Genomic DNA, 113,007 nt, shown 5'->3' on the forward strand with positions numbered 1-113,007 from the left:
GTCGCGGAGTTTAAGCAGTGACTGACATGAACATCCTAGATTTATTCTTGAAGGCAAGCCTGCTGGTTAAGCTTATCATGTTGATTTTGATAGGTTTCTCAGTGGCCTCTTGGGCGATCATCATCCAACGGACTCGCATTCTGAATGCGGCCACGCGTGACGCCGAAGCTTTCGAAGACAAATTCTGGTCCGGTATCGAGCTTTCCCGCTTGTATCAGGAAAGCCAGGCACGCCGCGATAGCCTGACGGGTTCAGAGCAAATTTTCCATGCGGGTTTCAAAGAGTTTGCCCGTTTGCACCGTGCCAACAGCCATGCGCCGGAGTCGGTGATCGAAGGCGCTTCACGTGCGATGCGCATTTCGATGAATCGCGAGCTGGAAACCCTGGAAACCCATATTCCTTTCCTCGGCACCGTAGGGTCCATCAGCCCGTATATCGGTCTGTTTGGTACCGTGTGGGGGATCATGCACGCCTTTATTGCCTTGGGGGCAGTCAAACAAGCCACCTTGCAGATGGTCGCTCCAGGCATCGCCGAAGCGTTGATCGCTACCGCGATTGGCCTGTTTGCCGCGATCCCTGCCGTTATGGCTTACAACCGTCTTAACCAGCGTGTTAACAAGCTTGAGCAGAATTACGACAACTTTATGGAAGAGTTTACCGCTATTCTGCATCGTCAGGCCTTCTCCAGCGACAGCAAATAAGTAGGAGGTAGCATGGCGAAAGTTCGTGGTCGTAACCGTCGTGAGCTGAAGTCAGAAATCAACATTGTCCCGCTGTTGGACGTGTTATTGGTGTTGTTACTGATTTTTATGGCAACCGCACCCATTATCACCCAGAGCGTTGAGGTGGATTTACCTGACGCCACGGATTCCAAAACGGTGTCCAGCGATGATAATCCGCCGGTGATCTTAGAGGTTTCCGGCGTGGGGCAATATACCTTGGTGGTAGATCATAACCGCATGGAGTTTTTGCCGCCTGAACAGGTTGCGGCTGAAGCCAGATCGCGTTTAGCGGCGAATCCGAAGACGGTCTTCTTGATCGGTGGGGCAAAGGAAGTACCCTATGATGAGATTATCAAGGCATTGAATATTCTCCATCAGGCGGGCGTCGCTTCCGTGGGGCTGATGACCCAGCCAATCTGACCGTAAGGTGAGAGGCAACCCGGTTTCTGCCTGATAGGGCAGAAGCCCCGTTTAAGCACCAGTTTTTGGGACTCTATTTTGGTAAAGGCAACTGAGCAAAACGATAAGCTGAACCGCGCCGTTATTGTTTCGGTGGTTCTGCACATCATATTGATTGCCCTGTTGATTTGGGGATCGCTGCACGAAAACGCCGAAATGAGTGCCGGCGGTGGCGGCGACGGTTCCGTCGTCGGTGCAGTGATGGTCGATCCTGGGGCTGTGGTGGAGCAGTATAATCGCCAGCAACAGCAGAGCAGCGATGCACAGCGTGCCGAAAAGCAACGTCAGAAAAAGGCGGAGCAGCAGGCAGAAGAGCTGCAGCAGAAACAGGCTGCGGAACAACAGCGGTTGAAAGAACTTGAGCGGGAACGCCTGGCTGCGCAGGAAAAAGCCGCACAGGATGCCAAAGCACAGGCAGAACAGCAGAAAAAGGCAGCCGAGCAACAGCAGCAGGCTGCTGAACAGCAGAAAGCCGCAGAACTTGCCGCCGCTAAGGCGAAAGAACAGCAGAAAGCGGCTGAGCAGGCTGCAGCAAAAGCCAAAGCCGAGGCGGATAAAATAGCCAAAGCGCAGGCAGAGGCACAAAAGAAAGCCGAAGCGGAAGCCAAGAAAGAAGCCGCTGCAGCGGCGGCTGCCAAGAAGCAGGCAGAAGAGGCGAAGAAAGAGGCTGCAGCGGCTGCGGCACAGAAAGCCGCTGAGGCGGCAGAGAAACAGGCCGCTGCTGAAGCGGAGAAGAAAGCGGCAGCAGAGAAGGCTGCAGAAGCGAAAAAAGCAGCGGATGCCAAGAAAAAGGCAGCGGCTGAGGCGGCTAAACAATCTGCTGAAGTTGATGATCTGTTCGGTGGTTTGGCGGATGGTAAAAACGCGCCGAAAGGTGGCGGAGCCGCCAAGACGAAAGGCGACGCAGCCAAAGCGAAAGGCGAGGGTAATGCCAAGGCTGCGGGTGTCAGCGGTGCTGATATTGAGGGTTATAAGAGCCAGATCAGGGCAGCCATTCAGAGCAAGTTTTATGCATCAGGGTTTGAAGGCAAAACCTGCGATTTACGCATCAAGCTTGCACCAGACGGCTTTTTAAAAAGCGTAGAGTCAGCAGGCGGAGATCCGGCGTTATGTCAAGCTGCTGTTGCAGCGGCTAATCAGGCGCGTATTCCTAAACCGCCTAGCGATGCTGTGTATCAGTATTTTAAGGATTCGACTCTTGTATTTAAGCCAGAGTAATGGTTGTTATTACTGAGTAAAGCGCAAGGATGTACTAAGGTAACCAACAGGGATTTTTATTCATTGTTTCTGAGTTTTCAGCGTTGTTGGCTGAAAATTCGAGATTCTTTGGGTAAACGTAGTTTTGTTTGCGTTGGTTTGTTAAAATTCTGCTAATTTATCGCAGGCATCCCGCCTGGATAAGGGAGATGAGATGAAGCAGGCATTTCGAGTAATGTTAGGTTTGTTAGTCCTGTGGGCATCCGTGCTGCACGCGGAAGTCCGCATTGAAATCACCCAGGGGGTCGACTCTGCTCGCCCAATTGGTGTGGTGCCGTTTAAATGGGCGGGTCCAGGTACGCCTCCAGAAGATATTGGCCAGATTGTTGGCGCAGATCTGCGCAACAGCGGCAAATTCAACCCTATCGATGTGGCGCGTATGCCGCAGCAACCGGCCACGGCGTCTGAAGTGACACCGGCGGCTTGGACTGCATTGGGCATTGATGCCGTCGTTGTCGGCCAGGTGCAACCCGGTGCTGATGGCAGCTATTTGATCTCCTACCAATTGGTGGATACCTCAGGTTCTCCAGGCACCGTTCTGGCGCAGAATCAGTATAAGGTGACCAAGCAATGGTTGCGTTATTCTGCTCATACCGCCAGTGATGAAGTGTTTGAAAAGCTGACCGGTATCAAAGGGGCTTTCCGTACGCGTATCGCTTATGTGGTGCAGACCAACGGTGGGCAATTCCCGTATGAACTGCGTGTATCCGACTATGATGGCTACAACCAGTTTGTCGTACACCGTTCCCCAGAGCCACTGATGTCGCCAGCCTGGTCACCCGATGGCAGCAAACTGGCTTATGTTACCTTCGAGAGTGGCCGTTCAGCGCTGGTGATCCAAACCCTGGCTAACGGTGCTATCCAACAGGTCGCTTCTTTCCCTCGTCACAACGGTGCACCTGCGTTCTCACCAGACGGCAGCCGTATTGCCTTTGCTTTGTCGAAGAGCGGCAGCCTGCATCTGTATGTAATGAACCTGGGCTCTGGCCAGATCAGTCAGATCACCGATGGCCGCAGCAACAATACCGAACCTAGCTGGTTCCCAGATAGCCAGTCTTTGGCCTATACCTCCGATCAGGGGGGGCGTCCTCAGATTTATAAAATCAGCGCAAGCGGCGGGGCTCCACAACGGCTGACTTGGGAAGGTGCTCAGAATCAGAACTCTGATGTGAGCCCGGATGGTAAGTTCCTGGTGATGGTGAGTTCCAACAATGGTGCTCAGCATATCGCCAAGCAAGATCTCACTTCAGGGGCTGTTCAGGTATTAACGAACACGCAACTGGACGAAACGCCAAGTATCGCACCAAACGGTACTATGGTGATTTATAGCTCCACACAAGGTATGGGCTCCGTCCTGCAGTTGGTATCGACTGATGGGCGTTTCAAAGCGCGTCTTCCGGCAACTGATGGACAGGTCAAATCGCCTGCCTGGTCGCCGTATCTGTGATGCATGTGTAAATATGTATAGCAAACTATAAAAGGATCAAAGAAATGCAACTGAACAAAGTGCTGAAAGCGCTTATGCTGGCACTGCCAGTTCTGGCTGTGGCGGCCTGTAGTTCTAACAAAAGCGCGAACAACGACCAATCTGGTATGGGCGCTGGCACTGGTATGGAAAATGGCAGCAGCAACCTGTCTTCCGAAGAACAAGCGCGTCTGCAGATGCAAGAACTGCAGAGAAACAATATCGTTTACTTCGGTTTTGACAAATATGACATCAGCTCTGAGTTTTCTCAGATGCTGGATGCGCACGCTGCATTCCTGCGTAACAACCCATCTTACAAAGTGACCGTTGAAGGTCACGCGGATGAGCGCGGCACGCCAGAATACAACATCGCTCTGGGCGAGCGTCGTGCTAACGCAGTGAAAATGTACCTGCAAGGTAAAGGCGTTTCTGCCGACCAGATCTCTATCGTTTCTTACGGTAAAGAAAAACCAGCAGTATTGGGCCACGACGAAGCAGCTTGGGCTAAAAACCGTCGTGCCGTTCTGGTTTACTAAGAGAATCGCATGAACAGTAACTTCAGACGTCACCTGTTGGGTCTGTCGTTACTGGTTGGCGTAGCGGTCCCATGGGCCGCTACTGCCCAAGCGCCAATCAGTAATGTCGGCTCCGGCTCGGTCGAGGACCGTGTCACTTCACTTGAGCGTATCAGTAACGCTCAGAGTCAGCTTTTAAACCAACTTCAGCAGCAGCTTTCTGACAATCAACGCGATATTGATACGCTCCGTGGGCAGATCCAGGAAAGTCAGTACCAGTTGAATCAGGTGGTTGAACGCCAGAAGCAGATCTATCAGCAGATGGATAGTCTCAGCCAGGGTGGCGCACAGAATTCCACGGGTGCGGCAGCGACGGCGGCTCCTGCTGATAGTGCGCCTGCGGCTGAATCAGCCGCTCCGGTGAGCAGCGGTGATGAGAACAGCGACTATAATGCTGCTGTTTCATTGGCGTTGGAAAAAAAACAGTACGATCAGGCAATCTCCGCTTTCCAAGCCTTCGTAAAACAGTATCCGAACTCGACATACCTTCCTAATGCCAACTATTGGCTTGGCCAATTGTTTTACAACAAAGGCAAAAAAGAGGATGCGGCTTACTATTATGCGGTGGTGGTGAAGAATTATCCAAAGTCACCCAAGTCACCAGATGCCATGTTTAAAGTGGGCGTGATCATGCAGGAAAAAGGCCAGGTTGATAAAGCTAAAGCCGTTTACCAGCAGGTGATCAAACAATACCCAACCAGCGATGCGGCCAAGCAGGCAAAGAAACGCGCGGCCAGCCTGTAGGTAAAAACTGAGCCCAGATGTTAGTCGTTTTGACCGATTTCTGGGCTCATTCGCGTGAAGAACCAGCAGTTGAACCTATAGCGCCAAAATTTAGGTTGCGCTGCCAAGATAAATTAGTAATATATGCCGCCGTTGCCAAGACATCTTGCAAGATGTTAAAGCAGCAAGGAAATTGGGTCGTTAGCTCACTTGAATAGAGCAGTTGACTTCAAATCAATTGGCTACAGTTTAGAGCCTGGTATTAGCGAAGCACGGTTGTGTAAGCAATAGTGAGTAAAGCAAAACCAAGTTACCCTGTTTGCCACTCCAGTTTTCTTCGATGCAGATTTTCCTTCTGTATCCGTCAGCAGTAAACCACGACAGTGGGTCGTTAGCTCAGTCGGTAGAGCAGTTGACTTTTAATCAATTGGTCGCAGGTTCGAATCCTGCACGACCCACCAATTCTTAATGAATTGGTAAAAAGTAGAATCGTAAAGGATGAGAACCGTAAAGGTTCGTGTCGAGCATCGCGAGACAACATCGCATAATCGATGGCCCGAAGGGCGAGGCGAAGCCGAGTAATCCTGCACGACCCACCAATTCTCAGTGAATTGGTAAAAAGTAGGATCGCAAAGAATGAGAACCGTAAAGGTTTGCATTATGCGATAAAACATTTAGCAGTAAACCACAGCAGTGGGTCGTTAGCTCAGTCGGTAGAGCAGTTGACTTTTAATCAATTGGTCGCAGGTTCGAATCCTGCACGACCCACCAATTCTTAATGAATTGGTAAAAAGTAGAGTCGTAAAGGATGAGAACCGTAAAGGTTCGCGTTGCGCGATTAAAGATTTAGCAGTAAACCACAGCAGCGGGTCGTTAGCTCAGTCGGTAGAGCAGTTGACTTTTAATCAATTGGTCGCAGGTTCGAATCCTGCACGACCCACCAATTCTTTATGAATTGGTAAAAAGTAGAATCGTAAAGGATGAGAGCCGTAAAGGTTCGTGTCGAGCATCGCGAGACAACATCGCGTAAGCGATGGCCCGAAGGGCGAGGCGAAGCCGAGTAATCCTGCACGGTCCACCAATTCTTAATGAATTGGTAAAAAGTAAAATCGTGAAAGATAAGAATCATGAAGATTCAAGTCACACGGCAAGGCATTTGGCAGTAACCACAGCAGTGGGTGATTAGCTCAGTTGGTAGAGCATCTCCTTTACACGGAGGGGGTCGGCGGTTCGAGCCCGTCATCACCCACCACTTCTGCGGGTCGTTAGCTCAGTCGGTAGAGCAGTTGACTTTTAATCAATTGGTCGCAGGTTCGAATCCTGCACGACCCACCAATTCTTAATGAATTGGTAAAAAGTAGAATCGTAAAGGATGAGAACCGTAAAGGTTCGTGTCGAGCATCGCGAGGCAACATCGCGCAAGCGATGGCCCGAAGGACGAGGCGAAGCCGAGTCATCCTGCACGCCCCACCAAATTCAGAAAAAAGCGCCTTTTGGCGCTTTTTTCGCATATCCACCACGCTCACTATGTTTAGTTCCCTAATCCGCTTGCAGACTCACTATGCGAGTGAGAGCCCGTGCTTCATTGACTTTAGTTTCTCGCATTACTCTCGATTTTTTAATTCATTAAACAAATGCCACCACTAATCGAAAAATATCAGCGACTTTTCACTAAAAATTAGGTATTTTGTTTAGTATATAAAACGAGGCGTTTGCGAAAGGCAAAGTACTGCCGGATAAGCGGACGAACAGCCTAGCACAGAGACAACTGCGATGAGTGAAATGTTTGATGTCAACGCGGCGGTGTATCCCTTCCCGCCAAAACCGGTGCCGTTGGACGTAGCCGAGAAGGCTTTCTATCGGCAAAAGATCAAGACCTTGCTCAAACAGCGTGATGCGGTCATGGTCGCCCACTACTATACCGATCCAGAGATCCAGGCATTGGCAGAAGAGACCGGTGGTTGCGTGGCTGATTCACTGGAGATGGCGCGTTTTGGCAGCAACCATCCGGCTTCAACCCTGCTGGTTGCCGGGGTGCGTTTTATGGGGGAAACAGCCAAGATCCTCAGCCCGGAAAAACAGGTATTGATGCCGACGCTGCATGCTGAATGTTCGCTCGATCTCGGTTGTCCAGAAGCGGAGTTCAAGGCATTTTGTGATAGCCACCCTGATCGTACCGTGGTGGTTTACGCCAATACCTCTGCGGCGGTTAAAGCGCGTGCTGACTGGGTGGTAACTTCCAGTATTGCGGTTGAGCTGATAGAGCATCTCGATAGCCTGGGTGAGAAAATCATCTGGGCGCCCGATCGTCATCTTGGTCACTATGTGCAGAAACAGACCGGCGCCGATGTGCTGTGCTGGCAAGGGGCCTGTATCGTTCATGACGAGTTTAAAACCCAGGCGCTGATGCGGATGAAGGCGCTATACCCGGATGCCGCGATCTTGGTGCACCCTGAGTCGCCTCAGGCGATTGTCGATCTGGCCGATGCCGTGGGATCTACCAGCCAACTGATCCAGGCGGCGATCGCTTTGCCAAATCAGCAGCTGATTGTCGCCACCGATCGCGGTATTTTCTATAAAATGCAGCAGGCCTGCCCGGGTAAAGAGCTGCTTGAGGCGCCAACCGCCGGTGAGGGAGCCACCTGCCGCAGTTGTGCTCATTGCCCATGGATGGCGATGAATGGCCTGAAAGCGATTGCTGAAGGGTTGGAACAGGGTGGTGCCCAGCATGAAATTTTTGTCGATGGCGCAATACGTGAAAAGGCGCTGATTCCGCTCAATCGCATGCTGGCGTTTGCCGCACAGTTGAAAATGCCGGTGAAAGGGAACGCCTGACTACCGGTTAACTATTTGATAAGGATGGCAAGATGAGTTTTTTCAGTACCAGCAATATCCTGGTGCATATTCCGCTTGGCGCTGGGGGATACGATCTGTCGTGGATTGAGGCCATAGGTACGCTGTTTGGTTTGTTGTGCATCTGGTATGCCAGCAAAGAGAAAATCATCAACTACCTGTTTGGCCTGATTAACGTGACGCTATTTGCCGTCATCTTTTTCCAGATCCAGCTTTATGCCAGCCTGTTGCTACAGCTGTTTTTCTTCGTGGCCAATATTTACGGCTGGTACGCCTGGAGCCGTCAGACGCAGGATCATCAGGCGGAGCTGAAGATCCGCTGGCTGTCGCTGCCTAAAGCGCTGATGTGGGGCGCGGTATGCATCATCGGTATTGCTCTGATGACCTTTAATATCGATCGCGTATTCGCCTCTCTGACACAGATTGCGGTAACGGTGATGCAGGCACTTGGTCTGAGCGTGCAAATGCCAGAATTGCAGCCGGATGCTTTCCCGTTCTGGGATTCAACGATGATGGTGCTGTCGATTGCCGCGATGATCCTGATGACGCGTAAATACGTTGAGAACTGGCTGCTGTGGGTGGTTATTGACGTGATCAGCGTGGCGATCTTTGCCTATCAGGGCGTTTACGCCATGGCGCTGGAATACGTTATTCTGACGCTGATCGCGCTTAACGGTTCCTGGTTGTGGATCCGCAGTGCTGCCCGGAATCATTCACGCCCGCTGTCTTGCGCAGTATAATGCCGCAATGAGAACTCAGGAGTGATGCTCCTGAGTTCAACCCCTCAGCAACCCGCAGCTAAAAGGCAAGCCGCTGTCCAGTCAGCCTGCTACGGCGATAAACGGCAGCAGGCACCCACGACTGACTGTATTTACAAGAAATGTCATGTTGCCCCGTACAGGAAGAATACGGCGATCGTCCGTGTTTACCTTGCTCACTGGCCTAAAGGTGATTTACAGCGCTAGTTTCACAGGCTAGATTGTTGGGATCTCATGCTGAATGCTGTGAAATACACCTCCCGATACCGAATGGAAAAGTTATGAATTACCAAAACGACGATTTACGCATTAAAGAAATTAAGGAACTTCTGCCCCCAGTGGCTCTGCTGGAGAAGTTCCCAGCCAGCGAACAGGCAGCGGAGACGGTGTCACAGGCACGCAATGCGATTCACAAAATCCTCCGTGGCAATGACGATCGTCTGTTGGTGGTGATTGGCCCTTGCTCGATTCACGATACCAAAGCGGCAAAAGAGTATGCGGCACGCCTGCTGAAACTGCGGCAGGAACTGAGCGGCGAGTTGGAAGTGGTGATGCGTGTTTACTTTGAAAAGCCACGTACCACCATTGGTTGGAAAGGGTTGATCAACGATCCGCAGATGGACAACAGCTTCCAGATTAACGATGGCCTGCGTTTGGCACGTAAACTGCTGCTGGATATCAATGATAGCGGCCTGCCGGCAGCGGGTGAGTTCCTCGATATGATCACCCCGCAATATCTGGCGGATCTGATGAGCTGGGGCGCTATCGGTGCACGTACCACAGAATCTCAGGTGCATCGCGAACTGGCTTCTGGCCTGTCTTGCCCGGTAGGGTTCAAAAACGGTACCGATGGCACCATCAAAGTGGCGATTGATGCCATCAACGCTGCCAGCGCGCCGCACTGCTTCCTGTCTGTGACCAAATGGGGTCATTCGGCAATCGTTAACACCGGCGGTAACGGTGATTGCCACATTATCTTGCGTGGTGGTAAAGAGCCGAACTACAGCGCTGCGCATGTCAAAGAAGTGAAAGAAGGATTGACGAAAGCGGGCCTGCCAGCGCAGGTGATGATCGACTTCAGCCATGCCAACAGCAGCAAGCAGTTTAAGAAGCAGATCGATGTCAGTGCCGATGTCTGCAAGCAACTCCGTGGTGGTGAAAAAGCCATTATCGGGGTGATGATCGAAAGCCACTTGGTGGAAGGGAACCAGAGCCTGGAAAGCGGTGAACCGCTGGTTTACGGCAAAAGCGTGACCGATGCGTGTATCGGTTGGCAAGATACCGAAACCGTATTGCGTGAACTGGCCGCAGCGGTGAAGGCGCGCCGCGGCTGATTCTCGGCATCAGCTAAAAAAGAAGCCCCTGGCTCTTATCACCGGGGGCTTCTCGCATTCAGCAGCGAAAATTACTTCGCTTTGCCCTGGTTGGCTACCGCAGCCGCTTTGGCCGCGATCTCATCGGCATTGCCCAGATAATAACGCTTGATTGGTTTGAAGTTTTCGTCGAACTCATACACCAACGGCACGCCGGTTGGGATGTTCAACTCAAGAATCTCATCTTCGCTCAGGTTATCCAGGTATTTCACCAGAGCACGCAACGAGTTACCGTGTGCGGCAACGATCACGCGCTCACCGCTTTTGATGCGCGGCAGGATTTCGGCGTCCCAGTAAGGGATCACGCGATCGATCGTCAGCGCCAGGCTCTCGGTGGTAGGCAGTTCTTTATCACTGAGTTTTGCATAGCGCGGATCGTGGCCAGGATAGCGCTCATCTTCTTTGCTCAGCTCCGGTGGCGTCACGGCAAAACCACGGCGCCACTGTTTCACCTGCTCATCACCGTATTTTTCAGCGGTTTCAGACTTGTTCAGGCCTTGCAGCGCACCGTAATGGCGTTCATTCAGTTTCCAGGATTTTTCAGTCGGTAACCACGCCTGATCCAATTCATCCAGAATATTCCACAGGGTATGGATGGCGCGCTTCAGCACCGAGGTGTAAGCAAAATCGAAAAAGAAACCTTCATCTTTCAGAAGCTTACCCGCAGCTTTTGCCTCTGTTCGGCCTTTGTCAGATAAATCAACATCATACCAACCGGTAAAGCGGTTTTCCTTGTTCCACTGGCTTTCGCCGTGACGTACCAGAACCAGTTTAGTTACAACCATAGCTTAACTCCTCAATAATCTGACAATTGAATGATAACGAGAATCATTATATTACTGCAGCCAGTGGCTCGGCAATCGATATACCCGTCATACCTCAGGCCGCTCTGCTATTGGGTATCTGGTTTAACCATAGTCAATTTTTTACCGCTTAGGTATATGAGGAAAGCACGCCATTGTGCCGTTTGGCCCGCGAGGAAAAACAACGGCGCGCATGAGATGAACCCAAACGCGCCGAAGAACTAATACGATCAGGCAGATTTTTTCAGGCAGTTGCTCATAAAGGCTTTACGTTCATCACCTTTCAGGCTTTTTTGAGCGGCATCAGCGTTGCAGCTTTTCATTTTCTGCTGCTGTGGAGTGAGGGCCTTTTCTGTTTTATGCCCTTCGGACTTTAGGCAGGTGCTCATGAAGGTGGTACGGTCAGCACCTTTCAGCGATTGGCTGGAAGCCTGTTGATTACAATCGGTCATGCGTTTCTGCTGGGCGGCCTGTGCCGGAGAGGGCGTTTTTGCTGCGGTATCGGCAGCCATCAGATTGGTGCTCAACATTAAACCAGCCAGTAATGGAAGTGCAGTAATCAGACGCATAGGTGTTCCTTCAGCGATTAAGCGGCCTTGCGGGCCGAAGTTGTGACTGAGCACAGGAGCAGTGCTTATCACCGTCGTCTGATTTTAGTTCTGGGTTTTGAATAAGGAAAGGTCATGGCGAGTGAGGTGGCAGAGTAAAAGGGTAAGTATTTATAACGATATCGCCCCTTGCCGCGTGGCAAGGGGCATGGCGAGTTAAATAGGATTAAACTGATAATGCGTGGCACTCTGATAACGTTGGCCGGGCTGGAGCCAACAATCCGGCTGTGGCCACTCCGGGTGGTTCGGGCTATCCGGTAAAAATTCGCTCTCCAGCGCTATACCGGCATAGCTGGCGTAAGTACCGCCTTCACGTGCCGGTGTGCCAGCCAGATAATTACCGCTGTACAGTTGCAGCGCTGGGGCCGTGGTGAACACCGTCAATTCAACGTTGCCGTCGGCCGACCACAGGTGCGCCGCCGGGCTTTCCAGCCGGTTGCAGGTGCGGTGCAACAGATAGGCATGGTCATAACCCTTGACGCGTTGCTGATCGCGATCGCGCAGAAAATCCTGCAGCAGCGTTTTTGGCTGGCGAAAATCCATCCCGGTACCGGCAACTTCGGTTAAGTCGCCACAGGGAATGCCTTCGCTATCAACCGGCAGATAGCGGTCAGCAAACAGCTGCAGGCGTTGTTGGCGCGCGTCGTGGCCCGCGCCGTCCAGGTTGAAATAGGCATGGTTAGTCAAGTTGACCGGGCATGCGCGATCAACCTGGGCCTGATAGCCGATCTCTAGCCGGTTATCGGCGGTCAGCCGGTATGTCAGCGTTACGTCCAGATTGCCGGGAAAGCCCTGCTCGCCATCTACTGAATGCAACTGATACACCACCTGTTGTTCATTCTGAGCCACGATCTGCCAGCGGCGAGCATGGAAGCCTTCCGGCCCACCGTGTAGCTGGTGTTCTCCCTGATTTGCCACCAGCGGATGCGGTTTGCCGTCGATCAGCAGCCTGGCGTAAGCGATGCGGTTGGCATAGCGCCCAACGGTCGCCCCCAGATAGGCATGCTGCCGTACATAATCCGCCGCTGTTTGGCAGCCCAGCAGCAGCTCGCGTTTTTCACCCGACTTGAGCGGCAGCACGGCGGAAAGCCAGGTCGCGCCCCAATCCATCAGCGTGACCGTCATGCCTGCACTATTACGCAGTGTGGTGAGAATAAACGGCTGGCCGTCGGGCGCATTTGAGGATGAATCTGTCAACATCTGCTGGCTCCTTGCGAGGCGTAGCATACATAGAACGTTTCCTGCAGGCCGTTGGTGCGCAGCGGATATTCCCGTGCCACTGCGCTGCGTACCGCTTCAACCAGCTCTGACGGCATCAGCGCCACGATGCAGCCGCCAAAACCGCCGCCGGTCATGCGCACGCCACCGCGATCGCCAATAGTATGTTTAACAATCTCAACCAAGGTATCGATCGGCGGAACGGTGATTTCGAAGTCATCACGCATTGAGGCGTGTGATTCAGCCATCAGTTTCCCCATCAGTTTGAGATCGCCTGCGGCCAGCGCGTCGGCAGCGGCGAGAGTCCGCTCATTCTCGCTGATCACATGGCGCGCCCGTTTGGCGACGATCGGGTCTAATTCGTGCTGGATCGGAAAGAACAGGTCTGGGCTGACGTCGCGCAGCGCCTTAACGCCAAAGAAGCGCGCCGCTTCTTCACACTGCTGGCGGCGGATATTGTATTCGCTGTCGACCAATCCTCGTTTGACGTTAGAGTTGATGATCACTACCGCCACGTTCTTTGGCATTGGCACCGCGCGCGTTGCCAGTGAGCGGCAGTCGATCAGCAGCGCATGATCCTGCTTGCCCAGTGCCGATATCAGTTGATCCATAATGCCGCAGTTACAGCCGACAAACTGGTTTTCCGCTTCCTGGCCGTTCAACGCCAAGGCTACGCCGTCGAGCGGCAATTGGTACAGCGCCTGCATGGCCTGGCCGACGGCGACTTCCAACGAGGCCGATGAGCTGAGCCCGGCCCCCTGCGGCACATTGCCAGCGATCACCAGATCGGCACCGCCAAAATGGGCATCGCGCAGTTGCAGGTGTTTTATCACTCCGCGCACATAGTCAGCCCAGCGCAGGTTAGCGTGGCTGACGATGGGGGCATCCAGTGAAAACAGATCCTGCTGATTATCGTAGTCGGCGGCCAGAACGCGGATCTGGCGATCGTCACGCCGGGCGCAGCTGATCACCGTCTGGTAATTGATGGCGCAGGGCAAAACAAAGCCGTCGTTGTAATCGGTGTGCTCACCAATCAGGTTTACCCGCCCCGGAGCCTGAACGGTGAGGGCGGGGGCATAGCCAAAGTGTTGGGTAAAGAGGGCTTGAGTATGGTCTTTGAGGCTCATTATTTCACTCCGGCTTCACGATAATGAATATCACTGACGGCACGCAGGCGTTCTGCGGCCTGTTCAGCGGTCAGATCGCGCTGGGTTTCTGCCAGCATTTCGTAGCCCACCATAAATTTGCGCACCGTGGCGGAGCGCAGCAGCGGCGGGTAGAAATGGGCGTGCAACTGCCAATGGCGGTTATCGGCGGCGTTGAATGGCGCGCCGTGCCAGCCCATCGAATAGGGGAAAGAGCACTGGAACAGATTGTCGTAACGGCTGGTGAGTTTCTTCAGGGCGACCGCCAGATCGCTGCTCTGCACTGGCGTGAGATCGGTGAGGCGTTGCACCGCCGCCTTTGGCAACAGCAGGGTCTCGAACGGCCACGCCGCCCAGTAAGGTACCACCGCCAACCAGTGCTCAGTTTCCACCACCGTGCGGCTGCCGTCGGCCAGCTCACGCTGCACATAATCCACCAGCAGTGGGGAATGGTGTTGGCGGAAATAGTCCTGCTGCAGGCGATCTTCTCGTTCGACCTCGTTAGGCAGGAAGCTGTTAGCCCATATCTGACCATGCGGATGAGGGTTCGAGCAGCCCATCGCGGCACCTTTGTTTTCAAACACCTGCACCCAGGGGTAGCTGCGGCCAAGATCGGCGGCCTGTTCCTGCCAGGTGGCAATCACCTGCTCCAACGCCGCTAATGAAAGCTGTGGCAGGGTTTTACTGTGATCGGGGGAGAAGCAGATCACCCGGCTGACGCCACGTGCGCTTTGGCAGCGCATCAGCGGATCGCGGCTTTCTGGTGCCAGCGGTGTATCGGGCATCAACGCCGCGAAATCATTGGTGAAAATGTAGGTGCCAGGATAGTCGGGATTTTTATCACCGGTGACGCGTTGATTGCCAGGGCACAGAAAACAGTCGGGAGCGTGCTCTGGCAGTATTTCCTGCGTGGGGGATTCTTGCTGGCCTTGCCATGGGCGTTTGGCCCGGTGTGGAGACACCAGCACCCACTGGTCTGTGAGCGGGTTGAAACGGCGGTGTGGGTGATCGATAGGATTAAAATCGGGCATAACGCTTCCTTCATCTATCAGTGCGGTGTTATGTAATCGCTTTCACTTTCTGCGTGGCCGATGATGAACGGGCACCTGGCGGAAAATAATGCGAAGAAACATAGCATGCCTGGGGAAAGAAAAAGGTGATCTATCGCCAATAATGGAATCGTTTACATTAGATGGTTATCTCAATAAAAGCAGCATAGTTGGTCGAAGGATCCTGAAGCAGAGAAAATAAGTGGTAACGCTTTCACTGCGTTAGCCGGCAGGGGAAATCCTGCCAGCCAGAAGGGTTACGGATGCTGGTAGAGCGGATAAGTAAAGAACAACAGATGCGTCAGATTAAGGCCAAAGTGGAAAAGAACCGGCACCCACAGGCGGCCGCTCCACATCCAGGCCAAGCCGTAAATCACCCCGGCCAGTGTGGCAAAAGCCACCATCAGCATGCCACCGGCAAAATGCGCAGCACCAAATAGCAGGGCGGTGATGATTAACGCCGGGTAAGCGCCCAGCCACTGGCGGATGCGCTGCTGCAAATAGCCACGGAACAGGGCTTCTTCGGCCAGTGAGACGAAGAACAGATTGGCCATCATAAACGCCAGGATCCAAGGCGGCATATGCAGTTCAATCTTCAGGCCACCGAGGGCGACGGCCAACAACAGCAAAGCCGGAACGCACAGCACCAGGATCACCCAAGCGCGGGTAGCCACTGGCTTATCGGCCTTGCCTGCATTGAACAGCGTTGGCAGGCAGGCAAACAGCAGGAAAGGCACCAAGGCCTTGTCGAAGTTGTAATACAGGGAATAGGGGGCGCTCAATGGGCCAATTTTTTCCTGTTCTACCATCAACGGATTATTGAAGCCCGGTATCAGGTGAGAAAACAACGCCAGAGAGCAGGCCACCAGCAAGATTTCCAGAATCAGTGCAACAGCGCGCTGCTTACGACATTGGTGGTGTAACCAGACGGCAACGGCGATCGGCACCAGACAAGCGAGGCTGAGTGGCGTGAGAATGTGATGGTAGAGCCCCATTCCCGTCGCGGCGGCCAACAGGATCCAGGCAATAAATCGGTTAAATGGTAAAAAAAACAAGGAAGCCGAGAGGACGCCCCACATAGTTGTTATCCCTCTAAAATAGACCACGGCGCTCAATGCCGAAGGTTCGGCGTGTTGGTGATCTAAAATGAGCGCTAAGTGGGATGGTAACACAACGAAATCAATGCAAAGGTCGGGAGAAGAATGAAAAGTGCGGTTAAATCCAGGCTGTAAACCCGCTTAAGGCCAGCAGTGCTGAGGGAGACAGTCTGGCACTCACCCCTTCATCCAGGCAGGTGAACGTATGACTCTGCCAAGGTTTAGCAACGTTTCCAGGCTCTGTTGGTGAATATCTTCCGTCTGCGCTGCGCAGAGATCTTGCAATATCGTCACCTGGAAACCGGCATCGTGCGCCTGCCGAGCGGTGCTTTCGATCGCCAATGTGGTACTGATGCCGCCCAGTAACAAATGGTGGCAGCGGTGTTGCTGTAACCACGCTAACAAATTGTTACCGGCGAAGGCGGAGGTTGCTTTTTTTTCGAACTGCAAATCCTCCGGTTTTACCTCTAATCCGCTTAGCCAGTGGCAACCGCCGTTGCTCAAACGCAGTGCGCCAATCTGTTTGAGATGGTTAAACAACGGTGAGTGGGGCGGAATATCGTGGTAGTCATCGGCAAAACCGACGCGCACCCAGATGACCGGGATTTTACGTATCCGCGCGTAAGCGGCTGCCGCATTGGTGTGGGCGATGACGTTCTGCGCCAGCAGTTGTTCACGGCAGTGATTGGCCCGCCCTTTCGGGCCAGCCAGATCTTCGATCAGGTCAATAATAATCAGTGCGGCGGACATATCCTCTCCAGACAATCACTCGACATACCTTTATGATAAAAGGCTAAGTGTGATGTGTTGCGGGGAAGTGTTGCCGGATATGTCATCGAATGAGTGGGATCGCCACTCATTCCTGTGTTTTATGCCAGCTTATCGTACTGATAGCGGTAACTATCACCTTCAGGGACAAACGTCAGGCGATGGGTGATGCACTGCGGCGCATCTTCGGCATGGTGCGAGACAAACAGCAGTTGGGTAGCGCCTTGCTGGATCAGAACGTCGATAAAACGCCGCACCAGTTGGCGGTTCAGCGGATCCAGCCCCTGCAAAGGTTCATCGAGGATCAGCAGTGCCGGGTGTTTGACCAGCGCGCGGGCGATCAGCGCCAGCCGCTGCTGGCCCCAGGAAAGGCTGTGGAACGGGGCGTCAGCCTGAGATCCCCCCAGCCCGAGCAGCGCCAGCCACTGCGTAGTCAGCTTCTGCTGGCGATCGGAAACCGCCTGATAGATACCGATCGAATCGAAAAAGCCAGACAGGATCACGTTACGCACGCTGGAACTGATGCGGTAATCCAGGTGCAGGCTGCTGCTGACGTAACCGATATGGCGCTTGATGTCCCAGATGGTTTCACCGCTGCCGCGTCGGCGGCCGAACAGCGTCAGATCGTTGCTGTAGCCCTGCGGATGATCGCCGGTAATCAGGCTGAGCAGCGTAGACTTACCGGCCCCGTTCGGGCCGACAATCTGCCAGTGCTCGCCGGGATTCACCTGCCAACTGAGCTGGTTGAGGATCGGGCGATCGTTGTAACTCACCACGCCATCGCGCAGCACAATCAACGGCCGATCGGCGGGAAGTGGGTTTTTCTGCGTCGGATCCTCGGTTTCCGGCAGCGTCAGGCCGCTGAGATTTTCGCTGTGCGCCAATTGGGCCACCAGCGCGTCTGCCATCACCTGCTCACGGCGTCCTTGGCTGGTCAGGGTGCAATCCGCCAGAACTCCCACCTGTTGAATAAAATCCGGGATCTCATCAAAACGGTTGAGCACCAGCACCAGCGTATAACCCTGCTGTGACAGTTCGGCTAACAAGGTGGCGAACTGAGCCCGTGAGCCAACGTCCAGACCATCAAACGGTTCATCCAGGATCAGCAAATCTGGCTGCGACATCAGGGCCTGGCACAGCAGCGTTTTGCGGGTTTCGCCAGTGGAGAGATACTTGAAGCGGCGCGTAAGCAGGGGGGTAATACCGAATTGAGCGGCCAACTGCTGGCAACGTGCGGGATCTTGCACCTCTTCCTGAATGATCTCTGCCGTGGTGCGGCCGGTGTCGTCCTCATCGGGGCTGAGCAGGTCGGTATTATTGCGTTGCCATTCGTCGCTGACCAGTTTCTGCAATTGCTCAAACGAAATGCGCACAACGTCGTGAAAATCGCTCTGACGCTTGCCCTGTAAGAGCGTCAAGTCACCCGCCAGCGCACGGGCCAGGGCCGATTTACCGCTGCCATTGGCACCGACAAACGCCCAACTGTCGCCGGATTGAATCTCCAGTTGCTCCAGCCACAGCGTGCGGGTGTCGCTTAAACGGAACGAACCTTGCGAAATGTGCAACAACGACATCATTTATTCCCTGTTCTGCAATTATTTATTTTAGAAATAGGCGCATGGGGAAAAGATGTCAATCGACAATACTGCAACATCACGTTGCGTTTAACACAACGTGGCAACAATCACCCGATCGGCATTGAACAGCGCATGGACCGCCGTGCCGGGGCTGAGCTTCAACTGTGCCAGTTCCTGATTGGCCAGCGTGGCACACAGGATTTCGCCTCCTTTCAGCGTCACCAGCACTTCGCTGTGTTCGCTGCCGGGCTGAATGCTGGCGACCCTGCCTTCCAGCACATTATCTGCCAGCCCGTTGAGGGCTGGATCGGTGCTGAGTTTAACCCACGGGGCTTTAATCAGCGCCAGCACCTCTTTCCCCGGAACCAGGTGCAGCCGATCGGCACTTTGCTGGGTAACGGCCGCCGCCAGGCGCGTGTGGCCGTCGGCCAGCAGCAGGCTGATATGCTGTTGTACCTGCTGGTGATCGCGTTCAATCACGGTGCCGAAGAACTGATTACGGGCGCTGGTTTGCAGCGAGAAACGGGCGATCGCCGCCAGCAGGCTGTCGAGCGGCAGGTTGTCCTGTTGCAGCACATCGAAGGCTTTTTGCTGGATCTGGCCGAGCAGATCGTAAAGCTGGATCAGCCGCTGGCCGTAGTGGGTCACCTGCGCACCGCCACCGCCTTTGCCGCCGGTTGCGCGCTCTACCACCGTCTGTTCCGCCAACTGATTCATTTCGTTGATGGCGTCCCAGGCGCTTTTATAGCTGATCCCCGCCAGCTTGGCTCCTTGGCTGATCGAGCCGGTATGCTCAACCTGCTTTAGCAGCGCAATGCGGCGCGGATCGGCGAACAGTTTCTGCTGAAGTTTTAAGGTGAGGAGGATCTCGGCCTGCATGATAGGTTCCATCAACGGCGAAAAGGCTATTGTCGCCGATTTGCGCGCCAGCACCAAGTGAGCACGTTTCGCAGGTGCTAAATTTCCCCCAGCCTTTAAAATAACGGGGTTTTCGCACGCTTTTTGGTTTACAGTAAAGCATACGCAGCCGTTTAAATGAGCAGTGAAGTGAGACTACTATGTTGGAATTATTGAAAAGTCTGTTGTTTGCCGTGGTCATGGTACCGGTCGTGATGGCCGTGATCCTGGGCCTGATCTATGCTCTGGCAGAAGTGTTTAACGTCTTCTCCAAAGTGGGCCATTCAAAAGAAAAACGCAGCTAATCCCCATCTCCAATGCCCGCTGATGTATTTCAGCGGGCGTTTCTCAAGCTACCTCTCGCTTTGCCGATAAACCGCATGACAATGTTCCGCTCAACGTTATATTATTTTTTATATAACGATAGGCGTCGGTGGTTAACTTGCGGAGAAAACAATGCAACAACAAGGGATCAAGTGGCTTGGCGGCATGATATTGGCTTTGGGGTTGACGGCACAGGCTTCGGCGGCGGAGAAATTCACCGTGTTTGCCGCCGCTTCGCTGACTAACGCGCTGCAGGAGATCGCCAGCCAATACCAGCAAGGCAAAGAGGTGCAGGTGGTGTCCTCTTTTGCTTCTTCGTCAACGCTGGCACGTCAGATCGAGCAGGGAGCACCGGCCGATCTGTTTATCTCTGCCGATCAGCAGTGGATGGATTACGTTATCGATAAACAGCAAATGGTCAACGATAGCCGCTATACCCTGCTGGGTAACGAGTTGGTGCTGATCGCCGCTAAATCGGCTAAACAGGATAAAATCGACATTAATAAAACCACCGATTGGGCCCAATTACTGAACGGTGGCCGCTTGGCGGTGGGCGATCCGGATCACGTCCCGGCAGGGCTTTACGCTAAAGAAGCGTTACAGAATCTGGGCGCCTGGGCGATGCTGGAGCCGAAACTGGCGCGAGCCAACAACGTGCGCAGCGCGATGGCGTTGGTGGAGCGTGAAGAAGCACCGCTTGGGATTGTGTATGGTTCTGATGCGGTTGCCAGTGATAAAGTGAACGTGGTCGGCATCTTTCCGGCCAGCAGCCATATGCCGGTTGAATACCCCATGGCGATAGTCAAAGATCGTCAAAACCCCAGCGTCAGCGCTTTTTACAGCTATCTAAAAGGCCCGGAAGCGGCGGCTGTTTTCCAACGTTATGGATTTACCCCGCGTAAATGATATTGAGCGAATATGAATGGCAGGCGGTTGCGCTGAGCCTGAAAGTCTCCAGCCTGGCCGTGATTTGCAGTTTACCGCTGGGCATTCTGATGGCCTGGATCCTGGTGCGCTGTCATTTCCCTGGCAAATCCTTGCTGGACAGCATCATTCATCTGCCGCTGGTGTTGCCGCCGGTCGTGGTGGGTTACTTATTGCTGATCGCTATGGGCCGCCGTGGCTTTATCGGTGAACGGCTGTACGATTGGTTTGGTTTCAGCTTCAGTTTCAGCTGGCGTGGTGCGGCGCTGGCTTCGGCCGTGGTGGCTTTTCCGCTGATGGTGCGCGCGATTCGGCTAGCGCTGGAGGCGGTGGATACCCGTTTGGAACAGGCGGCCCGCACGCTGGGGGCTCATCCGTGGCGGGTGTTTTTCACCATCACGCTGCCGCTTTCGCTGCCCGGGATTATCGTCGGCGTGGTATTAGCCTTCGCCCGTTCTTTGGGCGAATTTGGCGCAACCATCACCTTCGTTTCCAATATTCCCGGTGAAACCCGCACCATCCCGCTGGCGATGTATACCCTGATAGAAACGCCGGGTGCAGAAGCGGCGGCGGCACGCCTGTGCGTGATTGCCATTGTGCTGGCGCTGGCGGCGCTGCTGGTTTCCGAATGGTTGGCCCGCTGGGGCCGCAAGCGTATGGGGTTATAGATGTTAGAACTGGATTTCTCCCAGCGGCTTGGCGATCTCAACCTCAATGTGCAGGCGCATCTGCCCGCGCAGGGTATTACTGCGATCTTCGGGCTTTCCGGTGCGGGTAAAACCTCTTTGATCAACGCCATCGGCGGCCTGACGCGCCTGCAGCAGGGGCGCATTGTGCTCAATGGCCGCACGCTGGTGGATACCGCCAGCGGCGTTTGTCTGCCACCTGAAAAACGCCGCATCGGCTACGTTTTTCAGGATGCGCGCCTGTTCCCGCATTATCGCGTGCGTGGCAATCTGCAATATGGCATGGCGGCCAGCATGCGCAGCCAATTCGACAGCATTGTTCAATTGCTGGGGATTGCGCCACTGCTTAACCGCTTGCCGCTCACGCTTTCCGGTGGTGAAAAACAGCGTGTGGCGATCGGCCGGGCGCTGCTGACCGCGCCGGAACTGCTGTTGATGGATGAACCCCTGGCCTCACTCGATCTGCCGCGCAAACGTGAACTGTTGCCTTATCTGGAGCGCTTGGCGCAGGACGTTAATATCCCGATCCTCTACGTCAGCCACAGCATGGACGAGATCCTGCGCCTGGCGGAACAGGTGATGGTGCTGGATAACGGCCAGGTGCGCGCATTTGGCGGGCTGGAAGAGGTGTGGGCCAGCAGCGCACTGCGCCCTTGGTTACAGCGCGAAGATCAGAGCAGCGTGCTGCGCGTCAGCGTGATTGAACATCACCAGCATTACGCCATGACCGCGCTGGCGCTGGGCGATCGGCGCCTGTGGGTGAGCGCTATTGATGCGCCTGTGGGCACGCAGTTACGTATTCGCATCAACGCCGCCGATGTTTCGCTGGTGCTGCAACCGCCGCTTAATAGCAGTATCCGTAATATTCTGCCCGCCAAGGTGGTGGAGTGTTTAGAGGTTGATGGGCAGGTGGAAGTGAAGCTTGCGGTAGGGGAAAACGTGCTGTGGGCACGCATCACGCCCTGGGCGCGTGACGAACTGCTGATCAGGCCAGGGCTGTGGCTATATGCGCAGATCAAGAGCGTGTCGATCAGCCGCGAAGGGCGTTAAAGCCGCCCTCTTCTGGCAGAAGAGGGCCGCATTTGACTAGCCAAGCACCCGCGAGCGGATCACTTCAGCGATACCGGGTTGCAGGTGATCGGCGATCACCAGATCGGCACGTTCTTTGATGGCATCATCGGCGTTGCCCATTGCGACCCCCAGGCCAGCGGCTTCCAGCATGCTCAGATCGTTGTAGTTATCGCCAAATGCCACTACCTGGGCCATGCTGAGGCCTTGTGATTCCACCCACTGCTGTAGGCGGTTGCCCTTGCTGTTACCGCCTTGGGCGATATCCACCTGATCGTGCCATGACCATTCGCAGGCCAGGCCCAGCTCTTTCTCTACGGTTTCGGCAAAGTGGTGTAACGCTGGGATATCGCTGTGTGACGTGGCGAACTTCCAGATCGCCTGCGCCTCGTCGGCGGCCTGAACCAGGCTGTTGACCTGCAACAGCGTCGGGCGCTGTGCCAGCGGCAAGGTTTCTGCCCATGCCAGGGAACGTATCACGTGGCCGCTGGTTTCCTGATACAGCATGGCATCATCCACATACATCAAGCCGTGGATACCGCTCTGTTTCAGCATCTGCAGCACCAGCTTGGCCTGATCTTTTGTCAGCGGATCGGCGGCCAGCACCTTTTGCTGCTGGAAATCGTACAGATAGGTGCCGTTGCAACAGATAGCAGGCGTGTCGATCTGCAGTGCCTGATAGAAGGGGTGGATAGCAACATGGTGGCGGCCGGTGACGATCACCACCTGGATCCCGGCGGCGCGTGCCTCCGCCAGAGCGGCCAGCGACTGCGGCAAGATGCGTTTCTGGTTGTCCAGCAGGGTGCCGTCCAAATCAAGGGCAATAACACGGTAGCTCATAGCGATCTCATGGTTGTTGGCAAGAAAATTACTCGAATGGTACAACGGATAGCCGTGCGATAAAACCGCGCGGTTTTCCTGCCCATCGCGGGGTTGTTATGTGACAGATGTCAGGTAAGCTAGAGCAAACCGTAAAAACTGAAACCGGTTACTCTTTCTCATTTAAGGAGCGCGAATGAAGCAAATCGTTTATGTTGCCAGCCCGGAAAGCCAGCAGATCCACGTTTGGCAGTTAGACGACCAAGGGGCGCTGTCGCTGCTGCAAACGGTCGATGCACCGGGGCAGGTGCAACCGATGACGATCCACCCCGACAAAACCCACCTGTACGTTGGCGTGCGCCCGGCATTTGGCATCGTCAGCTACCGTATTGAGGCCGATGGCTCGCTACAAGAAGCGGGGATGGCACCTCTGCCGGGGAGCCCGACCCATATTTCCACCGACTTGCAGGGGCGTTACCTGTTCTCCGCTTCTTACAGCGGCAACTGCGCCAGCGTCAGCCCGATTGGCCGCGACGGCGTCGTCACCGCGCCGATTCAGCAGATCGATGGCCTGACCGCGCCGCACTCGGCGAATATCGATCCCACCAATCAGTTGCTGTTGGTACCGTGCCTGAAAGAAGATCGCATCCGCCTGTTTGATCTGAGCCAGGAAGGCCAACTTACGCCACATGCTCAGGAAGCGGTGCCAACCGCCGCCGGTGCTGGCCCACGTCATATGGCGTTCCACCCGAACCATCAGTTTGCCTATTGTGTGAATGAGTTGGACGGCACGGTAGACGTGTTCGCCATTGCTGAACACGGCGGCAAATATACCCTGGTGCAAACGCTGGATGCGATGCCGGCCGATTTTACCGGCACCCGTTGGGCGGCCGATATTCATATCACGCCGAATGGCCGTTTCCTGTATGTCAGCGATCGGACTGCCAGTATTCTGACTATCTTCAGCGTTGCCGCAGACGGAAGCCGCATTGCGGTGGTGGGGTATCATCCAACGGAAGAGCAACCGCGCGGGTTTAATATCGATCACAGCGGGCGTTTTGTGATTTCTGCCGGTCAGAAATCCGGCCATGTTGAAGTGTGTGAAATCGATCAGGCCAGCGGAGTGCTGAGCACGTTGGGGCGCTATCCGGTAGGAAAAGGCCCGATGTGGGTGTGCGTGCTGGCTAAATAATCAAACGGGTGTGACATTTCCAGGGTTCAGCGTGCTGAACCCTTTCTTTTAGCTGTATATCACGGTCAGCGTGGCACTGCCCAAGCTGTGAAAGTGAATATTGAAACCCACCATTGCACCGCTCGCGCCTTCGTCGACCTCAATGTTTTCCACGTCCAGCGCGTGGACGGTGAACTGATAACGATGGCTTTCCCCCTGCGGCGGTGCCGCACCGCCATAACCTGCCTTGCCGAAGTCGGTGCGGGTCTGCACGGCACCTGCTGGCAACCCAGGCATGCCGGAACCGGCACCCTGCGGCAGTTCACGCACCTGAGCCGGAATATTGGCCACGACCCAGTGCCACCAGCCGGAGCCGGTCGGGGCATCGGGATCGTACACCGTCACCACAAAGCTTTTGGTGCCCTGCGGTGCGCCATCCCAGGCCAGATGGGGCGAAAGATTATCGCCATGGTAACCCATACCGTTAAATACCTGCCGTTCCGGCATTTTTGCGCCGTCTTGCAGATCGTGACTGTACAAACGAAAAGCCATAGTGACTCCCTGTTGTCGAAAGTGCAGAGCGTTTAAATTAGATTGTTTTGCCTGAACAATCCAACCCTATCGCTGCGGGTTATTCTGCCGCGGCGGCGATTGCCGCCGTCAGGCGCGTGAGCTGCTCCGGCGTAATAATGTAAGGTGGCATCAGGTAGATCAGCTTACCAAAGGGCCGGATCCACACGCCGCGTTCAACAAATTCGCGCTGTAATGCCGCCACATTCATCGGTTCACGCATTTCCACCACGCCAATCGCCCCCAGCACGCGCACATCCGCCACTTTCGGCAAAACAGCCAAAGGCATTAGCTGTTGCCTGAGTTGAGACTCGATAGCCGCGACCTGCTGCTGCCAGCGGTTTTCTGCCAGCAGGCTCAGGCTGGCGCTGGCGACCGCGCAGGCCAACGGGTTGCCCATAAAGGTTGGCCCATGCATAAAGCAGCCTGCCGCACCGTTGCTGATGGTTTCGGCGACCAAACGGGTGGTCAGGGTGGCGGAAAGCGTCATATAGCCGCCGGTCAGCGCTTTGCCCAGGCAGAGAATATCCGGCACGATGCCCGCATGTTCACAGGCGAACAGCTTGCCGGTGCGGCCAAAGCCGGTGGCGATCTCATCGGCGATCAGCAGAATCTGGTGACGATCGCACAGTTCACGCACCCGTTGCAGATAGGTGGGGTGATAAATCCGCATACCACCGGCCCCTTGCACAATAGGTTCCAGGATCACGGCGGCGATCTCCCCACTGTGCTGCTCCAGCAATGCGCTGAAGGGGGCGATATCCTGCTCATCCCAGAGTTCATCAAAACGGCGCTGGGGTGCGGTGGCAAACAGGTGTGGCGCGAGATAGCCCTGATACAGGCTGTGCATGGAATTATCGGGATCGCACACCGACATGGCACCGAAGGTATCGCCGTGATAGCCGTGGCGCAGGGTCAGTATCCGCTGCCGCCGCTCTCCGCGCGCCTGCCAGTATTGCAGCGCCATCTTTAGCGCCACTTCCACCGCCACAGAGCCGGAATCGGCCAGGAACACGCATTGCAAGGCTTCTGGCGTCATGGCGATCAGTTGGCGGCACAGCGCAATCGCCGCGGGGTGGGTAATGCCGCCAAACATCACGTGCGACATCTTCTCCAGTTGCTGCGTTGCCGCCTGGTTCAACTGTGGATGATTGTAGCCGTGGATCGCAGCCCACCAGGATGACATTCCGTCGATCAGCCGGCGGCCATCCGCCAGCTGCAGCTCAACGCCGTGCGCTGACTCAACCGGATAACAGGGCAACGGATGGCTCATGGAGGTGTAGGGGTGCCAGATATGGCGCTGATCGAAGGCGAGATCGTCATCAGAGAGGGACATTGTTGTAAACCAAAACAAAATAGAATGGTTGACAGTATATCCGCAATATTTACACTGACGACACTTTTTCTTCTCTTTGGAGACGCCGTCAATGGCCGATCGCATTCACTGGACAACCGCGCAAGCCCAGGCGCTGTTTGATAAACCCCTGCTTGAACTGTTGTTTGAAGCGCAAACCGTTCACCGTCAGCATTTCGATCCGCAGCAGGTGCAGGTCAGCACGCTGTTGTCGATCAAGACCGGTGCCTGCCCAGAAGATTGTAAGTATTGCCCGCAGAGTTCACGCTACAAAACGGGGCTGGAATCTGAACGGCTGATGCAGGTGGAACAGGTGCTGGAGTCCGCGCGTCAGGCCAAGGCCGCCGGTTCCACCCGTTTCTGCATGGGGGCTGCCTGGAAAAACCCGCACGAGCGCGATATGCCTTATCTGCAACAGATGGTGCAAGGGGTAAAAGCGCTGGGTATGGAAACCTGTATGACGTTGGGTACGTTGGAGGCGACTCAGGCTGAACGCCTGGCGCAAGCTGGCCTGGATTATTACAACCACAATCTGGATACCTCACCGGAGTTTTACGGCAATATCATCACCACCCGTACCTATCAGGAACGTTTGGACACGCTGGATAAGGTGCGTGAAGCGGGCATCAAAGTCTGTTCTGGCGGCATTGTCGGGCTGGGTGAGACGGTGAACGATCGCGCCGGGCTGCTGGTACAGCTGGCGAATTTGCCCAAGCCACCGGAGAGCGTGCCGATCAACATGCTGGTGAAAGTCAAAGGCACGCCGCTGGCCGATAATGCTGACGTTGATCCTTTTGATTTTATCCGCACCATTGCCATTGCGCGCATCATGATGCCATCGTCCTATGTGCGCCTGTCCGCTGGCCGTGAGCAGATGAGCGAGCAGACCCAGGCGATGTGCTTTATGGCCGGTGCCAACTCGATCTTCTACGGCTGCAAACTGCTCACTACGCCCAACCCGGACGAAGATAAAGATCGGCAACTGTTCCGTAAACTGGGGCTGAATCCGCAACAAACTGCCACCGCACATGGCGACAATCAGCAACAGCAGGTGTTGGCCGAGCAGTTACTGCATGCCGATACCGCTGAGTTCTACAACGCGGCACCGTAATGAGCTGGCAACAACGTATCGAACAGGCCTTGGGCGAGCGGCAACGTGCCGCCGCTTACCGTCAGCGGCAGGTCAATCAGGGTGGCAATGGCCGCTATCTGCTGCTTAACGAGCAGCGCTATCTTAATTTTTCGGGCAATGACTATCTGGGGCTTAGCCAACATGCGGCAGTGATCGCCGCCTGGCAGCAGGGCGCCGCACGTTATGGCGTTGGCAGCGGCGGTTCGGGCCATGTCACCGGCTTTTGCCAGCCGCACCATGAGCTGGAACAACAGCTAGCAGATTGGCTCGGTTACCCGCGCGCGTTGCTGTTTATCTCCGGCTATGCCGCCAATCAGGCACTGCTGGCAGCGTTGATGCAGGCCGACGATCGCATGCTGGCGGATAAGCTCTGCCATGCGTCAATCTTGGAAGCGGCCGCTCACTCACCGGCGCAACTGCGGCGTTTTCGCCATAATCAGCCGCAGGCATTGGCCGCATTGCTAGAGAAACCTTGCGCTGGCCAACAGTTGGCGATCACCGAAGGCGTATTCAGCATGGATGGCGACAGCGCGCCACTGGCTGAACTGCACCGTCTGACGCAGCACGCCGGAGCCTGGCTGATGGTGGACGATGCGCACGGTATTGGCGTGCGCGGTGAACAGGGGCGTGGCAGTTGCTGGCAGCAAGGGGTGCACCCGGAAGTGCTGGTGGTGACCTTTGGCAAGGCGTTTGGCGTCAGCGGTGCGGCGATCTTATGCGATGAACCGCTGGCGGAATATCTGCTGCAGTTTGCCCGCCATCTGATTTACAGCACCGCGATGCCTCCGGCGCAGGCCTGTGCTTTGCAGGCGGCGTTAAGCTGTGTCCAACAAGGGGAGGCGTTGCGCAGCCAGTTACAGCACCATATTCAGCGTTTTCGTGCCGGGGTGGCGAGTTTGCCCTTAACGTTAACCGACTCCGATACAGCCATTCAACCGCTGCTGGTGGGGGACAACCAGCGAGCGCTCGATCTGGCGCAGCGCCTGCGTGAACAGGGGCTGTGGGTCAGCGCCATTCGCCCGCCCACGGTGCCGCCGGGCGGCGCGCGGTTGCGCATCACCCTCACGGCGGCCCACCAGCCGCAGGATATCGATCGCCTGCTGGAGGTGCTGCATGACGTTAGCCGGTGATGGGGTGAATAAACCGGCAGTGGCTGCGGCGTTCAGCCGCGCGGCGGAAAGCTACGATGCCGCAGCGCTGTTGCAGCGTGAGGTGGGTGAACGCTTACTGGGGATGGGGTTGAACCATCCCGGGCAGCAACTGTTGGATGCGGGTTGCGGTACCGGTTATTTCAGCCGCCGCTGGCGCGATCAGGGCAAGCAGGTGACGGCGCTCGATCTGGCACCGGGCATGCTGGCCTTCGCCCGTCAACGGCAGGCGGCGGACCACTACCTGTTGGGGGATATTGAGCAGATCCCGCTGCCCACAGCGGCGGTCGATATCAGTTTCAGCAGCCTGGTGGTGCAATGGTGCGGCGATCTGCCACGTGCGCTGGCGGAGCTGTACCGCGTGACGCGGCCCGGCGGTGTGATTCTGTTTTCCACGCTGGCGGCAGGCTCTTTGCACCAATTGGGGGATGCCTGGCAACAGGTGGACGGTGAACGTCATGTGAATGATTTCCTGCCCCTGGCGCGCATCGCTGCCGCCTGTGGCGCTTATCGCCACCGTCTGCAAGCCGAGTGGCAAACCCTGGAATACCCGGACGTGATGGCGCTGATGCGTTCGCTGAAAGGAATAGGTGCTACGCATTTGCACCAAGGGCGTGAGGCGGGCTTGCTTTCCCGCCAGCGGCTGGCGGCATTGCAGGCGGCTTATCCTCGCCATCGCGGCCTGTTTCCACTCAGTTATCATCTGATTTATGGAGTGATTTATCGTGATTGAGCGCTGGTTCGTGACCGGAACCGATACTGAAGTGGGCAAAACTGTGGCCAGCAGCGCACTGTTGCAGGCTGCCCGCGCTGCCGGGTTACGCTGTGCGGGTTATAAGCCGGTGGCGTCCGGCAGCGAGATGACGGCGGATGGCCTGCGTAACGCGGATGCGCTGGCGTTGCAGAAAAACAGCAACGTGCCGCTGGTTTACGCCGAAGTGAATCCTTACACCTTTGCAGAGCCGACGTCGCCGCATATTGTCAGCCTGGCTGAAAATCGCCCGATCGCCCTGGCGCAGCTTTCAGCCGGTTTACGCCAGCTCGAGCAGCGTGTCGACTGGCTGTTGGTGGAAGGCGCGGGCGGATGGTTTACCCCGCTTTCTGAGCAGCACACCTTTGCTGACTGGGTGCAACAGGAGCAGTTGCCGGTGATCCTGGTGGTGGGCATCAAGCTCGGTTGCATCAACCATGCTGTGCTCACGGCGCAGGTGATTCAGCAGGCGGGGCTGCACCTGGCTGGCTGGATTGCCAATGATGTCACCGAGCCCGGCAAGCGCCACGCTGAGTATCTCGCCACGCTGCGCCGTATGCTGCCAGCACCGCTGCTGGGGGAGATCCCGCACCTGCCGCAGATAGAGCAACAGGCGCTGGGGCAATATCTCGATCTTGCGGCTTTGCAAGCGTGGGGCTGAGCGGCGGGTTTATCCCGCAAGATAAGTATTAATCAACTCCTCATCTAACTGTTCCAGGGCGCCGCTGGCGACGCTGCGGCCCTGATCCATCAGGCAAAAGCGATCCGCCACATGGCGCACAAACGGCAGCCTGCGCTCTACCAGTAAAATGGTCATGCCCCATTCGTGGTTCAGCCTGCGGATGAGATGGCCGATCTCGTTCACCTGCGAAGGCGACAGACCGGTGGTGGGTTCATCCAGGATCAGCAACGCCGGTTCCAGCACCAGCGCACGGGCGATCGCCAATTGCTGCTGTTCATCGCCACACAGGTCCCCGGCGCGATACAGCAGCAGGGTTCGCAGATGCGGGAACAGGCTATCGATCATGGCTGGAATCCGCCGGGTTCTGTCGCGCCCGGCCAGGAGGGCTATCTGGAGGTTTTCTTCCACGCTCAGTTGCGAAAAGATTTGCCGCCCCTGCGGTACGTAGCTGATACCCAGTGCTGCCCGCTTTTCCATCGGCTGCTGCAACAGATTTTGTGGAGGTTCATCGGCTACTTGCCAGGTCATGCTGCCGCTGACGATCGGCAGGTGCCCCATAATGCAGTTGACCAGCGTAGTTTTACCCACGCCATTGCGGCCCAGCAGAGTGGTGCATTGCCCGCGTGGCAGTTCGAGGCTCACATCCCACAGCGTATGGTGATGCCCATAGTATTGATTTACTGCGCGTAAACTTAGCATTTGGCATTCTCCCCAAGGAGGCGTGTTCACTGGTGGATGGGGTGATCCCCTCCGGTTATATCAGCGGTTTCTCTCCCAAGTGCGGTGTTCCCCAGAACAAAATGCCATGCAATGAGCCTGAATAGGAGGGGTAAAAGCCCAGGCAAGATAGCTAAAAATGGGCGCTATTGGCGGCTTGCGGCTGCTATTGCCTATTTTTGATGCCAATGTCGATTTTCTCACCGCGTACGGTCGATGATTTTCCCGTTAGCGCTCCTGCCAGAATCAGGGGGGCTGGCGCGGTGTGTGAAAGAATTTAGCAATTCTCAGGCCAACTTTATGAGCTTAGTGCAAAAGTTGGATGTTGTGTTTTTGTTAATTTCCAGGGCGGCGCTGGTGGGGGCTGGCTGCAGCGATAAGAAAAAACCTGATAAGCTGAGTGCCCGGTTGCACTTTTGTGGTGCGGCGTTGACGGTAAATGGTGCAAATCGCCAAACGGTTTATGGCAACAGACGGCACCGCAGCGAACAGAGCAGAAAATAAGTTCCTGAGTGCGCATCCTTTTAGTATTAATCGTCATAACCAAAGCCATATTATTGTGAAAAAATAACTAAAAAATCGCCTTAGACGACGTTTTAACGAGAAAAGCGTTCTTTCTGTAACTCCCGTCACCCGTGGGGTGGTGTGAGTTATCCACTATTCCTGTGGATAACCTTGTGCATGATACTTAGAAAAGTGGCTTAAACAGAGAGCGGGCGCGGGTTGTGTCCGCGTTGTCCGCATTCTCGTCTTTTTTTTAAAAACAATTACTATCAATAAGTTAACTAAAATCAAGCAAGCCCATAGCCGCCTGCTGCTCGGTGCATCATTTTTGGCCGGAATGCCATCGAAATGTTAATTATTGCTGGAGTCTGGGGATAAAATGGCAGTTGACAATAAAAATGTCACCCTACCGTAACCTCGCCGGTTCGCTGCTGGCGCGTTAACGCACGTTAAAGCGACAAATCCGCTTGAAGCTGGTTTTATATCCAGTATCATAAGCGCTGGCGCAGATCGTTAGGGTTTCCCATACTTAGGAGCCGTTGCCAGCAGGCACTTCCCCGCCACCTTCCTGCCACTTGAATGATTTAGGGTATATATGAGCAAAATTTTCAAACTGCACTCGGATTTTGCCCCGGCTGGCGATCAGCCAGAAGCTATCCGCAAACTGGAAATGGGGCTGGAAGATGGTTTGGCTCACCAGACCCTGCTGGGGGTGACCGGATCGGGCAAGACGTTTACCATCGCCAACGTGATCGCCGATCTCAACCGGCCAACCATGGTGTTGGCGCCGAACAAAACCTTGGCGGCACAGCTTTACGGCGAGATGAAAGAGTTCTTTCCCGAGAATGCGGTGGAATATTTTGTCTCCTACTACGATTACTACCAACCAGAAGCCTATGTTCCGAGTTCCGATACCTTTATCGAGAAAGATGCCTCGGTGAACGAACATATCGAGCAGATGCGTCTTTCGGCCACCAAGGCGCTGCTTGAGCGGCGTGACGTGGTGGTGGTGGCCTCGGTTTCCGCCATCTACGGCTTGGGCGATCCCGATCTCTACCTGAAGATGATGCTGCACCTGACCAAAGGCATGATCATCGATCAGCGCTCGATCCTGCGCCGCCTGGCCGAGCTGCAATATACCCGCAACGATCAGGCTTTCCAGCGCGCCACCTTCCGCGTGCGCGGGGAAGTGATCGACATCTTCCCGGCGGAGTCGGACGAACTGGCGCTGCGCGTTGAACTGTTCGACGAGGAAGTGGAACGCCTGTCGCTGTTTGATCCGCTCACCGGCCAGATCGAGCAGGTGGTGCAGCGTTTCACCATCTACCCGAAATCCCACTATGTCACACCGCGGGAACGCATCCTGCAGGCGATGGAAGAGATCAAGGTGGAACTGGAGCAGCGGCGCAAAGTGCTGCTGGCCAACAATAAGCTGTTGGAAGAGCAGCGGCTGACGCAGCGTACCCAGTTTGATCTGGAGATGATGAACGAACTGGGTTATTGCTCGGGTATCGAAAACTACTCACGCTATCTCTCCGGGCGCGGCGAGGGCGAGCCGCCGCCGACGCTGTTTGACTATCTGCCCGCCGATGGCCTGCTGGTGGTGGACGAATCGCACGTTACCATCCCGCAGATCGGCGGGATGTTCAAAGGCGACCGCTCGCGTAAAGAAACGCTGGTGGAATACGGCTTCCGCCTGCCTTCGGCGCTGGATAACCGGCCGATGCGCTTTGAAGAGTTTGAAGCGCTGGCACCGCAAACCATCTACGTCTCCGCTACGCCGGGCAAATATGAGCTGGAGAAATCCGGTGGTGAGATTATCGATCAGGTGGTGCGCCCAACCGGGCTGCTGGATCCGGAAGTGGAGGTCCGCCCGGTTGCTACCCAGGTTGACGATCTGCTTTCCGAGATCCGCAAGCGGGTGGCGATCAACGAACGCGTGCTGGTGACGACGCTGACCAAGCGTATGGCGGAAGACCTGACGGAATACCTTGAGGAACACGGTGAGCGGGTGCGTTATCTGCACTCGGATGTCGACACCGTAGAGCGTGTCGAAATCATCCGTGATTTACGCCTTGGCGAGTTCGACGTGCTGGTGGGGATCAACCTGCTGCGGGAAGGGCTGGATATGCCGGAAGTGTCGCTGGTGGCGATCCTGGACGCAGACAAAGAAGGCTTCCTGCGTTCGGAACGCTCGCTTATTCAGACCATTGGCCGTGCGGCGCGTAACCTCAACGGTAAGGCGATTCTGTACGGTGACCGCATTACTGACTCCATGGCCAAGGCGATAGGGGAAACCGAGCGCCGCCGTGCCAAGCAGCAGGCGCATAACGAAGCCAACGGTATTGTCCCGCAGGGGCTGAACAAGAAGGTTGCCGATATTATGCAACTGGGGCAGCCGAGTTCACGCGGCAAACACAAAGGGAAAGGCAAGGCGGCGGAAAGCGCGGCTCGCTACCAGCACCTCACGCCAAAAGCGCTGGAGCAGAAAATCCGCGAGTTGGAAGGCCAGATGTATTCTCACGCGCAAAACCTGGAGTTCGAACAGGCGGCTGCCGTGCGTGACGAGATTCATCAACTGCGCGAGCAGTTTATTGCGATTTCATAAGTATGCCTGTGTGAACGGCGGCGGGGATAAACTCCTTGCCGCCTGCGAGTTTGCTGATTAAGGTATGCGCCCCGATTACTGAGACGAGCTGCCGATCATGACTGCACATTCATCAAAAGATCCGCTACACGGCATTACGCTGGAACAATTACTGAACAAGCTGGTGGAGCATTATGGCTGGAGCGGGCTGGCTGAACGCATCCGCATCAACTGCTTCAGCAGCGATCCGAGCATCAAGTCCAGCCTAAAGTTTTTACGCCGCACGCCGTGGGCGCGCAAGCAGGTGGAAGATCTCTATATCAGCACCGTCAGCGATAACCCTTGGCATCGCGGCAGGGATTGATCTAGGTGCGGGTAGCCAGTTGCACCAGCGCCTGCTCCAGCGCCTGGCGCAGTAACTGGCGATCGTGGCGGTAAGGGACGTCGGCGGCTTCCAGCGGCTGTTTTACCACGATGCGATCGTGCATTTCGTCGGTGTTGATATGCGGGCCCACCACCACTGCATCAATCATTTTCCGGCCGATCTTCTCTTCCATCAGTTCCAGTTTTTGTTTGAGCGTCAGTGCGGCTGCGGCCACGCTCAGCTCACGCCCCAGATTACCGATATAGATCATGCTGGCGCTGCTGCGGCGCAGCGCTTGGGTGAGATCCTCAAGCAGCAGCAGCGGCATCAGGCTGGTGAGAAAACTGCCAGGCCCAATCAGGATCAGTTCGGCCTGCGCGATGGCATCTACCGCTTCACGCGTGGCACGCACCGCATGCGGGGAGAGCATCAGCTCCTGCGGCATCTGCGCCAGTTGATCGATGTTCACTTCGCCGTAAATCTGATGGCCTTCGTGATCGTGCGCCTCCAGATCCACCGGCTGTTCCGACATCGGGATCAGCGCAGCGTCGACCTTCAACAGGTTGCGTACCAGATTGATCGCTTCCAGCGGGCGCACGCTGAGATGATCCAGGGCTTTCAGCATCAGATTCCCCAGATTATGCCCAGCCAGTTCGCCATTACCGCTAAAACGGTATTCGAACATTGCAGATGCCACGCTCGGTTCGGTAATCAACTGATTCAGGCAGTTGCGGGTGTCCCCCCAGGCGATCCCCCCTTCGGAACGGCGGATACGGCCGGTAGAGCCTCCATTATCGGTTGTCGTGATAATACCGGTTAAGCGGGATCCTAAAAACGACAGAGACGACATCACGCGGCCAAGACCATGGCCGCCACCTAATGCCACCACCCGATCGAGATCGGCAAGGGTTCGATTGCGCATAAAATTCCTTAATACTGGGCGTTAACTGCCCGCATAACGTAGCGGATTTGACGGTGAAACGCGAAAAAGAGTGTGATTTGCGTGATTATAATCAATTCGCCGGCGTAAGAGATGTTTAGTATGGATAACCAGACTTGGCGCTGCAGTAATCGCTGTATATAAAATTATATAGCGAAATTGCGCGATGGCTATCGCATTTGTTTCGCGCTAGAATTCTGTTGAAAACCACGGTTTCATTCAGGTTACCTCAGGTAACCGGGATTGAAATCCAAACTCCTAGCCTTTGTGCCTACGTTGTTCCACGAACAATAGGGTGCCTGGGCCGTGGCGAAGTCAGCCACCAGGGTGCAGAGTGGAAACGCTCGCATCTCCCGTATTTGGAAGGTGTTATGGTGCCGCAACTCATTGATGCTTTTGAGCGCAAGTTCTATTACTTGCGCCTGTCGATTACCGACGTGTGTAACTTTCGTTGCACCTATTGCCTGCCGGACGGTTATAAACCGAGCGGTCATCCCAATACCTTCCTCTCGTTGGATGAAATTCGCCGCGTCAGCCGCGCTTTTGCCGAATTGGGTACCGAAAAGGTACGCCTGACCGGTGGTGAGCCGTCGTTACGCCGCGATTTTACCGAGATCGTCGCCGCCGTGCGCGAAAACCCGGCGATCCGCACGCTGGCAGTGACCACTAATGGTTACCGCCTGGCGCGTGACGTCGCCCGTTGGCGCGATGCGGGCCTGACGGCGATTAACGTCAGCGTTGACAGCCTCGATCCGCGCCAGTTTCACGCTATCACCGGGCAGGACAAATTCCGTCAGGTGATGGAAGGTATCGACGCCGCTTTTGCCGCCGGTTACCACAAGGTGAAAGTCAACGTGGTGCTGATGCGTGACGTTAACCACCAGCAACTGGCCGCCTTTCTGCACTGGATTAAAGATCGCCCGATCCAACTGCGTTTTATTGAGCTGATGGAAACCGGCGAAGGCAGTGAGCTGTTCCGCAAGCACCATATTTCCGGCAACGCGATCCGCCAACAGTTAGAACAACAGGGCTGGCAGCGTTTGGCACGCGGCTACAGCGACGGCCCGGCGCAGGTGTTCAGCCACCCGGACTATCAGGGCGAGATTGGGCTGATCATGCCTTACGAGAAAGATTTCTGTGCCAGTTGCAACCGGCTGCGGGTCTCTGCCATTGGCAATCTGCATCTGTGCCTGTTCGGTGAACAGGGCATTACCCTGCGCGATCTGCTGGCGGATGACGCTCAGCTCGAAGAGTTGAAGATGCGGATTCAAGGCGGGTTGCGCACTAAAAAGCAGACGCATTTCTTGCATCAGGGCAACAGCGGGATCACGCAGAACTTATCGTTTATCGGTGGCTGATACTAACCAAGTTCCCTCTCCCTGGGGGAGAGGGTTAGGGTGAGGGGCTATGCGCCTATCCCTTTGTCAGGCTACGGCTTGAAACCTAGCGGGTATCCATAATAGGGGAGCACATTTAACTATGAGCCAAACCAGCAGCGAATTTATTCCGGCAAAGATTGCTATTCTGACCGTCTCGGATCGCCGCAGCGAAGCGGAAGATACCTCCGGCCAATACCTGCAGGACGCCGCACAGGAAGCCGGGCATCAGGTGGTGGCGCGTGCCATCGTCAAAGACAATATTTACCAGATCCGTGCGCAGGTTTCTGCGTGGATTGCCAGCGAGACGGTGCAGGCGGTGTTAATCAACGGCGGCACCGGTTTTACCGCGGGTGATCACACACCTGAAGCCCTGTTGCCGCTGTTTGATCGCGAAGTGGAAGGGTTTGGTGAGCTGTTCCGCATGGTGTCGTTTGAAGAGATAGGCACAGCCACCATTCAGTCGCGTGCTTTGGCCGGTATTGCCAACCAGACGGTGATCTTTGCCATGCCGGGCTCCACCCGCGCCTGCCGCACCGCGTGGGAGCGCATTATTGAAGAGCAGTTGGATGCCCGCCATCGTCCGTGCAACTTCCTGCCCCATATGAAGAAATAATTTATGACCCAGTTAACCCATATCAATGCCGCTGGCGAAGCCCATATGGTGGATGTTTCGGCGAAAGCGGAAACGGTGCGTGAAGCGCGCGCCGAGGCTTTTGTTGCAATGCATGCTACAACGCTGGCGATGATAATCGACGGCAGCCATCACAAAGGGGATGTGTTCGCCACCGCGCGCATTGCCGGTATTCAGGCGGCGAAACGCACTTGGGAACTGATCCCGCTGTGCCACCCGTTGATGCTGAGCAAAGTGGAAGTGCAGCTTGAGGCACAGCCGGAACATAGCCGCGTGCGTATCGAAACCTGCTGCCGCCTGACCGGGAAAACCGGGGTGGAAATGGAAGCACTCACCGCCGCTTCGGTGGCGGCACTCACCATTTACGATATGTGTAAAGCGGTGCAGAAAGACATGGCGATCGGGCCGGTACGGCTGCTGGCGAAAAGCGGCGGCAAATCCGGTGATTTCAAGGTGGAGCTATGATCAATATTCTTTTTTTCGCCCAGGTGCGTGAGCTAGTGGGCACTGCAGCCCTGGCCGTACCGGCGCAATATCCAACGGTCGAGGCGCTGCGCAAGGCGCTGTGCGAGCGTGGAGAGCGCTGGGCGCTGGCGCTGGAGTCTGGCAAGCTGCTGACAGCGGTCAACCAATCGTTGGTGGCGAGTGAACATCCGCTGCAGGCGGGCGACGAAGTGGCGTTTTTCCCACCGGTCACCGGGGGCTAAACGTGGAAAATACCCGTATCCGCGTGGGCGTGGCCCCGTTCAGCGTCGGCGAAGAGTACCAATGGTTGGCGCAGTGTGACGATGATGGCGCGGTGGTCACCTTCACCGGCAAGGTGCGTAACCATAATCTGGGGGATGGCGTCAGCGCATTATCGCTGGAGCATTATCCCGGCATGACCGAAAAAGCGTTGGCAGAAATTGTGGCCGAAGCGCGCGCACGTTGGCCGTTGCAGCGGGTGACGGTGATCCACCGCGTCGGCGATCTGTTCCCCGGTGATGAGATTGTGCTGGTTGGCGTGACCAGCGGGCACCGCAGCCAAGCGTTTGAAGCTGCGCAGTTTATTATGGATTATCTGAAAACCCGCGCGCCGTTCTGGAAGCGTGAAGCCACCGATCAAGGTGAGCGCTGGGTTGAAGCCCGTGATGCCGATCGGCAGGCCGCAAAGCGTTGGTAAATCCCGTATCAACAGCGGAGGTATACTCTAAATAATTCGAGTTGCAGGACAAAAACGCAATGTGTTTTTGAACAGCACTTGTGCTGGCCCCGAAGGGGCAAGGCCCAGGATTGGGCCGAGTAACGCGGCAAGGGAGTGAAGCCCCAAGAGCATAGAACACTATGTGACTGGGGTGAACGACAAGTCTGCGTAAGCAGATTTGAACGCTGCTTGCAGTGGCCCCTATGGGGTGAGGCCCAACATGGGCCGAGTAACGCAGCTAACGCACATGCAACTTGAAGTATGACGAGTATAAATCAATACCTTTGCCGGTTCCGCATAACGTTTTCTGTGATACGCTTATTACTGGCAGGGGTGTTTCCCCAAAACGTAGTTCACATGTAAAAGGTAACCGTCATGGACCGATATCCACGTAATGGTTCGATCGTCGAGCGTGCCAACAGCGGCATTCAGGCATATATGGCGCAGGTTTATGGCTGGATGACCTGTGGCTTGTTGTTGACCGCTTTTGTGGCCTGGTATGCTTCACAAAGTGAAGCGATCATGTCTTTTATTTTCTCTAGCAAGATTACGTTCTTCGGCCTGATTATTGCCCAGTTAGGGCTGGTGTTTGTGATTTCCGGCATGGTGAACCGCCTTAGCGGCACGGCGGCCACCGGGCTGTTTATGCTTTATTCGGCGTTAACCGGGCTCACTCTATCCAGTATCCTGTTGGTGTATACGGGCGCGTCGATCGCCAGCACCTTCGTGGTCACCGCCGGGATGTTCGGTGCTATGAGCTTATACGGTTACACCACCAAGCGCGATCTGAGCGGCCTTGGCAGCATGCTGTTTATGGGGCTGATCGGCATTGTTTTGGCTTCGCTGGTTAACATCTGGCTGAAAAGCCCGGCGCTGACCTGGGCGATTACCTATATCGGCGTGGTGGTGTTTGTCGGTTTGACCGCGTATGACACGCAAAAACTGAAGGCCCTGGGCGAGCAGTTGAATGCTGACGATCGCGACGGCTTTCGCAAATACGCCATCGTAGGCGCGTTGACGCTGTATCTTGACTTCATCAACCTGTTCCTGATGTTGTTGCGTATTCTGGGCAACCGCCGCTAAATACTGAATACCCGTCGTCTTTCAAGCCGCAGCGTTGTTGGCTGCGCGCGCGGACCCCAGTCACTTACTTGAGTAAGTGACTGGGGCTCCACGCTCTTGCCGCCTAGCTGCAACTCGAAATCCATAGGGTATTCAGTGTCCTCAGACTGCTGACCAAATCAGATATTAGGGAGAGCGTGCCGAAGGGGTCGTAGCGGCGCAAACCGCCGGAGCGCCCCTCGGTGTGCTAGGCCCGGGTATCTCGGGCTAAAAAACCACTTTGTCATCAACCCCAGGGTATTCAGTGTGAATACCCTTTTTTCTTGGTTAAGCAATCTTCCTTCTGAACATCGCATACGCCGCGCTGCCGGTAGTGGCGGTGATCGCCAGCAGTGGCCACAGGCTGTGCCAGATAATGCTGAAGCTGGCGTCCTTGAGGTAGATTTGTTTGGTGATATCGGTGAAATGGCGGATAGGGTTAGCCCAGGTGAGATGCTGCAACCACACCGGCATATTCTCTACCGGCGAAACATAGCCGGAAAGCAGGATCGCCGGCATCATAAACACGAACACGCCGATAAATGCCTGCTGTTGCGTGGCGCACAGCGACGAAATCAGCAGCCCGAATCCGACCAGCGAAAGCCCGTAAATCAGCATGGTGGCGTAGAACAGCAGCAGCGAACCGGCAAACGGGATCTGATAGGCAAAGATGCCGATAAACAGCACGATCGATGCCTGGAAAGTGGCGACGATCAGCGCGGGTACCGCTTTGCCGATAAAGATCTGCCAGGTGGTCAGTGGTGACACCAGCAACTGCTCCAGCGTCCCTTGCTCACGTTCACGCGCCACCGAAAGCGAAGTGACAATCATCACGCCGATGGTGGTGATCATCGCAATCAACGAAGGCACCACGAACCACTTGTAATCCAGATTCGGGTTATACCAGTTGCGCACCACCAGTTCGCTGTTATTAGGTTTGGCGCGCCCGCCGATCAGCTCGTTCTGATAATCCTGCACAATCTGCTGCACATAGTTGGCGGCGATCTGCGCGCTGTTGGAGTTGCGCCCATCCAGGATCAGCTGCAACGCCGCCGTATTGCCGCTGGCGATATCGCGCGAGAAGTTGGCCGGGAAGCGGATTAGCAGCAGCGCTTTCTGGTTATCGATGGTGGGTTTGATCTCCTGTGGGCTGCGCAGCAGCAGGACGTGTGAAAACGCTTTAGCTTTGGCAAAGCGCTGGGTCAGCTCGATCGATGCCTGACCGCTGTCCTCGCTGTACACCGCAATGGTGGCATTGGTCACTTCCAGCGTGGCGGCGAACGGGAACAGCAGCACCTGCAGGATCACCGGCATCACCAGAATGGCGCGGGTTTGCGGATCGCGCAGCAGCGATTGCATTTCTTTGACGATCAGAGTCCAGAGGCGGTGAAACATATTCTCTCCTCAATCCAGCCGACGTGGGGTTTTCCAGGCCGTCAGGCCGATAAACACCACCGCAGAAGCGATCAGAAACAGCAGGTTAACCAGCAGAACGCTGCCGATATTGCCCGCCAGAAACAGCGTTTGCAGCGTGCTGACAAAGTAGCGAGCCGGGATGATATAGGTCACCGCGCGCACGATCGCGGGCATGCTGTCGATCTGGAAAATAAAGCCGGAAAGCATAATCGAAGGCAGGAAAGCGGCGTTCAGCGCCACCATCGCCGCGTTGAACTGGTTACGGGTGAGGGTGGAAATCAGCAGCCCCATACCGAGGGTGCTGGCCAGGAACAGGCTGCTGATCACAAACAGGATCAGCAACGAACCCCGGTAGGGCACGCCGAGCACAAACACCGAAACCACCATGCACAACACCATAGCGATCATGCCGAGGAAGTAGTAAGGCACAAGCTTGGAGAGCAGCAGTTCGCTGCGCGTCACCTGCGTGGACAGCAGTGCCTCCATGGTGCCGCGCTCCCATTCACGGGCGATCACCAGCGAGGTCAGAATCGCGCCGATCACCGTCATGATGATGGTGATCGCCCCTGGGATAATAAAGTGCTGGCTGATCGCCGCCGGGTTAAACCAGTAGCGCATCTGGATCTCGATCAGCGGTTTATCTTCCCGCCCGCCATCGCTGGCGCGCTGCTGCTGCCAGATCTGCCAAACCCCTTGGGTATAGCCCTGCACGAAGTTGGCGGTATTGGGTTCGCTGCCGTCGGTAATCACCTGCAACGGAGCGCGATCGGACGGCCGTGCCATATGCTCGGCGAAATCGCTCGGGATCACCACCAGCCCACGAATGCTGCCCGCCTGCATCATTTGCATCAACTGCTGGCGGTTATCGCTAATGGTCGGTTGAATATAGGGCGAACCGGCAAAGGCGTTGGCCAGATCGCGCGCGTCTTCGCTGTGCTGCTCCAGCAGGATCCCCAAACGCAGTTTGCTGGAGTCCAGATTGATGCCGTAGCCGAAAATAAACAGCAGCATCAGCGGGATGACGAAGGCGATCAGGCCACTGCTTGGGTCACGCAGGATTTGCCGCGTTTCTTTCAAACACAACGCACGCAGGCGCCGCCAGGAAAAGCCGCTGTTATCGCTCATGAGGTTTCCTCCCGATCGTAACCCTGCACCAGCTCGATAAACGCCTGTTCCATTGAAGGATTGGGGTTGTCAGCACTGGCGATCTGTTGTTTGAGATCGTCCGGCGTACCGGCGGCGATAATTTTGCCGCGGTACACCAGCCCGATACGATCGCAGTACTCCGCTTCGTCCATAAAGTGGGTGGTGACCATCACCGTGACGCCTTTATCCACCATACCGTTGATGTGCAACCAGAATTCGCGGCGGGTGAGGGGATCCACCCCTGAGGTGGGTTCATCAAGGAACAGAATATCCGGCTCATGCATCAGCGCGCAGGCCAGGGCCAGCCGCTGTTTAAAACCGAGCGGCAGCGAGTCCGGCGTCTGGTTGAGGATCGGGCCGAAGTTGAAAGCGGTAGACATCTCATGGATTTTGTCGCGCTGCACCTTGCCGCTGAGGCCATACACGCCGGAGAAAAACTTCAGGTTCTGCGCCACCGTCAGGTTGCCGTACAGCGAGAACTTCTGTGCCATATAACCCAGGTGTTGGCGCGCTTTGCCGGAGCTGGTTTTCAGATCCATCCCCAGCACCAGCGCCTTGCCGCTGCTCGGCACCAGCAGGCCACACATCATTTTGAAGGTGGTGGACTTACCGGCTCCGTTAGGCCCGAGCAGGCCAAAGATTTCCCCGCGTTGCACCTTGAAATCCACATGATCGGTGGCGGCGAAGTGGCCGAATTTTTTGGTTAACCCCTGTGCTTCAATCACCGTTTCCGTGCCATCGCCTTCCACGTTGGGCATAATCTCCGCCAGCGCCGAGGCGCTGTTGGGGCCGCCGCCGAGCAAGTCGATAAAGGCATCTTCAAAGCGTGGCTCCGCCTCGGTGAGTTCAGCCGTGGGCAGATCCAGATCGTGCAAGACCTGGCGGTGATCTTCGCCGGGTTTTAGGATCAGCCGCAGGTATTTCCCCTGGATCACGCCATCGCTGACGGTAGGCAGACAGATCGCCCGTTGCAGCAGCGCCCGGTGGCTGCCTACCGGTGCGCTAATCAGCACGGTGCGCCCGGCCATGCGCTGGGTGAGCTCCTGCGGCGCGCCGCTAAACAGTAATTCGCCCTCGTTCATCAGCAAGACTTCGCGGCACTGTTCCGCTTCGTCCAGATACGAAGTACTCCACAGGATCAGCATGCCGTCGTTGGCCAGTTCATGCACCATGCGCCACAGTTCGCGGCGCGAGATGGGGTCGACGCCGACGCCGGGCTCGTCCAGCAATAACACCTGCGGTTGGCCAAGCAGCGTACAGGCCAATCCGAGTTTCTGCTTCATGCCGCCGGAAAGCTTGCCCGCCAGGCGTTCGGTGAAGCGCGTCAGATCGGTAAAGGCCAGCAGCCGCTCGAAGGTCTGCTTGCGCAGATCGCCGATGACGCCGCGCAGATCGGCGTACAGCGTCAGGTTTTCCATCACCGTCAGGTCTTCATACAGGCCGAATTTTTGCGGCATATAGCCGAGAATGGCGTGCAGTTGCCGGTCTTCTGCGATCGGATCCAGCCCGGCGACGCGCAGTTGGCCGCTGCTGGGCTTCAGCAACCCGGCCAGCATGCGTAACAGGGTGGTTTTGCCCGCGCCGTCGGGGCCGACCAGCCCGGTGACCGCGCCGCTGCGCAAAGTGGTGGTCAGGCTGGCAACCGCCGGTTTGGCGAGTGACGGGAAGCGCTTTTCCAACGCCACCAGTTCAATGGTATGTGCCTGTTCCATCACCTTTCCTCAGGGTTGTGTGAAGCGCAGGGTGACCGGCATACCTTGGCGTAACGCGTCGTCGGCGTCGGTGACAATCACCCGCAGGCGATAAACCAGATCGGTGCGCAAATCCGGGGTTTCGACGCTTTTTGGCGTAAATTCGGCGGTTGGGGAGACAAAGCCAATCTTGCCGTGGTAGGGCTTACCAGGGCGGCTGTCGGTATAAATACGCAGTTCCGTTCCCGGAACCGCTTTACCCAGGCTGGCCTCATTGATATAGGCGCGTACCCATACCGGCTGGGTCAGCGACAGGGTAAACACCGTGCTGCCTGCGCCGAGCATGGTGCCTGGCTCAACCGCTCGCGTCAGCACGGTAGCGGCAGAAGGGGAGGTCAGCGTGGTGTCTTGCAGATTCAACTGTGCCTGCGCCAAGACCGCTTCGGCCTGCGCCAGGTTGGCCTTGGCTTCGGCGATCTCCTGCGGGCGGTTACCGCTCAGGTATTGCGTCAGTTTATCTTTCGCCGCCTGCAGGTTGGCCTGCGCCTGATTGCGCGCTGTGCGGGCGTCTTCCAGTGCGTCGGCTGAGGTGGCCTTTTTCGCCCACAAACCCTGCTGCCGTTGGAAGAAGCTATCGGCATAGTTGAAGGCCGAGAGGCGTTGCGCCACTTCTGAGCGCACCTGGGCGATCTCTTCGTCACGATAACCTGCCTGCAACAGCGCCAGCTTGGCGGCCGCGCTGGCGACGTTGGCCTGTGCCTGCTGCAGCGCGTTAAGGTATGGGCCATCATCCAGCTTGCCGAGCAACTGCCCCGGCTGCACGCTGTCCCCTTCGTCGACCGCCAGCGATGCCAGGCGCCCGTCAACGCGAAAGCCCAGGTTCACCGTGCGGATATCGACGTTACCGTACAGCGTCAGTGGTTTTTCCTGTTGCTGCTGGTAATGCCAAAAGCCGTAGACGGCGGCAATTAACAGGATAACGATGCCGATAATGCCAATTCTTTTCTTGTTCATAATGCTTCCTGTCGGTTGCAGTGTGAAAGAAGGGGGATTTATGCGCCGTAACGCTGGCGCAGCCCACAAACCAGAATCTCGATATGTTCAGCCAGCACGGCGCCGATCTGCGCTGCCTCATCGCTGCCGATCTGCTGCCAGCCCGCCTGACGGCGCACGGTTTCACGCGCGACGCGGAACGATAACACCTCGCCAATCAGCGCATGGGTGTGCAGCACAATCTTGGTTGATTGCGCATCAAGGCCGGTATAGCCCGCCAATAGGCGGCACAGCATCTGGTGCAAGGGGGCAATCACCTGCTGGTGGATCAGCGGATAGGCGTCGGTAGGGGAAAGCTGTTCGCGCGACATGATTTTGCTCAGGTTGAGCGTCTGTGGCTGGGTCATCAGCGCACTGAAATCCAGCAAACCACGCTTGAGGTGGTACAGATACTGTTCTGGCGTGCGTTGTGATGCAGGCAGCAGCCAGAAATGTTCGACTTCCTGGCTTGGCGAATGGAACGCCTGCTGAATAAAGTCGGCGATCCACTGCGCCACCGCCAGATACAGGCCTTCTTTCGAATTGAAATAGTAGGTGATGGCGGCGATATTCTGCCCGGCGCGCTGGGCGATTTCCCGGGTGGTCGCCCCTTGAATGCCGTATTCGCCAAACACTTCAATGGCGGCCGCGAGCAGTTGCTGGCGCGCCTGTTCACCGCGTGCCCGGCTAGGTGTGTGCTGATTTTCCGTTGCTGACATGACTGACTCGCTAAAGTTAATCATATGATTGATTAACTTTAGGCCCGACGGTACGTAATGTAAACAAAATCTTAGGACTATTGTTGGGGGCTGGTCTTTTTTAGGCGAGAATCTGCTCTTATCACGCAAAATTGCTTTTTTTTGTTCGACTTCTGTTACAATCCTCAGCTTGGTGCACTGCAGTTTGTGCCAATCCCTCGTGGTATGCCGAGGTTGTGCCGCAAACAAAAACGCGAGCACTGCCTTATGCCCCGTCTGATCATCCTCCCAGGAAACTGCACCGAACATTGTTAGGTTAGGGGGGATCTGGAGTTTTTCTCTACTATGTCATTTGAAAACCTCGGCTTAAGTGCCGAAATTCTGCGCGCTGTTGAAGAACAGGGCTATCGCGAACCTACGCCAATTCAACGTCAGGCAATCCCTGTGGTCTTGGAAGGTCGTGACCTGATGGCCAGCGCCCAGACCGGTACCGGTAAAACCGCTGGTTTTACCCTGCCGTTGTTGCAGTTGCTGAGCAAGCACGATCACCCGATCAAAGGCCGTCGCCCGGTGCGGGCGCTGATCCTGACGCCAACCCGCGAGTTGGCTGCGCAGATCGGCGAAAACGTGGATGCCTACAGCAAACACCTGCGCCTGCGTTCGCTGGTGGTGTTTGGCGGCGTGAGCATCAACCCGCAGATGATGAAGCTGCGCGGCGGCGTCGATATTCTGGTGGCAACACCGGGGCGTCTGCTGGATCTGGAGCACCAGAACGCGGTTGATCTGTCCAAAATTGAAATTCTGGTGCTGGATGAAGCAGACCGCATGCTGGATATGGGCTTTATCCATGATATCCGCCGCGTGCTGTCCAAGCTGCCGCCGAAGCGTCAGAACCTGCTGTTCTCAGCCACCTTCTCTGACGAGATCAAGGGGCTGGCCAACAAGCTGCTGCACAATCCGGCATCGGTGGAAGTTGCGCGTCGCAACACCGCTTCCGAGCAGATCGAACAGAGCGTTCATTTTGTGGATAAGAAGCGCAAGCGTGAGCTGCTGTCCCAGATGATTGGCGAAGGGGATTGGAAGCAGGTGCTGGTCTTTAACCGCACCAAGCATGGTGCCAACCATCTGGCAGAACAGCTGAATAAAGACGGCATCACCGCGGCGGCGATCCATGGCAACAAAAGCCAAGGCGCGCGTACCCGTGCGCTGGCCGACTTTAAAGACGGCAAAATCCGTGTGCTGGTGGCCACCGATATCGCCGCGCGCGGTCTGGATATCGATCAGTTGCCACACGTGGTGAACTACGAGTTGCCCAACGTGCCGGAAGATTACGTGCACCGCATTGGCCGTACCGGCCGTGCCGAATGCACCGGTGAAGCGATTTCGCTGGTGTGCGTGGACGAACACAAACTGCTGCGCGATATCGAGCGCCTGCTGAAGCGTGAAATCCCGCGTATTGCCCTGCCGGGTTATGAGCCGGATCCGTCGATTAAAGCGGAGCCGATCATCAACGGGCGCCAGGGCGGTGGCCGTGGTGCGCCGCATGGCAACGGCGGTGGTCAGCGTGCCGGGCAACGCAGCGGTAATGGCGGCGGCCAGCGCGAAAATCGCGCTGGTGGCAGCGCCCGCCCGCAGGGCGATGGCAAACCGCGTTCCGGGGCACCTGCACGCCGTCCGCGTAGCCGCAAACCGGGCGAGTGATTCGTCAACCCGTGCTCTATACTGAACCGCCATCGATTGGCGGTTCAGACTGCTGACAAAGCCCGTTATTAGGGAGAGCGTGCCGAAGGGGTCGTAGCGGCGTAAGCCGCCGGAGCGCCCCTCGGTGCGCTAGGCCCGAGTATCTCGGGTTCAAAAGCGACTTTGTCATCAACCTCAACCGCCATCGATTGGCGGTTTTTTTTCGCCTTTTGCAGGCGCAACAGATGACATCGAAGTGTGCCATTCTGGATGATCAACTTGCCAGGAGGCTTGTCTGATGTTGCCTTTCGCCCGTATCATGGCGCGTCTTTTTTAGCTGGGGTAGTCATGCGCGTATTTTTAGCTCCGATGGAGGGGGTTCTCGACTCTCTGGTGCGGGAATTGCTCACCGAGGTGAACGATTACGATCTCTGCATCACCGAATTTTTGCGCGTGGTCGATCAACTGCTGCCCGCTAAATCCTTCTATCGTTTATGCCCCGAGCTTGAACATGCCAGCCGTACCCCTTCAGGTACGCTGGTTCGCGTACAACTGCTTGGTCAATACCCACAATGGCTGGCGGAAAACGCCGCCCGCGCGGTGGAACTGGGATCTTACGGCGTCGATCTGAACTGTGGTTGCCCTTCCAAGCACGTTAACGGCAGCGGCGGCGGTGCCACCTTGCTGAAAGATCCTGAGCTGATCTATCAGGGGGCTAAAGCGATGCGCGCTGCAGTACCGGCCCACTTACCGGTTTCGGTTAAAGTGCGGCTGGGGTGGGATTCGAGCAGCCGCAGTTTTGAAATCGCCGACGCGGTACAGCAGGCAGGGGCCAGCGAACTGGCGGTGCATGGCCGCACCAAAATGGACGGTTATCAGGCCGATCGCATCAACTGGCCCGCAATAGGTGAGATCCGCCAGCGTCTATCCATTCCGGTGATCGCCAACGGTGAAATCTGGGATTACCAGAGCGCGCAGGACTGTATGCGAGTGACCGGTTGTGACGCGGTGATGCTGGGGCGTGGCGCGCTGAACCTGCCTAACCTGAGCCGGATGGTGAAATACAATGAGCCGCGCATGCCTTGGCCGCAGGTGGTGCAGTTGCTGCAAAAATATGTCCATCTGGAAAAGCAGGGCGATACCGGTTTGTATCACGTGGCCCGCATCAAACAGTGGCTGGGCTATCTGCGCAAAGAGTATCAGGAGGCCAGCGCGCTGTTTACTGAAGTCCGCGTGCTGAAAACCTCAGGCGATATTGCGCGGGTAATTAACCGGGCGATCTGATCGAGTTACCCTTTCTCATACACCGCAAATCCGTTGCGGTAGCGCAGTGGCGAAACGTTCATCTTGTTGCGAAAGAAACGGCTGAAGGCGGCCTGAGATGAAAAGCCGAGTAATTCACTGATGTCGCTGAGGGTAAGATGGCGCTGTTGCAGCAAGCGGCAGGCTTCTTCCATTTTGGTCTGCTGTAGCAATTCAGTGAAATTCTGGCCTTCATGCAGTAGTTTGCGTTGCAGCGTCCAGCGCGGCATCGACATTTTTTTGCAAATCAGTGCGATTTCATTGGTTGGATTGTGCTGGTGGGCGATCGGGTTTTGGTAAAGTGCCCTAAGGCAGTTTTTGATCTGCGCTGTGAGCGGCGTAGCCAGGCTGATAAGGGTGTTGATCTCGTCATTGGCGGCTTTCTGGATAATTTCAAACAGCCTGCGGTTATAAAATTCGTAAGGTCTGTCAATATGTTGCTTGCTGAAGGTGAGGGTGTTGCGTGCGGCATTCATCTTGCAACTGAAGCCCAAGAGCGATGACAGGTGCTGAGACTGCCGTGTGCTGGAATAGCGGCCTTTCAACGTCACCTGAATAGACGCGTAAGTTTGCCGGTCATAATGGCTAATAATCTCGGCCAGAATAATGAAATTCCCCAATGGCGATGCCAGCGAGGCCCCGAGGATCTCAGGGCCGGTATTGCGGTATTCCAGCATTAGCTGGCTGTCGTTTTCATAAAGCTGAATATCATCGGTCTGCCCGATAATACTGCGGTATTTCAAATAGTTTTCCACACCTTGGCGCAGGGTGCTGCTGTTGGTCAGCAGTGAGGATAAGGTGCCCCAGGAACGGAAAATGTCCGCCATGGCGAAATCCGGCTGGTAGTGGGTAAACAGCAATTCACGCTTTTCTTCCACCATAACCATCAGGCGATAGTGCTGTGCTGCTGAAATCCGGCTGTCTGACTGGGTCAGTTCATAAGAGGAGATCCCCGTGCGGTGATGGATCGAGGCTGCGGGCACGTCATGCTGTTGCAGAAAGGAAAACAGAGAGCGGGAAACAATATTGGAAACCGTTTTGCGGTTATTCATGCTGTTATCCTACGAACCATGGCAATGGAAAGAGTGAAATAGCCGAAGATATTTCACTCATATCACCAAGTTACATGCTGAGCAAGGGCCTATTTCGTAACCTGAATCTGTGCTATTTCCTCCACGTTACCAGCGGAAGAACCCAGGTACACAGCGCGCTGGCCGCTAGCAACCTGCCATTGTGCCGTATTGACGTCCCAATAAGACAGCGCACGTTTTGCGATGGGGATCGTCACTCTGCTGGATTCCCCGGCGGCCAGCTTCACTTTGCTGAACCCGGCCAACGCTTTTTTCGCCATCGGCACCGCGGCATTGGCCGGGGCGCCTAAGTAAACTTGCGGAACATCCACACCGGCGCTTCCCCCGGTATTGGTGACCGAGAAGCTGACGCTATAGCCGTCTGCGGTGGCGGCCACGGTCGGTTCACTGTAGGAGAACTGGGTGTAGGATAACCCGTGACCGAATGCGAAACGTGGGCTGACGTTGTTTTGATCGTACCAGCGATAGCCAACAAATATCCCTTCTTGGTAAATCACCGTATCGTCTACGCCAGGGAAGCTTTGCGGTTCGTTGGCCGGGGCATAATCTGCCAGCTTGAATGGGATCGAGATCGGTAAACGCCCGCCGGGCGACGCCTGGCCAAACAGGATATCCGCCGTAGCATCGGCCCCTTCCTGGCCGGGATACCACATGTTCAGCAGCGCGGTAGGCTTGTGCGCGCCATCCAGCCAAGGCATCTCAATGGATGAACCCACATTCAGCACTACGACGGTATTCGGGTTGGCTTCTACCACCGCCTTGATCAGCGCATCCTGATCTTCGGGGAGGTTGATTGACTCAATCAGGTCTTTCCCTTCGTTGCCTTCGGTATAGGCAAACAGCACCACGTTTGAGGCATTCTTGGCGGCGTTGACGGCATCGTCAAACCGCTGCTGTTTCAGCTCCGGGGTCATCCAGGCTAGCCTGAAGCTGGTGGGTTTCAGCGGATCGGCCAGATCGGTGGCAAAGTCACTGCCCGCGCCGGGGATCGCGGTGATGGTAATCGGCTGCGGCACACCGGCCTCAAGGTGGATTTTATAACCTGCCCACTGCAGCCCATCGCGCGTGGAGATCAGCGAGATATCGGCAAAAGAAATCGAACTGCTGTCGGCAATGCCGATCTGCGGATTACCATTCTGATCGCCGGTGCCGATTTTCAGGCTGGCACCGCCATTTTTCACCTGAATCTTCAGCTCATAATCGCCGGTGGTCGGTGCCGTCAGGTTACCGGACCAGGTGATCACTTGCTTGCCGTTTGGGGCCAGCGGGTTGAGATTGTCGGTGGTGAAGTTGAGCTCGTTGTCGAGGCTGCCATCATTCCTCAGTAGCCCAGGTTGCCCATCGTGGCTGAGTGCGGAGGCTGGGATAGCGATGCCGTCAAGATCAACACCGGGTTGATAGCTGACTTGCCCATCGGCCAGTCGCTCTTTAATTGAGGCGAGCGGGGCCTTCATATTCAGCGGTTTCACGCGCGAACTGCCGCCGCCGCCATAGTTGAGGCTGGCCGCCGTTTGGCCAATTACCGCCAACGATGTGATACTGCTGGCCTGCAGAGGCAGTGCGTTGTTCTCGTTAACCAATAAAACAGCACCCTCGATCGCGGCCTGTTTGGCGATAACGCTGTTCTGATCTTTTAGCTGATCGATGGTTTTCTTCGCCGGTGGCGTGCCATCCAGTAAATGGAACTTATCCATCTGGGTTAGAATGCGGTAGACCGCTTTATCGACGGTGGCGACTGGGATCGCCTTATTCTGTACGGCGTCAATCAGCAAGCTGCCGAACATATTGCCCCCCGGCATTTCCATATCCAGGCCGGCGCTCAACGGGGCGGGCGTCAGCGCCTCCAAGCCTTGTAAGCCCGGTAGCACGGCGGCGTACCAATCTGTCATCACAAAGCCATCGTATTTCCACTGGGTACGCAGAATATCCGTCAGCAGCGTCTTGCTGGCGCACGCGTAGTCACTGTTTTTACCGTCGATAGCCAGACGGTTATAGGAGCACATAAAAGAAGCCACTCCGGCGTTAACCCCTTGCTCAAATGCCGGTAGGTAAATCTCGCGCATCGTACGTTCATCAACAATAGTGTTGATAGTCATACGATTGGTTTCCTGATTGTTGGCCGCAAAGTGCTTGATGTTAGCCATCACCCCCTGATTTTGGATGCCGGTGATCTCTGCGCTGGCCATTTCTCCGGCGAGCAGCGGATCTTCACCGAAAGTTTCAAAGTTTCGCCCGCCCCCCGGAATTCTGACGATATTGACCATGGGGGCGAGCAGCACATCCTGATCGATCGCGCGGGCTTCCGCGCCGATGGCCGCCCCGTATTGCTTGGCCAATGCAGGGTCAAAACTGGCCGCGAGAGAGACTGGCGCAGGCATCGCAGTGGTCAAGCCTTTGGTATAGCGCGCCCCGGCGGGGCCGTCGGTGAGCCGCAGTGGTGGAATATTGAGCCGGGGCACGCCTGGAATAAAGCCGACGTTGGCCTTGTTTTCCGGATCGCCAAAGTCCGACATATCAAAGCCTTTGACTAAACCATGCAGGAACGAGGTTTTCTCTTCCAAGGTCATCTGCGCCAGCAAGCGCTCAATTTTATCGCCGTTTTGCGAGGTACTGGAGCTGTTGTCGCATCCCGCGAGGGTTAACGCAGAGAGACAGATTAACCCAGACAGGCGTTTCAGCGTTTTTTTATCCGGGCGATTCATGCAGTTAATTGGTTTTTTCATATTTCTTTCCATGAATTCATGTGGGAAGGTTTTTAAAAGCCAGGGTATTCAGGAGTTAATCTATATTTTTCGGGCAGCAAAATATTACCCACAAAGAACGTTTTTTTAACTTGATAGTACAGTTTTATTTAAATTTGACCGTGGTCACACCGGAGATTAACCGGCTGCACCCTGATGCGGTTAGGTTATAAAGTTATTTATAACAGACTTTTATCGCGTTAGGCGTGGAAGGGGAGCAGATCTGCTGTGTTCAGCCGTGCTTATGCTTCTCTGGCAGGTTTAAGATTAAAAGAGGGTATCCAAACTGTGTCCCGCAATGGCCCCAGCCCAAAGCCTGCCCGCTGCGTTGTCGGGTTTGAACACCGGCCACCTGATAGGTCTTTGGCACAGCGACGGCATCATGATCAATTGAAGGGCACTGCCGAGCCTAGTGATATTTCCCGTTGCTTTTGTAGTTACCGACGCGCAGATTTAAACCCAGGATCTCGTGGAGAACAGGGACATGATGAGCGAAACGCTGTTGTCAGTATTGAGCATTACCGGCGCGATTACGCTGGGGGCGATGAGCCCAGGGCAAAGTTTTATTCTGGTGGCGCGCACCGCCGTGGCCTCGTCGCGTCGTGACGGCATGGCAGTGGCATTAGGCATGGGGACAGGGTGTTTTGTCTTCGCGCTGATTGCCCTGCTCGGCCTGCAGTCTCTGCTGCTGGCGCTACCCTGGCTGTACACTACGCTGAAAATGCTGGGGGGCGCTTATCTGATTTATCTGGCATTCAGGATGCTGCGCGCTGCCAGCCAGCCATTGACGGTAGAAGCCACCGGGGGGCAGCAATGGGGGTTTCGCCGGGCATTTACCACCGGGTTGCTGACCCAGTTGGGCAATCCGAACACCGCTATCGTGTTCGGCAGCGTATTTGCCGCGCTGCTCAGCCATACAATTGAACCAGTGCTGTACATCGTGCTGCCGCTGATTGCCCTCGCGGTCGACTTGCTGTGGTATGCCTTTGTGGCATTTGTGCTGTCATCGCCACGCCCGCGCCGGGTGTATCTGCGTTTCAAAGCCTGGTTTGATCGCTTGGGCGGCAGCGTTCTGGCGTTGCTGGGCCTGAAACTGATGTTCAACAAATAGCTTAGGCTTTACGTTTGCGCCGCCACCAATAGCGCAGCAACAGGATGGCGGCGATCACCAGCGCACAAAACAGCAGGCTGTAGAGCTTTTTATCATAACCGCTGACGAAACTGCCGATAGCCTGGCCACCAAAATAGCCCAGCAGCACAAAGAGCGTCGCCCAGAGGATGGCACCAAGGATATTCAGCGGGATAAACAGCGAAGGGGGCAATTTGCTGGCGCCGATCAGCACCGGGCCGATAATGCGGAAACCATACATAAAACGCACGCCAATCACGAACAGCATCGGGTGGCGGGCAATCAGCCGTTGCGCGCGCTCAATGCGCTGCTGCTGATTCTTGATGCGTGAAATGACTCGGCCACCAAAATAGCGCCCGGCAAAATAGAGCAACTGATCGCCCAACGTGCCGCCAAGTGCCACCACCGCGATCACCAATGGTAAGCGCAAAAATCCGTTGTGTGCCGCAATACCACCCAGCAGGGTAATGGTTTCCCCTTCCAGCAGGCAACCGATTAACAGCGCCCAATAACCATATTGCGTGATATAATGGGCCAGATCCGTCATATTTTTCCTTATCGATTGCGATCAACTGCTGATATTAAGCGTGTGTTGCCCGTTTGGCCTCAATATATAAAATCTTTTACTCGTTATAAAGTTATCCCAGGATAACATGGAATTATTATGCTCAAGGTCGGTATCTGGTTGCTGTTATCTTTGCTCTCTGGCAGTGGGCTGATTATTTATGCTTTGCAGCAGCAATATGAAGAGCAATCCATCGATTTTCGTATTTTACATCGCGATATCACGGTCAAACTCGCGCAGCATGAAACGATTCTTTCATTACTGTCCGTAACCAGCGATCCTTCAGTCATTCAAGAGAAATTCCCCCAGATCCTTGCCTGGAAACCGCTACCGTCTGCGGCGGCACCCCATACCCTGTTGCCCGCCGGTAAGGGCACTTATTGGCTCAATGATCAGCATTTTGCGTTGCTGATCGATCTTAACGTGCTGCTGGCCGAACTGCCGCAGAGCCACTATTTTCGGCATATTCGTCTTAGTTGGCAGAATGCTGAGCTGATCGAACTCGGCGGGCGCTGGCAACCTGCCTATTGGCAGTGGGATAAAGAGGTCGCCAGCGCTTTGCAGCCTTTTGAACTCTCTGCCAGTCGCGATCCTGATTGGGCGCGCTTACCGTGGCTGCTGATGTTGCTAGCGTCACTCGGTTGGGCGGGGATTATCTATTTTGTCAGCCAGTATCGTGTGCAAAAACGCCAGCGCAACATTGCCGTTCTGCGTGAACATTTCTCGGAGTTGACCCGGCTTAATGCGATGGGCGAAATCACCACCGGCATTGTTCATGAACTGAACCAGCCGTTAACGGCGATTCTGAGCTATAACCAGGCCGCGCTGCGCCTGCTTAATCAACAACAGGCACACAAGGTGCCGCCACTGCTGGATGCTGCCGTGATCCAGATAAAGCGTATCAGCGCACTGCTGCTGCAGTTCCGGCAAAAGCTGACTCATGATCGGGTGGTGTTTCAAGCGGTAAATCTGGGTGAGATCTGGTCGCGTGTCACCATGCTGCTGGAAAATGAGATCCAAAGCGGGAGGGTTAATGTGATCAACCGCTTGCCAGCAACCTTGCCCCCACTGCGGGCTGAACCGCTGTGGATTGAGCAGATTTTTCATAACATCCTGACCAATGCCATTCAGGCGCAGCAACATCAGGCGGCGTCCTGGGTAGCCATCAGCGCCGTGGCCTCCGAGCAAGGCATTACGTTGCAGCTCAAAGACGGCGGGCCTGGGCTCTCTGAACAGGCGTTGCAACAGGTGTTTATGCCTTTTTTCACCACTCGCCCAGACGGCCTAGGCTTGGGTATGGCGCTGGCTGAAACCTTGATCCACCGCCTTGGCGGCAGTATTAAAGTAGAAAATATTGCCGGGCAGGGGGCCTGTTTCACCCTGTGGTTCCCTTTTAACGCTCAGGAGGAGTGATGGAGCCGTTTATCTATCTGATTGATGACGATCAGGCCATCCGCTGTTCGCTCAGCTCATTATTGGCTACCATGGGCTGGCAAACGCGGGCCTATGAAAGCGTGCTGGATTTCCAGCAACAGATGCAGGAGCCGCAGGCCATATCGGGTTGTTTGCTGCTGGATATCCGTATGCCGGGCAAAAGCGGGCTGCTGCTGCTGGAAGAGTGGCAGCGGCAAGGGCTGGCAATCCCGGTCATCATTATGACCGGCCACGGCAATATTGATCTGTGCCGACGTGCGTTCAAAAATGGCGCTTTTGAGTTCCTGACCAAGCCTATTGATGCAGATTTGCTGATCGAAACCGTCAGCGCAGCATTGGAGCATCAGCATCTGCTGCAGAAACAACGCGCAGAAAATGCCGAATTAACAGACAAGCTCAGCACGCTCTCTGCACGTGAATATGAAATCACCCTGCTGATTATGGAGGGTAAATCCAGCAAAGAAATCGCCCATGATTTAACCCTGTCACCGCGTACCGTTGAAGCGCATCGCGCCAATCTGTTTGCCAAATTGGAGATTAACTCCTTGGTTAAATTGATTACCATTTATGGCGGGCTGCTGACTAAAAATATGGACTAGGTAAAAACACCTAGAAAGTTAGGTAATCGACCGAATTGTTTCCTCGCGCTGGGCTGGCTATTTTAACGGAATCTGTTGCGATGATGTGAAATAAGCCAGATTGCGATGCTTCACATCATTATTAATTTATTTAGAGCGAGGAACGCATGAATATTAAACCTCTTGTGCTGGCTATTTCTTTAGCGGCTATTTCTGGCCAGTCTTTTGCTGATGATGCTTTGCAAGGTTATTACGGCTCACTGAAGTTATTGCACGTTGAGCAATCGGCAAAAAATATGGATACCAGCAGCCGCCCAGGCGTTGGGAGTTTTGTCAGCGGCAATGAAAGAGAAAATTTCTTTAATGGGGCTATTGCCGCAGGTTATCAGTTTGGTAATGGCTGGCGCACCGAAGGTGAATACGTTTTCAAGAAGAAGAGCGAATACACCAGCGGGTCAACCACCTTTGCCAGCAGCTTTAATCACCATAAAGTGGATGTGCAACGTTTAATGCTCAATGCTTACCGTGATTATGCACTGGGTTATGACTTCTCGATTTATGGCACCCTTGGCCTGGGTATCGCTAAAGTTGAATCTGATGGCTGGCAGGGTAATACCTCACGTCAATATGGTTCAAACAGCCAAACCAATCTGGCCTACTCTCTGGGGGCCGGGATCAGCTATGCCCCTATTGAGCGCCTGAGCTTCGATCTGGGTTATCGTTACGTTGATATGGGCAATGTTGAAAGTGGTTACAACAACTTCAACAACGTCAGAGGGCTGAAGGACGAGCAAATGAAAGCGCGTCTGGTTTCCAGCGAAGTGGTACTGGGTGCGCGTTATCTGTTCTAATCTCCGCTGATTTTCATTTATTACCGCTGTGCCTGTTATTATCCTGTGTCTATGATAATTTCCCGCTTGCCAGATTGGATAAGCGGGAAATTATCCCCTTCTTTGTAAACGCCACCATAGGCTCTTTATTTCAATCCACGTCATTCCATTTGTCGGCGATCCGCAACTTGAAAGGTAATGGATATGCCTCTGTTGTAAGATAACGATGGAAATCTCTTTGGGTATAAATCTCAGTGATGGGAGAGTGCTAGGTTTGCGACAGATTAGCACATTTCCCTGAGCTATCCTGTGGTGTAGCGGAGGAGCAACAAATGTATCAGGATTTTGACGGTGAGTTGAACTGGGCGATGCGCCATATGCCGCGCACCCGTGCGGCGGTTGCGGCATTGCCGGATCTGCACGGTGTGCGTCTGGCCTGCAATATGCACCTGGATTTGAAAATGGCACCGCTGGTGGCGGGGTTATTGGGGAAAGGGGCGGCGATTTATCTCACCACCTGTAACCCGACAACGGTTCAGGATGACGTGGTGGCCTGGCTAGAGCGCCACGGTGCCGAAGCCTATGCCTGGCGTGATATGAGCGAGGCCGACTGGTCTGCGTCTTTTGATCGCGCGCTGGACTGGAATCCGACACATCTTTGCGAGATGGGGGCCGATCTCACCACGCGTCTGCACCAGTCAGCCAGCGGCCCGCAGATTAAGGCCGGGTTGGAAGCCACCGGTTCAGGCATCAACCGCCTGGGCGGCATTGCGCCGCGCTACCCGATTTTCAACTGGGATGACCTGCCGGTGAAAGAAGGGCTGCATAACCGCCATATGGTGGGGCTCACCGCTTGGCACACGTTCTTCCAGACTACCCATTTAACACTGCATGAAAAATGCGTGCTGGTGATCGGTTATGGTCTGGTGGGCCAGGGCGTAGCTGCTGCCGCCAAGGCCTATGGTGGGCAGGTGATCGTGGCAGAAATCGATCCGGCGCGGGCTTTACAGGCGCGTTACGACGGCTGGGCGGTTGTCGATCTGGCTGCGGCAATGGCACAGGCCGACGTGATTGCCACGGCAACCGGGGCGAAGAACGTGCTGTCTGCCGCGCATCTGCAACAGGCGAAAGAGGGGGTATTTATCCTCAACGTGGGCCATGTGGCGGAAGAGATTGATGTGGGTTTCCTGCAAACCTTGCCGTGCAGCGAACCGCTACCCTTTGTTAACGCCTACCAATTGGCCGGAAAAACGCTGTATCTGCTGGCGAACGGCTCAATGTTTAACCTGACGGCGGGCTATGGTGACAGCCTGAATGCCTTTGATGTCACCCTGGCGGTAATGGCGGCGGGGATCGGCCATATTGTCGGTGTTGGCGCACAGCAGCCCGCTGGGGTGTATCTGTTGCCGCAGTCGGCCTGGCAACCGGCACTGTAACTTTTGTTAAGCCGAGCGCACAGCCCCGTGCGCTCGCGGTTTGCCTAATTTTCGCTTCGACAGAATTTGTCACAAATAGCTGTTAACAATCACTGTGCTAAATTCATATCCCTCACTTATAATTCAACGCATTAGGTTTCCCCTTTCTCCGTGAAGAGTAATGCATGTGAAAATCCGTGTTTTGGTTCTAACCCTGCTCGCTTTGCAAACGGGCATTGGCCAAGTGCCGCGGGCGCTAGCCAGTGAGAAAAAGGTTGCCGCGCACGCGACCCAGCCTGAGCTGGCTTCCGGCAGTGCGATGGTGGTGGATATGCAGAGCCATAAGGTGCTCTATGCACGTAACCCGGATGAAGTCGTACCGATCGCCTCGATCACCAAGCTGATGACTGCGATGGTAACGCTGGATGCGCATTTGCCGCTGGATGAAATGCTGGCCGTGGATATCAGCCATACGCCGGAGATGAAAGGGGTGTATTCACGCGTGCGCCTGAACAGTGAAATCAGCCGCAAGGAAATGCTGCTGCTGGCGTTGATGTCGTCAGAAAACCGCGCCGCCGCCAGCTTGGCGCATCATTACCCAGGTGGCTATAACGCCTTTATCAAGGCGATGAACGCCAAGGCTAAATCTCTGGGCATGACTCATACCCATTACGTCGAGCCAACCGGGTTGTCGATTCACAATGTGTCCACCGCCCGCGATCTGACCAAGTTGCTGATTGCCACTAAACAATATCCGCTGATCGGCCAGTTGAGCACTACGACTGAACGTATGGCGACGTTCAAAGATCCTAACTACACCTTGCCGTTCCGCAATACCAATCACCTGGTCTATAACCAGAAGTGGAATATCCAACTGACCAAAACCGGCTTTACCAACCAGGCCGGGCATTGCCTGGCGATGCGCACCGTGATCGGCAACCGCTCGGTGTCGCTCGTGGTGTTGGACGCTTTTGGCAAATATACCCACTTTGCGGATGCTTCGCGCCTGCGTACCTGGATCGAAACCGGTAAGGTAACGCCGATCCCGGCGGCGGCGCGCGACTATCGCCGCCAGAAAGACGGGCGTTTGGCAAAAAACGACACGGAATAAGCCATCGGCATCACCTGCCGGGCTGCGGCAGGTGATTTTCTACTCAGGCCGAACGTCAGTAACCGGAAGCGTGTGGCTCCCTTCACCCAACGTGCGTTGCATGATGTGAGTATCCAACCAGCCACCAAATTTAAAGCCAACGCCACTTAGGGTGCCGACGCTGCTGAACCCCAGTTTACTGTGCAGCGCCAGCGATCCCGCGTTGCCCTGCGCATTGCCAATAACGGCCAACATTTGCCGCCACGGGCCCTGCTCACAGCGGGCAATCAACGAGCTGAGCAGGGCCTTACCGATGCCGTGTCCTTGCAGGCCTTCGGCGATATAGACCGAATCTTCAACCGTATAGCGGTAAGCCGGGCGCGGCCGATATGGCGTGGCGTAGCAGTATCCCACCACGTGTCCGTCCAGTCTGGCCACCAGCCACGGCAACCCAGCGGCCAGTACCTTGTTGCGACGCTCCTGCATTTCATCCCGCGAAGGCGGGGTTTCTTCGAACGAAGCCACTCCATACAGCACGTGATGGGCATAAATCTGTTGAATGGCAGCCATATCCTCAATGCTGGCATCAGCGATAACCAGCATGGCCGGTGGGGTTGCAAGTGACATAGCGATCCTTGTCAGTGATGACGAATCAACACATTATACGTTGAACGAGGGATACGTTCATTTCGGTAATACGTACCTGCAGAGCGTTAGAAGCAAATGCCCTCTGAATGCCTGGCCGCGCACTCAAAGGGGGAGTGATGGCGGTTATCTGCCAGCGCGAGACATCAGTTGTGCAATCGACTGACGCAAGTAGGCGAGCAGGGTGGGAGTGAGCCAGGTGCCTTCAGTAAGCGCCGGCTCCTGTTCCATCGCCTGGCGGATTTTCATCTGGGTTGCCGGGTTATCGCTCGCATAGGAGCGGAACAGTTCCAGCCATTGAGCAGCCAGCCGTTGTACCTGCTCCGATTCTGCAGGGACTCCTGCTTGCATGGCCTGCTGGAATTGCGCGATCAACCCCGGCCATTCCTGCATGCGATCAAAATAGTGGGCACGCACGTAGGCATATTCCTTCTCATCGAGATACTTGCGGTAGATTGCCAATTTGGTTTCAGCAAAGGCGCGGGTGATGTATTCGGTCATTGCCGGGGTAATGCCCGTTTGTTCACGCATCAGGGGTTCATCAGCATGCATGGTATTCAATCGGGTCAGAAATGCCGGATTACCTGCGGTATCACGCTCCAGCGACCGCATCCAGCGGCGCGCAATGGCCTGAGCGCGTGGATCTTCTGCGCTGACGCCGCTTTCCATCAGCACCGATACGCTGCTGACCATCTCTCCCCATTCCTGGTTACGTGCTTCATCTGCCTGGTAGAAGGGTAACTGCGTCAGTTCGTCGGCGGTAAAATATTTATCGTACATCGTCATTGACTCCAAGGTTGTCAGCCAGTCGTTTAATTCAGGTTCATCGCCCAGGGCCAATTGCGCATGCATATGCTGCAACCGGCCACGCAGTGCGGTGATCTGCGCCAATTGCCGATCGAGCATGGCAATCTGCTGTGCAATCACCGCCGGCAGAGACAGCTCGGAACGGGCCAGGAGTGCTGCGATTTCTGCCAGCGTGACTCCCATGCGGCGCAACGCCTGAATATGGTGCAGGCGGGTAATATCCGCGCGGTTATACAAACGATATCCGGCGTCGGAACGTGCCGAGGGGATCAACAAACCAATACTGTCGTAGTAATGCAGCGTTCTGACGGTCATTCCCGAACGGCGCGCCAGTTCGCCCACTTTTAATAACATTGGGTTATCTCCTGCAGCTTCAGGTCATAAGAATATAAAGCCTGACGTAGCGTAAGGGTCAAGAGGAAACAGGAGTGATGGCTTGGGGAAGGTGCAGGCTCACGCAAGGAGCCTGCAACAGGCTAAGCGTGCGGTTACCAACCTTTTATGGCACCGCCGTTGAAGATTTTTTCTGCGGCTTTGGCTACCTCATCGGACTCGTAGGCCTTTACGAAGTTCTGCACGTTTTGCGCGTCTTTGTTGTCGGCGCGGGCCACCACGATATTGGTGTACGGCGACTCTTTATCTTCAATAAAAATGCCATCTTTGGTTGGCGTCAGGCCGGTTTGGTTGATGTAGGTAGTGCTGATGACCGCAACGGCGACTTTAGGATCGTCCAGCACATGGGGAAGCTGCGCGCCTTCCAACTCCATGATCTGGTAATTATGCGGGTTGGCGCTGATATCCAATGAGGTTGGCAGCAAACCTTTGCCCTCTTTAAGATCGATCAGCCCAACCTTTTTCAACAGCAGCAGCGCGCGGCCGAGGTTGGTGGGATCGTTGGGGATGGCAATCACCGCACCGTCCTGCAGCTCTGTCAGCGAGGTGATTTTCTTCGAGTAGCCCGCCATCGGGAACACAAAGGTATTGCCGACGGCGACCAGCTTGTAGCCGTGATCGTGATTCTGCTGGGCCAAAAACGGCCGATGCTGGAACACGTTGGCATCCAGTTCGCCTTTATCGGTGGCATCGTTAGGCAGCAGCGAGCCGCTGAAACCGACCAGTTCTACCTCCAGGCCAAATTTCTCTTTGGCTACCCGTTTGGCAACTTCGGCCACATCCTGCTCGGCACCGTTAATCACGCCGACTTTAATATGGTTTGGATCGGTTTTTTGCTCGCAGCCCGATAGCAGCAGCATGGCCGATAAGGCAACGGCCAAGGGGGCACAACGCCAGGTTGTTGTCATCAAGTTCTCCCTGAAAAAACAATAAAATCAGTGATTTTATGCTGATAGATAACCGCGGCTTTAGAGTGAAGTCAAACGATTACTCAGTATACCCTTCATACTTCAAGTTGCATGTGCGTTGGCTTGCCTCGCTTTTGGCGTAAACGCCAGCCTGCGGAAAGCGGCGATTATTATTATGAGAAGATGCGCCTTATCAATTTGAGAAATTTAACAGGCAGCCAAGGAGGCGTGGGAAGTTATTAGGGGGTTTTTTCTCCGCCAATTAAAGCACCGTGTGGCAGAGGTAGCAAAAATAGAGCATAAAAATCAGACATCTTATTCTTGGCATAAATATTGGATCCGTTAACGGTGAGAAGGCGTTGCCCGAGGTCGATTGCAATCGTTTGCATTGGCTAAACCGGGTTTGCCATCAACGGATGACAATAGGGGAATAGTATGTGTGCGTTACGTTCAGCGCTGCCAGGACGCGTAGATGGCATGGCGAAAGTTAAGGGAACTGCTGTTTACGGTGATGATATCCTGTTGCCGGGAATGCTATTTGGCGTTTGCCGCTATGCGGATATTCCCGCCGGTAAAGTAGAAGAGCTTGATCTCAGTGATGCACTGTCGGTTGAGGGGGTCGTTAAGATCGCCACCTACCAGGATATCCCCGGTACGCCGGTTGTCGGGATCATCGTTAAAGACTACCTGCCGATCATTAAAGACGAAGTGGTGTTTCACGGTGATGTGATTGCCGTGGTAGCAGCGACCAGCTATGCGGCGGCCTGCGAAGCTGCCGATAAAATCCGTGTGCGTTACACGCCCTATGCGCCGATCACCGACGTTGAGCAGGCCCTGGCTCCGGGAGCGCGCCTGATTCACCCCGAGCGGAGCGACAACATTGCTGCCTATCATCACACCCTCAAAGGTGATGTTAAGCAGGGATTCGCTCAGGCCCGCCACGTGCTGGAGCGCGAATATGAAGTCGGTTTTCAGGAACATGCCTACATTGAGCCGGAAGTGGTCCTCACCTGGCTGGATCCCACCGATGGCAGCCTGATTATTTCCGGTTCGATCCAGAACCCGCATCGTGTGCGCAGCTTTGTAGCGAAGTTTATGGGGTGCCCGCAGAGCCAAATTAACGTCAAACGCGCGGTAATGGGGGGATCGTTCGGTGGTAAAGACGACATCATCGACCATCTGGCATGCCGTTCGGCGCTGTTGACGCGCCTGACCGGGCTGCCGGTAAAGTTTGCCTATAACCGCGAGCAATCGATCATCGAAAGCTGCAAACGTCATCCCTACAAAATGAAGTACAAAGCCGGCTTCGATGACGAAGGCCATATTCTGGCGATGAAGATCGATATCCTGGCCGATAGTGGCGGCTATGCGGCGTCGACGCCGTTCGTCACCTGGCGCTCCTCGGTGCAGGCGGCGGGGCCCTACCGCATTCCTAATGTGCATATCGAGGTGACAGGGGTCTACACCAACAACAGCTATACCTCGGCGATGCGTGGCTTCGGCTCTCCACAGGTGGTGTTCGCCAACGAGTCTTTTATGGATGAGATCGCTGACTATCTGCAGATGTCACCGGTAGCGCTGCGCGAAAAGAACGCCCTGCGTCAGGGGGATACCTCGGTGACGGGGCAGGTATTTGATAAACATACCGTCTCGGCCGTGGAAGTGCTGAAAAAGGCGACAACCTCGGCGGAGTTTATGGCTAAGCGACAGCATTACCACGCGTTGAACCAACAGGGTGGTGTGAACCGCTACGGCATTGGCCTGGCGTTAAGCTATCGCGGTTGTTCTATCGGTGCGGAAGGCGTTGATACTTCGACGGCGCTGATTCAGGTCAATGAAGACGGTAGCGTGAATATCTCGACGTCGGTATCGGAAAACGGCCAGGGCCTGCAAACCACCATGTCGCTGATTGCAGCACAGGCCTTTGGCATTGCACTGACGGATATCCACTTCAGTGAACCGCCGACCTCGGTGATTGGCGACGGCGGCTCCACGGCAGCTACCCGCGGGACCTTGGTTGGCGGCGGGGCTATTCTTGATGCGGCGGATAAGATCAAGCAGCGCATTCTCAGCGTGGTCGGCGATGGCATCGGCACGCAGGATCTTGCCAATACCCTCTGGCAGGGGGGCTATATCATCAACAAGCAGGATCAACGTCAGCGCATCGATTTTAAAACGGCGGTCAACAGCACTAAATGGGCCAGTGTCAGCCTGACTGAATATGGTTGGTTTGTGCCGCCGCCTATCCACTGGGATGAAGAAAAAGGGTGCGGTAGCCCTTATTTCACCTGGGTTTACGGTTGCCAGATAGCCGAAGTGCGGGTCAATACCAGTACCGGTAAGACCGATCTGTTGCATGTGACCGCCGCGCATGACGTTGGGCATGTCCTCAATCCCGTCGGCTTTGCCGGGCAGGTTTGCGGCGGGGTCGCGCAGGGGTTCGGCTATGCGCTGCTGGAGGACTTTAATATTGAAAATGGCCAGGTGAAGTCGGAAAACTTCGACAGCTATCTGCTGCCCACCATCAAAGATATTCCGCCGATTACGGTGATTGGCGTCGAGAACCCGGATATGGCCGGGCCGCTCGGGGCGAAAGGGATCGGTGAACCCGCAACGGAACTGGCGGCAGCGGCAATTAATAACGCGGTCAGCTTCGCGCTGGGCACGCGCTTCAACACTTTGCCGCTGACGCTGGAGCAGGTGATTCTCGGCTATAACCTGAAAAAACCGGCCCGCCAGAGTGAAATGATGCTTGAGGCGGAAAACAAAAAACAGGTATTGCGCCTGACTGACGTGACGGTGATGCGTCCGCAGAGCCTTGAGGAGGCGCTGGCGCTATTGGCAAATGATGGCGTCACGGCCATTGCTGGTGGTACGGACGTTATCGTGCAGGGGAGATTGCAGACCCGGCCAATGAAGCTGGTGGATATTTCTCGTCTGAAGGAATTGACTCAGATAAGCGAAGATCCCAACACCCGCGAAATCACCCTCGGTGCGGCGGTGACCTTCAACCGTATTACCGAACATCCTCTGCTGCGTGAGCGCTTCCCGCTGTTGGTGCAGGCGTGCCGGACGGTGGGTTCGTACCAGATTCGTAACCGCGCAACGATCGGCGGCAATATCGTCAATGCCGCTCCTTGCGGTGACTCGATCCCGCCCGCCATTATCTACGATGCGCGCGTGGAGTTGCGCTCCCACACCGGCGTGCGCACGCTGTCGCTCGGTGAATTTTTGCTCTCTGGATATAAAACTCAGCGTCAGCCGGACGAATTGCTGACCAAGGTGATATTACCACCGCTGGCCAGGCCGAATGCGCAAGGCTTTTATCATCAGCTTGGGCGGCGTAACGCGCTGAATATTACGCGTCAGAGCCTGACCGCGCTGCTGGAGTTTGATGCCGAAGGTGCCGTGAGCTACTGTCGGCTGGTGGATGGTGCACTGTTCAGCAAGCCGCAGCGTATGCTGGACGTAGAGCGCTGCTTGCAGGGCCAGAAGCTGACGAGCGACACCATTGCCAGCGCCTGCGAGGTGCTGGATAAGCTGATTTATGCCGCCATTGGTAAACGTTGGTCAGCGGCTTATAAGCAGCCGGTGTTTATCAGTATGTTCCGCGACATGATGGCGCAGGCGCAGCAGGTGTGTCGGAAGTGAGACTGGCGTGCCCGCTCGTGGCATTTAACCGGGTGGGCAATCACAGGGCGAGGTAGCGTTCTGCATAATGGGAAAAATAATGAGCACAATCAAAGTGAAGGTGAATGGCAAACTGGTGGAAGCCAAGGTGACGGGGAATATGCGTCTGTTGGATCTGGTGCGCGATACTCTGCATCTGACTGCCACCAAAGAGGGATGTTCGATTGGTGAATGTGGGGCCTGTACGGTGATTATGGACGGCAATGCGGTCTGTTCCTGTCTGGTGTTGGCCGGGCAGTGCGATGAGGCGGAGATCACCACCCTGGAGGGGCTGAACGATAATCCGCTGACGCAAAAGCTGCAGGCGGCGTTCGTTGAAAAAGGCGGTGTGCAGTGCGGGTTTTGTACCCCCGGTGTGCTGGTGAGCACCACCGCATTGCTGAGTAAACATCCTCAGCCGAGTGATGAACAGCTCAAGGATGCGCTGGAGGGGAACATCTGCCGCTGCACCGGCTATCAGCCGATTATTGACTCAGTTCACCATGCGTTGGAATCGTAATGAACGTTTCCCGGCCCAGCTAAACGGCGGCCGGGGAGCCCCGGTCGCCTAGGCTTATTGTTGATAATCCACCCTAATATCAGCCTGTGGGTATCATAGGGTGTTTACACTGGCCGGCTATTGGAAAGGATGCGTGCGCCATTCCCGTCCTCTGAGAATGATGATCTTTTCTGGAATATCAATTTTGATGTTATCGACAGTTAACTGCCCAAGGTGCAAAGTCCACCGCGAGCCTCGAGCGGGTAGTGCTGTTTCAAATCGAAGGACAATGCCTCGTTGTTCACCATTCAGGTTTATGGTTTCTGCCTGCAATGCTGAGTAGGCTACGGCGGGTCTACTGCCTGCGGAGGACGTTGTGCCACTGCACCGCTTAGCTGGCATGTCTCCCGTCTTTAAGCTGAGATCATCGTAAAACGCTGCATCGGAGATGATTCGTTTTCCATTTTCCTTTTCTATATAAGCCCTCTGATTTGAGTACATTATTGGAATTCGCGCGCTGTGATTTGCCCTGCTGTAGTTGTGTGCATAGAGAGATATCCACAACGCAGATTCGTCGGCACAGGTTATGTTTACTATGATTTCGATACTTTCTTGCTTGCCATTTCTTTCAACGTTGACCTGATGGGCACTGGGCCAATTTTTGTCCCCCTCAAACCAGGGGGTAGGCGGAGTACTGACTACACACGCACCTAGTGCCAAGGAAAGGAAGCAGACCATCATGGTTAACATCAATTTTCTGTACATGGATATATCCAGGATTATTGGCTTAGCAGAGATTGATTGGACGCCGATAGCGCCCTGGTGCGGAATTTTGCCGAGCATGTATACGTTGCTGAGACAGCTAGTAGGCTGGGTTGGTTTCGTCAACCCAGCGCTTTTTCGTCGCCTGGTGATTTAACCCATGGCGCTTGCGCGCAGTCGGGCTTTCAGCTTGTTGTACTCTTCAACCACATACTGTTCGGCGGCGCGCTGATCGGCAATCCTCTCAATGTTAACGGCGCAGTACTTATACTCTGGCGTTTTGGTTATCGGGCTCAGGTTATCCGCTACCAGTTCGTTACAGGCGCCAATCCACCACTGATAGGTCATGTAGATCGCCCCTCTGTTCGGGCGATCGCTCACCTGCGCGCGGGTGATGACGCGCCCCTTACGCGAGTTGATCCACACCAGCGCTTCATCGGCAATGTTCAAGCGTTCGGCATCGGCGGTGTTGATCTGCACGTAACCTGGTTCATCCGCGAGCATTGCCAGGGCCGCACAGTTGCCGGTCATTGAACGGCTGGAGTAGTGGCCGACTTCGCGCACGGTGGAGAGCACCAGCGGATATTCATCGGTGAGTTTGTCGATTGGTGCAACCCAGTCGCAGGTGAAGAACTGCGCCAGCCCGTTCGGCGTCGAGAATTTCTCTTTAAACAGGTAAGAGGTGCCCTGATCCGCTGCGGACTCATCGCGGCAGGGCCACTGTATATACCCTAACTCGCCGATTTTCTCATAGGTGGCACCGTAGAAGTTCGGGCACAGGTGCCGCAGCTCGTCCCAGATCTCCTGAGTGTTGTTGTAGTGCATTGGGTAGCCCATGCGGGTGGCGATTTCGCTGATAATCTGCCAGTCGGTTTTCAGATCCCACTTCGGTTCCACCGCTTTAAAGAAACGCTGGAAGCCGCGATCCGCAGCGGTGTAAACCCCTTCATGCTCACCCCACGAGGTGGAAGGCAAGATCACATCCGCTGCTGCAGCGGTTTTGGTCATGAAAATATCCTGGACGATAACCAACTCCATATCGTCAAACGCCTTACGCACGGCAGGCAGTTCGGCATCGGTTTGTAACGGATCTTCCCCCATGATATAGGCGGCCCGCACTTCCCCCTGTGCTACGCGGTGCGGCAGTTCGCTGATGCGATAGCCGGTGTGCGCAGGCAGGCTGTCTACGCCCCAGGCTGCGGCGAACTTTTCGCGGTTTTCCGCGAACTTGACGTACTGGTACCCAGGGTAGGTATCCGGCAGCGCTCCCATATCGCAGGCACCCTGCACGTTGTTCTGGCCCCGAACCGGGTTTACGCCGACGTTCGGTCTGCCCAGGTTACCGGTCAGGATCGCCAGGCTGGTCAGCGAACGGACGGTTTCCACGCCCTGGTAGAATTGGGTCACGCCCATGCCCCACAGAATAACGGCGGATTTCGCGTTGGCGTACAGGCGGGCGCAGGCGCGAATTTGCTGCGCGCTGACGCCGGTGACATCTTCCACCGACTCCGGCTTATAGCCCGCGACGATTTTGCGATACTCCTCAAAGCCCTCGGAACGGTTGGCGACAAAGGATTTGTCGTACAGATCCTCTTCAATAATCACCTGCCCGATGGCGTTGAGCAGCGCGATGTTCGAGCCGTTGTTCAGCGCAATGTGCATATCGGCGATGCGCGCGGTTTCGATTTTGCGCGGATCACAGACAATAATTTTTGCCCCGTTGCGCTTAGCGTTAATCACGTGATTCGCCACGATCGGGTGTGAATCTGCCGGGTTATACCCGAAGATAAACACCAGATCGGTATGATCAATCTCTGTAATGGCATTGCTCATGGCGCCATTACCGACCGATTGGTGCAGACCTGCAACCGAAGGGCCGTGTCAGACGCGTGCGCAGCAGTCGACGTTATTGGTGCCAATCACGGCGCGCGCGAATTTTTGCATCACATAGTTGGTTTCGTTACCCGTTCCGCGGGAAGAACCGGTGGTCTGAATGGCATCCGGGCCATACTGCTCTTTAATCGCGCTGAGGCGAGTGGCAACGTAACTGAGCGCCTCCTCCCAGGAGACGGCCTCCAGCTTGCCGCCGCGCTGACGGCGGATCATCGGGGTTTTCAGGCGTGGCGTGAGGATCTGCGTATCGTTAATGAAATCCCAGCCATAATAGCCTTTCAGGCACAGGGTCCCCTGGTTGTTTTTGCCCATCGCCGCTTCGGCGCGGACAATCTTTCCTGCTTCAGTCACCAGTTTGATCTTACAACCGGCCGCGCAGTAGGGGCATACGGTGATGACATCTTTCATGAGAATCACACTCCTTGTAACGGTGCAGCAACGCTGCGGCAAACCAGAATCGTATCATTCGTCCTGTTGCTGCTGTTTGACCTTGCGCATCAGCAACCACATGCGAACGGTACGTGGCTGACGCTTAACGGTGTGGCTATCGGGAATCAGGCCAGTGTGCTTGTTATAACCGTTGAAAAACAGATTCAGAGTCACGGCGCTGAAGGTGGCCAGCATGATCCCGCTGTGCAGCAGGGGTTGCAGCACTTCCGGGAATTTCGAGAAAAAATCGTGCGATAGCGTTGGCGTCAGGCCCACGCCAAGGCTAATGGCGACGATATAGAGGTTATAGCGGTTGGTGGAATAGTTGATACGGGCTAGGATACGGATCCCCGTTGCCAGCACCATACCAAACATCACCAGCCCAGCGCCGCCCAGCACGAACTGTGGGATGGATGCGACCAGGATCGCCATTTTCGGCACCATGCCGAAGGTGATCAGAATGCCGCCTGAAGCCACGCAAACCCAGCGGCTATGAACGCCAGTGACGCCGACCAGCCCGATATTCTGTGAAAACGAAGTATGCGGAAAACTATTAAACACGCCGCCGAATAGGGTGCCGACAGCGTCTACGCGCAGGCCGCGCACGATATCCTGTGGCGAGAGTTTGCGTCCGACAATTTCACCCAGGGCGAGAAACATCCCCATCGACTCAATAAACACGATGACCACCACCGCGGTCATGATCAGAATCGATACTGGATCGAAAACCGGTGTTCCCAGAGCCATCGGCGTGACGATGGCGAACCATTTAGCGTCATGCAGGCCATTCAGGTTGACTTCATTCATCATCATCGACAGAACAAAGCCGAAGATAATCCCCAGCAGCACCGCCACGTTGGAGAGAAAGCCCTTGGCAAAACGGGTTACCAGCAGGATAAACAGCAGCACGGCAAACGAGATGCCAAGATAGACAGGGCTGCCATACTCGGGGTTGCCTTTACCGCCCGCCGCCCAATCAATGCCGACCTGCATGATGCTCAGGCCAATAGACGTAATGATCACACCGGTCACGAGCGGAGGGAACAGCGGCATCAGTCTGCCAATCAGCGGTGCGATAAAGGTGGTGATAATACCGGCACCGATAGTGGCACCAAAAATGCCCATCAACCCGATATCAGGACGGATACCGATAGCCAGCATTGGCGTAACGGCCGCGAAAGTCACCGACATGATAACTGGCAGACGGATCCCCATTATCCGCCCGATACCGATGCATTGCAGTAACGTCACCACGCCGCAGCAAAACAGATCGGAACTGATCAGCAGGGCGATCGTGTCTTTGCTTAAACCCAGCCGGTCACCAATCATCAGTGGGACGGCCACGGCTCCTGCATACATAACCAGAACGTGTTGTAACCCCAGAATAATCAGCTTTCCTGGGGGCAGGACACGATCTACCTCATCTGTCGCATGGGGGCTACCAGTGATCGAGGGGGCTTGAGAATCAATGGCGCTCATAATTTCCTTCTCCTTGAATATCCAACGGTGGGCCGCGTAGCGAATAAAAATGATGAAAAATCCGCTATATCCATGCTTAGGGAATGCCAGTTTTTTATTCTAGGGCGATAAATTTGTTGAAATGAGTCGACTATCACAGAAAGCGCCGTTTCCGGGGAGCGATGGGAGGGGAGATTGGGAGACGCAGGGATGATAGGTTTCTCATAATGAGAGAAGTCGAATCATTCTGGATCGCCATATGATTCTGTCGCGGTTTTATTGATACGCCCCGCGTCGCCGAACGGCGTGTTTTTTTGAGCCAATTCACAAAAATCAACTTAGGCCCGTGCGGGAGGTAAACATCGCCTGATTATTGCATCGCGACCTGATGTGAATGTCAGAATAATAAAAGGGAGCCAATGAATAAGTTTATTGTTGCCGATGCCGCGAACTGCATTGGCTGCCATGTTTGTGAGATCGCCTGCGTTACCGCACATCAGCAGGATACCTGGCCGCAGCAGCGTCGTGATTTCCTGCCACGTATCCACGTGGTACCTCAGCGTAATGTCAGCAACGCCACCACCTGTCGTCACTGTAACGATGCCCCCTGCGTTGCCTCCTGCCCGACGCAGGCGCTCTGGTTTGCTAACGACAGTATTCAGCTCAAACAGGAGGCGTGTATTGGTTGCAAGAACTGCGTGATGGCCTGTCCGTTTGGTGCCATTGAGATGGTGGCTAATCACGAGGACGCGCCACCGTTGGCGCAGAAGTGCGATCTGTGTAGCCAGCATCCTTCCGGGCTGCAAGCCTGTGTCGCGAGTTGCCCGACTTCGGCGTTGCGCCTGATGGATGAAGCCGCGCTTAATCAGCTACGCCGTGAACGACAAACTCGCTCCGCTCAGGGGCAACCGTTGCAGGAGCGCCACGGCGCGCGGCGTGAGTCATTCCTGAGCAAATCGCCGCGTGTCGGGGCCAACAAGCGCGATGCCGAAACGCGAAAAACCCATTTCAATGAGATATACCACCCGTTGGCGGCATACGCTGCCGAATACGAGAGTGAACGCTGTCTCTACTGTGCACAAAAAGCCTGGTGTAACTGGACCTGCCCGCTGCATAACGCTATTCCGGATTTTATTCGGTTGGTTAATGAAGGAAAGATTATCGAGGCGGCGGAGCTATGCCACCAAAGCAGCTCACTGCCAGAAATTTGTGGCCGGGTCTGCCCGCAGGATCGGCTGTGTGAAGGGGCCTGTACCTTGAAGCAGGTGGGCGGCTCCGTGGCCGTGGGTAATCTGGAAAGCTATATCACCGATACGGCGCTGGCAATGGGGTGGCGCCCAAGTGTCGGGGACGTTGCCCCGCGTCAAGAGCGGGTAGCGGTGATCGGCGCTGGCCCTGCCGGGCTAGGCTGCGCCGATATTCTGGCGCGTTCCGGCGTTCAGGTGGATGTCTTCGATCGGCACCCGGAGATCGGTGGGCTGCTGACCTTCGGTATCCCGCCGTTCAAGCTGGATAAAAGCCTGTTGAGCGTCAGGCGGGAAATCTTCAGCGGGATGGGCATTCATTTTTATTTGAATCAGGAAGTGGGTCGTGACGTGGCGTTCAGCGATCTGGTGGCGAACTACGACGCCGTTTTTCTCGGCGTTGGCACTTACGGCATGATGACTGCGGGTTTAGCAGGAGAAGACGCGCCGGGTGTGATTCAGGCATTGCCGTTCCTGATCGCCAGCACCCGCGAGGTGATGGGGCTGGCAGAGAGCGCGGAATATCCACTCACCGAGCTTCATGCTAAACGGGTGGTGGTATTAGGGGGCGGCGATACGGCGATGGATTGCCTGCGTACGGCGATCCGCCGCGGTGCTGCCAGTGTGACCTGCGCCTACCGCCGTGATGAACTCAGTATGCCGGGTTCGAAGAAAGAAGTGGTCAACGCCCGGGAAGAAGGGGTGGAATTCCTTTTCAATGTCCAGCCGCAGTACATCCGGCGTAATCGTAAAGGGCAGGTGAGTGCCGTCGGGATGATTCGCACCGAGATGGGGGAAGCGGGGCCAGACGGGCGTCGCCGTCCGCGCGCGATTGCCGGTTCAGAGTTTGAATTACCGGCCGATGTGCTGGTGATGGCCTTCGGTTTCCAGGCGCACGATATGCCTTGGCTACGTGGGCACGGTATCAAGCTCGATCGTTGGGGGCAAATCTGCACGGGGGGGAAAGGGCGCGGAACGATGCAAACCAGCAACGACAAGATATTTGCCGGCGGCGATGCGCGACATGGGGCCGATCTGGTGGTGACCGCGATGGTCACCGGGCGTCAGGCAGCACAGGAAATGCTGGCGATGTTTACGCAGAAGGAGGGGATATGACCAGTTTTATTGCTGCTAACCCGCAGGCCTGCATCGGTTGCCGCACCTGTGAAATCGCCTGCGCGTTGGAACATGTGGCCGAGGGCGCGGCGTTTCATCCGCGCCTGAAGGTGCTGCGTTTGGATAACCTCAGCGTACCGGTGATGTGTCATCAGTGTGAGAATGCGCCATGCGTGGCCGCCTGCCCAACCGGTGCGTTGACGATGGGAGCTGAACGGGTTGAGGCCAATGCCGAGCGTTGCATCGGCTGCCAGGGGTGCGCGGTGGCTTGCCCGTTTGGCGCTATTACTATTGAGGTCACGGCAGGGTCTCCGCCAGTGATGGTGAAATGCGATCTGTGCGCAACCCGTGAGCGCGGCCCCGCCTGCGTGGACGTTTGCCCAACGGCGGCGTTAAGTAAAGTGACCGAGATACAACTGGCGGCATTACAAAAGCAGCGGCAAATTGCTACCGCCAGTTTGGCGCATCCGGTGGTGTTTTATGCAAACAGATAAACCTGGTTCGAATTATCGCCAGACTCACCACCGCATCCCAGGGTTAACGCGGGCGTAACACCACAATACCCGGCGTATTCATCACATAAGCGGCAAAGGGTGAATCCACCACTTGCATGTTTTCTTTGCGCGAAGAGGCATTGCGCAGCACCGGGCCGTCCTGCGTCATAATAAAGAAACCGGTATGGGTAACGTCCAGCCCGGCGAGTTTGGTATAGATGCCGATATAGTCGCCGGTTTGTAACTGGCGAATCACGTTATCGTCAACAAATTCACTGGGAATATAGGTAACGCGGCGTTCCACCACCGGCAGGCCGGGCAGATAAGCATCACCATTCGCTTTACGATTGAGGTGCTTCACCAGGGTGACGGCATGCGGGCTAAGCTGCGCGGTAACGTCGTCGGCAAGAACATGTTCTTTTTGCGCCCAATCGGTGAAGAAATGCTTGCGATGCAGAAAGTCGATCTCACCCTTCACATAGCGGGTCTGAATCAGATTCTCAATAAACTGTTGATCAGTGGTGGCCTCTCTGAGTGCCTCAACGTAATCCAGATAGGTGAAACAGTCTAATCCGTGGAAGTCGATCACCAACTGTTCCGGCGTAGTGGCAGAGCCAATCAGCATATTGGCAACATAAGGGGTGCCGAGGAACGCCTGTGAGAGCAGGTCGATCGTCTGGCCTTTATCGGCCTCAGGCACCGCCGCGTGCAGCGCCAGTATGGCGTGCAGTTTGTTTACTGTTTCATCGTTCATTTTTATCGCCATACTTTGCGGGTGAGCCGTTTCCGGCGCTGATTCTACCGGGTTCTCGACAGATTTTTTAGCGCTACATCCCAACATTACCGGGATCAACATCATTAAAGCAAACCTGCGCATCTTTATTCCCCATACCGCCAGTAATTGATAGCGATTATCAATATCACTATGGCGATTGGACACTAAACTAAGCCTAAACATCAATACAGTTAATCAATGATCGCCCCTTTCACCTAGGCAAGCTCTCGCAACAGCTTGGCCGGATTACCGGCATAAATGCCTTTTCGGCTGATATTTTTGCAGACCACGGCACCGGCGCCGATCACGGCGTCATCACAGATGTCAACGGCCAGGATGGTTGCGCCGGAACCAATCACAACCCGGTTGCCGATCCTGGTGCGCCCCCAACTGGCCGGATCGGCATTGGGAGCGCCGTTTTTGAACAGATCGTTGGCGAACATCACGCCGTGGCCGATAAAGCAATCTTCACCGATGGTGACGTATTCACAGATAAAACTGTGGGACTGGATCTTGCTGCGCGCCCCAATACTGACGTTTTTCTGGATTTCGACAAACGGCCCGACGAAAACATCGTCACCCAGTTGGCAGCCATACAGGTTGCTGGGTTCGATCACCATTACATTCTGCCCGGCCTGGACCTGATTGATCCCGCTTTGGCGGGTGCGAATTTTAACGGACATGGTATCCCTCGATTAAGGTAGTGCAACAGCTTGACTATACACCGATTACTTAAATTTGCCGGGTGTGACTCAGCCCTGCGCTGGCGTGGCGTACGTTTTTTCCACCAAAGACTATAATGGATACAGGGGAAGCGCCCCGTGGCCGCACTCCTCGTGCGGTGTTTTATCCGCCAGGGGGTATGTTTGGGTTCGCCGCACGCGGTCTGCGGTGAAATGAGGAGGTGTTCCATGGTCAATCATGTTTGGGGGCTGCTGGCGCATCCCCGCACCGAGTTCAAAAACATTCAAAGCGAGAATGAAAGCATCTCGCACCTGTACACCCACCACGTTCTCTTGATGGCGTTGATACCGGTGGTTTGCACTTACATCGGCACCACGCGGCTCGGCTGGCTCTCGGGGAGTGGCGATGCCATCCGCCTGGATATGGTCACTGCTTTCTATACCGCCATCGCGTTTTACCTGCTGATGCTGGCCGGCGTGGCGGTGATGGGGAAAGTGATCCACTGGATGGCCCGACGCTATGAGACTCGCCCCAGCCTGCACCGCTGCATGGTGTTTGCCGGTTATGTGGCCACGCCAATGTTCCTCAGCGGTGTCGTAGCGCTGTATCCGGTGCTTTGGCTGTGCCTGTTGGCCGGGATTATCGGCCTCAGTTATTCCGCCTATCTGCTGTATATCGGCATCCCGAACTTCCTGGGGATTGACCGTAAAGAAGGCTTTATCTTCTCCAGCTCGACGTTGGCTATGGGCGTTCTGCTCCTTGAGCTGCTGCTTGGGCTGACGGTGGTGCTGTGGGGGTATGGTTCCTGGTTCTTCTGACGTTTGTCATATTGCCCCTTATGCCGTTATGGCATAAGGGGGTGTTGCGTTCAATGCCTGCGGCTGTCAGCTACGCTCGCCCCAGAACTTCTGCTTGCTGGTTTTACCCAGGCCAGGGTTGAAACTGTTGGTCGGATCGGCATCTTTATAGAAGGCCTGTAAATCCGGTTTGGCGTGATACAGATGGCCAACGTTGTGCTCGGCCGGGTATTCCGCACCACGCCGATCGAGGATCGCCAGCATCTGCTCTTTTAAGGCATGGCAATCGGCACCTTTCTTCACCACGTAATCCTGATGGAACACATGGCACATAAAGTGGCCGTAATACAGCTTGTGTACCAACTGGCTGTCGATTTCCGGCGGCAGGGTTTCAAACCATTCGGTGTCGTTGCGGCGCAGCGCGATGTCCAGCGCCAGAATATCCTCCACCTGATTGGCATGCACGGCGTGGTAGCGAATGGCGGCACCCGCAGCGGCAAAGCGGTGCAGGAAAGCCTTCTTGCCCTCTTCCGGCGTGCAAACAAAGAAATCACCGTTGGCCTGTACGAAGTAGCTTTGCAGATACTGCTGCGCTTCTTCCACCCCAGGGCCGGACATTTTTAGCAGCAGGTGGTGCTCAAAACGGATGCGGTACTCTTTCATCCGCTTCGGCAGATGGCTGGGGGCCAGCTTGCTTAGCTTCTGCATTACGCAGTCGGTGAGGTTGCGCGGCAGCAGCGGCAGTTTGTTGAGGCGGGCATCCACAAAGCCTTTCAGGGTGAAGAAGCGCGGCAGCTGGTCGGTGCCGAGCTTGTCGATCATCATAAAGGTGTCTTTGCCGTACACTTCGGCAATATCGAAGATATCGCGGTGCATGTACTCACCGGCCACCGGCAGGTTTTCGAACTGGCTGAGCATGTGGCGGCGCAGCTCGGTCAGCACGGCGGTATCGTTGGTGCCGATATAAAACACCTGTTCTTTATCTTCTTTGGCAAAGGTATCCAGGCGCACGGCAAATACCGCCAGTTTACCGGCACAGCCCGAGGCTTCGTATAAACGGCGTTTATCGGCGTTGAAGCGCGAAGGGGTATCGGCATCCACGTCGCGCACCCTGCTGGCGTATTCGTTGTCCGAGGCGCGCAGCTCACCGTATTCGATATCTTCCGGGCGGTAATCCCCTTTTTCTAAACGACTGAGGATCTCTTCTGGCGTATCGCCGAGCTTGATGCCCAGATGGTTAACCAACCGCAACTGCCCGTCGGCATCCAGCTTGGCGTACAACGCCATTTCGGTATAGGCCGGGCCACGCTTGACCAGTGAACCGCCGGAGTTGTTGCACACGCCGCCGATCACCGACGCACCGATGCACGAAGAGCCGATGACCGAATGCGGTTCACGGTTGTAAGGCTTGAGCAACTTTTCCAGCTTATGCAGCGTGCTGCCAGGGAAACCGACCACCTGCTTGCCCTGATCCAGCACCTGAATATCATCGAGCCGCAGGGTGCTGACAATTACGATCTCACGATCGTAATCATCGCCGCTGGGCGTCGAGCCTTCGGTGAGGCCGGTGTTGGCAGCCTGCATGATGACAATTTTATCGGCCGCCACGCAGGCTTGCAGGATCTGCCACAGCTGCAGCAGGCGGGTCGGGAACACCACCGCCAGCGCCTTGCCTTCGCCGGAACGGAAGCCTTTGCGATAACGTTCGGTGTTGCGATCGCCGGTCAGCACCTGTGTGTTGCCGACGATATTCTTGAGCTGATTGATAAATGCCTGGTTGGCGGACTGCGTCATGCCGAGCTCCCTGTTGTGATTGAGTAGCGATCTGTATACCCTGCCTGGCGCTCTTCGTCACGCAGCGTCAGGATTTCTACCCCGCTAGCGGTAACCGCCACGGTGTGCTCCCATTGGGCAGACAGTTTCTTGTCGCGGGTGACCACTGTCCAGCCATCTTTCTTCAGCTTGATGCGGTGATCGCCCTGGTTAATCATCGGTTCGATGGTAAACACCATCCCTTCCTGCAATACCGTTCCGCTTCCCGGCTGGCCGTAATGCAGCACCGCCGGGCCTTCGTGCATGTTGCGGCCAATGCCGTGGCCGCAATATTCACGCACGACGCTGTACCCGGCCTGTTCGGCGTGGCGCTGAATCGCGTGGCCGATATCCCCCAGCGTTGCCCCTGGTTTTACCGCGCGAATGCCTTGCCACATAGCCTCATACACGTTATTCACTAACCGCTTGGCGACCGGAGCGATCTGGCCGATAGCATACATTTTGCTGGAGTCGGCAATAAAGCCGCCGTTTTCCAGCGTGATATCGACGTTGACGATCATGCCTGAACGCAGAATTTTACTGGCTGAAGGCATGCCGTGGCAGATCACTTCGTCGATCGAGGTATTCAGCACGTAGGGGAAATCATACTGGCCCTTGCTGGCCGGGCGTGACTTCAGTTCATCGACGATAAATGCCTCGGTGCGATCGTTAATCTCCATGGTGGTGATGCCTTCGCGAATGACCCCATCGAGCATAGCAAACACCTTGGCCAACAGCGCGCCAGAGTGGCGCATTTTGGCAATCTCCTCCGGAGTTTTGAGGACAATCTCTTTCACCCGATTATTTCCTTTCGTGTCAATCCATGAGCGATTTGTCGGTGAATTATATACGCTTTGTGGGGGAGGCGTTTGCTATTCCACGGCGCACGAACTTTCCTGAAGGTGATGATTGCTGGCACCCGCCAATGCGTTTATTGTGATGGGTGGCTTTCTTGCCATGACTTTTCAGAAGGATTTCGGGCGTGACTAAATTACGTGTTGGGGTGATCTTTGGCGGTAAATCGGCGGAACATGAGGTTTCGCTCCAGTCGGCAAAAAATATTCTGGATGCCATCGACAAAGAGAAGTTTGACGTCACGCTGTTGGGGATTGATAAAACAGGGCAATGGCACATTAACGATGCCTCAAATTTTTTGCTGAATGCGGAAAACCCGGCGCTGATTGCGCTCAATCATTCGAATAAAAACATCGCGCTGATACCGGGGCAAGAGAAGCAGCAGCTGATTGCTGCCAACGGTGCCGGTGCGCTAGGCCAGCTCGACGTGGTATTCCCGATCGTCCACGGCACGTTGGGGGAAGATGGTTCGCTACAGGGGCTGTTGCGCATGGCCAATATTCCCTTTGTTGGCGCTGGGGTGCTGGGCTCGGCGGTCAGCATGGATAAAGACGTCACCAAACGCCTGCTGCGTGATGCCGGGCTGGCAATCGCGCCGTTCGTGACGCTGACGCGCGCTAACCGCCAGCAACACAGTTTTGCACAATTGGCCGAGCGCCTGGGGTTGCCACTGTTTGTTAAACCGGCTAATCAGGGCTCTTCCGTTGGCGTCAGCAAAGTGCACGATTTGGCCGAATTTGAGCAGGCGATCGCGCTGGCATTCAGCTTTGATCACAAAGTGCTGGTGGAGTCGGCGATTGCTGGCCGTGAGATCGAATGTGCGGTGCTGGGTAACGATCGGCCGCAGGCCAGCCTGTGCGGTGAGATTGTGTTGAGCGATGAGTTCTACTCCTACGACACCAAATACATTAACGAGCAGGGCGCGCAGGTGGTGGTGCCGGCGGCGATCGATCAGGCAACCAGCGACAAAATCCGCGATGTGGCTTTGCAGGCGTTTAAGGCCTTGGACTGTTTGGGGATGGCGCGCGTCGACGTGTTCCTGACGCCAGATAATCAGGTGATCATCAACGAAGTCAATACGCTGCCAGGGTTCACCAATATCAGCATGTACCCGAAACTGTGGGGAGCCAGCGGGGTGGGCTATACCCAGTTGATCACCCTTTTGATTGAGTTGGCGCTGGAGCGCCATCAGCAGGATCGCGGGTTGAACAGCTCGGTGTTTGATCGCGCGTAAGTGATTATTACGCCCCTCACGCCTTTTTTGGGAATGAGGGGCAACGGTTTACTTCACCGTCACATCAATATCCCCAAAATACTTCTTCGACAGCGCGCTAATGGTCCCTTGCTGCTTCACTTTTGCGATAGCTTCGTTCAACTGCTTCAGCAGGGCGGTATCGTCTTTGCGTAAGCCAAACGCAATGCCTTCACCCAGGATTTTGTCGTCTTTTACCGCTTCACCGACAAAGGCAAAACCTTTGCCGTCCGGGTGCGCCAGGAAGCCGCTCTGCCCGGCAGGGGCCATGATCAGCGTGGCATCCAGGCGGCCAGAGGTCAGGTCAAGATACACCTGGTTCTGATCCTGATAAGACACCACGTCAACGCCCTGCGGAGCCCAATGCGCATTGGCATAGTTTTCCTGGATCGAGCCTTGTAGAACCCCGACGCGCTTGCCGGCCAGTGACTTGGCGTCTGGCAGCAGGCCGCTGTCGGCTTTGGCGATCAAACGGTTAGGCACCTGATAAATCGAGTCGGTGAAGGCAATCGCCGCACGGCGCTGATCGGTGACGTTCATCGCTGAGTTGATCGCTTCGAACTTACGCGCCTGCAACGCCGGGATCAGGCTGTCGAACGAGGTTTCTACCCAGCTGCATTCAAGCTTTGCTTCAGCACAGACGGCGTGACCCAGATCGATATCAAACCCTTCCAACTGGCCGCTGGCGGATTTGGATTCGAACGGCGGATACAGAGCCTCAATACCAAAGCGCAGCTTATTTTCCGCCGCGAAAGTCGAGCCAGCAGCCAACAGGCAGCCTGCGGCAATGAGCATGTTTAAGGTTTTTTTCATCGGTGTTCTTTCCTATGCAACGGAATCAATGGGTTACACCTGGCACAGGCGGCGTGCGCCTTCCAGCAGGGTGTCGTTATCTTTCGAGAAACTCAAACGGATAATGCCGGTATTGGTGCCATCGCTGTAAAACGCCGATAGCGGGATGGTGGCAACTTTGGCTTCACGGATCAAACGCACCGCAAAGTCGTTGTCACTTTCGTTACTGAAGCTGCTAAAGCGGGCCAGCATAAAGAAACTGCCATCGCTTGGCAGCAATTCAAAACGTGAATCCTGCAGTGCGTTGGCCAGCAGATCGCGTTTTTGCTGGTAGAAATCTGCCAGCCCCAGATAGCTTTGCGGGTTATTCAACGCGGCGGCAAAGGCGTACTGCATCGGGGTATCGGCCGAGAACACCATAAACTGGTGCACCTTGCGGATCTCCTCCATCAGCGCCGCCGGTGCCATGCAATAGCCGACGCGCCAGCCGGTGACGTGGTAGGTTTTGCCGAATGACGACACGATCACGCTGCGTTCCGCCAGAGCCGGATGGCGCGCCATGCTGTGGTGGATGCCCCCGTCGAATACCACGTGTTCGTAGACTTCATCAGACAGAATGACGATATCGGTGTGGCGCGTCAGCGCGGTCAGGCGCTCAATATCATGCTCGCTGAATACGCTGCCGGTGGGGTTATGCGGGCTGTTAACGATGATCATCCGCGTTTTGCTGTTGATCGCGGCGGCCACCTCGTCCCAATCGATCCGTAAATCCTGCAGTGAAAGCTTGATGGCGACCGGTGTTGCCCCTTGCAGACGGACGATCGGCGCGTAGCTGTCGAACGCCGGTTCAAAGTAGATCACCTCGTCGCCGGGGTGCACCAGCGCGCTGATGGCGGAATAGAGCCCTTCGCTGGCGCTGGCGATGACCGTGATTTCGTCATCCGCGTCGTAGCGCGTGCCGTACAGGCGTTCAACTTTTTCCGCCAGCGCAACGCGCAAGGCGGTCACGCCGCTCATTGGGGCATATTGGTTATGACCTGCGCGCATGGCTTGGGCGACACCTTCCACCAACTGCAAATCGCAGGCAAAATTCGGTGCCCCCTGGGACAGATTAAGTGCCTGGTGTTCGGCGCTCAGTTGGCCGATCACGGTGAAAATGGTAGTGCCGACGTCTGGCAGTTTCGAGCGTTGGGAGCAGGCGCTCTGCATGATGGGCTCCGGGCAAAAGAATGAAGTGTGGAACGATTAAGCATGAGTTAGGATCGACGAACAAGAGAAAATTCGTCATGCTAGCCATGCGTTTAGATCATGCCTGGTAAGAGGTTTTTTTGCGTTAATAGAGGGTTAGCCATGCAGACAGCGTTACCGTCGCTTGACGTGCTGAAAACTTTTGTGGTGGTGGCACAGCGCCTTAATTTCACCCATGCGGCGCAGGCGTTGCATCTGACGCAGGGGGCGGTCAGCCGCCAGATCCTTGGCCTGGAGCAGCAATTGGGTTACCCGCTGTTCAGCCGCCGGGCGCGCGGATTGGTGCTGACCGCGCAGGGAGCATCGCTGTTGGCACCGGTGCAGCAGGCATTGGGGCAATTGGATGAGGCGTTGGCACGGGCCAGCGCGCAGCCGGGCACGCTGCGGATCAAATGCCCGACCTGTGCGATGCGCTGGGTGTTACCGCGCATTATTCGCCTGCAGAATGAGCGGCCGGAAATGCATATCGAACTGACTGCTTCGGTATCGCACGGCGTCGATTTCAGCACCGAGCATTTTGATGCCGCCGTGGTGTTTGGTGAACCACAGCGCAAACGGCTGGTGGTGCAGCATCTGTTTGACGAGATCCTGACCCCGGTTTGCACGCCCACTTATCTGCCGGTGCTGAATCGGCCGCCGCAGCCTGGCGATCTGGCGCAGAAAACCCTGTTGCACCCAACGCGCGATCGCCGCGATTGGCTATTGTGGCTGAAAGCGGCTGGGCATGAGGCATTGCCTTCCGCCAAAGCACAGCATTTCGATACCCTCGATCTGGCGACCAGCGCCGCGCTGCAGGGGTTTGGCATTGCGATCGGCGATCTTTGCCTGCTGGAAGAGGACATTCAGGCCAACCGCATCGTCACGCCGTTCCCGCTCAGCGTGGCCAGCGGAGCGGCCTACTATCTGGTGTATCCTGAACGCGCGGTAATACCCGCCGCCCTGAGCGAACTGGTGGATTGGCTGGGGGAAGAGGCGCAGGCCAGCCGCGCCAGATTGGAAAAATACCGCCCTGTAGCCTAACGCCGGTCAGTTAAGCGCAAAACGGTATAATTATGCAGCAGGTGCTAAAGGTATGGCCTCCCTCTCCCTGTGGGAGAGGGCCGGGGTGAGGGGGTTGTAGTGCGGTGTTCATCTGCCACCCTAATCCCGAGAGAGAGGTAACTGTTAGCCTTAACTGACCAGCATTACCCGATGGCCCCTTTACCCTAACAGGATCAAGATGCCTGTCAGCCGCTATTTCTTCATCATTGCTTTCAGGTTGGCAAACGGGTTATGCGTTGCCAGGCCAACGTCTTTCTGCGCGTCTTCACCGGCAATAACCGTTGAACCGTACTGATCGGCTTCGGTGTATTTTGAGTGCTCATGATCGTGGCAATACAGGCACAACATCTCCCAGTTGCTGCCATCTTCCGGATTATTGCTGTGATCGTGATCGATATGGTGAACCGTCAGCTCACGCAGGTTGGAATAAACAAATTCCCGCGAACAACGCCCGCATACCCACGGGAAGATCTTCAATGCCTTTTCGCGATAACCCACTTCCAGCTTCGCGTAGTTTTTTGGAATGTATGCCATGTGGTGCCTGCAGAGTTGAGAACAAAGTTACGGTTAATATTACCACAAACAGTCGGGTTGCCGAGTGTGGGCATTATAGCCCCGGCGCTTTCCACAGCGAGGTGGTTAAACCATGATCGACCAGCGTGAGCTGATCGGCATACACTTCTTTCCAGGCTTGGGTTTGCTGGCGGTAAAGCTCATGGTTGGCGCTATTGGGGTGGTATTCACGTTCCCAGCGCACCAACTGCTCACCGGTGGTGGCCAGTGACTCATACAATCCGGCACCCACACCGGCGGCAATGGCGCAACCCAGCGCGGTGGCTTCTTTCACCACCGGCACCTGTACCGGCAGGCCGGTGATGTCGCTGAGGATCTGGCTCCACAGTTTCCCCTTCGAGCCGCCGCCCGCGAACACCAATGAGCGCGGCTGCACGCCAGAAAAAGCGGCGATTTGGGCCAGATTGCAGGCGGAAACAATCGCGGCATTCTCCTCCAGCGCACGGAACAGCGTCTGCTTATTGCAGCGTTCCGGGTCGATCGACAGATTGATAAACGACGGTGCCGCGTGATACCAGGTTTTAAAATGCATCGCGTCAGAGAAGATCGGCATCACGCCATAGGCCCCCGGCGGCACGCGTGCCGCCATCTCTTCTAACAGGCTGTAGGCATCGACACCGAGCCGTTCCGCGAGCAGTTTTTCTTCAGCACAGAAAGCGTCACGGAACCAGCGCATGGTCAACCCGGTAAAGAAGCTGATGGATTCTGCCTGCGCCATACCGGGGATCACGTGCGGGTTGATGCGGATGTTCATCTCTGGATCGGTGATCGGCTGCGGCAGGTTGACGATCTGCTGCCAGAAGGTTCCCCCCAGCACCGCCGTCTGCCCTGGGTGGACGATGCCTAACCCCAGGCAGCCAAGCTGCACATCGCCACCGCCCATCACCACCGGTGTTCCGCACAACAGGCCGGTTTGCTGCGCCGTTTGAGCGGTAACCTGGCCCAGGAGCGTTCCGGTTTCTTTCACCGGTGAGAGGAGATCGGCACGCAGACCGGCCATGTCCAGCAGCTCCGGCCGCCAGCTGCGGCTGACTAGATCTAACATACCGGTGGTGCCCGCATTGGAGGGTTCGACCGCCAGTTCGCCGCTGAGCATATTGGCCAGCCAGTCGCTGATCATTGTCACCGTGGCGGCCTGGCGATAAATATCTGGCCGATGATGGGCCAGCCACAGCAGGCGTGGCATGGCGCTTAACGCCAGCGTCTGGCCCGAGCAGTGGTATACCTCTTGTTCGAAGCTGAAGTTATGCAGCTCTTTCAGTTCGCTGACTTCGCGGCTGGCACGAGCGTCAACGTTGGCGCAGGCCCAGATCGGCACGCCTTCGCGATCGTACAGCACGATCCCCTCGCGCATTGAACAGCAGGCGATGGCCCGAATCTGCTGCGCGCTGGCATTGGCATGCTGCAATGCCTGGCGGATACATTGGCAAACCAGTTGCCAGTTATGGGTAAGATCAAACTCCATTGAGCCGGGAACCCCCGCTACCGCCAGGTGTTGCCACTCTGCCTGACCGTGCGCGATCTGGTTACCGGCCAGATCAAAAATCACCGCGCGAATGCTGCCTGTTCCTGCGTCCAGTGCCATTAAGTAGTTCTGCATAGTTCACACTCTCAGGGGGTTAGATCTAACTATAGATGCCGTAATTCAGGGGCGCGGTGGCTGTGGGGGCATGATCTGTGAGCTATATTGCAAAATTGCCGCCTAGGGGAGGCAACAGACAGAAATCCCCCTATGGTTGGTTTATCGAACAGAGAGCGAAAAGGAGCTGTTATGCACGTTACGCTGGTGGAAATTAACGTTAAGCAGGACAAGGTTGACGAGTTTCTTGAGGTGTTCCGCGCCAACCATCTTGGTGCTATCAACGAGCCGGGCAACCTGCGCTTTGACGTGCTGCGCGATGAACAGGTTCCGACGCGTTTTTATATCTACGAAGCCTATAAAGATGAACAGGCGGTGGCCGCTCACAAGCAAACGCCGCATTATCTGCAATGTGTGGAAAGGCTGGAGGCGTTAATGACCGGCCCGCGCAAGAAAACCACCTTTATCGGCGTGATGCCCGCATGACGGGCAGGTTGTGAACGGTCTTGATAGGGGTTACCGCCCGGCATTTGCTGAATCCGGCCGCTTTGGCACCTCAATAAGCTTGCCAGTGTCACGCTGTGCAAACTGAATGTCAGGCAGATAAACGCCGATTTTGGCATGTCGTTATACACTAAATAATTCGAGTTGCATGTAGGCGGCAAGTCCGAGAGTCGCCAGGAGCATAGATAACTATGTGACTGGTGCGACAACTCTGCCGGGAGCAGAGTTGAACGCTGCTTGCAGCGGCCCCAAAGGGGCGAGGCTCATGGATGAGCCGAGTAACTGGACGCAGCCAACACCCAGGCAACTTGAAGTATGACGTGTATATAAACTTTTAAGGTTAACGGTTTCTTGATTTCACCTTCGGAGGGTGTATGCCAGACAATTGCGTAACCATATTGAATAGCGTAACGCGTTTTCTCGATCGCCAGCATGGCCTATATATCAACGGCCAGTGGCAGGCTTCTCAGGCTGAACAGCGCTTGGCGGTATACAACCCTGCCGACGGCCAGCAAATCTCCTCAACAGCCGATGCCAATGCTGCCGATGTGGCACTGGCCGTCAGCTCTGCTCACCAGGCCTTTACCGCTGGCGTGTGGGCACAGCGCCTGCCCGCCGAGCGCGAGCGTATTTTGTTGCGCTATGCCGATCTGCTTGAACAACATTGCGAAGAACTGGCCCAGTTGGAAACCCTGGAGCAAGGCAAGTCGATCAATATCTCCCGCGCCTTTGAAGTGGGCTGTACGCTGAACTGGATGCGCTATACCGCTGGGCTGACCACCAAAATTACCGGGCAGACGCTGGATGTCTCCATCCCGATGCCGCCGGGAGCCAGATATCAGGTCTATACCCGCAAGGAGCCGATCGGCGTAGTGGCCGGTATCGTGCCTTGGAACTTCCCACTGTTGATCGGCATGCGGAAGGTGATGCCAGCACTGGCTGCGGGCTGTTCAATCGTGATCAAACCTTCGGAAACCACGCCGCTCACGCTGCTGCGCATGGCGGAGCTGGCAAGCGAAGCCGGTGTGCCGCCGGGGGTTTTCAACGTGGTCACTGGCAGGGGAGCGGTGTGTGGCAAAGCGCTGACCGAACACCCGCTGATCGCCAAGGTGAGCTTTACCGGCTCTACGCCGGTTGGCAAAGGGATCGCCCGTGCGGCGGCCGATCGGTTAACCCGCGTTACGCTGGAGCTGGGCGGCAAGAATCCGGCGATCGTGCTGCAAGATGCCGATCTGCAGCAGGTGATTGAAGGCCTGATGGCGGGCAGCTTCCTCAATCAGGGGCAGGTCTGCGCCGCCAGCTCCCGCATTTATATCGAAGCGCCGATTTACGATCGCCTGGTCGCCGGTTTTGAGCAGGCGGTGAAATCGCTGTCTGTCGGGCCGGGTATGGATGGCAGTACGCAGATCAACCCGCTGGTTTCCCTGGCTCACCGCAACAAGGTGGCCGCCTATCTGGACGATGCCAGGAACAAACGTGCTGAGCTGATTAGTGGTTCCGCGGGGCCGGACGCTCAAGGGTTCTATATTCCTCCTACGCTGGTGATTAACCCGGACGATAGCCTGAATCTGGCACGGGAAGAGGTTTTTGGCCCGGTGGTTAACCTGATTCGCGTGGCCGATGCCGAAGAAGCCCTGCGTAAAGCCAACGATACTGACTATGGCCTGACTGCCAGCCTGTGGACCACCAGCCTGCAAGCGGCTATGGCTTACACGCCACGCATTCAGGCCGGAACGGTGTGGGTGAATACCCATACGCTGATCGACGCCAACATGCCGTTTGGTGGTTTTAAACAGTCTGGCAGCGGCCGCGATTTTGGGCCAGATTGGTTGGATGCGTACACCGAATCGAAATCGGTCTGTATCCGTTATTGATTTTACCCAGAGGGGCGCTGGCTGCGCCCGTTAAAAAAGGAAAGGGTAAACCCCGTTTTAATGCGGGTTAGTTAAGATTAACCCGTTTCCTTGAGGAGAGGATTAGGAGAGGATTAGGAGAGGGATCACCGTACTACCCGCCCTTCACCCTGGCCCTCTACCACAGGGCTGTCTCTTGATCAGATCTTCAGATCAAGAGACTTCGCCAGTTTATACCCTTCGATGATTTCACCGGGTGTTATGGCGTGGCCCGTGGGCGGCTACCCTTCATGGGGATAAAAGAGATCACCAACGCCCCCAGCACCAGAAAACCGGCGACCAGGTAGATACCGGCATTGAAGCTCCCGGTGACATCCTTGAGCCAGCCCATCAACAGTGGACCTAGCGCCGCGCCGCTCATGCCTGTGGCATTGATCACCGCAATACCGATGGCGCGGGCACGGAAGCTGATGGATTGATCTGGCGTGGTCCAGAAGATTGCCATCGCGGCAAACGCCCCCGTAGACGCCATAATAATCCCCAGCAGCTGCAACAGGCTGTGGGTGCTAAGTGCGGTGAACATCCAGCCCACCGCGGCAAACAGATAGGGGATCAGGGTATGAACCTTACGCTCCCGTTTGCGATCTGAGCGCTTACTCCACCAGATCATACCGATAATGGTACAAACCTGTGGGATAGCGCTGAGAAAACCGATGGTAATATTGCTGCTGCTTTGGTTAAAGCTCTGCAAAATCAGCGGGGTCCACACGCTCAGGGCGCTCAGGGTGTTGGTCAGGCAGAAATAAGCCAGGGTGTATAACAAAATCACCGGGGTAAACAGCTCACGCCACATGCTGCCATGTTGCAATGCGGTATAGCTGGTGCTGCCCTGGGGTTGTACCAGGCTCAACTTGTCCGCTTCCATCATCTCCTGCAGGCAGGCTTTGTCGTCATCGGTCAACCATTTGGCCTTGGCTGGGCTGTCATCCAGATAGAACCACACGACGGCGCCCAACAGCACCGAAGGGAACCCCTCCAGCAGGAACAACCACTGCCAGCCGCGCAGATCCAGCAGGCCATCCATGCTCAGAATATAGCCGGAAGCCAACGAACCCAGCGCCATGGTCACCGGCATGGCGATCATAAACAGCGCATTGGCTCTGGCACGATAGTAGGCGGGGAACCAATAGGTTAAATACAGCAGCAGGCCGGGTAAAAAGCCGGCTTCCGCAATACCGACCAACATCCGCAGTACATACAGGCTGTTAGGGCCGGTGGCAAACATGGTGGCGGTAGAAGCCACACCCCATACCACCATGATAATGGCTATCCAGCGCCTTGCGCCGACGATGCCTAACATGATGTTACTGGGGATACCGCAGACCACGTACATTACGTAAAACAGGGTGGTGGCCAGGCCGAACATGGTGCTGGTCAGGCCCAGATCTTTCCCCATGGTCAGGCCGGCAAAGCCAATATTGATGCGGTCGAGATAAGAGAACACAAACAGAATAAATAAAAACACCAACAGCCGACGAAACAGCTTATTGATCACGGCCTGCTGGCGGGCATTGAGTTTGATGCTGTCTGTCGCTGAACAACCTGGTGGGGTATGCTGGATAGGTTCAGCAATAGGGCTACCGTTCATAATGACTCCGCATATAACGTTTATACCCGTCATACTTCAAGTTGCATGTGCGTTGGCTTTGTTACTCGGCCCATACCGGGCCTCGCCCCTTCGGGGCCGCTGCAAGCAGCGTTCAAATCTGCCAAGCAGATTTGTCGCTCACCCCAGTCACTTACTAATGTAAGCTCCTGGGGATTATGAGCCTCAAAGAGGCTCACCCTGTGGGCCAGCGCAAGCGCTGTTCAAATCGGTCAAAGACCGATTTGTCACTGTGTCGCCGCCTTCCTGCAACTCGAATTATTTAGGGTATGTAGGTATTGAAAAACCAGGGCAGGCATATGAGTTAATGAGGTAATGCCATAATAATAAAAACAAAAATAATCGTTATTGTCAGTGCTTGCCGCTGGCCGTCTGTGGATCGCTCTTGCAAGGATCAGCGCTGGAGCTTGGCTCACTTATAGGAAGGAATGGTTTCGGCAAGCAACAAGTTTTTCATAATTGATACAAAAATGTTAACTGTGTTTAATTTTTGTATCAATTTTGTGCGATGTTCGGCCACGCAGGGGCATAACAGAGAGCAATGCCACGTGGGTAATGCTATAGACGCTTAACATAAGCGGTTATAATCGTTGCGCAACCACTTCCCTCAGTAAGGAAAATGATGAGCAAAACGCCTGATAGTCTGCCGCATGAGGATCCCGTTTTTCAGCGTGAAGAATTCCCTTTTTATTGGATCGTCAATGTCTATGCGCGTTATACCCAAATCATGGAGGTCACCCTCAAGAAGGTTCAGCTGGATGTTTCCCGCTTTCGGGTCCTGGCGATCACCCACCAATATCACACGGCCAGCATTTCGCAGATTTCTGAATATGCGCTGGCAAAAATGCCCACGGTCACCAAGATTGTCGGGCGTTTGCGCGAGGATGGTTTGGTCACTACGCTCAGCAGCGAACGGGATGCGCGCGTTACCGAAGTGACACTGACCCCAGCCGGAAAGGCCAAAGTGGAAGAGGCGCTGCACCTGACGCAGAAGGTGTTTCAAAAGGCGTTCAAGGGCATGACGGCGGCGCAGATAGAGAAAATGAATCTGTCTCTAGGTTGCGTTTTGCATAATCTCAACGAGCTGTAGTCGTAGGCCGAATTCGTGATTGCAAAATTGTGATCTGCATAAAAATACGGCTTTTAACTTACTGTAAATAAAACATTTTTAAAAAGGCCATTGGGGTTTTCTCTGATGGCCTTTTTCTATCAACACTTCCCTCTTTCTGTAGCTTATTCAAGGTGATAAGTCATTAACCATTTAACTTTTAATGTTATATGGATTGTTAATTATTTGTGATTTTTATGTGAAATATTACTTGAATATTCATCTAATTCAGCCATGATGATTCCATCGTCAATTAGATCAAAAAACAAACACTAGGGTCAGGTTGCTGAAAAAGGGCACTCGCTAAGGCAGCGCGCAGGCAGCATGCTTCTGCACAGACCAAGGGGTAAGCACAGGTTGTTATCAGCCTCGGATTACTATTCTTAAAACAGATACATTGTTTATCATCAAGGTTGAAATAATGAACCATTTATGTGAGAGCAATGCCTACATTGAGAGATTTACCCTAGGGCAAGGCGACCTGCGCTTTGCGGTGAAAGATACGCTCGACGTCGCAGGCTATGCAACGCAAGCGGGATGCCGTGCCCTGGCGTTAGCCCCTCCGGCGCTGCGCCATGCGCAGATTGTGGATACCCTGTTGAATCAACGCTGTATTCTGACGGGTAAGACCACGCTGCATGAACTGGCGTTTGGCGTCACCGGGATTAACCCCTGGAGCGGCACCCCGTTGAACCCTCAGTATCCACAGCTGATCCCCGGCGGTTCTTCCAGCGGTTCGGCGGCGGCGGTGGCGGCAGGCGAGGTTGACTTTGCCATCGGCACCGATACCGGTGCGCCAGTGCTGGGTTCGGCGGTAGCTAATTTTGACTGTGAGATTAATGAGTTCCATGAGGTCGGCAGCCACACGGTCTTTTATTGCCGAGTGCAGGAAGTGCGGGTCGGTGAATGTCCACGCGGATTGGTGTATTTCAACCGCCGCTATTATGATTTGGCGGAGGAATAAAATACATGATCTAATTTCTGCGGGATAAGCGAGGCAAGGATGACATTGCGCGATCGGCTGTTGGCGTTACTGGTAGTGATTATCTGGGGAATGAATTTTGTCATAATCAAATACGGCTTGCAGGGAATGCCACCGTTTTTGTTGGCTGGCCTGCGATTCTTGCTGGTGGCATTTCCTGCCATATTCTTTATTCCCCGGCCCAAGCTGCCGTGGCGATGGTTGGCGTTATACGGCCTGACCATGAGCTTTGGGCAATTTGCCTTTCTTTTTTGCGCCATCAAGGTGGGGATGCCAGCTGGGTTGGCGTCGCTGGTCCTGCAAGCACAGGTTTTCTTCACCTTGTTGTTGGGGATGTTAGTCTTTGCCGAGCGGTTGCGTATCCACCATGCGATCGGAATTGTAGTGGCTACCCTGGGGATGCTGTTGCTGGCACAGGCCAGCCTGCGTAATCAGGGGGCGGCGGTGCCGATCGCAGGGCTGTTGCTGACGCTGGGTGCGGCATTTTCGTGGGCAATAGGTAACCTCACTAACAAGAAAATCATGGCGATCTTTCCGCAACAGGGAATTTTGCCGCTGGTGGTGTGGAGTGCGCTGATTCCGATCGTCCCGTTCTTGGTTTGCAGCGGGCTATTTGACGATCGTCAGCGGGTGCTTGATAGCCTGCTGCATCTGCAGATGAGCAGCGTAGTGGTGATTGTCTATCTGTCATTCGCTGCCACCCTGTTGGGTTATTCTATTTGGGGCAACCTATTGGCACGTTACGAAACCTGGCGTGTGGCACCGTTGGCGCTGCTAGTACCTTTGGTGGGGTTGGCAAGCGCATGGTTGCTGATGGGAGAGGCTTTATCTTCCTTGCAAATCGGCGGTGCATTGCTGGTGCTGGCGGGAATGGCTGTGAACACCTTCGGCCTGCCGCGCTGGGGAATCGCCGCCAGAAAATAATCGGCGGCAGGGCAATTTCGTTCAATACTCTCTCACCGCGAAGCGGCACGCTGGCACCTGTGGATTTTTTACAGGTGCTGAATATGACGCTTTATCTTTCTATGGCCGCCTTTGCTCTGGCGTCTTCCATTACCCCTGGCCCGGTGAACATTGTGGCGTTGAGCAGCGGGGCGCAGTTTGGTTTTAACGCCAGCCTGCGCCACGTGACCGGGGCGACGTTGGGCTTCACGTTGCTGCTGGTGTTGATCGGCCTCGGTTTGCATGAGCTATTGGCGCTGTGGCCGGGGCTGACGCAGGCGATCCTTTGGGCTGGCGTAGGTTTTCTGCTGTATATGGCCTATCAGCTTGCGGCTGACGACGGGCAATTGGGGCAGGGCGAGAGGCAAAAAGAACCCTCATACTGGTACGGCGCTTGGTTGCAATGGCTGAACCCGAAGGCCTGGCTGGCTTCGATGGCCAGCATGGGCGCGTTTGTCGGAGACGGTGAGATGCAGTTGCTGTGGCAGTTTGCGGCGATCTACTTCGTCATCTGCTACGTTTCGGTAGCCTGCTGGGCCTATGCCGGTGCGATGCTCCGTGGCCTGTTGCAGAGTGCGCGCAATGTGCAGCGTTTCAACCGTTTCATGGCGCTGTTATTAGCAGCCAGCGCCTGCTATTTAGTGGTTGAAGGGGTCTGATATTGGCCGGGCGTCGCCGCCAGCAGCTGTTTAAAGGTGCGCTGAAAGTGCGCCTGATCGGCGAAGCCACTCTCGCTGGCGGCGGCGGCGATCGGGAAGCCGCGTTTCAGCAGCCGGTGGCCGTATTGAATGCGCTGGTTGACCAAATAGGCGTGCGGCGTCATGCCATAACGCTTCTTGAACGCGCGGATCAGGTAAGAAGGTGATAAGCCCGAGGCCTGACAGATCGCCTCCAGCGTCAGCGATTGCGTGCAATGGCGGCGGATAAAGGCGGCGGCCGTTGCCAACTTGGGGTTGATATCGATGGGCTGGGTGGGCGTTGTTCCCAGGCGTAACGGCAGTTCGCTGAAGTAATCCACGAGCGCGATCTGTTTTTCCAAATGGCTGCACAACGGATCGAGCAACAGGGCATAGAGGCGGTTCAGGCCAGCGAATAAGATCGGGTCATGGCTGAGGCAGGCCGTAAATGGGGTAAAGCCCTGTTGATCGTGCGTAGGCTCCTGTTGTAAACGGGCTAGCCAACCGGTGTCGATATAAAACATGATATAGGCCCAGGGCCGATCGCCAATCGGGTTACAGCCATGCGCCTGCTGTGGGTTGATGATCACCACATCACCGGCTTTTACTTCCAGGCGCTGTTCGCCATGGATATAACTACTGGTGCCTGCAGTAATGGCCCCGATAGAGAAAAACTCGTGGCTATGCAGTGAATAACAGAGCTTGCGGCCATCGGCGATGGCGCGTGCTTCAACAAACGGCAGGCGTTCGTCGCGCCAGAACTGCGGAGAGTCATCGGCCATTCTGTGTCCCTTGGCTGCTGGAGATAGGTGCACTGTTATAGCGTAAAGTGCCGAGGCAAGGGAATGGCCGTGTTAATCTTTGAGGCGCATTCTGCAAGCCTCTTGAAATTCACTGGATATAGGGAATGTGACAAAATGAAAAAATGGATTCACTGGCTGACCTTGCCGCCGGTGGTGCTGGTAGCCTGCGCTGCGGGCATGCTGGGCACGCGTTACCTCTCCGCTGAACGCTGGCAGGGGTATTTTCCTGTGCTGCTGGGGGCGGCCGTGCTGCTAGTGCTTTCTCTGGCTATTACTCTCAGCGCCTGTCTGCATTTTTTCCGTGCCGGTACCACGCTTCACCCGCAAAACACGCAGCAGGTGAACGTGCTGCTGGTTGACGGTATCTTCCGCTTCAGCCGCAATCCGCTGTATCTAGGGCAGTTACTGCTGCTGGCCGCCTGGGCTCTACTGTTGGAGGGCATCGGCGTGTGGCCGTGGTGGCTACTGTTTTTTGCCTATCTGCAAAAAGTGCAGATCCCGCGTGAGGAACGGTTTCTCAGCGCACGCTTCGGGGCTGATTATACGGCGTTCTGCCGCCGGGTTCGGCGCTGGCTGTAACCTTGCCTCTGGCACCGGCGGAGTGAGTTACTCTTCGTTGCGCGCCAGCAACTGGCGTTGATGTTCATCGCTGGCTGCCTGAATTTCGTCCAAGACCGAGCCGACATCGGCGCGCTTGTTGCTTTCGGTAAACTGACCGGTCAGCACGCTTTCCGGCGTCAGGTTACCTTCCTGATACAGCGCCCAAATCTCTTTGGCGTATTTCGTGCCCAACAGTTCCGGCGCATATTGGCCGTAATACTGGGTCATGTTGTTGATATCGCGCTCGAACATGCTTTTGGCGTGGTTGTTGGCCGCCGCGTCGACCACCTGAGGCAGATCGATAATCACTGGCCCGTCTTTATCCATCAACACGTTGAATTCTGACAGATCGCCATGCACCAGGCCCGCACACAGCATGCGCACCGCATAGTTCATCATCAGTGCGTGATCGTTGAGCGCCTGTTCCGGCGTTAAGGTCACATCGCTCAGACGCGGAGCCACCAGGCCCTCGTCGTCGGTGATCAGCTCCATCAGCAGCACGCCGTCCAGACAGATATCCGGCTGCGGCACACGCACGCCTGCTTTAGCCAGCAGGTACAGGGCATCCACTTCGGTGTTCTGCCAGGCTTCCTCCTGCTGCTGACGGCCAAATTTTGAGCCTTTGCTCATGGCGCGCGCATCGCGGCTGTTGCGTACCTTGCGGCCTTCCTGATAGTGCACGGCCTGCTTGAAGTTACGCTTTTCGGCTTCTTTATACACTTTGGCGCAGCGGATCTCTTCACCGCAACGCACGATAAACACGTCGGCTTCTTTGCCACTTTTCAAACGGCGGATGACGTCGTCGATTAAACCATCATCTACCAATGGCTGGAGTCGTTTTGGAATTTTCATGCAGCCTTGTACCCTATTTAGGCTCTGGTGTGAATGGTTTGCGTGCGTTGATACCGTAATTTAGACCAGAAAGGCAAAATTTAGTTTACCACCGGTATGCATACAGCCACACCGGCGGTGACTTACAGCAATTCTGCCAGTACCCACACGCTGACGCTGCCACCGTTGACCGGAAAGGCGGCGCTGCCCTGTGCGTCGGTTATGATATCGTCCTGGCGGTTGCCTAGGAAGTCGCGCCAGGTTTTTTGCGCAAAATTTTTGCCCAAGGTAATGGTTTTACTGCTCGCTTCCCCGTTAGTCAGTACCACCACGCAGCCGGGGGCTTCGGCAGTGCCACTGCGGCTGAAGGCGATGCAGTTTCTGTCGTCAAAATAATCGGTTTGCACGCCGTTGGCGAAGCGCTGGCGCGCCTGTATCAGCTTCTCCAATTCAGCGATCACGGGGATCTTGATGTGATAATCGCCGCCGTCTTTACCCTTATCGCTATAGCTGGCCCCATATAAATCAGGGTAAAACACGCAGGGAACGCCCTGTTCACGCAGCAGGATCAGCGCATAGGCCAGCGGTTTGAACCAGGATTCGACCGGTGCTTCCAGCGCCTGCAACGGCTGAGTATCATGATTGGCGACCATGGTCACCGCATGGGCCGGATCGGCGGCGATCAGCGTATCGGTGAAAATCTGCCTCATGTCGAATTGATCGCTTTGCTTTGAGGCCTGGTGGAATTTCAGGTGCAGCACCGCGTCGAACAGCATGACTTTACCCTCTATCAGCTGCAAATACTGTTGCAGTGCCGCCAGATCGTGCGACCAATATTCTGCCACGATCAGCAGATCGTGCTGTGCCACGCTGCGCACATGGTCGACCCACTCTTTAAAGAACCAGGCTGGGATATGTTTGGCGGCGTCCAGGCGGAAGCCGTCACAGGGCAGGGTTGCCATCAGCCAGCGCGCCCAGTATTTCAGTTCTTCAACGACGGCGGGGTTGCGCAGCTCGACGTTGGCGCCCATCAGGTAATCAAAATTGCCTTTCTCGTCATCAACCTGATCGTTCCAGCCGCTATCACCGTAGTCGTTGGCGATCTTGAAGATGCCTGTCTCTTGCGGTTCTTCGATGTAATCGATGCCGCTGAAGCACTTGTAATCCCAGATAAACTGGGAATAGGCCCCTCCTCGCCCAGGGAAGGTGAAGCGGGTATAGGCCAGAGCATCAATGCCTTGATCGGCGATAGCGTTGCGGTTATCGGCATCCGCTTTATAGACATGCACCCGCTCTTTTTCATCGGCGCCGATTTTGTGGTTGAACACAACGTCGTGAATCACCCGTATGCCGTGGTCACGCAGTTGGGCGGTGGCCTGCAACAGCGCTTCTTTATCACCGTATTTGGTAGCGCGGGTGCCTTTCTGATCAAATTCACCCAAGTCGAACAGATCGTAGCTGTCGTAGCCCACCGAGTAACCACCGGCAGCGCCTTTATAAGCCGGTGGCAACCAGAGATCCGTGATCCCCAACTCGGCCAGTGCGGGTGCCCGCTCGGCGGCCTCTGGCCACAATTTGCCATCGCCAGGGTAATACCAATGGAAGAATTGCAACAGCGTAGTTTTTTTCGTCATGAGCCAGCATCCCAGTTAGCCGGAAAATAAAGTAAGCACAGCCTAGCATGGGCTACTTTGGGCAAAAGGGAAACAAGCAGGTGGTGACCGCAGCGCTGCCAGATCGGCGAGTTAGCCTGCTTAATCACGTTATTGCGGAGAAAAACATTTCTTCACGAGGTAATTCAGAATTTTATTCTCATTATCAAGCATGCTATTCGGGATGCTTTTTAAAAGCTTCTCTTTTGCATCGATTGTTATAAAGAGTAGAGAGGTATCCGAAAAGAAAGATGGCTTGCTTAAATAAATTGAAACCCCGTTGTTGTACAGCTCCATGTATTTACTACCGAGAGGTGATTGTTTCTTGGTGATTATAGAGTATTTTTTACCTAAGCTTGGGGCGAGAATACCAAAGTAATCACTTTTAAACTGCAGTTGTAACGCGATTAAATGCTTATTCTGGTCAAACAAGACAAAAACATCTTCGAGATCTTCAAACACAATGTCTCTTCGCACATCTTTGTGGCTGTTAGGTTTTTCCTGATAGATATTACCTTTTAGCTCATTATTAAAACTGATTTTGACGGCATTAGGGTGCGTTGCCTTAAATGAGTCCTCCGTTGTCTGGCCAAACTTTACCGTCAATGTGCCCGTGCTGGCAGCATTTAAATGGCCACAAGCAAAGCAGCTGAAGAAGAGGGGTAAAAAGGAACTTAACGTCAACCTAGCATTCATAATTAGACTCTATGATAGGATGTATCTATTATTTATGTAATCAGCGCCATTAAACCTTCTCGGTATTGGGTGGCGATGTGCTCAGAATATTGGGTACCATTAGCGTTTCGATTGAACTTCGCTATTTCTTAGCACTGTTGATTACTATTTTTACATCAAAGTTACGCTCTTTCACCTAAATAGGAATTTTCCAACGCTCGCTGCGTTGTCATTAAAAGTAGAGCGTTGTCAATATAGTATTTGCGTAGTGTTTTTATCAGGTAAATAAAACTTTTCCTGATAACGCGGAGGGCTTAATCGATATACCCTTCATACTTTAAGTTGCTTGGGGGCTGTACGCATTCACCGCTTGCAAGCAACTCGAATTATCTCGGGCCTATTTCCCGGTGTGTGGCCTCTTTGCAAACCACTTTGCGTTGCATCAATGCAGCTTGTTGATTTGTGAGCGATTTCACCAAACCGCCTTCACCCTTGTGTGAAGATACAACCTCTTGATAACAAAAGAACAACACCAAACAGGGAGTAACAGGCATGATGTGGCACCCGATGGGGATTTCTGCGTTAATCACCCTGGTGGTGATCGCGCTGTGGGCGACGTCTCGCCTGCCGGAATATCTGGTGGCCCTGCTGTTTTTTGCCGCTGTGATGCTATTGCAACTGGCACCGGCCGGTGTGGTGTTTTCCGGCTTTGCCTCGTCGGCGTTTTGGCTGGTATTGAGTGGGTTTATTTTGGGGACGGCTATCCGCTCCACCGGGTTGGCCGATCGGCTTGCCAACCGTATTCTGCCTTATCTGGCCGGTTCCTGGTTGCGCCTGGTGGGGGGCGTGGTGGCGATCAGCTACGCACTGGCGTTTGTTATGCCATCGAATATGGGGCGCATTACCCTGCTGATGCCGATCGTCATGGCGCTGGCGGAACGTGCCGGGCTGGCCGAAGGCTCGCGTGGCCGTTTTGGTTTGGCGCTGGCGGTGGGATTTGGCACTTTCCAGCTGTCTGCCAGTATCCTCCCTGCTAATGTGCCCAATCTGGTGATGAGCGGGGCGGCGGAAAGCGCATTCGGTATTCACTTCACCTATCTTGCCTACCTGGTGCTGCACGCGCCAATCCTTGGCATTGCCAAGGGGCTGTTGCTCACGCTGTGTATCTGTGGGTTATTCCGTGCCACCCCGCAGAAAATCGAAAAAATGCCGGCACAGGCGGCGCTCAGCGCGGCGGAATGGCGCCTGATTCTGTTGCTGTTGGCTACGGTGTTGCTGTGGCTCACCGATCGCTGGCATGGCATTGCCCCAGCCTGGGTGGGCCTGGCTGCCGCCTGTGTATGTTTGCTACCGCGTATCGGTTTTCTTACCGGGGAGCAATTTGCCGCCGGGGTCAACGTTCGTACCTGTATTTATGTGGCGGGTATTCTTGGCCTGACGGCGCTGGTGAGCCATTCCGGGCTGGGAGGCTGGTTGGGTGATGTGCTGTTGCATGTGATGCAGCAACAGGCGGATCGGCCATTTGTCGCTTTTACCTCACTGATTGGCATCACCACGCTGTTGAACTTTGTCGTTACGGCTAACGGCGTACCTGCCTTGTTCACCCCGTTGGCACCGGTGCTGGCGGATGGCAGTGGCCTGCCGTTGATAACGGTGCTGATGACGCAGGTGATCGGCTACTCCACGCCGCTGCTGCCGTATCAGGCATCGCCGATCGTGGTGGCGATGGGCATGGGCAAAGTCCCGCCGCGCGAAGGGCTGAAACTGTGTCTGCTGTTGGCGGTGCTGACCTTTGGGCTGCTGGTGCCGCTGGATTACCTGTGGTTCCGCTTATTGGGCTGGATGAGCTGAACAGAGAAGGGAGACGGGATGGACGTGCTGCGTACAGCAATCGAAAAACAGGTGCTTAGCCTAACCGGGCTGGCGCTGGGTGGGATCGACTTTGAGAACCCGCCCGGCGATCCGGGGCTGTTTGGCCCACGGTCGATGATCTGGCAGGTTCACGGCGATTTCACCTCGATGCTGTGCGGTGGCGTCAGCGCGTTGTTGCTTCAGATGCTGCATCCGTTGGCGCTCGCCGGGGTGTGGGATCACTCCAATTTCCGTGAGGACATGCTGGGCCGCCTGCGCCGGACCAGTCAGTTTATTTCTGTCACTACCTTCGGCCCCACGGCGGAGGCCGAACGGCTGATCGCGAAAGTCAAAGCCATCCACCTGCAGGTGACGGGAACGAGTGGCCAGGGGGAGCCTTATGCTGCCAGCGATCCGGCTTTGCTGACCTGGGTGCATGTGGCTGAAAGCAGCCGTTTTCTGGCCTCACACCTGCGTTACCGCAACCCTGACCTTTCTCCTACTCAGCAGGATAGCTATTACCGCGAAGCGGCCCGCGTTGCCGAAGCCCTGGGGGCAAGAGATGTGCCCACCTCATGTGCAGCAGTGGCCGATTATCTGCAATGGATGCGCCCACAGCTGCTGTGCGATGAACGTACCCAGGAGGTGGCGCGTATTCTGTTGGCAGCCCCGGCCCCCAGCGCCTTGGCGCGGCCGTTTGGTGCCTTGGTGATGCAAGCGGGTATCGATCTTCTGCCTGACTGGGCGCAGCAGCAGTTGGGGTTTAATCCTGGCCTTATTCGGCGGCGGCTGGTGCGGGTTGGCGTAAGCGGCGTCGGGCGGGTGTTACGCGCCGCGGTGCGCAATGGTGCCAGCCAGCGGGCGATGCGGCGGATGGCAAAAACTGCCGCTTAACGCGAACTGCATGTTCTGGGAATCCCAGCAGAATCTGTGCCATAGCGCTATATTTGGGTATAGTGCGCAGCATTATTCTGCACCCTAACCTGACCGAGGTGATATGAACGAGTCAACCCTACTTGCTGAAGTGAGTAATGAGAACCAGACGCTGGTCGCAGTGGTTCAGCAAGACAGTCGTGCCGCCTATTTTTATATCTACCCTACGGAAGAACAGAGTGAGCGTTTTCAGGTTCGGGCCTGCTGGCTGCGTAATCTGGGCACTGCACCGCAGCAGGAGGACCGCGAAGCCATTGAGGCCGGGCAGCCACCGATGCTGGCCGCGGAGTATTGCCGCAATCTGGCGGGGGAAGCACCGCTGGAGGCCGAAGGACTGACGGTGATCTGGACAGAAAGCGATGACGGTGCCGCGCTGTGGTACCACGGCCAATTGCTGGCGGTGATCCCCGGTTGGAGCCTGTATATCGATCACTCAGTGTGCTATTCCGCCAGTTGTATCAAAGAGAGCGCGCTGGTTTACCCGTTGGGTTGTGCTTCAACCAACACCCAGTATGCGTTGGCGGAAAAGACCCGGCAGTTCTGGCGCAGTTGGCAGCGCGAGGAGGGCAATCCGTGGCCAGCCATGCAAAGCGCATATCAGGCTCTTTATGCACAGCATTTCGGCCCCGTGGTGCAGTATTACGCCATCGATCAGGGCCGATGGCCGCCGATGGCAATCACCCAGCATGAGCGCGACGGTATTTACTATTTTCTGACTATCGGGGTCAGTATCCGGCCAATGCCGTGGGTGGAGATTCTGTTTAATGATGATGCTTCGTTGCATCGCCGCATGGAAATGGCGATTGCCATCGACGGGCAATTTGTGAATGAAGAGAACGCGATTCAAATGGCCAGCGCGTTGGCCGGTTTTGCACACGTGCCCTGGGCGAATATCACCTGGTTCGGCGAAGGGCACACGCTGGCGTCTGAAGTGGCGCCGCAGGGCTATGAAGGCTATGTGCTTTCTTCCTCGTTTTACCCTGGCCCTCAGCGCTTGGTGTTACCGCCGCAGTATGGTGACCCGGTGAACATTTTCTGGGCCAGCCCGGTGTTTGCAGCGGAACGTGCGCGAGCGCAGGCCACGCCGAACGGTGGGCATGAGTTGGTGAACAGGCTGCGTGAGCAGGGGATTGATCATATTTTCCGCCCGCGCCAGCAGGTGGTATAAACACCTGCCACCCGATAAGCCACCCGCATTGCTGCCGGTGGCTTTTTCCTTTCTGGCCGATCGTGTTCTGGCGTATTATCAGGCGGGCATTCAATTAACGGAGAGGGTCATGAAGGCAGCGCTGTTGATTATCGATGTACAGAAAGGATTGTTTGTGCCGCCACCGGCGGAAGCCGATGCGGTCATTGCGCGCATTAATCAGCTGAGTGAACGTGCCCGGCAGGCCGGAGCGCCGGTGATTTTTATACAGCACCAGACCGCGCACAGCGAACTGCCCCACGGCAGCGATGCCTGGCAGATTCACCCCGATTTGCAGGTGAAAGCCAGCGATCACCGGATAGAAAAAACCACGCCGGATTCATTCTTGCGCACCCATCTGGGCAAACTGCTGATTGCCAACGGCGTTACGCAACTGGTGATTTGCGGTTATTCCACCGAGTTTTGCGTAGATACCACCACCCGCCGCGCCGCAGGGCTAGGGTACCCGGTGGTGTTGGCGGCGGATGCGCACACCAGCCACGACAAGCCACACGCCAGCGGGTTGCAGATCCGTGCTCATCACAACGCCACGTTGTCGAATATTGAAAGTTTTGGCATCCCGATCCGCGCGATCCCGGCAGAGGAAATCCGTTTCTGATACCCGTTCCCTCACCACGGGACAGTGGCGTACGGCTATTGCTCCCGGTTTGCTGTGGTGTTTTTTATTGATAAAAAACCGCCAGGGTTCAGGTGATATGCTGCTGAATAGAACGAATCATCGACTGTTTTGCCGTATCGAGATGGCGGTGTAATTCGCGGGCGGCATCCTGATCGTTACGGCAGATCAGCGCGCTCAAAATTGCCATATGCTCTTCAATCGCAATGATATTTCTTTGTTTGAGATCGGATTCATCCCACTGATAGTGAAAGTGGAAGATCATCGAAATGATCTCCAGTGACTGATTAAAGAAAAGATTATTGGCGGCCGACAGAATTAACCCGTGAAAATCGCGATCCAACAGAGAAAACAGGCGATAGTTGTCGCTGATGCTGTCGCGCAGCTGGCGGTGGCGGCTCAGCAGCTCTTTGGCCTGCAGCCAGCGTTCGTCATGTGCAGGCAGGTTGATAAAGCGTGACAGGGCGTGGGTTTCCAGCATCTGGCGCAGTTCAAACAGCTGCTCGGCATAGCTTCGATCCAGCCTTTTCATGCACCATTGGCCGCGCCGCACGTGATCAATCAGGTTGTAGCGGCTAAAACGCAGCAAAAACTCCCTGACCACCACCGGGCTGACGTTAACGGTGCGTGCCAGCTGCAGTTCGGTAAAGGAATCGCCCGCCCGTAACTGCTTCTGATTAATCATCTGGAAAAAGGCTCTTTCAAACACCTTGGCCTGATCGTCCAGCGAAGAGTTCACGCATTCAAAACCGTCTGTGGCCTGCGGCATGCGCAGGATCACATAGTTATCGTTAACCTTTTCCAGCACCCCCCGCCGGTAGAAATGCGTCAACGTGTGGCGCACCGTGGTACGGCTGATATTGTACATTTCTGCCAGCGCAGCCTGAGAAGGCAAGGGCGAACGGATATGGCCCTGGACGATGCCGTCAATCATCTGATTCACCACATTCTGTCTCAGATTTTGTGTTCTGCTCATGCTGTTCTCGGTGGGATGACTTTTTACGCATTTAAAACCTATTTAAACCGGTTTATTTTGTGCTGAATCACAAATATTTGTTATAAGCCGATCCTTTATGTGGTTTTTCATTGATAACAGCAGCCAGCCGATCCGCTGTGGGGCAGCAATACCACGCGGACGAGATTATTCACTGGTTGCAAGGAGCCACAATGAAACAATTGAATCGCAAAGAATTTCCTGGCGCACACTATCCCGATCGCATTATTCAGTTTGGCGAAGGCAACTTTCTGCGCGCCTTTATCGACTGGCAGATTGATCTGTTGAATGAACATACCGGGCTGAATGCCGGTGTGGTGGTAGTGCGCCCGATCGACAGCGATCAGCCCCCTTCGCTGAATACTCAGGACGGCCTGTATACCACCATCATTCGCGGCTTGAACGAGCAGGGCGAGGCGGTTTGCGAGCCACGGCTGATCCGCTCCATCAACCGAGAAGTGAACGTTTATCAGGACTATGCTGGCTACCTGGCGCTGGCGCGCGATCCGGCGATGCGTTTTGTGTTCTCCAATACCACGGAAGCGGGTATCACTTATCTGCCGCAAGACCGCTTTGCGGATGCGCCTGCGGCCAGCTTCCCGGCCAAACTGACCCGTTTACTGTATGAGCGCTTCAGCCACTTCAACGGTGCCGCTGATAAAGGCTGGGTGCTGCTGCCGTGCGAGCTGATCGACTATAACGGCGAAACGCTGAAGGAATATGTGCTGCGCTATGCGCAACAATGGGAACTGCCAGCGGCGTTCAGCACTTGGCTGAACAAGTGCAATACTTTCTGTTCCACCCTGGTGGATCGCATCGTCACCGGCTACCCGCGCGGTGAAGAGGAGCAGTGGCAGCAGCAGTTGGGCTATCAGGATCGCTTCCTCGACACGGCTGAGCATTTCTATCTGTTCGTCATCCAGGGCCCGCAGTGGCTGGCGCAAGAGTTGCACTTGGATCAGCTTGATTTGAACGTGCATATCGTTGACGACATCAAGCCATATAAAGAACGTAAAGTGGCGATCCTCAACGGCGCGCACACCGCGCTGGTGCCGGTGGCGTTTCTCGCCGGGCTGAATACCGTGGGTGAGGCGATGAGTGATAAGCAGGTAGGTGACTTTGTGGCACGTACCATTGCCGAAGAGATCATGCCGGTGCTCGATCTGCCGCAGGAAGAGCTGCTGCCGTTTGCCGAAGCGGTGCAGAACCGTTTCCGTAACCCGTTTATTCAGCACCAACTGTTATCGATTGCCTTAAACGGGATGACCAAGTTCCGCACGCGTATCCTGCCGCAATTGCTGGCTGGCCAGCAGAAAAACGGCGTGCTGCCAACGCGGCTGACCTTTGCGCTGGCGGCGTTGATCGCGTTTTATCGTGGGGAGCGGCAACTGGGCAACTATCCGTTGCAGGATGATGCCCATTGGCTGGAGCGTTACGCCACGCTGTGGGCGGGGGTGAAGCACCGTGATATCCCGCTCACTACGCTGGTGGAAAGCGTGTTGGCCGATGACAACCACTGGGGGCAAAACCTCAATGCGGTGCCGGGCCTCACTGCCGCCGTGACGGCCAATCTGCGGGTGATTCTGGAAGACGGCATGCGTACCGCGCTGTACGGCCTCGATAAACGCTGATCGACGCTGCTGAAATGGGAAATGGCGTTTATCACGCCATTTCCCGCGCAAGGATATTGGGCAATGGGGAACGGCTGAGTAAAGATAGCCACGCTAATTGGCCAGCAAACCCTCTCAGAGGCAATAAACCCGGTAAGCTGCCGGTGGAAATCCGATTGAGAAACCCCCGCCGGATCCCTATACTGCCGCACATGCAAGGTGTCGCATTTGTATACCTCCCCGATTGATAAGCTAAAGGCAATTCCATGATCAATAATGATGTGCTGCGCAGCGTGCGCTACATGCTGAGTATTAACGACGCGAAGATGGTTGAGATCGTCAAACTGGACGGTTTTGACGTCGACGTTGCAGCCATGGGGGCCTACATCATCAAAGAAGGTGAGCCGGGTTTTGCGCCATGCCCAGATGAAGTGATGGCCCATTTCCTCAATGGCCTGGTCTTCTTCAAACGCGGTAAGGACGATAAGTTCCCGGCGCCCGCCATAGAGTTGCCGATCACCAATAATCTGGTGCTGAAAAAGCTGCGTGTGGCGTTTGAGCTGAAAGATGTCGATCTGCACCAGATTTTCACTTCGGTGGAATTCCGTATTTCGAAGCCGGAATTGAGCGCGTTATTCCGCAAAGAGGGCACCAAAAACTATCGCCCGTGCGGCGATCAGATGCTGCGTTACTTCCTGAAAGGCCTGGCCCAGCGCATGCGTGGTGGCTGATTCAGCCCTGCAGTGACACCAGGCGCCCTCATTGCGGTAATGCTGGTCACTTAAACGCAAAGCAGCATAATCATGCAGCAATGGCTCCAAGGTGTCGCCCTCACCCCAAGGGAATTGGTTAGCCTTAACTGACCAGCATTACCCGCATTGAGGGCGTTTTTTTGCCTGTCCGACGTTCCCGCTGTTGCCAAATGCTATACAAACCATACTTCAGCTCTTCTGGGGGTAGGCCGTCGGGCTTGCGCATTCCAACTTGGGGCGCCTTTTGCGCGCCCTGGGTTTGTCTACCATACTGTGGACGATACCCGTCAAATTCTGCGCTGGATTAGCCGGGTGTTTGAGTTACCTATATGAGTGGGCAATAAGTAAGACAACGCCTGACAATCAGCTTGCGGAAATAAGATAATAATATGACGACTGCGCCCGTGGATCTTCAGCAAAAGCTGCACAGCACTGAAATCGAACAGAAAATACTTAAACGTTCAATTTACTGCACGCTATTTATTGCCAGCGCAGGGATTGTGTTTGGGATTATTTGTGGCTCCATGTCGATTGTTTTTGATGGCATGTTTTCGGCGCTGGATGCCGGGATGTGTTCATTATCGCTGCTGGTATCGCGCCTGCTGGGGCAGCCTTACAGCCGCCGTTTTCAGTATGGATTCTGGCATGTTGAACCGCTGGTGCTGGCGTTTAACGGCAGCTTGCTGACCCTGTTGTGCGTGTACGCCTTCATCAACGCCATTAAAGGGATTGCTGATGGTGGGCGCGAGCTGGAACTGGGTTGGGCAATGGTGTATGCGGTTACCGTCAGTATTTTCTGTTTCGCGCTCTATTTTAAACAGCGTCAGTTGAACAAAAAGGTGCAGTCTGAACTGATTGCGCTGGATACCAAAAGCTGGCTGATGTCGGCGTGCATCAGCTCCGCACTGTTAGTGGCCTTTATCCTCACCTGGCTGATGGAAGGTACCCGCTACGAATACCTGAACGTTTACACCGATCCCTTTGCGTTGGCGGTGCTGACTCTGGTGTTAATCCCGATCCCGATACAAACGGTCAGAGCGGCGTTCCGCGAGGTGTTGCAGATGACCCCCGACAGCCTCGATTGCAAGATCGAAGCCATCATGGCGCAACTGACGTTGGAATATGGCTTTCTGGATTACTCCAACTATGCCACGCGCATGGGGCGCGGGCTGTTTATTGAGATCCAGATTGTGATCCCCGAAAGCATGGAACACAGCGGCATATACAAGTTTGATCAAATCCGCGACAAAATTGCCGAGGCCATTGGTGAAGACGGCCCGCACCGCTGGCTGACCATCTCTTTTACCCAAGATCCGAAGTGGCTGTGAGTGGTATATCAGTCATACTTCAAATAGGGGTAATTATACCCGCGAGCTCGTCAAATTGCCGTATGATGCCATCCGGCAATTGGCGCAGATCATTATTGAGCGCTTACGCGAGTAAGTTAAGCATCACCTAGTCTTGGGCGATGGGCTGGTTGCCGCTCAGCAAACCCCATTCGCTCCAGGCACCGTCATACAGCTTCACCTGCTGGGCATCAAGCGACAGCAAGCCCAAGGCCAGCACGGCGGCGGTCACGCCAGAACCGCAGCTGACGATGGTCGGTGCGTTGATATCCACGCCTTTATCAAGGAAGGTTTTTTTCAGCGCCGCCAGTGATTTGAAACGGCCACCTTCCAGCAGATCGCCATACGGAATGTTGATGCTGCCGGGGATGTGCCCACGGTGCAAGCCAGGGCGGGGCTCTGGCGCTTGGGCATGAAAACGCGGTGCCGCACGGGCGTCGAGGATCTGCACCTTATCGTGCATGGCCTGTGCAACCTGCTGCATATTGACCACCGCATCGGCGTTAAAGCGGGCATTGAAGATTGCAGGCTTTGGCTGAGCTGCGCCGGTTTCCAACTTGTTGCCGCGGGCAACCCAGCCGTTTAAGCCTTCGTCCAGCACGTAAACCTGCTGCGCGCCAAAATTGCGGAATGTCCACCAGCCGCGCGGTGCGGAGAACTGGTTGCCTTCATCGTAGAAAACAAGGGTGTGTTGTTCGCTGATACCCAGTTTGGCCGCTGCGGCGCTGAATTCCTTCGCCGTTGGCAACATATGGGGCAGCGAGGTATTTTTATCCGCCACATCATCAATATCGAAATACACCGCGCCGGGTAGATGGCCGCGCGCAAATTCGGCCAGCATATCTTTTTTGGGCACCAGGCCGACCGGGGACATACGGACGTCGACCAGCACCAGATTTTCATCGTTGATATGTTGTTCCAGCCACTGCGCAGTCACCAAAAATGGAGAATTCATCGTTGTTATCCGCCTGTTAGCAAATCGGGGGTTTTACTATACACCAGCGCCAAGGCGACAGGTGCAAGTTGAAGAGGATATGATGTTTATGGATAGAAATCTGAGAGTAAATACCGATGATTGAGCACGACTTTGGCGGCGCAAAAATCGCGCTGCTGCGCGGCGATGCGGTGCTGGTTTACCTGCGTGATGCAAAGCCCGGTATTCCGTGGCCCGGCTGTTGGGATCTGCCCGGCGGCGGGCGCGAAGGGGGCGAAACGCCGCTGGAGTGCGTACAGCGAGAAACCCTGGAAGAGTTTGGCATTCCGCTTTCGGCGCGCCAGATTCTGTGGCAGCAGCGTTACGCCGGGATCCAGCCCGGCTATCCACCCACCTGGTTTATGATCGGTGAGATCACGCCAGAGCAGATCGCCGCAATCCGTTTCGGTGACGAGGGGCAGCGCTGGCAAATGATGCCGGTGAACGAGTTTGTACAGCACCCGCAAGGGATCGCCCACCTGCGCCAGCGGCTGGCGGACTATCTGGCACCGCGCTAGGTGCGCTCAGCGGCCTCAACGCGGGCAATCAACGTTTCAATCTGATGCTCGGAAAACACCTCAATGCCGTTCTGGCGCAATAATTCTGCGGTGACCCCGCTGCCGGGCTGTGTCTGGCCGCCGAATGAGCCGTCATAAATCGTCTGGCTACCGCAGGAAGGGCTGCGATCGCTGAGCAGGGCGAAGCGGCAATCGTGCAGGCGCGCGGTATTCAGCGCCAGATGCGCCCCCAACAGATAGGGTTCGGTCACATCGTTACCGTCAGCGTCGATCACTCTGGCCTTACCGGCAATCACCTCGGCCCCGTTGGCTGCGGCGGCAATTTCAGCCGGTGGGCGCGGCGTAGAAAACCCCGCTGCCAGCTCGGGGCAGCAGATCACCCATCGCCCCTCCTGCTGCCAGCGTTCCAACGTGGAGTGAACCAGCGTTTTATTGGATGCGTTATAACGCACCTTGAAGCCTGCCAGGCAGGCACTGACTAAGATCTTGGGTGGCATGCTGATATCCTGCTAAGAGCCTGATGATGATTGTTCATTCTGGCGCGCTGAAGCCCATCTGTTTTACGGGCCGGATTGGCTTTGCATGATCTGGGTGATAGTGAGGCCAACCTGTTTCACCGCGCGCTCAACGTCGGCGGTCAGTTTTTGCGCGTAGTTGATGCGCAGGCAGTTACGGTATTTGCCTGCGGCGGAAAAAATGCTGCCGACGGCAATTTGTACGCCCTGATTTTCCAGGCAGCGGTTGAGGCGCAGGGTATCAAACTCCTCATGCAGTTCGATCCACAGCATAAACCCGCCTCGCGGCTGGCTGACGCGCGTACCCGCAGGGAAGTATTGGGTGATCCAGCAGGTCATCAGATCGCGGTTTTGCTGATAGCGGATGCGCATGCGGCGCAGGTGCTGCATGTAGTGGCCGTGGCGGATAAATTCGGCAATGGCAAACTGCGGCTGAGTGGCCGTTGCGCCGGTGCCGATATATTTCATGTGCAGCACGCGCTCAAGATAGCGGCCAGGGGCGATCCAACCAATGCGCAGGCCGGGAGCCAGCGTTTTGGAAAACGAACTGCACAGCAGCACCCGCCCGTCATCGTCGAAAGACTTGATGGTGCGCGGCCGAGGGTAGCTGTAGGCAATATCGCCATACACATCATCTTCGATAATGGCCACATCGTAACGCTGTGCCAGCATCAGCAGGCGCTTTTTGCGCGCATCCGGCATGATATAGCCGAGCGGATTGTTGCAGTTCGGGGTCAGCAGGATCACCTTCACCGGCCACTGTTCCAGGGCCATCTCCAAGGCTTCCAGATTGATACCGGTCAGGGGATCGGTCGGGATCTCCAGCGCCTTCATGCCCAAGCCTTTCAGCGTCTGCATGGTGCCGTGATAGCAGGGGGAATCGACCGCCACGATATCCCCAGCCTGACAGATAGCGCGCAGCCCGGCGGAAAGGGCCTCTTGGCAACCGGTGGTGATCACCAGTTGCTCGGCATCAAGCTAACAGCCGGAATCCAGCAGCAGACGGGCGATCTGCTCGCGCAGGCTGGCCACGCCTTGAATGTTGTCGTAATACAGGCTGCGCAAGTCGCCGTGGCGGGCGTTACTGCTCAGTGCCTTGAGCAGTGGCTTGAGCGTGGCTTCGCTGACATCTGGCATCCCGCGCCCCAGTTGCACCAGATCGTTGCGTGGTTTGCTGCGGATCAGCTCCAGCACCAGTTCCCATTGCGAGATTTCCACCGGGCGCTGCACCGGGCGGCTGACCGCCGGCAGCTCGGCGACCCGATGCGGCCTGCGCACGAAGTAGCCGGACTTGGCCCGTGGTTCAACCAACTGATGTTCTTCGAGCTGGCGGTAGGCCTGCTGTACGGTGCTGATACTGACGCCGTGTTCCAGGCTGAGGGTACGTACCGAAGGCAAACGCTCGCCCGCAGCATACAGCCCTTGTTCAATGCGTTGTCTGAGAATGGCGGCCAGGGCGGCGTAGCGTGTCATACAGATACCCCAAATGATGCTGTCTGAAAAAAAACCGGTACAGATAGCTCCAAACTAGACCATTCAGCGGCCTGAAAACAGCCTGTGTATGGAAAAAATACCATTTTGCTGCATCTGTATTCTTTTCGGTTGGCACCGCATCATCAGTCCAGATGATAAACATAGGGAGATCATAATGATGACAATATCCGCCGAACGCCAACCCGTGCAACATAAGGCGCTATGGCGTTGGCTGCAATCTTGCCTGCAACGCCAGCAGACACGCCGCGCGCTGCTGTTGCTCAGTGATGATCAGTTGGCTGATATCGGCTTAAGCCGTGCGCAGGCCAAGCGCGAAGGATACAAACCTTTTTGGCGGGAGTGAGGGGGGATTAACACTTTTACCGCCTCGTATTTTTGAAATGAAACATTCAACTAATGGGTGTTATGAACTGCACTTTGCAAGATTGAACTGCTGTTGCATCCAGCTTGTAGCCTTCTATGAAGGCTATCACGGATATGAGGTTAATTTTGCTGTTGGCTTGTTATTGGAATTTAAATTCCATATATATATTTATAGGAAAATAAATTCCATATGTGGTGTGTCAGCAAAACCAGACTCAGGAGACAGCGATGAGACAGGTACGCGTTGGATTGATTGGTACCGGCTATATTGGCCGCTGCCATGCTATTGCCTATGCACAGGCGGGCACGGTGTTCCCCTTGAAAGGGGAACTGGTTCTGGAGATGTTGGCGGAGATCACTCCCGAATTGGCTGCGCAGCGGGCGGCGGAGTTCGGCTTCTCGCGTTCAACCGCCGACTGGCACGCGCTGGTGGCCGATCCTGCCATTGACGTGGTGGATATCTGTGCGCCGAACTTCCTGCATAAAGAGATGGCACTGGCGGCGATTCACCATGGCAAACATGTGTATTGCGAAAAACCGTTGGCATTGAATGCGCAAGACGCCGCGGAAATGGTGCAGGCCGCCCGAGCCAAAGGGGTAAAAACCCTAGTGGGTTTCAACTACATGAAAAACCCGACCAGCCAGTTGGCGCGCCAGATTATCGCCAACGGTGAGATCGGCGACGTGGTGCATTTCTACGGTACGCATAATGAGGATTATCTGGCCGAACCACGCACGCCGATCGACTGGCACTGCCGTAAGGCCAGCGCCGGGCTGGGGGCGTTGGGCGATCTGGCGGCGCATATCGTCAATATGGCGCATTACCTGGTGGGGGAGATTGCGGCGGTTTCCGGCGATCTGCACACCTTCATTAAACAGCGGCCCGATCCTAAGAATCCAGCGCTGCTGTGTGCAGTGGAGAACGAAGATCAGGCCAGTGCGTTGCTGCGCTTTGCCAACGGCGCGATGGGCACTATAGAAACCTCGCGCATTGCCTGTGGGCGCAAAATGGGCCTGAGCTATGTGGTCACCGGCACCAAAGGCACGCTGAGCTTTACCCAGGAACGGATGGCAGAGCTGAAACTGTATCGCCACGATGAGCCTGCTGAACGCCAGGGGTTCAAAACCATTCTGGTGGGGCCACAGCACCCGGATTACGCGGCATTCTGCATCAGCGCCGGGCACGGCATCGGTTTTAACGATCGGAAAACGGTCGAGATCCGCGATCTGGTTAACGGTATTGCCGCAGGGGATCCGATGTGGCCAGACTTTGCCGAGGGATGGAAGGTTTCCTGCGTGCTGGATGCGATCGCCGCTTCTGCCGCACAGCGCCGCTGGCTGGAAGTTAATCATGGTTGATGCCTACGGGCTCAGCGTGCTGAGCCCGTAATGTTAGTCAAAACGCAAAACAAGAACAGCCAAATGCGCCCCAGAAGGCATTCTCATCGGAAATAGGAATGCTGGAACGGCGGGCAATATCATGCTGGTGCGCATGAACACCGCAAGGGCCACAGCATTGGTGCGCCTGGCTTAATATTCCCACGCTGCTGGTGGCCGTTGGCGGTGCCGAGCGATAGTGCCCCGGTACCTTAACCACTGGGGACCATTCCGGCAGCACCGGTAACGGCGGTGGAGAAAACGGGGAGAAGCTGCCAGCAGCATAGACAATTTTACCGTCTACCACCGTCATCACCGACTCAATGCCTTTGATCTGCTCTTCCTGCACGCTGAAGTAGTCTTGTGACAGCACCGCCAGATCGGCCAGTTGGCCCACTTTGATCTGGCCTTTTTTACCCTGATCGCTAGAGAACCAGGCGCTACCCTGTGTCCATAGCATCAGCGCGGTGTCACGATCCAGACGTGCGCTGTCGTCGTACATTGCCATGCCGCCAACCGTGCGGCCAGAAACCAGCCAATACAACGCGGTCCACGGATTGTAGCTGGCAACGCGGGTGGCATCGGTGCCTAATCCGACCGGCAGTTCTGCCGCCAGCATTTTGGCCACTGGCGGAGTCTGCTTGGTGGCCTCTGCGCCGTAACGCTCGGCAAAGTATTCACCCTGAAACGCCATACGGTGCTGCACGGCAATGCCGCCGCCGAGGGCTTTCACCCGCTCGATATTGCGTTCTGATATGGTTTCCGCATGGTCAAAGATCCAATGCAAACCGGCAAACGGTATCTCACGGTTAACTTTTTCGAACACGTTCAGCATACGGCTGATGGATTCGTCGTAAGTGGCATGCAGGCGGAATGGCCAGCGGTGTTCCACCAGATGGCGAACTACGCGCTCCAACTCCTCTTCCATGCCCTGCGGCAAATCTGGCCGTGGTTGCAGGAAATCTTCGAAATCCGCAGCCGAAAATACCAGCATTTCTCCCGCGCCGTTATGGCGGTAGAAATCCGTACCCTGGCCGGGCTTGAGCATATCGGTCCAGAGCTGAAAATCGGCCAACTCCTGTTTAGGGTGCTGGGTAAACAGGTTGTAGGCGATGCGAATAGTCAGCTGTTTTTTCTCGTGCAGTTCCGCAATCACCTGATAATCATCGGGATAGTTTTGGAAACCCCCGCCCGCATCGATCGCGCTGGTCAAGCCCAGG

Annotated in this window: 106 protein-coding genes, 5 tRNA genes, 3 other RNA genes, 1 pseudogene and 1 riboswitch (2 of these 116 cut by a window edge); of the genes and pseudogenes, 68 read left to right on the top strand and 47 right to left on the bottom strand. The window is 55.5% G+C overall.

Annotated features, from left to right (window positions below; translation table 11 throughout):
- From ybgC to aroG, 18 genes are all read left to right on the top strand, one after another.
- Positions 1-21, top strand: partial view of a tol-pal system-associated acyl-CoA thioesterase gene (gene ybgC / locus BMI79_RS04745; protein WP_076940895.1) — the 3' portion only. The gene continues 384 nt to the left of window position 1, outside the view; the window shows 21 of its 405 coding nt (coding positions 385-405); the start codon falls outside the window, past its left edge; it ends in the stop codon at positions 19-21.
- Positions 18-701: a Tol-Pal system protein TolQ gene (gene tolQ, locus BMI79_RS04750; RefSeq protein ID WP_076940897.1), complete on the top strand. Its 684-nt coding sequence runs from the start codon at positions 18-20 to the stop codon at positions 699-701. The genes ybgC and tolQ overlap by 4 nt, the downstream gene beginning before the upstream one ends.
- A gap of 12 nt (positions 702-713) precedes the next feature.
- On the top strand, positions 714-1,142 hold the full coding sequence (gene tolR / locus BMI79_RS04755; RefSeq protein WP_076940899.1) for a colicin uptake protein TolR: 429 nt from the start codon (positions 714-716) through the stop codon (positions 1,140-1,142).
- Between the two features lie 78 nt (positions 1,143-1,220).
- Positions 1,221-2,399: a cell envelope integrity protein TolA gene (gene tolA / locus BMI79_RS04760; protein ID WP_076940901.1), complete on the top strand. Its 1,179-nt coding sequence runs from the start codon at positions 1,221-1,223 to the stop codon at positions 2,397-2,399.
- A 193-nt stretch (positions 2,400-2,592) separates the two neighbouring features.
- On the top strand, positions 2,593-3,885 hold the full coding sequence (gene tolB, locus BMI79_RS04765; protein ID WP_076940903.1) for a Tol-Pal system beta propeller repeat protein TolB: 1,293 nt from the start codon (positions 2,593-2,595) through the stop codon (positions 3,883-3,885).
- Between the two features lie 44 nt (positions 3,886-3,929).
- On the top strand, positions 3,930-4,439 hold the full coding sequence (gene pal, locus BMI79_RS04770; protein ID WP_076940904.1) for a peptidoglycan-associated lipoprotein Pal: 510 nt from the start codon (positions 3,930-3,932) through the stop codon (positions 4,437-4,439).
- A gap of 9 nt (positions 4,440-4,448) precedes the next feature.
- Complete coding sequence (gene cpoB, locus BMI79_RS04775) at positions 4,449-5,222, top strand: cell division protein CpoB (RefSeq protein ID WP_076940906.1); 774 nt, start codon at positions 4,449-4,451, stop codon at positions 5,220-5,222.
- 364 nt (positions 5,223-5,586) lie between these two features.
- Positions 5,587-5,662, top strand: a tRNA-Lys gene (locus tag BMI79_RS04780).
- Between the two features lie 16 nt (positions 5,663-5,678).
- A non-coding RNA gene (locus tag BMI79_RS04785) (RtT sRNA) lies at positions 5,679-5,800 on the top strand.
- A gap of 96 nt (positions 5,801-5,896) precedes the next feature.
- Positions 5,897-5,972, top strand: a tRNA-Lys gene (locus BMI79_RS04790).
- Positions 5,973-6,068: 96 nt separating this feature from the next.
- Positions 6,069-6,144, top strand: a tRNA-Lys gene (locus BMI79_RS04795).
- Positions 6,145-6,160: 16 nt separating this feature from the next.
- Positions 6,161-6,282, top strand: a non-coding RNA gene (locus tag BMI79_RS04800) — RtT sRNA.
- Positions 6,283-6,377: 95 nt separating this feature from the next.
- Positions 6,378-6,453: transfer RNA gene (locus BMI79_RS04805), tRNA-Val, on the top strand.
- 7 nt (positions 6,454-6,460) lie between these two features.
- Positions 6,461-6,536, top strand: a tRNA-Lys gene (locus BMI79_RS04810).
- A gap of 16 nt (positions 6,537-6,552) precedes the next feature.
- Positions 6,553-6,674: non-coding RNA, RtT sRNA (locus tag BMI79_RS04815), on the top strand.
- A gap of 300 nt (positions 6,675-6,974) precedes the next feature.
- Positions 6,975-8,036 (top strand): quinolinate synthase NadA, encoded by a 1,062-nt coding sequence (gene nadA, locus BMI79_RS04820; protein ID WP_076940908.1) that lies wholly within the window; start codon positions 6,975-6,977, stop codon positions 8,034-8,036.
- A 32-nt stretch (positions 8,037-8,068) separates the two neighbouring features.
- Positions 8,069-8,794, top strand: a complete 726-nt coding sequence (pnuC, locus tag BMI79_RS04825; RefSeq protein ID WP_076940910.1) for a nicotinamide riboside transporter PnuC — start codon at positions 8,069-8,071, stop codon at positions 8,792-8,794.
- 299 nt (positions 8,795-9,093) lie between these two features.
- A complete protein-coding gene (aroG, locus tag BMI79_RS04830) occupies positions 9,094-10,146 on the top strand; it encodes a 3-deoxy-7-phosphoheptulonate synthase AroG (protein WP_076940912.1) in 1,053 nt (350 codons plus the stop codon).
- Between the two features lie 71 nt (positions 10,147-10,217).
- Here aroG and gpmA read toward each other — a convergent pair whose 3' ends face one another.
- The 9 genes from gpmA to modE form a co-directional block, all read right to left on the bottom strand.
- A complete protein-coding gene (gene gpmA, locus BMI79_RS04835) occupies positions 10,218-10,970 on the bottom strand; it encodes a 2,3-diphosphoglycerate-dependent phosphoglycerate mutase (RefSeq protein WP_076940914.1) in 753 nt (250 codons plus the stop codon).
- Positions 10,971-11,218: 248 nt separating this feature from the next.
- On the bottom strand, positions 11,219-11,557 hold the full coding sequence (locus BMI79_RS04840; protein ID WP_076940915.1) for a PsiF family protein: 339 nt from the start codon (positions 11,555-11,557) through the stop codon (positions 11,219-11,221).
- A 195-nt stretch (positions 11,558-11,752) separates the two neighbouring features.
- Positions 11,753-12,796, bottom strand: a complete 1,044-nt coding sequence (gene galM / locus BMI79_RS04845) for a galactose-1-epimerase (protein ID WP_076940917.1) — start codon at positions 12,794-12,796, stop codon at positions 11,753-11,755.
- Positions 12,790-13,941: a galactokinase gene (galK, locus tag BMI79_RS04850; protein WP_076940919.1), complete on the bottom strand. Its 1,152-nt coding sequence runs from the start codon at positions 13,939-13,941 to the stop codon at positions 12,790-12,792. The genes galM and galK overlap by 7 nt, the downstream gene beginning before the upstream one ends.
- The gene (galT, locus tag BMI79_RS04855; RefSeq protein WP_076940920.1) at positions 13,941-14,990 is read right to left on the bottom strand and encodes a galactose-1-phosphate uridylyltransferase; all 1,050 of its coding nucleotides are present in this window, start codon (positions 14,988-14,990) and stop codon (positions 13,941-13,943) included. Before galT ends, galK begins: the two co-directional genes overlap by 1 nt.
- A gap of 275 nt (positions 14,991-15,265) precedes the next feature.
- Positions 15,266-16,087: a CPBP family intramembrane glutamic endopeptidase gene (locus tag BMI79_RS04860; RefSeq protein WP_076940922.1), complete on the bottom strand. Its 822-nt coding sequence runs from the start codon at positions 16,085-16,087 to the stop codon at positions 15,266-15,268.
- Between the two features lie 195 nt (positions 16,088-16,282).
- Positions 16,283-16,855 (bottom strand): cysteine hydrolase family protein, encoded by a 573-nt coding sequence (locus BMI79_RS04865; RefSeq protein ID WP_076940923.1) that lies wholly within the window; start codon positions 16,853-16,855, stop codon positions 16,283-16,285.
- A gap of 119 nt (positions 16,856-16,974) precedes the next feature.
- A complete protein-coding gene (gene modF / locus BMI79_RS04870; protein ID WP_076940925.1) occupies positions 16,975-18,447 on the bottom strand; it encodes a molybdate ABC transporter ATP-binding protein ModF in 1,473 nt (490 codons plus the stop codon).
- Positions 18,448-18,537: 90 nt separating this feature from the next.
- Positions 18,538-19,329: a molybdenum-dependent transcriptional regulator gene (gene modE / locus BMI79_RS04875; RefSeq protein WP_076940927.1), complete on the bottom strand. Its 792-nt coding sequence runs from the start codon at positions 19,327-19,329 to the stop codon at positions 18,538-18,540.
- A gap of 179 nt (positions 19,330-19,508) precedes the next feature.
- On the opposite strand from modE, the gene BMI79_RS04880 reads away from it, so the two are divergent.
- From BMI79_RS04880 to modC, 4 genes are all read left to right on the top strand, one after another.
- Positions 19,509-19,652: an AcrZ family multidrug efflux pump-associated protein gene (locus tag BMI79_RS04880; protein ID WP_076940928.1), complete on the top strand. Its 144-nt coding sequence runs from the start codon at positions 19,509-19,511 to the stop codon at positions 19,650-19,652.
- Between the two features lie 151 nt (positions 19,653-19,803).
- A complete protein-coding gene (gene modA, locus BMI79_RS04885; RefSeq protein ID WP_076940931.1) occupies positions 19,804-20,577 on the top strand; it encodes a molybdate ABC transporter substrate-binding protein in 774 nt (257 codons plus the stop codon).
- Positions 20,574-21,263 carry a molybdate ABC transporter permease subunit gene (modB, locus tag BMI79_RS04890; protein ID WP_076940933.1) on the top strand — a complete coding sequence of 230 codons (690 nt, stop codon included), beginning with the start codon at positions 20,574-20,576 and terminating at the stop codon, positions 21,261-21,263. Before modA ends, modB begins: the two co-directional genes overlap by 4 nt.
- Complete coding sequence (gene modC / locus BMI79_RS04895) at positions 21,264-22,331, top strand: molybdenum ABC transporter ATP-binding protein ModC (RefSeq protein WP_076940936.1); 1,068 nt, start codon at positions 21,264-21,266, stop codon at positions 22,329-22,331.
- Positions 22,332-22,367: 36 nt separating this feature from the next.
- On the opposite strand, the gene BMI79_RS04900 is transcribed toward modC, so the two are convergent.
- Positions 22,368-23,189 (bottom strand): pyridoxal phosphatase, encoded by an 822-nt coding sequence (locus BMI79_RS04900; RefSeq protein WP_076940938.1) that lies wholly within the window; start codon positions 23,187-23,189, stop codon positions 22,368-22,370.
- 175 nt (positions 23,190-23,364) lie between these two features.
- On the opposite strand from BMI79_RS04900, the gene pgl reads away from it, so the two are divergent.
- On the top strand, positions 23,365-24,360 hold the full coding sequence (gene pgl / locus BMI79_RS04905) for a 6-phosphogluconolactonase (protein ID WP_076940940.1): 996 nt from the start codon (positions 23,365-23,367) through the stop codon (positions 24,358-24,360).
- Positions 24,361-24,408: 48 nt separating this feature from the next.
- On the opposite strand, the gene BMI79_RS04910 is transcribed toward pgl, so the two are convergent.
- Together BMI79_RS04910 and bioA are read right to left on the bottom strand one after the other, a co-directional pair.
- Positions 24,409-24,891: a kinase inhibitor gene (locus tag BMI79_RS04910; RefSeq protein WP_076940942.1), complete on the bottom strand. Its 483-nt coding sequence runs from the start codon at positions 24,889-24,891 to the stop codon at positions 24,409-24,411.
- Positions 24,892-24,970: 79 nt separating this feature from the next.
- The gene (gene bioA, locus BMI79_RS04915; protein ID WP_076940944.1) at positions 24,971-26,245 is read right to left on the bottom strand and encodes an adenosylmethionine--8-amino-7-oxononanoate transaminase; all 1,275 of its coding nucleotides are present in this window, start codon (positions 26,243-26,245) and stop codon (positions 24,971-24,973) included.
- A 91-nt stretch (positions 26,246-26,336) separates the two neighbouring features.
- Between bioA and bioB the strand changes: the two genes are divergently transcribed.
- From bioB to bioD, 4 genes are read left to right on the top strand one after another with little or no spacing between them, the layout of a single operon-like run.
- Positions 26,337-27,374, top strand: a complete 1,038-nt coding sequence (bioB, locus tag BMI79_RS04920; protein ID WP_076940945.1) for a biotin synthase BioB — start codon at positions 26,337-26,339, stop codon at positions 27,372-27,374.
- On the top strand, positions 27,374-28,525 hold the full coding sequence (gene bioF / locus BMI79_RS04925) for an 8-amino-7-oxononanoate synthase (protein ID WP_076940947.1): 1,152 nt from the start codon (positions 27,374-27,376) through the stop codon (positions 28,523-28,525). The genes bioB and bioF overlap by 1 nt, the downstream gene beginning before the upstream one ends.
- A complete protein-coding gene (gene bioC / locus BMI79_RS04930; RefSeq protein WP_076940948.1) occupies positions 28,509-29,276 on the top strand; it encodes a malonyl-ACP O-methyltransferase BioC in 768 nt (255 codons plus the stop codon). The genes bioF and bioC overlap by 17 nt, the downstream gene beginning before the upstream one ends.
- The gene (gene bioD / locus BMI79_RS04935; protein WP_076940950.1) at positions 29,269-29,955 is read left to right on the top strand and encodes a dethiobiotin synthase; all 687 of its coding nucleotides are present in this window, start codon (positions 29,269-29,271) and stop codon (positions 29,953-29,955) included. The genes bioC and bioD overlap by 8 nt, the downstream gene beginning before the upstream one ends.
- A gap of 9 nt (positions 29,956-29,964) precedes the next feature.
- On the opposite strand, the gene BMI79_RS04940 is transcribed toward bioD, so the two are convergent.
- Positions 29,965-30,675, bottom strand: a complete 711-nt coding sequence (locus BMI79_RS04940; protein ID WP_076940951.1) for an ABC transporter ATP-binding protein — start codon at positions 30,673-30,675, stop codon at positions 29,965-29,967.
- Positions 30,676-30,960: 285 nt separating this feature from the next.
- On the opposite strand from BMI79_RS04940, the gene BMI79_RS04945 reads away from it, so the two are divergent.
- From BMI79_RS04945 to BMI79_RS04955, 3 genes are all read left to right on the top strand, one after another.
- Positions 30,961-31,197 (top strand): hypothetical protein, encoded by a 237-nt coding sequence (locus BMI79_RS04945; RefSeq protein WP_076940953.1) that lies wholly within the window; start codon positions 30,961-30,963, stop codon positions 31,195-31,197.
- 595 nt (positions 31,198-31,792) lie between these two features.
- A complete protein-coding gene (gene uvrB, locus BMI79_RS04950; protein ID WP_076940955.1) occupies positions 31,793-33,805 on the top strand; it encodes an excinuclease ABC subunit UvrB in 2,013 nt (670 codons plus the stop codon).
- A gap of 97 nt (positions 33,806-33,902) precedes the next feature.
- On the top strand, positions 33,903-34,148 hold the full coding sequence (locus BMI79_RS04955; protein ID WP_076940957.1) for a VF530 family protein: 246 nt from the start codon (positions 33,903-33,905) through the stop codon (positions 34,146-34,148).
- A 1-nt stretch (position 34,149) separates the two neighbouring features.
- Here BMI79_RS04955 and BMI79_RS04960 read toward each other — a convergent pair whose 3' ends face one another.
- Positions 34,150-35,070, bottom strand: coding sequence for a gluconeogenesis factor YvcK family protein (locus BMI79_RS04960; RefSeq protein ID WP_076940958.1), 921 nt, complete (start codon positions 35,068-35,070; stop codon positions 34,150-34,152).
- Between the two features lie 261 nt (positions 35,071-35,331).
- A riboswitch (molybdenum cofactor riboswitch) is annotated at positions 35,332-35,473 on the top strand.
- Here BMI79_RS04960 and moaA point away from each other — a divergent pair.
- The 6 genes from moaA to BMI79_RS04990 all read left to right on the top strand — a co-directional run bounded on the left by moaA (position 35,460) and on the right by BMI79_RS04990 (position 39,364).
- Positions 35,460-36,446 (top strand): GTP 3',8-cyclase MoaA, encoded by a 987-nt coding sequence (moaA, locus tag BMI79_RS04965; protein ID WP_076940960.1) that lies wholly within the window; start codon positions 35,460-35,462, stop codon positions 36,444-36,446. (Overlaps the previous riboswitch by 14 nt.)
- A 121-nt stretch (positions 36,447-36,567) precedes the next feature.
- The gene (gene moaB / locus BMI79_RS04970) at positions 36,568-37,080 is read left to right on the top strand and encodes a molybdenum cofactor biosynthesis protein B (RefSeq protein ID WP_076940961.1); all 513 of its coding nucleotides are present in this window, start codon (positions 36,568-36,570) and stop codon (positions 37,078-37,080) included.
- Between the two features lie 3 nt (positions 37,081-37,083).
- Entirely contained in the window at positions 37,084-37,563 is a 480-nt protein-coding gene (moaC, locus tag BMI79_RS04975) for a cyclic pyranopterin monophosphate synthase MoaC (protein ID WP_076940963.1), read from the top strand.
- Positions 37,560-37,805: a molybdopterin synthase sulfur carrier subunit gene (gene moaD / locus BMI79_RS04980; RefSeq protein ID WP_076940964.1), complete on the top strand. Its 246-nt coding sequence runs from the start codon at positions 37,560-37,562 to the stop codon at positions 37,803-37,805. Before moaC ends, moaD begins: the two co-directional genes overlap by 4 nt.
- A 2-nt stretch (positions 37,806-37,807) precedes the next feature.
- Positions 37,808-38,260 carry a molybdopterin synthase catalytic subunit MoaE gene (moaE, locus tag BMI79_RS04985; RefSeq protein WP_076940966.1) on the top strand — a complete coding sequence of 151 codons (453 nt, stop codon included), beginning with the start codon at positions 37,808-37,810 and terminating at the stop codon, positions 38,258-38,260.
- Positions 38,261-38,656: 396 nt separating this feature from the next.
- Complete coding sequence (locus BMI79_RS04990) at positions 38,657-39,364, top strand: Bax inhibitor-1/YccA family protein (RefSeq protein WP_076940968.1); 708 nt, start codon at positions 38,657-38,659, stop codon at positions 39,362-39,364.
- A gap of 306 nt (positions 39,365-39,670) precedes the next feature.
- On the opposite strand, the gene BMI79_RS04995 is transcribed toward BMI79_RS04990, so the two are convergent.
- Genes BMI79_RS04995 through BMI79_RS05015 form a run of 5 tightly spaced genes read right to left on the bottom strand, consistent with a single transcriptional unit; the run spans position 39,671 to position 45,386 of the window.
- Positions 39,671-40,777 carry an ABC transporter permease gene (locus BMI79_RS04995; protein ID WP_076940970.1) on the bottom strand — a complete coding sequence of 369 codons (1,107 nt, stop codon included), beginning with the start codon at positions 40,775-40,777 and terminating at the stop codon, positions 39,671-39,673.
- Between the two features lie 9 nt (positions 40,778-40,786).
- Positions 40,787-41,923 carry an ABC transporter permease gene (locus BMI79_RS05000; RefSeq protein ID WP_076940971.1) on the bottom strand — a complete coding sequence of 379 codons (1,137 nt, stop codon included), beginning with the start codon at positions 41,921-41,923 and terminating at the stop codon, positions 40,787-40,789.
- Positions 41,920-43,656 carry an ATP-binding cassette domain-containing protein gene (locus BMI79_RS05005; RefSeq protein ID WP_076940973.1) on the bottom strand — a complete coding sequence of 579 codons (1,737 nt, stop codon included), beginning with the start codon at positions 43,654-43,656 and terminating at the stop codon, positions 41,920-41,922. The genes BMI79_RS05000 and BMI79_RS05005 overlap by 4 nt, the downstream gene beginning before the upstream one ends.
- A gap of 9 nt (positions 43,657-43,665) precedes the next feature.
- Positions 43,666-44,649, bottom strand: coding sequence for a secretion protein HlyD (hlyD, locus tag BMI79_RS05010; RefSeq protein WP_076940976.1), 984 nt, complete (start codon positions 44,647-44,649; stop codon positions 43,666-43,668).
- Positions 44,650-44,687: 38 nt separating this feature from the next.
- Positions 44,688-45,386: a transcriptional regulator gene (locus BMI79_RS05015; RefSeq protein ID WP_076940978.1), complete on the bottom strand. Its 699-nt coding sequence runs from the start codon at positions 45,384-45,386 to the stop codon at positions 44,688-44,690.
- A 324-nt stretch (positions 45,387-45,710) separates the two neighbouring features.
- Between BMI79_RS05015 and rhlE the strand changes: the two genes are divergently transcribed.
- Positions 45,711-47,066 carry an ATP-dependent RNA helicase RhlE gene (gene rhlE / locus BMI79_RS05020; protein ID WP_076940979.1) on the top strand — a complete coding sequence of 452 codons (1,356 nt, stop codon included), beginning with the start codon at positions 45,711-45,713 and terminating at the stop codon, positions 47,064-47,066.
- Between the two features lie 327 nt (positions 47,067-47,393).
- Positions 47,394-48,329 (top strand): tRNA dihydrouridine(16) synthase DusC, encoded by a 936-nt coding sequence (dusC, locus tag BMI79_RS05025; RefSeq protein WP_076940981.1) that lies wholly within the window; start codon positions 47,394-47,396, stop codon positions 48,327-48,329.
- Positions 48,330-48,334: 5 nt separating this feature from the next.
- Here the strand turns inward: dusC and BMI79_RS05030 are convergent, their stop codons facing one another.
- Both BMI79_RS05030 and BMI79_RS05035 read right to left on the bottom strand, forming a co-directional pair.
- Positions 48,335-49,399, bottom strand: a complete 1,065-nt coding sequence (locus tag BMI79_RS05030) for an AraC family transcriptional regulator (protein WP_076940983.1) — start codon at positions 49,397-49,399, stop codon at positions 48,335-48,337.
- An 89-nt stretch (positions 49,400-49,488) separates the two neighbouring features.
- Positions 49,489-52,161, bottom strand: coding sequence for a beta-glucosidase (locus BMI79_RS05035; RefSeq protein ID WP_076940984.1), 2,673 nt, complete (start codon positions 52,159-52,161; stop codon positions 49,489-49,491).
- A 505-nt stretch (positions 52,162-52,666) separates the two neighbouring features.
- Between BMI79_RS05035 and BMI79_RS05040 the strand changes: the two genes are divergently transcribed.
- On the top strand, positions 52,667-53,290 hold the full coding sequence (locus BMI79_RS05040; RefSeq protein ID WP_076941235.1) for a LysE family translocator: 624 nt from the start codon (positions 52,667-52,669) through the stop codon (positions 53,288-53,290).
- A gap of 1 nt (position 53,291) precedes the next feature.
- On the opposite strand, the gene BMI79_RS05045 is transcribed toward BMI79_RS05040, so the two are convergent.
- Positions 53,292-53,855 (bottom strand): DedA family protein, encoded by a 564-nt coding sequence (locus BMI79_RS05045; RefSeq protein ID WP_076940986.1) that lies wholly within the window; start codon positions 53,853-53,855, stop codon positions 53,292-53,294.
- A 117-nt stretch (positions 53,856-53,972) separates the two neighbouring features.
- On the opposite strand from BMI79_RS05045, the gene BMI79_RS05050 reads away from it, so the two are divergent.
- From BMI79_RS05050 to pbpG, 5 genes are all read left to right on the top strand, one after another.
- Positions 53,973-55,286: a sensor histidine kinase gene (locus BMI79_RS05050; protein WP_076940987.1), complete on the top strand. Its 1,314-nt coding sequence runs from the start codon at positions 53,973-53,975 to the stop codon at positions 55,284-55,286.
- Positions 55,286-55,906, top strand: coding sequence for a response regulator transcription factor (locus BMI79_RS05055; RefSeq protein ID WP_076940989.1), 621 nt, complete (start codon positions 55,286-55,288; stop codon positions 55,904-55,906). The genes BMI79_RS05050 and BMI79_RS05055 overlap by 1 nt, the downstream gene beginning before the upstream one ends.
- Positions 55,907-56,052: 146 nt before the next feature.
- On the top strand, positions 56,053-56,736 hold the full coding sequence (locus BMI79_RS05060; protein ID WP_197091804.1) for an outer membrane protein: 684 nt from the start codon (positions 56,053-56,055) through the stop codon (positions 56,734-56,736).
- A 311-nt stretch (positions 56,737-57,047) separates the two neighbouring features.
- Positions 57,048-58,151 (top strand): adenosylhomocysteinase, encoded by a 1,104-nt coding sequence (locus BMI79_RS05065; RefSeq protein WP_076940991.1) that lies wholly within the window; start codon positions 57,048-57,050, stop codon positions 58,149-58,151.
- 160 nt (positions 58,152-58,311) lie between these two features.
- Complete coding sequence (gene pbpG, locus BMI79_RS05070) at positions 58,312-59,241, top strand: D-alanyl-D-alanine endopeptidase (RefSeq protein WP_076940993.1); 930 nt, start codon at positions 58,312-58,314, stop codon at positions 59,239-59,241.
- A 39-nt stretch (positions 59,242-59,280) separates the two neighbouring features.
- Here the strand turns inward: pbpG and BMI79_RS05075 are convergent, their stop codons facing one another.
- The 4 genes from BMI79_RS05075 to BMI79_RS23745 all read right to left on the bottom strand — a co-directional run bounded on the left by BMI79_RS05075 (position 59,281) and on the right by BMI79_RS23745 (position 62,362).
- Complete coding sequence (locus tag BMI79_RS05075) at positions 59,281-59,847, bottom strand: GNAT family N-acetyltransferase (RefSeq protein ID WP_076940995.1); 567 nt, start codon at positions 59,845-59,847, stop codon at positions 59,281-59,283.
- A 144-nt stretch (positions 59,848-59,991) separates the two neighbouring features.
- On the bottom strand, positions 59,992-61,026 hold the full coding sequence (locus tag BMI79_RS05080) for a MerR family transcriptional regulator (protein ID WP_076940998.1): 1,035 nt from the start codon (positions 61,024-61,026) through the stop codon (positions 59,992-59,994).
- 134 nt (positions 61,027-61,160) lie between these two features.
- Positions 61,161-61,973 carry a MetQ/NlpA family lipoprotein gene (locus BMI79_RS05085; protein ID WP_076941001.1) on the bottom strand — a complete coding sequence of 271 codons (813 nt, stop codon included), beginning with the start codon at positions 61,971-61,973 and terminating at the stop codon, positions 61,161-61,163.
- A gap of 239 nt (positions 61,974-62,212) precedes the next feature.
- Positions 62,213-62,362 (bottom strand): hypothetical protein, encoded by a 150-nt coding sequence (locus tag BMI79_RS23745; protein WP_158069104.1) that lies wholly within the window; start codon positions 62,360-62,362, stop codon positions 62,213-62,215.
- A 46-nt stretch (positions 62,363-62,408) separates the two neighbouring features.
- On the opposite strand from BMI79_RS23745, the gene BMI79_RS05090 reads away from it, so the two are divergent.
- Both BMI79_RS05090 and BMI79_RS05095 read left to right on the top strand, forming a co-directional pair.
- Positions 62,409-65,624: a molybdopterin cofactor-binding domain-containing protein gene (locus BMI79_RS05090; protein ID WP_076941002.1), complete on the top strand. Its 3,216-nt coding sequence runs from the start codon at positions 62,409-62,411 to the stop codon at positions 65,622-65,624.
- A 79-nt stretch (positions 65,625-65,703) separates the two neighbouring features.
- Positions 65,704-66,162, top strand: coding sequence for a (2Fe-2S)-binding protein (locus BMI79_RS05095; protein WP_076941004.1), 459 nt, complete (start codon positions 65,704-65,706; stop codon positions 66,160-66,162).
- A gap of 117 nt (positions 66,163-66,279) precedes the next feature.
- Here the strand turns inward: BMI79_RS05095 and BMI79_RS05100 are convergent, their stop codons facing one another.
- The 3 genes from BMI79_RS05100 to BMI79_RS05115 form a co-directional block, all read right to left on the bottom strand.
- Positions 66,280-66,906, bottom strand: coding sequence for a hypothetical protein (locus BMI79_RS05100; RefSeq protein WP_125828727.1), 627 nt, complete (start codon positions 66,904-66,906; stop codon positions 66,280-66,282).
- A gap of 150 nt (positions 66,907-67,056) precedes the next feature.
- Complete coding sequence (gene fdhF / locus BMI79_RS05105) at positions 67,057-69,204, bottom strand: formate dehydrogenase subunit alpha (protein ID WP_083704367.1); 2,148 nt, start codon at positions 69,202-69,204, stop codon at positions 67,057-67,059.
- 54 nt (positions 69,205-69,258) lie between these two features.
- Positions 69,259-70,704 (bottom strand): nucleobase:cation symporter-2 family protein, encoded by a 1,446-nt coding sequence (locus BMI79_RS05115; RefSeq protein WP_076941013.1) that lies wholly within the window; start codon positions 70,702-70,704, stop codon positions 69,259-69,261.
- 398 nt (positions 70,705-71,102) lie between these two features.
- On the opposite strand from BMI79_RS05115, the gene ygfT reads away from it, so the two are divergent.
- Both ygfT and BMI79_RS05125 read left to right on the top strand, forming a co-directional pair.
- Complete coding sequence (ygfT, locus tag BMI79_RS05120) at positions 71,103-73,043, top strand: formate-dependent uric acid utilization protein YgfT (protein WP_076941014.1); 1,941 nt, start codon at positions 71,103-71,105, stop codon at positions 73,041-73,043.
- Positions 73,040-73,537, top strand: a complete 498-nt coding sequence (locus tag BMI79_RS05125) for a 4Fe-4S dicluster domain-containing protein (RefSeq protein WP_076941016.1) — start codon at positions 73,040-73,042, stop codon at positions 73,535-73,537. The genes ygfT and BMI79_RS05125 overlap by 4 nt, the downstream gene beginning before the upstream one ends.
- Positions 73,538-73,580: 43 nt before the next feature.
- Here the strand turns inward: BMI79_RS05125 and BMI79_RS05130 are convergent, their stop codons facing one another.
- Both BMI79_RS05130 and BMI79_RS05135 read right to left on the bottom strand, forming a co-directional pair.
- Positions 73,581-74,414: a DUF1460 domain-containing protein gene (locus BMI79_RS05130; RefSeq protein WP_076941018.1), complete on the bottom strand. Its 834-nt coding sequence runs from the start codon at positions 74,412-74,414 to the stop codon at positions 73,581-73,583.
- 113 nt (positions 74,415-74,527) lie between these two features.
- Positions 74,528-74,932 carry an acyltransferase gene (locus BMI79_RS05135; protein ID WP_425272343.1) on the bottom strand — a complete coding sequence of 135 codons (405 nt, stop codon included), beginning with the start codon at positions 74,930-74,932 and terminating at the stop codon, positions 74,528-74,530.
- Between the two features lie 291 nt (positions 74,933-75,223).
- Here BMI79_RS05135 and BMI79_RS05140 point away from each other — a divergent pair, with 291 nt between their 5' ends.
- Positions 75,224-75,814: a Yip1 family protein gene (locus tag BMI79_RS05140; protein ID WP_076941022.1), complete on the top strand. Its 591-nt coding sequence runs from the start codon at positions 75,224-75,226 to the stop codon at positions 75,812-75,814.
- A 66-nt stretch (positions 75,815-75,880) separates the two neighbouring features.
- Here the strand turns inward: BMI79_RS05140 and dld are convergent, their stop codons facing one another.
- Together dld and map are read right to left on the bottom strand one after the other, a co-directional pair.
- Complete coding sequence (gene dld / locus BMI79_RS05145) at positions 75,881-77,587, bottom strand: D-lactate dehydrogenase (RefSeq protein ID WP_076941024.1); 1,707 nt, start codon at positions 77,585-77,587, stop codon at positions 75,881-75,883.
- On the bottom strand, positions 77,584-78,402 hold the full coding sequence (map, locus tag BMI79_RS05150) for a type I methionyl aminopeptidase (protein ID WP_076941026.1): 819 nt from the start codon (positions 78,400-78,402) through the stop codon (positions 77,584-77,586). Before map ends, dld begins: the two co-directional genes overlap by 4 nt.
- A gap of 185 nt (positions 78,403-78,587) precedes the next feature.
- On the opposite strand from map, the gene ddlA reads away from it, so the two are divergent.
- Positions 78,588-79,694 carry a D-alanine--D-alanine ligase gene (ddlA, locus tag BMI79_RS05155; RefSeq protein ID WP_076941027.1) on the top strand — a complete coding sequence of 369 codons (1,107 nt, stop codon included), beginning with the start codon at positions 78,588-78,590 and terminating at the stop codon, positions 79,692-79,694.
- A 48-nt stretch (positions 79,695-79,742) separates the two neighbouring features.
- Here the strand turns inward: ddlA and BMI79_RS05160 are convergent, their stop codons facing one another.
- Both BMI79_RS05160 and BMI79_RS05165 read right to left on the bottom strand, forming a co-directional pair.
- Entirely contained in the window at positions 79,743-80,525 is a 783-nt protein-coding gene (locus tag BMI79_RS05160) for an ABC transporter substrate-binding protein (protein WP_076941029.1), read from the bottom strand.
- 33 nt (positions 80,526-80,558) lie between these two features.
- Positions 80,559-81,713 carry a pyridoxal phosphate-dependent aminotransferase gene (locus BMI79_RS05165; protein WP_076941030.1) on the bottom strand — a complete coding sequence of 385 codons (1,155 nt, stop codon included), beginning with the start codon at positions 81,711-81,713 and terminating at the stop codon, positions 80,559-80,561.
- 141 nt (positions 81,714-81,854) lie between these two features.
- Between BMI79_RS05165 and BMI79_RS05170 the strand changes: the two genes are divergently transcribed.
- Entirely contained in the window at positions 81,855-82,772 is a 918-nt protein-coding gene (locus BMI79_RS05170; protein ID WP_076941032.1) for a LysR substrate-binding domain-containing protein, read from the top strand.
- A 213-nt stretch (positions 82,773-82,985) separates the two neighbouring features.
- Here BMI79_RS05170 and yajD read toward each other — a convergent pair whose 3' ends face one another.
- Positions 82,986-83,327: an HNH nuclease YajD gene (gene yajD, locus BMI79_RS05175; RefSeq protein WP_076941033.1), complete on the bottom strand. Its 342-nt coding sequence runs from the start codon at positions 83,325-83,327 to the stop codon at positions 82,986-82,988.
- Positions 83,328-83,400: 73 nt separating this feature from the next.
- A complete protein-coding gene (gene lsrK / locus BMI79_RS05180) occupies positions 83,401-84,966 on the bottom strand; it encodes an autoinducer-2 kinase (RefSeq protein ID WP_076941035.1) in 1,566 nt (521 codons plus the stop codon).
- A 171-nt stretch (positions 84,967-85,137) separates the two neighbouring features.
- Between lsrK and lsrG the strand changes: the two genes are divergently transcribed.
- The gene (gene lsrG, locus BMI79_RS05185) at positions 85,138-85,431 is read left to right on the top strand and encodes a (4S)-4-hydroxy-5-phosphonooxypentane-2,3-dione isomerase (RefSeq protein ID WP_076941037.1); all 294 of its coding nucleotides are present in this window, start codon (positions 85,138-85,140) and stop codon (positions 85,429-85,431) included.
- A 392-nt stretch (positions 85,432-85,823) separates the two neighbouring features.
- Complete coding sequence (locus BMI79_RS05190; protein WP_076941038.1) at positions 85,824-87,323, top strand: aldehyde dehydrogenase family protein; 1,500 nt, start codon at positions 85,824-85,826, stop codon at positions 87,321-87,323.
- Positions 87,324-87,561: 238 nt separating this feature from the next.
- On the opposite strand, the gene hpaX is transcribed toward BMI79_RS05190, so the two are convergent.
- On the bottom strand, positions 87,562-88,950 hold the full coding sequence (gene hpaX / locus BMI79_RS05195) for a 4-hydroxyphenylacetate permease (protein ID WP_083704368.1): 1,389 nt from the start codon (positions 88,948-88,950) through the stop codon (positions 87,562-87,564).
- Positions 88,951-89,590: 640 nt separating this feature from the next.
- Here hpaX and BMI79_RS05205 point away from each other — a divergent pair.
- The 4 genes from BMI79_RS05205 to BMI79_RS05220 all read left to right on the top strand — a co-directional run bounded on the left by BMI79_RS05205 (position 89,591) and on the right by BMI79_RS05220 (position 92,659).
- Positions 89,591-90,058, top strand: coding sequence for a MarR family winged helix-turn-helix transcriptional regulator (locus BMI79_RS05205; protein WP_076941040.1), 468 nt, complete (start codon positions 89,591-89,593; stop codon positions 90,056-90,058).
- 439 nt (positions 90,059-90,497) lie between these two features.
- On the top strand, positions 90,498-91,040 hold the full coding sequence (locus BMI79_RS05210; protein ID WP_083704369.1) for an amidase family protein: 543 nt from the start codon (positions 90,498-90,500) through the stop codon (positions 91,038-91,040).
- A gap of 39 nt (positions 91,041-91,079) precedes the next feature.
- Complete coding sequence (locus tag BMI79_RS05215) at positions 91,080-91,982, top strand: EamA family transporter (protein ID WP_076941042.1); 903 nt, start codon at positions 91,080-91,082, stop codon at positions 91,980-91,982.
- Positions 91,983-92,065: 83 nt separating this feature from the next.
- Positions 92,066-92,659: a LysE family translocator gene (locus BMI79_RS05220; protein ID WP_076941044.1), complete on the top strand. Its 594-nt coding sequence runs from the start codon at positions 92,066-92,068 to the stop codon at positions 92,657-92,659.
- On the opposite strand, the gene BMI79_RS05225 is transcribed toward BMI79_RS05220, so the two are convergent.
- Positions 92,635-93,459, bottom strand: coding sequence for an AraC family transcriptional regulator (locus tag BMI79_RS05225; RefSeq protein WP_076941046.1), 825 nt, complete (start codon positions 93,457-93,459; stop codon positions 92,635-92,637). The genes BMI79_RS05220 and BMI79_RS05225 overlap by 25 nt on opposite strands.
- Before the next feature lie 135 nt (positions 93,460-93,594).
- On the opposite strand from BMI79_RS05225, the gene BMI79_RS05230 reads away from it, so the two are divergent.
- Positions 93,595-94,059 carry a methyltransferase family protein gene (locus BMI79_RS05230; RefSeq protein ID WP_076941048.1) on the top strand — a complete coding sequence of 155 codons (465 nt, stop codon included), beginning with the start codon at positions 93,595-93,597 and terminating at the stop codon, positions 94,057-94,059.
- Between the two features lie 27 nt (positions 94,060-94,086).
- On the opposite strand, the gene BMI79_RS05235 is transcribed toward BMI79_RS05230, so the two are convergent.
- From BMI79_RS05235 to BMI79_RS05245, 3 genes are all read right to left on the bottom strand, one after another.
- A complete protein-coding gene (locus BMI79_RS05235; protein ID WP_076941049.1) occupies positions 94,087-94,932 on the bottom strand; it encodes a PA4780 family RIO1-like protein kinase in 846 nt (281 codons plus the stop codon).
- 122 nt (positions 94,933-95,054) lie between these two features.
- Complete coding sequence (gene amyA / locus BMI79_RS05240; protein ID WP_076941051.1) at positions 95,055-96,545, bottom strand: alpha-amylase; 1,491 nt, start codon at positions 96,543-96,545, stop codon at positions 95,055-95,057.
- 129 nt (positions 96,546-96,674) lie between these two features.
- Positions 96,675-97,259, bottom strand: coding sequence for a hypothetical protein (locus tag BMI79_RS05245; RefSeq protein ID WP_076941053.1), 585 nt, complete (start codon positions 97,257-97,259; stop codon positions 96,675-96,677).
- A gap of 531 nt (positions 97,260-97,790) precedes the next feature.
- On the opposite strand from BMI79_RS05245, the gene BMI79_RS05250 reads away from it, so the two are divergent.
- The 4 genes from BMI79_RS05250 to BMI79_RS05265 all read left to right on the top strand — a co-directional run bounded on the left by BMI79_RS05250 (position 97,791) and on the right by BMI79_RS05265 (position 101,827).
- Positions 97,791-99,089: an SLC13 family permease gene (locus BMI79_RS05250; RefSeq protein WP_076941055.1), complete on the top strand. Its 1,299-nt coding sequence runs from the start codon at positions 97,791-97,793 to the stop codon at positions 99,087-99,089.
- An 18-nt stretch (positions 99,090-99,107) separates the two neighbouring features.
- Positions 99,108-99,983 carry an oxygenase MpaB family protein gene (locus BMI79_RS05255; RefSeq protein ID WP_076941057.1) on the top strand — a complete coding sequence of 292 codons (876 nt, stop codon included), beginning with the start codon at positions 99,108-99,110 and terminating at the stop codon, positions 99,981-99,983.
- Between the two features lie 103 nt (positions 99,984-100,086).
- A complete protein-coding gene (locus BMI79_RS05260) occupies positions 100,087-101,190 on the top strand; it encodes a suppressor of fused domain protein (protein WP_076941059.1) in 1,104 nt (367 codons plus the stop codon).
- Between the two features lie 109 nt (positions 101,191-101,299).
- Positions 101,300-101,827, top strand: coding sequence for a cysteine hydrolase family protein (locus BMI79_RS05265; protein WP_076941238.1), 528 nt, complete (start codon positions 101,300-101,302; stop codon positions 101,825-101,827).
- An 88-nt stretch (positions 101,828-101,915) separates the two neighbouring features.
- Here BMI79_RS05265 and BMI79_RS05270 read toward each other — a convergent pair whose 3' ends face one another.
- On the bottom strand, positions 101,916-102,821 hold the full coding sequence (locus tag BMI79_RS05270) for a GntR family transcriptional regulator (RefSeq protein WP_076941061.1): 906 nt from the start codon (positions 102,819-102,821) through the stop codon (positions 101,916-101,918).
- A 191-nt stretch (positions 102,822-103,012) separates the two neighbouring features.
- On the opposite strand from BMI79_RS05270, the gene BMI79_RS05275 reads away from it, so the two are divergent.
- From BMI79_RS05275 to BMI79_RS05285, 3 genes are all read left to right on the top strand, one after another.
- On the top strand, positions 103,013-104,470 hold the full coding sequence (locus BMI79_RS05275) for a tagaturonate reductase (RefSeq protein WP_076941063.1): 1,458 nt from the start codon (positions 103,013-103,015) through the stop codon (positions 104,468-104,470).
- A gap of 245 nt (positions 104,471-104,715) precedes the next feature.
- Positions 104,716-105,180, top strand: coding sequence for a YehS family protein (locus BMI79_RS05280; RefSeq protein WP_076941065.1), 465 nt, complete (start codon positions 104,716-104,718; stop codon positions 105,178-105,180).
- Between the two features lie 410 nt (positions 105,181-105,590).
- The gene (locus BMI79_RS05285) at positions 105,591-106,529 is read left to right on the top strand and encodes a cation diffusion facilitator family transporter (protein ID WP_076941067.1); all 939 of its coding nucleotides are present in this window, start codon (positions 105,591-105,593) and stop codon (positions 106,527-106,529) included.
- Between the two features lie 127 nt (positions 106,530-106,656).
- Here BMI79_RS05285 and sseA read toward each other — a convergent pair whose 3' ends face one another.
- The gene (gene sseA, locus BMI79_RS05290; RefSeq protein ID WP_076941069.1) at positions 106,657-107,502 is read right to left on the bottom strand and encodes a 3-mercaptopyruvate sulfurtransferase; all 846 of its coding nucleotides are present in this window, start codon (positions 107,500-107,502) and stop codon (positions 106,657-106,659) included.
- A 116-nt stretch (positions 107,503-107,618) separates the two neighbouring features.
- Here sseA and BMI79_RS05295 point away from each other — a divergent pair, with 116 nt between their 5' ends.
- Entirely contained in the window at positions 107,619-108,038 is a 420-nt protein-coding gene (locus tag BMI79_RS05295) for an NUDIX hydrolase (protein ID WP_076941071.1), read from the top strand.
- Here the strand turns inward: BMI79_RS05295 and BMI79_RS05300 are convergent.
- Both BMI79_RS05300 and BMI79_RS05305 read right to left on the bottom strand, forming a co-directional pair.
- Complete coding sequence (locus tag BMI79_RS05300; protein ID WP_076941073.1) at positions 108,035-108,535, bottom strand: 2-thiouracil desulfurase family protein; 501 nt, start codon at positions 108,533-108,535, stop codon at positions 108,035-108,037. The two genes, BMI79_RS05295 and BMI79_RS05300, sit on opposite strands and share 4 nt — an antisense overlap.
- Positions 108,536-108,598: 63 nt before the next feature.
- Positions 108,599-110,026: pseudogene (locus tag BMI79_RS05305) on the bottom strand (aminotransferase-like domain-containing protein).
- Between the two features lie 175 nt (positions 110,027-110,201).
- Here BMI79_RS05305 and BMI79_RS05310 point away from each other — a divergent pair.
- On the top strand, positions 110,202-110,390 hold the full coding sequence (locus tag BMI79_RS05310) for a DUF1127 domain-containing protein (RefSeq protein WP_076941075.1): 189 nt from the start codon (positions 110,202-110,204) through the stop codon (positions 110,388-110,390).
- A gap of 248 nt (positions 110,391-110,638) precedes the next feature.
- On the top strand, positions 110,639-111,769 hold the full coding sequence (locus tag BMI79_RS05315; protein WP_076941078.1) for a Gfo/Idh/MocA family protein: 1,131 nt from the start codon (positions 110,639-110,641) through the stop codon (positions 111,767-111,769).
- Positions 111,770-111,806: 37 nt separating this feature from the next.
- Here BMI79_RS05315 and BMI79_RS05320 read toward each other — a convergent pair whose 3' ends face one another.
- Positions 111,807-113,007, bottom strand: partial view of an amidohydrolase gene (locus BMI79_RS05320; RefSeq protein ID WP_076941080.1) — the 3' portion only. 671 nt of this gene lie beyond the right edge of the window; 1,201 of the gene's 1,872 nt are visible here — the last part of the coding sequence; its start codon lies off the right edge, out of view; its stop codon occupies positions 111,807-111,809.

The organism is Serratia oryzae (assembly GCF_001976145.1).
GTDB lineage: Bacteria > Pseudomonadota > Gammaproteobacteria > Enterobacterales > Enterobacteriaceae > Chania > Chania oryzae.

Bases quoted from the DNA above. Each gene is read 5' to 3' on its own strand.
- tolR (WP_076940899.1), top strand. From the start codon at position 714: ATGGCGAAAGTTCGTGGTCGTAACCGTCGTGAGCTGAAGTCAGAAATC.
- tolB (WP_076940903.1), top strand. From the start codon at position 2,593: ATGAAGCAGGCATTTCGAGTAATGTTAGGTTTGTTAGTCCTGTGGGCA.
- pal (WP_076940904.1), top strand. From the start codon at position 3,930: ATGCAACTGAACAAAGTGCTGAAAGCGCTTATGCTGGCACTGCCAGTT.
- cpoB (WP_076940906.1), top strand. From the start codon at position 4,449: ATGAACAGTAACTTCAGACGTCACCTGTTGGGTCTGTCGTTACTGGTT.
- nadA (WP_076940908.1), top strand. From the start codon at position 6,975: ATGAGTGAAATGTTTGATGTCAACGCGGCGGTGTATCCCTTCCCGCCA.
- pnuC (WP_076940910.1), top strand. From the start codon at position 8,069: ATGAGTTTTTTCAGTACCAGCAATATCCTGGTGCATATTCCGCTTGGC.
- aroG (WP_076940912.1), top strand. From the start codon at position 9,094: ATGAATTACCAAAACGACGATTTACGCATTAAAGAAATTAAGGAACTT.
- gpmA (WP_076940914.1), bottom strand. From the start codon at position 10,970: ATGGTTGTAACTAAACTGGTTCTGGTACGTCACGGCGAAAGCCAGTGG.
- BMI79_RS04840 (WP_076940915.1), bottom strand. From the start codon at position 11,557: ATGCGTCTGATTACTGCACTTCCATTACTGGCTGGTTTAATGTTGAGC.
- galM (WP_076940917.1), bottom strand. From the start codon at position 12,796: ATGTTGACAGATTCATCCTCAAATGCGCCCGACGGCCAGCCGTTTATT.
- galK (WP_076940919.1), bottom strand. From the start codon at position 13,941: ATGAGCCTCAAAGACCATACTCAAGCCCTCTTTACCCAACACTTTGGC.
- galT (WP_076940920.1), bottom strand. From the start codon at position 14,990: ATGCCCGATTTTAATCCTATCGATCACCCACACCGCCGTTTCAACCCG.
- BMI79_RS04860 (WP_076940922.1), bottom strand. From the start codon at position 16,087: ATGTGGGGCGTCCTCTCGGCTTCCTTGTTTTTTTTACCATTTAACCGA.
- BMI79_RS04865 (WP_076940923.1), bottom strand. From the start codon at position 16,855: ATGTCCGCCGCACTGATTATTATTGACCTGATCGAAGATCTGGCTGGC.
- modF (WP_076940925.1), bottom strand. From the start codon at position 18,447: ATGTCGTTGTTGCACATTTCGCAAGGTTCGTTCCGTTTAAGCGACACC.
- modE (WP_076940927.1), bottom strand. From the start codon at position 19,329: ATGCAGGCCGAGATCCTCCTCACCTTAAAACTTCAGCAGAAACTGTTC.
- BMI79_RS04880 (WP_076940928.1), top strand. From the start codon at position 19,509: ATGTTGGAATTATTGAAAAGTCTGTTGTTTGCCGTGGTCATGGTACCG.
- modA (WP_076940931.1), top strand. From the start codon at position 19,804: ATGCAACAACAAGGGATCAAGTGGCTTGGCGGCATGATATTGGCTTTG.
- modB (WP_076940933.1), top strand. From the start codon at position 20,574: ATGATATTGAGCGAATATGAATGGCAGGCGGTTGCGCTGAGCCTGAAA.
- modC (WP_076940936.1), top strand. From the start codon at position 21,264: ATGTTAGAACTGGATTTCTCCCAGCGGCTTGGCGATCTCAACCTCAAT.
- BMI79_RS04900 (WP_076940938.1), bottom strand. From the start codon at position 23,189: ATGAGCTACCGTGTTATTGCCCTTGATTTGGACGGCACCCTGCTGGAC.
- pgl (WP_076940940.1), top strand. From the start codon at position 23,365: ATGAAGCAAATCGTTTATGTTGCCAGCCCGGAAAGCCAGCAGATCCAC.
- BMI79_RS04910 (WP_076940942.1), bottom strand. From the start codon at position 24,891: ATGGCTTTTCGTTTGTACAGTCACGATCTGCAAGACGGCGCAAAAATG.
- bioA (WP_076940944.1), bottom strand. From the start codon at position 26,245: ATGTCCCTCTCTGATGACGATCTCGCCTTCGATCAGCGCCATATCTGG.
- bioB (WP_076940945.1), top strand. From the start codon at position 26,337: ATGGCCGATCGCATTCACTGGACAACCGCGCAAGCCCAGGCGCTGTTT.
- bioF (WP_076940947.1), top strand. From the start codon at position 27,374: ATGAGCTGGCAACAACGTATCGAACAGGCCTTGGGCGAGCGGCAACGT.
- bioC (WP_076940948.1), top strand. From the start codon at position 28,509: ATGACGTTAGCCGGTGATGGGGTGAATAAACCGGCAGTGGCTGCGGCG.
- BMI79_RS04940 (WP_076940951.1), bottom strand. From the start codon at position 30,675: ATGCTAAGTTTACGCGCAGTAAATCAATACTATGGGCATCACCATACG.
- uvrB (WP_076940955.1), top strand. From the start codon at position 31,793: ATGAGCAAAATTTTCAAACTGCACTCGGATTTTGCCCCGGCTGGCGAT.
- BMI79_RS04955 (WP_076940957.1), top strand. From the start codon at position 33,903: ATGACTGCACATTCATCAAAAGATCCGCTACACGGCATTACGCTGGAA.
- BMI79_RS04960 (WP_076940958.1), bottom strand. From the start codon at position 35,070: ATGCGCAATCGAACCCTTGCCGATCTCGATCGGGTGGTGGCATTAGGT.
- moaA (WP_076940960.1), top strand. From the start codon at position 35,460: ATGGTGCCGCAACTCATTGATGCTTTTGAGCGCAAGTTCTATTACTTG.
- moaB (WP_076940961.1), top strand. From the start codon at position 36,568: ATGAGCCAAACCAGCAGCGAATTTATTCCGGCAAAGATTGCTATTCTG.
- moaC (WP_076940963.1), top strand. From the start codon at position 37,084: ATGACCCAGTTAACCCATATCAATGCCGCTGGCGAAGCCCATATGGTG.
- moaD (WP_076940964.1), top strand. From the start codon at position 37,560: ATGATCAATATTCTTTTTTTCGCCCAGGTGCGTGAGCTAGTGGGCACT.
- BMI79_RS04990 (WP_076940968.1), top strand. From the start codon at position 38,657: ATGGACCGATATCCACGTAATGGTTCGATCGTCGAGCGTGCCAACAGC.
- BMI79_RS04995 (WP_076940970.1), bottom strand. From the start codon at position 40,777: ATGTTTCACCGCCTCTGGACTCTGATCGTCAAAGAAATGCAATCGCTG.
- BMI79_RS05000 (WP_076940971.1), bottom strand. From the start codon at position 41,923: ATGAGCGATAACAGCGGCTTTTCCTGGCGGCGCCTGCGTGCGTTGTGT.
- BMI79_RS05005 (WP_076940973.1), bottom strand. From the start codon at position 43,656: ATGGAACAGGCACATACCATTGAACTGGTGGCGTTGGAAAAGCGCTTC.
- hlyD (WP_076940976.1), bottom strand. From the start codon at position 44,649: ATGAACAAGAAAAGAATTGGCATTATCGGCATCGTTATCCTGTTAATT.
- BMI79_RS05015 (WP_076940978.1), bottom strand. From the start codon at position 45,386: ATGTCAGCAACGGAAAATCAGCACACACCTAGCCGGGCACGCGGTGAA.
- rhlE (WP_076940979.1), top strand. From the start codon at position 45,711: ATGTCATTTGAAAACCTCGGCTTAAGTGCCGAAATTCTGCGCGCTGTT.
- dusC (WP_076940981.1), top strand. From the start codon at position 47,394: ATGCGCGTATTTTTAGCTCCGATGGAGGGGGTTCTCGACTCTCTGGTG.
- BMI79_RS05030 (WP_076940983.1), bottom strand. From the start codon at position 49,399: ATGAATAACCGCAAAACGGTTTCCAATATTGTTTCCCGCTCTCTGTTT.
- BMI79_RS05035 (WP_076940984.1), bottom strand. From the start codon at position 52,161: ATGAAAAAACCAATTAACTGCATGAATCGCCCGGATAAAAAAACGCTG.
- BMI79_RS05040 (WP_076941235.1), top strand. From the start codon at position 52,667: ATGAGCGAAACGCTGTTGTCAGTATTGAGCATTACCGGCGCGATTACG.
- BMI79_RS05045 (WP_076940986.1), bottom strand. From the start codon at position 53,855: ATGACGGATCTGGCCCATTATATCACGCAATATGGTTATTGGGCGCTG.
- BMI79_RS05050 (WP_076940987.1), top strand. From the start codon at position 53,973: ATGCTCAAGGTCGGTATCTGGTTGCTGTTATCTTTGCTCTCTGGCAGT.
- BMI79_RS05055 (WP_076940989.1), top strand. From the start codon at position 55,286: ATGGAGCCGTTTATCTATCTGATTGATGACGATCAGGCCATCCGCTGT.
- BMI79_RS05060 (WP_197091804.1), top strand. From the start codon at position 56,053: ATGAATATTAAACCTCTTGTGCTGGCTATTTCTTTAGCGGCTATTTCT.
- BMI79_RS05065 (WP_076940991.1), top strand. From the start codon at position 57,048: ATGTATCAGGATTTTGACGGTGAGTTGAACTGGGCGATGCGCCATATG.
- pbpG (WP_076940993.1), top strand. From the start codon at position 58,312: ATGCATGTGAAAATCCGTGTTTTGGTTCTAACCCTGCTCGCTTTGCAA.
- BMI79_RS05075 (WP_076940995.1), bottom strand. From the start codon at position 59,847: ATGTCACTTGCAACCCCACCGGCCATGCTGGTTATCGCTGATGCCAGC.
- BMI79_RS05080 (WP_076940998.1), bottom strand. From the start codon at position 61,026: ATGTTATTAAAAGTGGGCGAACTGGCGCGCCGTTCGGGAATGACCGTC.
- BMI79_RS05085 (WP_076941001.1), bottom strand. From the start codon at position 61,973: ATGACAACAACCTGGCGTTGTGCCCCCTTGGCCGTTGCCTTATCGGCC.
- BMI79_RS23745 (WP_158069104.1), bottom strand. From the start codon at position 62,362: ATGCAAACGATTGCAATCGACCTCGGGCAACGCCTTCTCACCGTTAAC.
- BMI79_RS05090 (WP_076941002.1), top strand. From the start codon at position 62,409: ATGTGTGCGTTACGTTCAGCGCTGCCAGGACGCGTAGATGGCATGGCG.
- BMI79_RS05095 (WP_076941004.1), top strand. From the start codon at position 65,704: ATGAGCACAATCAAAGTGAAGGTGAATGGCAAACTGGTGGAAGCCAAG.
- BMI79_RS05100 (WP_125828727.1), bottom strand. From the start codon at position 66,906: ATGTACAGAAAATTGATGTTAACCATGATGGTCTGCTTCCTTTCCTTG.
- BMI79_RS05115 (WP_076941013.1), bottom strand. From the start codon at position 70,704: ATGAGCGCCATTGATTCTCAAGCCCCCTCGATCACTGGTAGCCCCCAT.
- ygfT (WP_076941014.1), top strand. From the start codon at position 71,103: ATGAATAAGTTTATTGTTGCCGATGCCGCGAACTGCATTGGCTGCCAT.
- BMI79_RS05125 (WP_076941016.1), top strand. From the start codon at position 73,040: ATGACCAGTTTTATTGCTGCTAACCCGCAGGCCTGCATCGGTTGCCGC.
- BMI79_RS05130 (WP_076941018.1), bottom strand. From the start codon at position 74,414: ATGCGCAGGTTTGCTTTAATGATGTTGATCCCGGTAATGTTGGGATGT.
- BMI79_RS05135 (WP_425272343.1), bottom strand. From the start codon at position 74,932: ATGGTGATCGAACCCAGCAACCTGTATGGCTGCCAACTGGGTGACGAT.
- BMI79_RS05140 (WP_076941022.1), top strand. From the start codon at position 75,224: ATGGTCAATCATGTTTGGGGGCTGCTGGCGCATCCCCGCACCGAGTTC.
- dld (WP_076941024.1), bottom strand. From the start codon at position 77,587: ATGACGCAGTCCGCCAACCAGGCATTTATCAATCAGCTCAAGAATATC.
- BMI79_RS05160 (WP_076941029.1), bottom strand. From the start codon at position 80,525: ATGAAAAAAACCTTAAACATGCTCATTGCCGCAGGCTGCCTGTTGGCT.
- BMI79_RS05165 (WP_076941030.1), bottom strand. From the start codon at position 81,713: ATGCAGAGCGCCTGCTCCCAACGCTCGAAACTGCCAGACGTCGGCACT.
- BMI79_RS05170 (WP_076941032.1), top strand. From the start codon at position 81,855: ATGCAGACAGCGTTACCGTCGCTTGACGTGCTGAAAACTTTTGTGGTG.
- yajD (WP_076941033.1), bottom strand. From the start codon at position 83,327: ATGGCATACATTCCAAAAAACTACGCGAAGCTGGAAGTGGGTTATCGC.
- lsrK (WP_076941035.1), bottom strand. From the start codon at position 84,966: ATGCAGAACTACTTAATGGCACTGGACGCAGGAACAGGCAGCATTCGC.
- lsrG (WP_076941037.1), top strand. From the start codon at position 85,138: ATGCACGTTACGCTGGTGGAAATTAACGTTAAGCAGGACAAGGTTGAC.
- BMI79_RS05190 (WP_076941038.1), top strand. From the start codon at position 85,824: ATGCCAGACAATTGCGTAACCATATTGAATAGCGTAACGCGTTTTCTC.
- hpaX (WP_083704368.1), bottom strand. From the start codon at position 88,950: ATGAACGGTAGCCCTATTGCTGAACCTATCCAGCATACCCCACCAGGT.
- BMI79_RS05205 (WP_076941040.1), top strand. From the start codon at position 89,591: ATGAGCAAAACGCCTGATAGTCTGCCGCATGAGGATCCCGTTTTTCAG.
- BMI79_RS05210 (WP_083704369.1), top strand. From the start codon at position 90,498: ATGAACCATTTATGTGAGAGCAATGCCTACATTGAGAGATTTACCCTA.
- BMI79_RS05215 (WP_076941042.1), top strand. From the start codon at position 91,080: ATGACATTGCGCGATCGGCTGTTGGCGTTACTGGTAGTGATTATCTGG.
- BMI79_RS05220 (WP_076941044.1), top strand. From the start codon at position 92,066: ATGACGCTTTATCTTTCTATGGCCGCCTTTGCTCTGGCGTCTTCCATT.
- BMI79_RS05225 (WP_076941046.1), bottom strand. From the start codon at position 93,459: ATGGCCGATGACTCTCCGCAGTTCTGGCGCGACGAACGCCTGCCGTTT.
- BMI79_RS05230 (WP_076941048.1), top strand. From the start codon at position 93,595: ATGAAAAAATGGATTCACTGGCTGACCTTGCCGCCGGTGGTGCTGGTA.
- BMI79_RS05235 (WP_076941049.1), bottom strand. From the start codon at position 94,932: ATGAAAATTCCAAAACGACTCCAGCCATTGGTAGATGATGGTTTAATC.
- amyA (WP_076941051.1), bottom strand. From the start codon at position 96,545: ATGACGAAAAAAACTACGCTGTTGCAATTCTTCCATTGGTATTACCCT.
- BMI79_RS05245 (WP_076941053.1), bottom strand. From the start codon at position 97,259: ATGAATGCTAGGTTGACGTTAAGTTCCTTTTTACCCCTCTTCTTCAGC.
- BMI79_RS05250 (WP_076941055.1), top strand. From the start codon at position 97,791: ATGATGTGGCACCCGATGGGGATTTCTGCGTTAATCACCCTGGTGGTG.
- BMI79_RS05255 (WP_076941057.1), top strand. From the start codon at position 99,108: ATGGACGTGCTGCGTACAGCAATCGAAAAACAGGTGCTTAGCCTAACC.
- BMI79_RS05260 (WP_076941059.1), top strand. From the start codon at position 100,087: ATGAACGAGTCAACCCTACTTGCTGAAGTGAGTAATGAGAACCAGACG.
- BMI79_RS05265 (WP_076941238.1), top strand. From the start codon at position 101,300: ATGAAGGCAGCGCTGTTGATTATCGATGTACAGAAAGGATTGTTTGTG.
- BMI79_RS05270 (WP_076941061.1), bottom strand. From the start codon at position 102,821: ATGAGCAGAACACAAAATCTGAGACAGAATGTGGTGAATCAGATGATT.
- BMI79_RS05275 (WP_076941063.1), top strand. From the start codon at position 103,013: ATGAAACAATTGAATCGCAAAGAATTTCCTGGCGCACACTATCCCGAT.
- BMI79_RS05280 (WP_076941065.1), top strand. From the start codon at position 104,716: ATGATCAATAATGATGTGCTGCGCAGCGTGCGCTACATGCTGAGTATT.
- BMI79_RS05285 (WP_076941067.1), top strand. From the start codon at position 105,591: ATGACGACTGCGCCCGTGGATCTTCAGCAAAAGCTGCACAGCACTGAA.
- sseA (WP_076941069.1), bottom strand. From the start codon at position 107,502: ATGAATTCTCCATTTTTGGTGACTGCGCAGTGGCTGGAACAACATATC.
- BMI79_RS05295 (WP_076941071.1), top strand. From the start codon at position 107,619: ATGATTGAGCACGACTTTGGCGGCGCAAAAATCGCGCTGCTGCGCGGC.
- BMI79_RS05300 (WP_076941073.1), bottom strand. From the start codon at position 108,535: ATGCCACCCAAGATCTTAGTCAGTGCCTGCCTGGCAGGCTTCAAGGTG.
- BMI79_RS05310 (WP_076941075.1), top strand. From the start codon at position 110,202: ATGATGACAATATCCGCCGAACGCCAACCCGTGCAACATAAGGCGCTA.
- BMI79_RS05315 (WP_076941078.1), top strand. From the start codon at position 110,639: ATGAGACAGGTACGCGTTGGATTGATTGGTACCGGCTATATTGGCCGC.